Source organism: Pseudomonas sp. NBRC 100443 (assembly GCF_030268185.1).
Lineage (GTDB): Bacteria > Pseudomonadota > Gammaproteobacteria > Pseudomonadales > Pseudomonadaceae > Pseudomonas > Pseudomonas citronellolis.
In genome coordinates this window covers 56923-152325 of record NZ_BSQE01000020.1, presented here as the reverse complement: position 1 = coordinate 152325, position 95403 = coordinate 56923, and the positions used below count along the sequence as shown (strand labels likewise).

The 95403-nt window shown below is 67.4% G+C and carries 89 protein-coding genes, 3 tRNA genes and 1 pseudogene (1 of these 93 only partly in view); 55 read left to right on the top strand and 38 right to left on the bottom strand.

Annotated features, from left to right (window positions below):
* From QSJ95_RS24185 to recX, 4 genes are all read left to right on the top strand, one after another.
* The coding region (locus tag QSJ95_RS24185) for a hypothetical protein (protein ID WP_285645772.1) at nt 1-181 on the top strand (181 nt) is incomplete at its 5' end.
* 264 nt (nt 182-445) lie between these two features.
* A complete protein-coding gene (locus QSJ95_RS24180) occupies nt 446-958 on the top strand; it encodes a CinA family protein (RefSeq protein ID WP_058070960.1) in 513 nt (170 codons plus the stop codon).
* A gap of 87 nt (nt 959-1045) precedes the next feature.
* Nucleotides 1046-2107, top strand: coding sequence for a recombinase RecA (gene recA, locus QSJ95_RS24175; protein ID WP_043271151.1), 1062 nt, complete (start codon nt 1046-1048; stop codon nt 2105-2107).
* Between the two features lie 8 nt (nt 2108-2115).
* A complete protein-coding gene (recX, locus tag QSJ95_RS24170) occupies nt 2116-2580 on the top strand; it encodes a recombination regulator RecX (RefSeq protein WP_009616841.1) in 465 nt (154 codons plus the stop codon).
* 454 nt (nt 2581-3034) lie between these two features.
* On the opposite strand, the gene QSJ95_RS24165 is transcribed toward recX, so the two are convergent.
* Together QSJ95_RS24165 and QSJ95_RS24160 are read right to left on the bottom strand one after the other, a co-directional pair.
* Nucleotides 3035-4126, bottom strand: coding sequence for an LOG family protein (locus QSJ95_RS24165; protein ID WP_058070963.1), 1092 nt, complete (start codon nt 4124-4126; stop codon nt 3035-3037).
* 85 nt (nt 4127-4211) lie between these two features.
* On the bottom strand, nt 4212-5633 hold the full coding sequence (locus tag QSJ95_RS24160) for an MBL fold metallo-hydrolase RNA specificity domain-containing protein (protein WP_043271148.1): 1422 nt from the start codon (nt 5631-5633) through the stop codon (nt 4212-4214).
* 128 nt (nt 5634-5761) lie between these two features.
* Between QSJ95_RS24160 and QSJ95_RS24155 the strand changes: the two genes are divergently transcribed.
* On the top strand, nt 5762-8167 hold the full coding sequence (locus QSJ95_RS24155; RefSeq protein ID WP_285645767.1) for a phosphoketolase family protein: 2406 nt from the start codon (nt 5762-5764) through the stop codon (nt 8165-8167).
* Nucleotides 8168-8173: 6 nt separating this feature from the next.
* Here the strand turns inward: QSJ95_RS24155 and QSJ95_RS24150 are convergent, their stop codons facing one another.
* Both QSJ95_RS24150 and QSJ95_RS24145 read right to left on the bottom strand, forming a co-directional pair.
* Nucleotides 8174-8395, bottom strand: a complete 222-nt coding sequence (locus tag QSJ95_RS24150) for a DUF3820 family protein (RefSeq protein WP_009616847.1) — start codon at nt 8393-8395, stop codon at nt 8174-8176.
* 10 nt (nt 8396-8405) lie between these two features.
* Nucleotides 8406-8813: a quorum-sensing-regulated virulence factor family protein gene (locus QSJ95_RS24145; RefSeq protein ID WP_043271144.1), complete on the bottom strand. Its 408-nt coding sequence runs from the start codon at nt 8811-8813 to the stop codon at nt 8406-8408.
* Nucleotides 8814-8980: 167 nt separating this feature from the next.
* On the opposite strand from QSJ95_RS24145, the gene QSJ95_RS24140 reads away from it, so the two are divergent.
* Nucleotides 8981-9721, top strand: a complete 741-nt coding sequence (locus QSJ95_RS24140) for a tRNA-uridine aminocarboxypropyltransferase (protein ID WP_069863679.1) — start codon at nt 8981-8983, stop codon at nt 9719-9721.
* Nucleotides 9722-9724: 3 nt separating this feature from the next.
* On the opposite strand, the gene QSJ95_RS24135 is transcribed toward QSJ95_RS24140, so the two are convergent.
* Entirely contained in the window at nt 9725-10675 is a 951-nt protein-coding gene (locus QSJ95_RS24135; RefSeq protein WP_502945314.1) for a DMT family transporter, read from the bottom strand.
* A 158-nt stretch (nt 10676-10833) separates the two neighbouring features.
* On the opposite strand from QSJ95_RS24135, the gene erdR reads away from it, so the two are divergent.
* Nucleotides 10834-11484 carry a response regulator transcription factor ErdR gene (erdR, locus tag QSJ95_RS24130; RefSeq protein ID WP_285645762.1) on the top strand — a complete coding sequence of 217 codons (651 nt, stop codon included), beginning with the start codon at nt 10834-10836 and terminating at the stop codon, nt 11482-11484.
* Between the two features lie 82 nt (nt 11485-11566).
* Nucleotides 11567-11938, top strand: coding sequence for a diacylglycerol kinase (locus QSJ95_RS24125; RefSeq protein WP_058070966.1), 372 nt, complete (start codon nt 11567-11569; stop codon nt 11936-11938).
* 362 nt (nt 11939-12300) lie between these two features.
* Here the strand turns inward: QSJ95_RS24125 and QSJ95_RS24120 are convergent, their stop codons facing one another.
* On the bottom strand, nt 12301-13227 hold the full coding sequence (locus QSJ95_RS24120; RefSeq protein WP_009616855.1) for a LysR family transcriptional regulator: 927 nt from the start codon (nt 13225-13227) through the stop codon (nt 12301-12303).
* A gap of 233 nt (nt 13228-13460) precedes the next feature.
* On the opposite strand from QSJ95_RS24120, the gene fpr reads away from it, so the two are divergent.
* Entirely contained in the window at nt 13461-14237 is a 777-nt protein-coding gene (fpr, locus tag QSJ95_RS24115) for a ferredoxin-NADP reductase (RefSeq protein WP_009616858.1), read from the top strand.
* Between the two features lie 243 nt (nt 14238-14480).
* Here fpr and tsaA read toward each other — a convergent pair whose 3' ends face one another.
* The 3 genes from tsaA to rimO all read right to left on the bottom strand — a co-directional run bounded on the left by tsaA (nt 14481) and on the right by rimO (nt 17410).
* Nucleotides 14481-15188, bottom strand: a complete 708-nt coding sequence (tsaA, locus tag QSJ95_RS24110; RefSeq protein WP_285645759.1) for a tRNA (N6-threonylcarbamoyladenosine(37)-N6)-methyltransferase TrmO — start codon at nt 15186-15188, stop codon at nt 14481-14483.
* A 384-nt stretch (nt 15189-15572) separates the two neighbouring features.
* Nucleotides 15573-16034: a YehS family protein gene (locus tag QSJ95_RS24105; RefSeq protein ID WP_285645757.1), complete on the bottom strand. Its 462-nt coding sequence runs from the start codon at nt 16032-16034 to the stop codon at nt 15573-15575.
* Nucleotides 16035-16087: 53 nt separating this feature from the next.
* The gene (gene rimO, locus QSJ95_RS24100) at nt 16088-17410 is read right to left on the bottom strand and encodes a 30S ribosomal protein S12 methylthiotransferase RimO (RefSeq protein WP_285645755.1); all 1323 of its coding nucleotides are present in this window, start codon (nt 17408-17410) and stop codon (nt 16088-16090) included.
* Between the two features lie 250 nt (nt 17411-17660).
* Here rimO and QSJ95_RS24095 point away from each other — a divergent pair, with 250 nt between their 5' ends.
* Nucleotides 17661-19565: a potassium transporter Kup gene (locus QSJ95_RS24095; protein WP_061562501.1), complete on the top strand. Its 1905-nt coding sequence runs from the start codon at nt 17661-17663 to the stop codon at nt 19563-19565.
* Between the two features lie 244 nt (nt 19566-19809).
* Here QSJ95_RS24095 and QSJ95_RS24090 read toward each other — a convergent pair whose 3' ends face one another.
* The 5 genes from QSJ95_RS24090 to QSJ95_RS24070 all read right to left on the bottom strand — a co-directional run bounded on the left by QSJ95_RS24090 (nt 19810) and on the right by QSJ95_RS24070 (nt 24842).
* Nucleotides 19810-20373 carry a cytochrome b gene (locus QSJ95_RS24090; RefSeq protein ID WP_285645750.1) on the bottom strand — a complete coding sequence of 188 codons (564 nt, stop codon included), beginning with the start codon at nt 20371-20373 and terminating at the stop codon, nt 19810-19812.
* A 119-nt stretch (nt 20374-20492) separates the two neighbouring features.
* Nucleotides 20493-21773, bottom strand: a complete 1281-nt coding sequence (locus tag QSJ95_RS24085; protein ID WP_074981412.1) for a virulence factor family protein — start codon at nt 21771-21773, stop codon at nt 20493-20495.
* A 1-nt stretch (nt 21774) separates the two neighbouring features.
* Nucleotides 21775-24408 carry a bifunctional lysylphosphatidylglycerol flippase/synthetase MprF gene (mprF, locus tag QSJ95_RS24080; protein WP_285645749.1) on the bottom strand — a complete coding sequence of 878 codons (2634 nt, stop codon included), beginning with the start codon at nt 24406-24408 and terminating at the stop codon, nt 21775-21777.
* Nucleotides 24409-24572: 164 nt separating this feature from the next.
* Nucleotides 24573-24649: transfer RNA gene (locus QSJ95_RS24075), tRNA-Met, on the bottom strand.
* Nucleotides 24650-24765: 116 nt separating this feature from the next.
* Nucleotides 24766-24842, bottom strand: a tRNA-Met gene (locus QSJ95_RS24070).
* Nucleotides 24843-24989: 147 nt separating this feature from the next.
* Here QSJ95_RS24070 and dinB point away from each other — a divergent pair.
* From dinB to gcvT, 5 genes are all read left to right on the top strand, one after another.
* Nucleotides 24990-26117: a DNA polymerase IV gene (dinB, locus tag QSJ95_RS24065; RefSeq protein WP_225617181.1), complete on the top strand. Its 1128-nt coding sequence runs from the start codon at nt 24990-24992 to the stop codon at nt 26115-26117.
* Between the two features lie 201 nt (nt 26118-26318).
* Nucleotides 26319-27845: a transcriptional regulator GcsR gene (gene gcsR / locus QSJ95_RS24060; protein WP_285645747.1), complete on the top strand. Its 1527-nt coding sequence runs from the start codon at nt 26319-26321 to the stop codon at nt 27843-27845.
* A 265-nt stretch (nt 27846-28110) separates the two neighbouring features.
* Nucleotides 28111-28488 (top strand): glycine cleavage system protein GcvH, encoded by a 378-nt coding sequence (gene gcvH / locus QSJ95_RS24055; RefSeq protein ID WP_009616869.1) that lies wholly within the window; start codon nt 28111-28113, stop codon nt 28486-28488.
* A gap of 14 nt (nt 28489-28502) precedes the next feature.
* Nucleotides 28503-31364, top strand: coding sequence for an aminomethyl-transferring glycine dehydrogenase (gcvP, locus tag QSJ95_RS24050; RefSeq protein WP_285645746.1), 2862 nt, complete (start codon nt 28503-28505; stop codon nt 31362-31364).
* 93 nt (nt 31365-31457) lie between these two features.
* Complete coding sequence (gene gcvT / locus QSJ95_RS24045; protein WP_285645744.1) at nt 31458-32570, top strand: glycine cleavage system aminomethyltransferase GcvT; 1113 nt, start codon at nt 31458-31460, stop codon at nt 32568-32570.
* Nucleotides 32571-32927: 357 nt separating this feature from the next.
* Here gcvT and QSJ95_RS24040 read toward each other — a convergent pair whose 3' ends face one another.
* The 4 genes from QSJ95_RS24040 to QSJ95_RS24025 all read right to left on the bottom strand — a co-directional run bounded on the left by QSJ95_RS24040 (nt 32928) and on the right by QSJ95_RS24025 (nt 37618).
* The gene (locus QSJ95_RS24040) at nt 32928-33329 is read right to left on the bottom strand and encodes an META domain-containing protein (protein ID WP_009616877.1); all 402 of its coding nucleotides are present in this window, start codon (nt 33327-33329) and stop codon (nt 32928-32930) included.
* Nucleotides 33326-33766 carry a hypothetical protein gene (locus QSJ95_RS24035; protein WP_074981426.1) on the bottom strand — a complete coding sequence of 147 codons (441 nt, stop codon included), beginning with the start codon at nt 33764-33766 and terminating at the stop codon, nt 33326-33328. The genes QSJ95_RS24040 and QSJ95_RS24035 overlap by 4 nt, the downstream gene beginning before the upstream one ends.
* Before the next feature lie 79 nt (nt 33767-33845).
* A complete protein-coding gene (locus tag QSJ95_RS24030; RefSeq protein ID WP_285645743.1) occupies nt 33846-34835 on the bottom strand; it encodes a 2-hydroxyacid dehydrogenase in 990 nt (329 codons plus the stop codon).
* Between the two features lie 8 nt (nt 34836-34843).
* Nucleotides 34844-37618: a response regulator gene (locus QSJ95_RS24025; protein WP_285645742.1), complete on the bottom strand. Its 2775-nt coding sequence runs from the start codon at nt 37616-37618 to the stop codon at nt 34844-34846.
* A 140-nt stretch (nt 37619-37758) separates the two neighbouring features.
* Here QSJ95_RS24025 and QSJ95_RS24020 point away from each other — a divergent pair, with 140 nt between their 5' ends.
* On the top strand, nt 37759-38469 hold the full coding sequence (locus QSJ95_RS24020; RefSeq protein WP_009616884.1) for a response regulator transcription factor: 711 nt from the start codon (nt 37759-37761) through the stop codon (nt 38467-38469).
* Nucleotides 38447-39826 carry a HAMP domain-containing sensor histidine kinase gene (locus QSJ95_RS24015; RefSeq protein WP_285645740.1) on the top strand — a complete coding sequence of 460 codons (1380 nt, stop codon included), beginning with the start codon at nt 38447-38449 and terminating at the stop codon, nt 39824-39826. Before QSJ95_RS24020 ends, QSJ95_RS24015 begins: the two co-directional genes overlap by 23 nt.
* 30 nt (nt 39827-39856) lie before the next feature.
* On the opposite strand, the gene QSJ95_RS24010 is transcribed toward QSJ95_RS24015, so the two are convergent.
* Nucleotides 39857-42085 carry a TonB-dependent receptor domain-containing protein gene (locus QSJ95_RS24010; protein ID WP_285645737.1) on the bottom strand — a complete coding sequence of 743 codons (2229 nt, stop codon included), beginning with the start codon at nt 42083-42085 and terminating at the stop codon, nt 39857-39859.
* 332 nt (nt 42086-42417) lie between these two features.
* Between QSJ95_RS24010 and cysM the strand changes: the two genes are divergently transcribed.
* The 4 genes from cysM (at nt 42418) to mazG (ending at nt 47858) form a co-directional block, all read left to right on the top strand.
* A complete protein-coding gene (gene cysM / locus QSJ95_RS24005) occupies nt 42418-43317 on the top strand; it encodes a cysteine synthase CysM (RefSeq protein WP_058487256.1) in 900 nt (299 codons plus the stop codon).
* Between the two features lies 1 nt (nt 43318).
* On the top strand, nt 43319-44683 hold the full coding sequence (gene rlmD / locus QSJ95_RS24000; RefSeq protein ID WP_069863607.1) for a 23S rRNA (uracil(1939)-C(5))-methyltransferase RlmD: 1365 nt from the start codon (nt 43319-43321) through the stop codon (nt 44681-44683).
* Nucleotides 44684-44773: 90 nt separating this feature from the next.
* The gene (gene relA / locus QSJ95_RS23995) at nt 44774-47032 is read left to right on the top strand and encodes a GTP diphosphokinase (RefSeq protein WP_009616890.1); all 2259 of its coding nucleotides are present in this window, start codon (nt 44774-44776) and stop codon (nt 47030-47032) included.
* Complete coding sequence (gene mazG / locus QSJ95_RS23990) at nt 47025-47858, top strand: nucleoside triphosphate pyrophosphohydrolase (RefSeq protein ID WP_058072446.1); 834 nt, start codon at nt 47025-47027, stop codon at nt 47856-47858. The genes relA and mazG overlap by 8 nt, the downstream gene beginning before the upstream one ends.
* Nucleotides 47859-48088: 230 nt before the next feature.
* Here the strand turns inward: mazG and QSJ95_RS23985 are convergent, their stop codons facing one another.
* Nucleotides 48089-49021 carry an aspartyl/asparaginyl beta-hydroxylase domain-containing protein gene (locus tag QSJ95_RS23985; RefSeq protein ID WP_043271270.1) on the bottom strand — a complete coding sequence of 311 codons (933 nt, stop codon included), beginning with the start codon at nt 49019-49021 and terminating at the stop codon, nt 48089-48091.
* Nucleotides 49022-49184: 163 nt separating this feature from the next.
* Between QSJ95_RS23985 and QSJ95_RS23980 the strand changes: the two genes are divergently transcribed.
* Nucleotides 49185-49724: a DUF2058 domain-containing protein gene (locus tag QSJ95_RS23980; protein WP_285645732.1), complete on the top strand. Its 540-nt coding sequence runs from the start codon at nt 49185-49187 to the stop codon at nt 49722-49724.
* Nucleotides 49725-49781: 57 nt separating this feature from the next.
* Here QSJ95_RS23980 and QSJ95_RS23975 read toward each other — a convergent pair whose 3' ends face one another.
* Genes QSJ95_RS23975 through purM form a run of 3 tightly spaced genes read right to left on the bottom strand, consistent with a single transcriptional unit; the run spans nt 49782 to nt 52220 of the window.
* Nucleotides 49782-50498, bottom strand: coding sequence for a DUF3108 domain-containing protein (locus QSJ95_RS23975; protein ID WP_009616899.1), 717 nt, complete (start codon nt 50496-50498; stop codon nt 49782-49784).
* A 10-nt stretch (nt 50499-50508) separates the two neighbouring features.
* Nucleotides 50509-51159: a phosphoribosylglycinamide formyltransferase gene (purN, locus tag QSJ95_RS23970; protein WP_009616901.1), complete on the bottom strand. Its 651-nt coding sequence runs from the start codon at nt 51157-51159 to the stop codon at nt 50509-50511.
* A complete protein-coding gene (purM, locus tag QSJ95_RS23965; RefSeq protein ID WP_043271266.1) occupies nt 51159-52220 on the bottom strand; it encodes a phosphoribosylformylglycinamidine cyclo-ligase in 1062 nt (353 codons plus the stop codon). The genes purN and purM overlap by 1 nt, the downstream gene beginning before the upstream one ends.
* 215 nt (nt 52221-52435) lie before the next feature.
* On the opposite strand from purM, the gene QSJ95_RS23960 reads away from it, so the two are divergent.
* Nucleotides 52436-53476 carry a DUF2066 domain-containing protein gene (locus QSJ95_RS23960; protein WP_285645730.1) on the top strand — a complete coding sequence of 347 codons (1041 nt, stop codon included), beginning with the start codon at nt 52436-52438 and terminating at the stop codon, nt 53474-53476.
* 144 nt (nt 53477-53620) lie between these two features.
* Nucleotides 53621-54328: a DnaA regulatory inactivator Hda gene (hda, locus tag QSJ95_RS23955; RefSeq protein WP_009616904.1), complete on the top strand. Its 708-nt coding sequence runs from the start codon at nt 53621-53623 to the stop codon at nt 54326-54328.
* Between the two features lie 358 nt (nt 54329-54686).
* Here hda and QSJ95_RS23950 read toward each other — a convergent pair whose 3' ends face one another.
* The 3 genes from QSJ95_RS23950 to arsC are packed head-to-tail and all read right to left on the bottom strand — an operon-like array spanning nt 54687 to nt 56053.
* Nucleotides 54687-55106 carry a DUF2069 domain-containing protein gene (locus QSJ95_RS23950; RefSeq protein ID WP_285645727.1) on the bottom strand — a complete coding sequence of 140 codons (420 nt, stop codon included), beginning with the start codon at nt 55104-55106 and terminating at the stop codon, nt 54687-54689.
* The gene (gene wrbA, locus QSJ95_RS23945; protein WP_009616906.1) at nt 55107-55703 is read right to left on the bottom strand and encodes an NAD(P)H:quinone oxidoreductase; all 597 of its coding nucleotides are present in this window, start codon (nt 55701-55703) and stop codon (nt 55107-55109) included.
* Nucleotides 55700-56053: an arsenate reductase (glutaredoxin) gene (gene arsC / locus QSJ95_RS23940; RefSeq protein WP_285645724.1), complete on the bottom strand. Its 354-nt coding sequence runs from the start codon at nt 56051-56053 to the stop codon at nt 55700-55702. Before arsC ends, wrbA begins: the two co-directional genes overlap by 4 nt.
* Nucleotides 56054-56166: 113 nt before the next feature.
* Between arsC and QSJ95_RS23935 the strand changes: the two genes are divergently transcribed.
* Both QSJ95_RS23935 and QSJ95_RS23930 read left to right on the top strand, forming a co-directional pair.
* Nucleotides 56167-57396 (top strand): YihY family inner membrane protein, encoded by a 1230-nt coding sequence (locus QSJ95_RS23935; protein WP_285645722.1) that lies wholly within the window; start codon nt 56167-56169, stop codon nt 57394-57396.
* A 158-nt stretch (nt 57397-57554) separates the two neighbouring features.
* A complete protein-coding gene (locus QSJ95_RS23930) occupies nt 57555-57752 on the top strand; it encodes a hypothetical protein (RefSeq protein ID WP_024128548.1) in 198 nt (65 codons plus the stop codon).
* 3 nt (nt 57753-57755) lie between these two features.
* On the opposite strand, the gene QSJ95_RS23925 is transcribed toward QSJ95_RS23930, so the two are convergent.
* Both QSJ95_RS23925 and QSJ95_RS23920 read right to left on the bottom strand, forming a co-directional pair.
* Nucleotides 57756-58154, bottom strand: a complete 399-nt coding sequence (locus QSJ95_RS23925) for a hypothetical protein (protein ID WP_009616910.1) — start codon at nt 58152-58154, stop codon at nt 57756-57758.
* A gap of 177 nt (nt 58155-58331) precedes the next feature.
* Nucleotides 58332-59744, bottom strand: coding sequence for a PilZ domain-containing protein (locus QSJ95_RS23920; protein WP_285645719.1), 1413 nt, complete (start codon nt 59742-59744; stop codon nt 58332-58334).
* Nucleotides 59745-59774: 30 nt separating this feature from the next.
* Between QSJ95_RS23920 and QSJ95_RS23915 the strand changes: the two genes are divergently transcribed.
* A complete protein-coding gene (locus QSJ95_RS23915) occupies nt 59775-60245 on the top strand; it encodes a TlpA disulfide reductase family protein (protein WP_285645718.1) in 471 nt (156 codons plus the stop codon).
* On the top strand, nt 60245-60520 hold the full coding sequence (locus QSJ95_RS23910; RefSeq protein ID WP_009616913.1) for an acylphosphatase: 276 nt from the start codon (nt 60245-60247) through the stop codon (nt 60518-60520). Before QSJ95_RS23915 ends, QSJ95_RS23910 begins: the two co-directional genes overlap by 1 nt.
* Before the next feature lie 20 nt (nt 60521-60540).
* Here QSJ95_RS23910 and QSJ95_RS23905 read toward each other — a convergent pair whose 3' ends face one another.
* The 3 genes from QSJ95_RS23905 to QSJ95_RS23895 form a co-directional block, all read right to left on the bottom strand.
* Nucleotides 60541-61494 carry a hypothetical protein gene (locus tag QSJ95_RS23905; protein ID WP_043317746.1) on the bottom strand — a complete coding sequence of 318 codons (954 nt, stop codon included), beginning with the start codon at nt 61492-61494 and terminating at the stop codon, nt 60541-60543.
* 8 nt (nt 61495-61502) lie between these two features.
* Nucleotides 61503-63218 (bottom strand): proline--tRNA ligase, encoded by a 1716-nt coding sequence (locus tag QSJ95_RS23900; protein WP_043317744.1) that lies wholly within the window; start codon nt 63216-63218, stop codon nt 61503-61505.
* A 199-nt stretch (nt 63219-63417) separates the two neighbouring features.
* Nucleotides 63418-64764, bottom strand: a complete 1347-nt coding sequence (locus QSJ95_RS23895) for an OprD family porin (RefSeq protein WP_069863730.1) — start codon at nt 64762-64764, stop codon at nt 63418-63420.
* A 708-nt stretch (nt 64765-65472) separates the two neighbouring features.
* On the opposite strand from QSJ95_RS23895, the gene QSJ95_RS23890 reads away from it, so the two are divergent.
* Together QSJ95_RS23890 and QSJ95_RS23885 are read left to right on the top strand one after the other, a co-directional pair.
* Nucleotides 65473-65895, top strand: coding sequence for an HIT family protein (locus QSJ95_RS23890; RefSeq protein WP_285645717.1), 423 nt, complete (start codon nt 65473-65475; stop codon nt 65893-65895).
* A 5-nt stretch (nt 65896-65900) separates the two neighbouring features.
* Nucleotides 65901-66107 (top strand): SlyX family protein, encoded by a 207-nt coding sequence (locus tag QSJ95_RS23885; protein WP_009616920.1) that lies wholly within the window; start codon nt 65901-65903, stop codon nt 66105-66107.
* Between the two features lie 626 nt (nt 66108-66733).
* Here QSJ95_RS23885 and QSJ95_RS23880 read toward each other — a convergent pair.
* From QSJ95_RS23880 to QSJ95_RS23870, 3 genes and pseudogenes are all read right to left on the bottom strand, one after another.
* Complete coding sequence (locus QSJ95_RS23880) at nt 66734-66964, bottom strand: cold-shock protein (protein ID WP_134163507.1); 231 nt, start codon at nt 66962-66964, stop codon at nt 66734-66736.
* A gap of 108 nt (nt 66965-67072) precedes the next feature.
* Nucleotides 67073-67330 (bottom strand): annotated as a pseudogene (locus tag QSJ95_RS23875) (cold shock domain-containing protein membrane protein); the annotation flags it as partial.
* Between the two features lie 217 nt (nt 67331-67547).
* A complete protein-coding gene (locus QSJ95_RS23870; RefSeq protein WP_009616923.1) occupies nt 67548-68018 on the bottom strand; it encodes a Dps family protein in 471 nt (156 codons plus the stop codon).
* A 218-nt stretch (nt 68019-68236) separates the two neighbouring features.
* Here QSJ95_RS23870 and QSJ95_RS23865 point away from each other — a divergent pair, with 218 nt between their 5' ends.
* The 16 genes from QSJ95_RS23865 (at nt 68237) to QSJ95_RS23790 (ending at nt 81036) form a co-directional block, all read left to right on the top strand.
* Nucleotides 68237-68500, top strand: coding sequence for an FmdB family zinc ribbon protein (locus QSJ95_RS23865; protein ID WP_043267539.1), 264 nt, complete (start codon nt 68237-68239; stop codon nt 68498-68500).
* Nucleotides 68501-68543: 43 nt separating this feature from the next.
* On the top strand, nt 68544-70322 hold the full coding sequence (gene aspS / locus QSJ95_RS23860; protein WP_285645715.1) for an aspartate--tRNA ligase: 1779 nt from the start codon (nt 68544-68546) through the stop codon (nt 70320-70322).
* 65 nt (nt 70323-70387) lie between these two features.
* A complete protein-coding gene (locus QSJ95_RS23855) occupies nt 70388-71134 on the top strand; it encodes a YebC/PmpR family DNA-binding transcriptional regulator (RefSeq protein ID WP_009616929.1) in 747 nt (248 codons plus the stop codon).
* Nucleotides 71135-71218: 84 nt separating this feature from the next.
* Nucleotides 71219-71743, top strand: a complete 525-nt coding sequence (gene ruvC, locus QSJ95_RS23850) for a crossover junction endodeoxyribonuclease RuvC (protein ID WP_009616931.1) — start codon at nt 71219-71221, stop codon at nt 71741-71743.
* A 26-nt stretch (nt 71744-71769) separates the two neighbouring features.
* Entirely contained in the window at nt 71770-72375 is a 606-nt protein-coding gene (gene ruvA / locus QSJ95_RS23845) for a Holliday junction branch migration protein RuvA (RefSeq protein WP_009616936.1), read from the top strand.
* Between the two features lie 10 nt (nt 72376-72385).
* Nucleotides 72386-73450 (top strand): Holliday junction branch migration DNA helicase RuvB, encoded by a 1065-nt coding sequence (ruvB, locus tag QSJ95_RS23840; protein WP_009616937.1) that lies wholly within the window; start codon nt 72386-72388, stop codon nt 73448-73450.
* Between the two features lie 52 nt (nt 73451-73502).
* Nucleotides 73503-73949: a tol-pal system-associated acyl-CoA thioesterase gene (gene ybgC / locus QSJ95_RS23835; protein ID WP_009616938.1), complete on the top strand. Its 447-nt coding sequence runs from the start codon at nt 73503-73505 to the stop codon at nt 73947-73949.
* Between the two features lies 1 nt (nt 73950).
* The gene (gene tolQ / locus QSJ95_RS23830) at nt 73951-74646 is read left to right on the top strand and encodes a protein TolQ (RefSeq protein ID WP_009616939.1); all 696 of its coding nucleotides are present in this window, start codon (nt 73951-73953) and stop codon (nt 74644-74646) included.
* Between the two features lie 18 nt (nt 74647-74664).
* Complete coding sequence (gene tolR, locus QSJ95_RS23825) at nt 74665-75129, top strand: protein TolR (protein WP_009616940.1); 465 nt, start codon at nt 74665-74667, stop codon at nt 75127-75129.
* Between the two features lies 1 nt (nt 75130).
* The gene (gene tolA / locus QSJ95_RS23820) at nt 75131-76183 is read left to right on the top strand and encodes a cell envelope integrity protein TolA (RefSeq protein WP_009616941.1); all 1053 of its coding nucleotides are present in this window, start codon (nt 75131-75133) and stop codon (nt 76181-76183) included.
* Nucleotides 76184-76236: 53 nt separating this feature from the next.
* A complete protein-coding gene (tolB, locus tag QSJ95_RS23815) occupies nt 76237-77481 on the top strand; it encodes a Tol-Pal system beta propeller repeat protein TolB (RefSeq protein ID WP_218585322.1) in 1245 nt (414 codons plus the stop codon).
* 52 nt (nt 77482-77533) lie between these two features.
* Complete coding sequence (gene pal / locus QSJ95_RS23810) at nt 77534-78040, top strand: peptidoglycan-associated lipoprotein Pal (protein WP_009616943.1); 507 nt, start codon at nt 77534-77536, stop codon at nt 78038-78040.
* A 6-nt stretch (nt 78041-78046) separates the two neighbouring features.
* Complete coding sequence (gene ybgF, locus QSJ95_RS23805; protein ID WP_285645708.1) at nt 78047-78871, top strand: tol-pal system protein YbgF; 825 nt, start codon at nt 78047-78049, stop codon at nt 78869-78871.
* Between the two features lie 683 nt (nt 78872-79554).
* Nucleotides 79555-80202: a 7-carboxy-7-deazaguanine synthase QueE gene (gene queE / locus QSJ95_RS23800; protein WP_024128550.1), complete on the top strand. Its 648-nt coding sequence runs from the start codon at nt 79555-79557 to the stop codon at nt 80200-80202.
* A gap of 24 nt (nt 80203-80226) precedes the next feature.
* On the top strand, nt 80227-80901 hold the full coding sequence (gene queC, locus QSJ95_RS23795; RefSeq protein ID WP_285645705.1) for a 7-cyano-7-deazaguanine synthase QueC: 675 nt from the start codon (nt 80227-80229) through the stop codon (nt 80899-80901).
* 59 nt (nt 80902-80960) lie between these two features.
* Nucleotides 80961-81036, top strand: a tRNA-Lys gene (locus QSJ95_RS23790).
* 54 nt (nt 81037-81090) lie between these two features.
* Here the strand turns inward: QSJ95_RS23790 and QSJ95_RS23785 are convergent.
* The 3 genes from QSJ95_RS23785 to QSJ95_RS23775 all read right to left on the bottom strand — a co-directional run bounded on the left by QSJ95_RS23785 (nt 81091) and on the right by QSJ95_RS23775 (nt 85434).
* Entirely contained in the window at nt 81091-81975 is an 885-nt protein-coding gene (locus QSJ95_RS23785) for a TauD/TfdA dioxygenase family protein (protein WP_285645703.1), read from the bottom strand.
* Between the two features lie 92 nt (nt 81976-82067).
* The gene (locus QSJ95_RS23780) at nt 82068-82970 is read right to left on the bottom strand and encodes a TauD/TfdA dioxygenase family protein (RefSeq protein WP_285645701.1); all 903 of its coding nucleotides are present in this window, start codon (nt 82968-82970) and stop codon (nt 82068-82070) included.
* Between the two features lie 70 nt (nt 82971-83040).
* On the bottom strand, nt 83041-85434 hold the full coding sequence (locus tag QSJ95_RS23775; protein WP_285645699.1) for a TonB-dependent receptor: 2394 nt from the start codon (nt 85432-85434) through the stop codon (nt 83041-83043).
* Nucleotides 85435-85779: 345 nt separating this feature from the next.
* On the opposite strand from QSJ95_RS23775, the gene QSJ95_RS23770 reads away from it, so the two are divergent.
* Nucleotides 85780-86700 carry a LysR family transcriptional regulator gene (locus QSJ95_RS23770; protein WP_043267523.1) on the top strand — a complete coding sequence of 307 codons (921 nt, stop codon included), beginning with the start codon at nt 85780-85782 and terminating at the stop codon, nt 86698-86700.
* Nucleotides 86701-86880: 180 nt separating this feature from the next.
* Here the strand turns inward: QSJ95_RS23770 and QSJ95_RS23765 are convergent, their stop codons facing one another.
* Entirely contained in the window at nt 86881-87942 is a 1062-nt protein-coding gene (locus tag QSJ95_RS23765) for an ABC transporter substrate-binding protein (protein ID WP_285645697.1), read from the bottom strand.
* 241 nt (nt 87943-88183) lie between these two features.
* Between QSJ95_RS23765 and QSJ95_RS23760 the strand changes: the two genes are divergently transcribed.
* From QSJ95_RS23760 to QSJ95_RS23725, 8 genes are all read left to right on the top strand, one after another.
* Nucleotides 88184-89788 (top strand): ABC transporter permease, encoded by a 1605-nt coding sequence (locus QSJ95_RS23760; RefSeq protein ID WP_285645695.1) that lies wholly within the window; start codon nt 88184-88186, stop codon nt 89786-89788.
* Nucleotides 89785-90612 (top strand): ABC transporter ATP-binding protein, encoded by an 828-nt coding sequence (locus tag QSJ95_RS23755; RefSeq protein WP_043267518.1) that lies wholly within the window; start codon nt 89785-89787, stop codon nt 90610-90612. Before QSJ95_RS23760 ends, QSJ95_RS23755 begins: the two co-directional genes overlap by 4 nt.
* 118 nt (nt 90613-90730) lie before the next feature.
* On the top strand, nt 90731-92341 hold the full coding sequence (locus tag QSJ95_RS23750; protein ID WP_285645693.1) for an arylsulfatase: 1611 nt from the start codon (nt 90731-90733) through the stop codon (nt 92339-92341).
* A gap of 140 nt (nt 92342-92481) precedes the next feature.
* Nucleotides 92482-92766 (top strand): integration host factor subunit beta, encoded by a 285-nt coding sequence (gene ihfB, locus QSJ95_RS23745; RefSeq protein WP_009621012.1) that lies wholly within the window; start codon nt 92482-92484, stop codon nt 92764-92766.
* Nucleotides 92767-92794: 28 nt separating this feature from the next.
* The gene (locus QSJ95_RS23740) at nt 92795-93097 is read left to right on the top strand and encodes a LapA family protein (protein WP_285645690.1); all 303 of its coding nucleotides are present in this window, start codon (nt 92795-92797) and stop codon (nt 93095-93097) included.
* A 25-nt stretch (nt 93098-93122) separates the two neighbouring features.
* Nucleotides 93123-94259, top strand: a complete 1137-nt coding sequence (locus QSJ95_RS23735) for a tetratricopeptide repeat protein (RefSeq protein WP_285645688.1) — start codon at nt 93123-93125, stop codon at nt 94257-94259.
* A gap of 57 nt (nt 94260-94316) precedes the next feature.
* Nucleotides 94317-95276: a UDP-glucose 4-epimerase family protein gene (locus tag QSJ95_RS23730; protein WP_285645686.1), complete on the top strand. Its 960-nt coding sequence runs from the start codon at nt 94317-94319 to the stop codon at nt 95274-95276.
* On the top strand, nt 95273-95403 hold the beginning of the coding sequence (locus QSJ95_RS23725) for an MraY family glycosyltransferase (protein ID WP_285645684.1). The gene runs 898 nt beyond the window's last position; only the first 131 of its 1029 coding nucleotides appear in the window; the start codon lies at nt 95273-95275; its stop codon lies off the right edge, out of view. The genes QSJ95_RS23730 and QSJ95_RS23725 overlap by 4 nt, the downstream gene beginning before the upstream one ends.

Here is a 95403-nt window from a genome sequence, read left to right as displayed (position 1 = left end):
CGTAGAGGTGCCGGTGGCGGTCCCGTGCCGGGCGTCGACGGTACAGGAGCCGACCTGGGCCACGGCGAGCCTGCAGAAGGGGGACAGCCTGCAGACCAAGGTCCGGGCGCTGCTGGCAGAGCGGCAGGAGCACCTGGGCTACGAGGCGCAGTTGCGTGCCGCGGTGATGGCCTGTCAGTAGGGCTGTGATCTGTCTAAAACTAACTCACAACTCGCCGAACTATGCGGCTTTCAGACGGCCTATCTCGCGATTTTGTTTTGGACAGAGCCTGACTAATAGTCAGGCTCTGCGCGGCCTGGAGCTTGCTTCTTCCGCTACTGCTGCATCATCGGGGTGTGAGCAGAAAGGTCGCTTTGGCTCATGACTTTGGGCGGTCCGTCTTCTATATGCAAAAGCGCCTAGTGTACGGTATCCGGCCTGACGGCTTAAGCATCGGAGTACGCAATGAGCATCAGCGACGAAGGCATCACCGACCTGGCCGCGCGCCTGGGCGCGCAGTTGCAGCGGCTGGGCGCGCGGGTCAGCACCGCCGAGTCCTGCACCGGCGGCGGCATTGCGGAGGCGATCACGCGGATCGCCGGCAGCTCGGCCTGGTTCGACGCCGGCTACGTCACCTATTCCAACGCGCAGAAGAGTGCGCAGCTGGGTGTGCCTGACGAACTTTTCCCACAGGTCGGCGCGGTCAGCCGGGAAGTGGTCGAGGCCATGGCCCGCGGTGCACAGGCGCGCAGTGGCGCGCGTTTCACTGTTGCGGTCAGCGGCATCGCCGGTCCGGACGGTGGTTCGCCAGAGAAGCCTGTAGGAACCGTCTGGTTGTGCTGGGCCGATGGCGAGCAATGCTATCCGCAGCGCTTTCTTTTTTCCGGCGACCGCCTCGCGGTGCGCCGGCAGGCGGTGGCGGCCGCTCTGGACGGGGTGTTGCGACTGGCCGTCGGGGAAAATCCCGTTCGGGGGTAGGCGCGCGCCTTGCCCTGTGAAATAATACTGTCTACTTATACAGTTGTTCGTGGCCCATCCCGGCCGCCTGACTTCGCGAGGACTTCAATGGACGACAACAAGAAGCGCGCCCTGGCCGCGGCCCTGGGACAAATCGAACGCCAATTCGGCAAGGGCGCGGTAATGCGCATGGGCGACCACGAGCGCCAGGCCATCCCGGCCATCTCCACCGGCTCCCTCGGCCTGGACATCGCCCTGGGCATCGGCGGCCTGCCGAAAGGCCGTATCGTCGAGATCTACGGCCCGGAATCCTCGGGCAAGACCACCCTGACCCTCTCGGTCATCGCCGAAGCCCAGCGCCAGGGCGCCACCTGCGCATTCGTCGACGCCGAGCACGCGCTGGACCCGGACTACGCCGGCAAGCTGGGCGTCAACGTCGACGACCTGCTGGTCTCGCAGCCGGACACCGGCGAGCAGGCCCTGGAAATCACCGACATGCTGGTGCGCTCCAATGCGGTGGACGTGATCATCGTCGACTCCGTGGCGGCGCTGGTGCCCAAGGCCGAGATCGAAGGCGAGATGGGCGATGCCCACGTCGGCCTGCAGGCCCGCCTGATGTCCCAGGCGCTGCGCAAGATCACCGGCAACATCAAGAACGCCAACTGCCTGGTCATCTTCATCAACCAGATCCGCATGAAGATCGGCGTGATGTTCGGCAACCCGGAAACCACCACCGGCGGTAACGCCCTGAAGTTCTACGCCTCCGTGCGCCTGGACATCCGCCGTACCGGCGCGGTGAAGGAAGGCGACGAGGTGGTCGGCAGCGAAACCCGCGTCAAGGTGGTGAAGAACAAGGTCGCCCCGCCGTTCCGCCAGGCCGAGTTCCAGATCCTCTACGGCAAGGGCATCTACCGCACCGGCGAGATCATCGACCTGGGCGTGCAACTGGGCCTGGTGGAGAAATCCGGCGCCTGGTACAGCTACCAGGGCAGCAAGATCGGCCAGGGCAAGGCCAACGCCGCCAAGTACCTGGAAGAGAACGGGGAAATCTGCGCGGTGCTGGACAAGGCCATCCGCGAGCAACTGCTGAACAACCAGCCGGCGCCGACCAAGGCCGAGCTGGCTGCAGCCGAAGCTGCCGAGGCCGCTGAAGCCGACCTCGACTACTGATCCCGCCGATGCCGACCGTGCTCGATACGCCCGTCGCCGTGCGGCGGGCCGCCATGGACCTCCTGGCGCGACGCGAGCACGGTCGCGCCGAGCTCGTCCGCAAGCTGCGCCAGCGCGGCGCGCCTGCGGAACTTATCGAGCCCGCCCTCGACCGCCTGGCCGAGGAAGGGCTGCTCAACGAATCCCGTTACCTGGAAGCCTTCATCGCCAGCAAGGCGCGCAGCGGCTATGGCCCCTTGCGCATCCGCGAGGAACTGAGCCAGCGCGGCCTGCCACGGGGCGAGATCGAAAAGGCCCTGGGCGAGGCGGATGTCGACTGGCAGGCGCAACTGCGGGATGTCTGGCGCCGCAAGTTCCCCCGCCTGCCCCAGGACGCCAGGGAGCGTGCCCAGCAGGGGCGTTTCCTCGCCTACCGGGGCTTTTCCATGGAAGCCATCAACCGCCTGTTCAGTGGGCGGGGCGGGGACGACTGAGCCCGGGCCCGGCGCTGGTTGACCGGCCTGTCGGCCGGATCGCGGACGGAGTCCGCTCCTACGCCCTCCGGCAAACACAAGGCCCGTAGGATGGCGTTGAGCGAAGCGATACCCATCACCACGACTGCATGGGTTTCGCCAAGGCTCAACCCATCCGTTGAGGCGCACCTTGGCGCGGCCGGCAAGACAGTTGCCCCTACGCCATTCCATACACCGTTTTCCCGGAATCACGCGCCAGCGCGGTGTCACGTCGGGCCAACGGCGGATAACCGCGAACGGTTATACGCCCTACGGTTGGGCGTGGGCGTAGGAGCGGACTCCGTCCGCGATAGCCGGAACCACCGGCGCGGATCGCGGATAAGATCCGCTCCTACGCCACCCACCCGCGCCATCCCATGTAGGAGCGCGCCCTGCGCGCGAATCGCGGGCAGGGTCCGCTTACAGGTGCAGTGGCCTATGCCGGAACGGGGCAGGCTTCGGTCCAGTTCTGCTTGTCGTTGATGAAGTTCACCAGCTCGCGCAGGCGGCCGTGGTCGCGGCCGTTGAAGGCGAAGGCCAGGCGCGTGAGCTGGGTGAATTCCGGCTCGTCCTTTTCCAGTTCGCCGCAGGCCTGCTGGTGGAAGCCGTCGTGCAGGCAGAGGTTGCCGAACTCCTCGTGCAGGCGCTGCATGGCGCTGTCGCTGAGGCGGTGGTTGAGGCGGATGACGAAGTTGTCCTTGAGCCAGCGGCTGGAGTGGAAGTTGCTGTAGAAGTGGGCGATCTCCCCGACCGCGTCCTCCACCGAGCGGGCCAGTTTCATCAGGTGCATGTCGCTGGGCAGGATGTAGCGGTTGTCCAGCAGTTGCTCCTGCATGAACTGCAGCGCCTGCTCCCAGTAATGCCCGCCGGGTTGGTCGAGCAGCACCACCGGCACCAGCGGGCTCTTGCCGGTCTGGATCAGCGTCAGCACTTCCAGCGCCTCGTCCAGGGTGCCGAAGCCGCCGGGGCAGAGCACCAGGGCGTCGGCTTCCTTGACGAAGAACAGCTTGCGCAGGAAGAAGAAGTGGAACGACAGCAGGTTGTTGGTGCCGGCCACCGTGTGGTTGGCCTGCTGCTCGAAGGGCAGGGTGATGTTGAAGCCCAGGCTGTTCTCCAGCCCCGCGCCTTCGTGGGCGGCGGCCATGATGCCGCCGCCGGCGCCGGTGACGACCATCAGGTCGTAGCGTGCCAGGGTGCGCCCCAGGTCCCGGGCCAGGGCGTACAGCGGGTGGTCCGGGGGCGTGCGCGCCGAGCCGAACACCGTGACCTTGCGCCGGCGCTTGAACTGCTCGAGGGTGGCGAAGGCGTGCTCCATCTCGCGCAGCGTCTGCAGCATGATCTTGGCGTCCCAGCGGTTGCGGTCGGCCTGGGCCATGCGCGCCACGGTGAAGAGCATCTCGCGGTACAGCGGCAGGTTCGGGCTGTCGCCCGGCGCGGCGAGGGCGGCCAGCTCCTCGACCTTTTGCGTCAGGTCGGTGCCGCTGGTCTGGAAGTGCCGGGAAAGGTAGTCCTCGGGTTCATAGGGCATGGGGATACTCCTTGTTCTTCAACCCCTTGTCGTAGGCGTGCGCCAGTCTGACATGCCGCCGATGACAGTCGGCGATGACCCTGTTTCAGATTGCGATACGGTCCCCCTGTTCGGGAATGTTGGCTTTCCAGTCGAGGCGTTCGAGCAGTGCGGCCTGCAGGGCATCCATCTTTTCCCGCTCGCCATGTATCAGGTATAGCTCGGGTTTGTTCTCGAAGTGGCCAACCCACTGAATCAATTGCGATTGTCCGGCATGGGCGGAGAAGCCGCCGAGGGTGTGGACCTTCGCCCGCACGGCGATGCGCTGGCGTAGCACGCGCACGCTCTCGGCGCCGTCGACGATGGCGCGGCCCAGGGTGCCCTTGGCCTGGAAGCCGGGGAAGACGATGTGGCATTCCTCGCGCCAGAGGTTGTGCTTGAAGTGGTGGACGATGCGCCCGCCGGTGCACATGCCGCTGCCGGCGATGATGATGGCGCCGCTCTTGATGCGGTTGATCGCCATGGAGTCTTCCGGCGTCTGCGTGGTGCGCAGCAGCGGCAGCCATTCGGACAGCTTCACGGTGCCGGTGCCGCGGATGTATTCGCGGTCGCTGTCGGAGAACTCGCCGGAGTGGCGCAGGTAGATATCGTTGGCCCGCGCGGCCATGGGGCTGTCGAGGAAGACCATCTGCTGCGGCAGGCGGCCTTCCTGGTAGAAGCGCCCGAGGTAGAACAGCAGGTCCTGGGTGCGGCCGACGGCGAAGGCGGGGATCAGCACGTTGCCGCCGTCCTTCTGCGCCTGTTCGAGGATGTCCGCCAGTTCCAGCAGCGTCTCGTTGTTGTCGCGGTGGTCGCGGTCGCCGTAGGTGGATTCCAGCAGCACCACGTCGGCGCGGCTCAGTGGCGTCGGCGTGCGCATCAGCGGCGAGCAGGTGTTGCCCAGGTCGCCGGAGAACACCAGGCGGCGCGTCAGGCCCTGCTCGTGGATCTCGATCTCGACGATGGCCGAGCCGAGGATGTGCCCGGCGTTGTGGAAGGTCACGCGGATGCCGGGCGCCACTTCCACGGTGCTGCCGTAGCTGACGCTGCGGCGCAGCTTCAGGGCCTTCTCGGTGTCTTCCACGGTGTAGATCGGGGTGACCGGCGGCTTGTTCAGGCGGGCGCGCCACTTGCTCTCCCACTCGGCGTCCTTTTCCTGGATGTTGGCCGAATCCATCAGCATCAGTTCCAGCAGCTCGCAGCAGGACTCGGTGGCATAGATCGGCCCCTTGTAGCCTTCCTTCGCCAGGCGCGGCAGCAGGCCGCTGTGGTCGATGTGGGCGTGGGAGATGACCACCGCGTTCAGGCTCTTCGGGTCGAAGGGGAAGGGCGTGCGGTTGCCGGCCTCGTTGTCGCGGGTGCTCTTGCCGTTGCTGCGGCCCTGGCGCATGCCGCACTCGAGCAGTACGCGCGCGCCGTCCCGGGTTTCCAGCAGGTAGCAGGAGCCGGTGACTTCCTGGGCTGCGCCGATGAAGGTGAGTAGGGCCATGGGGCCTCCTTAGCAGGATTCGGTATTTCAGACTCGCGTAGCTGGAACGAAATGGCGTTGATACAGGTCAGCGCCGCTCCCATCCGGCGACCTAGACTTCCCCCATAGCCCCAGGGAGAACGTCGAGCATGTCGCAGATACTGCCCAGTCCGGACGAACTGGCCGCGCACGCGGCGGAGCAGCCGGCATTCGCCGAATGGCTGAGCGGATACGGTCCGCTTGAGCATAGCGCGCTGACCCAGGCTGCGGTCTTCCGCGTGGCTCATCAATTGGTCCAGGCCGGCCTGCAGCCGGACCTGGCGAGCGTCTACCGGATGTTCCGCGCGCTGGACCGGCTGACCTGCGCCGGGCTCTGGCTGGTGGTGCACATGACCTACGCGCGCCGCGTGCGCCTGGACGGTTCGCCGTTGCAGGCCGAGGACTTCAAGGCCAGCCCCGAGGGCCATACCGGCGGCGCCCTGAACATGGTGCCGGCCTACGCCGGCTACCTGGCGCTCAATGCCCTGACCGGCACCACCCGCGGCTGGCTGATGGGGCAGGGGCATTGTGTGGCGGCCATCGAGGCGCTCAACGTGCTGACCGCCAACCTGCACCCCGAACAGGCACGGCGCTACAGCATCGACGCCACCGGCCTGGAGCGCCTGGTGCAGGACTTCTACAGCTACGCCCAGGCGCCGGACGGCAGCGTTGCCGCGCCCCTGGGCAGCCACGTCAACCCGCATACCGCCGGCGGTATCGCCGAAGGCGGCTACCTGGGCTTCGCCGAACTGCAGTACGCGCACCTGCCGCTGCCCGGCGAGACCCTGGTGGCCTTCCTCTCCGACGGCGCCGCCGAGGAGCAGCGCGGCAGCGACTGGATGCCGCGCTGGTGGCGCACCGAGGACTGCGGCGTGGCCCTGCCGGTGATGATCGCCAATGGCCGGCGCATCGAGCAGCGCACCCAACTGGGCACCCGCGAGGGTCTGGAGGGCTTCAAGCACCACCTGAGCGGTTGCGGCTTCGACCCGCTGAGTTTCGACGGCCGCGACCCGGCCGCCTTCGTCTGCGCCCTGTGGGAGATGGAGCAGCGCCTGGCGCACCGCGTGCACGAGAAGAACAGCGGCATCCTGCAGTACCCGCTGCCGATTCCCTACGGCATCGCCGAGACGGTCAAGGGCTTCGGCTTCTACGGCGCCGGCAGCAACGCCGCGCACAACCTGCCGCTGCCGGGCAACCCCCGCGACGACGCGAACGCCCGTGAGCTGTTCAACCAGCACGCGGCGCGGCTGTGGGTGCCGGAAGCGGAGCTGGACGCCGCCTGCGCGCTGTTCACCGCGAGCCGCCAGGGGCGCCTGCTGGAGCGCGACAACCCGCTGGCGGTGCGGCGGCCCATCGAGCCCAGCCTGCCGGAACTGCACTACCGCAACGACCAGTGCTCGCCGATGCTGGCGCTGGACCGCTTCTTCAGCGAACTGTGCGCGGCGAACCCGGACCTGCGGGCCCGCGTCGGCAACCCCGACGAGCTGGCCAGCAACCGCCTGGGCGGCGTGCTCAAGGCGCTGAAGCACCGCGTCTGCCAGCCGGAGAGCGCGCTGGAGGCCGTCGACGGGCGGGTCATCACCGCGCTCAACGAAGAGGCCGTGGTCTCCGCCTGCCTGGCCAACCAGGGCGGGCTCAACCTGGTGGCCAGCTACGAGGCGTTCTGCGTGAAGATGCTCGGCGCGGTACGCCAGACGCTGATCTTCGCCCGCCTGCAGAAAGAGGCGGGGCGCCCGGCCGGCTGGCTCGGCTGGCCGCTGGTGGCCACCTCGCACACCTGGGAGAACGGCAAGAACCAGCAATCGCACCAGGACACCACCTTCTGCGAAAGCCTGCTGGGCGAGATGAGCGACATGGTGCGGGTGCTGTTCCCCGCCGACCACAACAGCCTGCTGGCGCTGCTGCCGCAGATTTACCGCAGCCGTGGGCAGCTCGCCTGCGTAGTAGCGCCCAAGCGCGAGCGGCCGAACCTGTTCGACCGGGCCCAGGCGGAACAGCTGGCGCGCGATGGCGCCATCGTGGTGGAAGAACATCCCGGCAGCGATCCGCTGCTGCTGATCGCCAACGGCAGCTACCAGCTCGGCGAGATGCGCCGCGCCGTGGAGCGCCTGGCCGAGGCCGGCTACCCGTACCGCCTGGTCTACCTGCAGGAGCCGGGGCGCTTCCGCGCGCCGAGGGACAACTGGGAACTGGCGGCGGTGGCCGACGAGGCGCTGATCGAGCAACTGTTCCCGGACGCCTACGGGCGCCGCGTGCTGCTCACCCACATGCGCCCGGAAGTGGCGCGCGGGCATCTCTGGCCGATCCTGCCGGATGCGCTGCGCAGCTCGGTGCTGGGCTACCGCAACCGCGGCGGGACCCTCGACGAGCCCGGCATGCTGTTCGCCAACCGGGCCTGCTGGGGCGATGTGCTGGCGGCCTGCGCGCGCCTGCTGGAAGTACCGCGCAGCGCGCTGCTGACCGCCGAGGAGGTCGCGGCGCTGGCCGGCAAGGGGGATCCGCAGGCCCTGCGCTGAGGCGCCTCAGCGCTTCAGCGGCTTGACGAGGGAATCCAGGCCCTCGACCTTCAGCTCCAGCACAATCTGCATCAGGCGGCCCAGCTCGCCCTTGGGAAAGCTGTCATTGCGCTGGAACCACAGCAGGTACTCTTCCGGCAGGTCCACCAGCATGCGCCCCTGGTACTTGCCGAAAGGCATCGGCGTGCGGGCGATCTTCAGCAGGTTGAGCTTTTCCGACTCCAGCATGGCGCCGGCTTCACTTCTGCAGCTTGATGCGGCAACTGCCGGCATCGAAGCGCTCGACGGCCACCGGGGCGTTGCTGTGGTACTCGGTGAAGTCGTAGGTGAGCACCGCGCCCTGGGCCAGCAACTGGCGGTAGCCGGTGTTGCTGCACACGCTGTCGCCCAGCTGGCTGCGCACGCTCTCGGGGTTGGCGCGCATCTTCGCGGCGTGGCTGGCGCGCACGCTGAGGTGGTTGATCAACTGGTTGCCTTCGACGGTATAGCCCTGGTCGAGGATGTCCTCGTTGATCGCGCGCGGAGTGCCTTCGCTGCTTTCCTTGGCGACTTTCTCCAGTGTCTTGGCCAGTTCGAAGTCCTTGAGCGACGCGGCGTGGGCAGCGGGCAGGACGAGGCAGAGGGCGAGGGCGGTTAGGCGCAGCATGGGCTTCTCCTGAAACGGGTGCGTATTCGACCGCGCGACGCCGGCACGGTTCGCCGGCGCCGCAAATCCCCCATTGTCCCTGAAAACCGCCCGGCTGCCGAGCGGCCTTGGCGCGCAGGGGCTCTGTTACAATCGCCGCCCGCCGAGACTGCCCGCCCGAGCCACCGATGTCGCCTGCCCATCCCGCCACCAAGAACCATGCCGTCGCCCGCCTGCGCGCCGAGCGCCTGGCCCGTTGCGTGAAGCCCTTCGTGGCCCGCGGCTCGCGTTCGCCGCGCTGCGCCGGCTGCCGCCTGCGCCCGGACTACTGCATGTGCGCCTGGCAGCCGCAGGTGCAGGCCAACGCCGGCATGTGCCTGGTGATGTTCGACACCGAGCCGCTGAAGCCGAGCAATACCGGCTGGCTGATCGCCGAGACGGTGCCGGACACCTGGGCCTTCGGCTGGTCGCGGATCGAGGTCGACCCGGCCCTGCTGGCGCTGCTGGACGACCCGCAGTGGCAGCCCTACGTGGTGTTCCCGGGGGAGTTCGTCGCCGCCGAGCGGGTGGTGGAGAAGGTCGCGCCGCAGCCCGGCAAGCGCCCGCTGTTCATCCTGCTGGACGCCACCTGGAACGAGGCGCGCAAGATGTTCCGCAAGAGCCCCTACCTGGACCGTTTCCCGGTGCTGAGCATCACCCCGGACGCGCTGTCGCGCTACCGCCTGCGCCGCTCCAAGTTCGACGAGCACCTGTGCACCGCGGAAGTGGCGGCGCTGTGCCTGGGCCTGTCTGGCGACCAGCGCGCGGGGGATGCGCTGGATGCCTACCTGGACGTATTCAGCGAGCGCTACCTGGGCGCCAAGCACCAGCGCGGCCTGGACGAGCAGAGCCCGGCGCACCAGGCCCTGCGGCCCTACACCGCGCTCTAGGGTTCAGGCTGCCGCGGCCTGCTTCTGCGGCCACAGCTGGGCCACCAGCATGCCGGCGAGCATCAGCGCGCAGCCGAAGTAACCGCGCGCGTGCAGGCTCTCGTCGAGGAAGATCGCCCCGGCGATGGCGGCGAATACCGCTTCCAGCGAGAGGATGATCGCAGCATGGGAGGCGATGGCGTGCTTCTGCGCGATCACCTGCAGGGTGAAGCCGGTGCCGACGCCGAGCAGGCCGCCGTAGAGCAGCGCCGGGCCGGCCTGGACGATGGCGTCCCAGTGGATTTCCTCGAACACCAGCGCCAGCGCCATGCTCACCACCGAGCAGGTGACGAACTGCAGGAAGGCCAGGCGGATGGCGTCGTAGCGGCTGGCGAACAGGCCCACCAGCAACACGTGGCAGCCCCACACCAGCGCGCCGGTCAGTTGCAGCCAGTCGCCGGAGGCCACCTTGAAGCCCGGGCCGATGCTCAGCATGGCCATGCCCACCACCGCCAGCGCCGCGCCGAGCCAGGTGCCCGTGCCGGTGCGGTGGCCCAGCAGCAGGCCGAGCAGCGGCACGATGATCACGTACAGGCCGGTGATGAAGCCGGAGTTGGTCACGCTGGTGAACAGCAGGCCGACCTGCTGCAGGTTGATGCCCAGGGTCAGCGCGGTGCCGATGGCCAGGCCCGCCAGCAGCAGGCCGCGGTTGAACGGCTGGGCCCCGCGCCTGGCCGACCAGGCCAGCAGCGGCAGCAGCATCAGCGCGCCGAGGGCGAAGCGCAGGCCGGTATAGAGGAAGGGCCCGATGGCATCCATCCCCAGGCGCTGCGCGACGAAGGACACGCCCCAGATCATGGCGGTGACCAGCATCAGGATATCGGCGCGCAGGGCATGGCTCTTCATGGTGTTCTCGGCAGGCAAAAAAAAGAGCGCAACTCTGCCGCAAGCCGGGGACTTTGAAAAGCTGTCCATTCCGTCAGCGGGTGCGCCGGGAGTCGCCCGCATCTGCATTCTCGGCAGGCATCGGCCGATGCATTTGCGTACAATGCGCCAATCAGGTCACGACCTTTCCCATGCTGGCCCCGCCGTTATCCGCGGCCGGGATCGAGCCTGGCCATCAAGGAACTTACATGGCTTCCTATGAAATCCTGATCGCTGACGATCATCCGCTGTTCCGCAGTGCCCTGCACCAGGCCCTCACCTTGGGCCTGGGCCCCGAAGCGAAACTGGTGGAGGCGGCGAGCATCGCCGAGCTGGAAGCCAGGCTCAACGAGAAGGCCGACTGGGACCTGGTCCTGCTGGACCTGAACATGCCCGGCGCCTACGGCTTTTCCGGCCTGGTGCTGCTGCGCGGGCAGTACCCGCAGATCCCGGTGGTGATGATCTCGGCCCAGGAGGATGCCGCCGTGGTGCAGCGCTCCCGCGAGTTCGGCGCCAGCGGCTTCATCCCCAAGTCCAGCGAGATGGCCACCCTGCAGCAGGCGGTGCGCGCGGTGCTCGACGGCGACGTCTGGTGGCCGCCGCAGGCCGACGCGGTGACCGAGCTGAGCGAGGAAGTGCGCGCCGCCAGCGCCGGCCTGGCGAGCCTGACTCCGCAGCAGTTCCGCGTGCTGACCATGGTCTGCGAAGGCCTGCTGAACAAGCAGATCGCCTTCGAACTGAGCGTTTCCGAGGCCACCGTCAAAGCCCACGTCACGGCGATCTTCCGCAAGCTCAACGTGCGCACCCGCACCCAGGCGGCGCTGTTGCTGCAACAGATGGAAACGGTTCCGAGCGCCTGAGCGGCGGCCGGTGACCTTGGTTTCACACTTTCCTACGGCACCTGGTTTAGAGTGCTGCGTCTTTTTTCGCAGAGAGCCCTTCGTGACTTCTTCCCCCTTCAAGGGCCAGACCGGCCTGAAGCGCATCCTCAACGCCGCCGGCTACTCCATGGCCGGTTTCGTCGCCGCCTTCCGTGGCGAGGCGGCCTTCCGCCAACTGGTGCTGATCAACGTCATCCTCGTCCCGCTGGCGTTCTTCTGCGACGTCACTCGCGGCGAGCGCGCGCTGATGATCGCCGTGTGCCTGCTGGCGCTGATCGTCGAACTGCTCAACTCGGCGGTGGAAGCGGTGGTCGACCGCGTGTCCCTGGAACGCCACCCGCTGTCGAAGAACGCCAAGGACATGGGCAGCGCCGCGCAGTTCGTCGCGCTGAGCATCATCACCGTGACCTGGGCGGTGATCCTGCTGGGCTGAGCCCATGGGAGCAGGCGCGTAGGGCGTATGACCGTTCGCGGTTATACGCCGCTACACCGACCTCGTGCCCGGCTCCTCGGTCGAGCCCGGAGTGCCCTGAAACAGGCACTTCGTGGCCAAACCCGGAGCGCGCCTGAAGCCAAGGCCAAACGGCGGATAACGTCGAACGTTATCCGCCCTACGCTCCGAACCGTAGGAGCGGACTCTGTCCGCGATTGAGTGAGATCCACCTAGTCGCTCCGGCAAACACAACACCCCGTAGGATGGGTTGAGCGAAGCGATACCCATCACCACGGCAGCATGGGTTTCGCAGGCTCAACCCATCCTACGAAGGGCGTCCCGGCGTGGTCGACAAGACCGCCTCAGGGAATCATCGGCAGCACGATCTCGTCGCTGCGGCTGATGCCCGCAGTCTCGCTGCGGCACAGGTCGAGGAATTCGCGCATGGTCGCGGTCTGGTACTTCTGCCGGTGCCAGATGAAGTAGAACTGCCGGCGCAGGTCCAGCTGCGGAGTGTCCACCGGCACCAGGCTGCCGCGGCGGAAGGCGTCGCGCAGGGCCAGGCGCGAGATGCAGCCGATGCCCAGGCCCGACTCCACGGCGCGCTTGATCGCCTCGGTGTGCTCCAGCTCCAGGCGGATGTTCAGCGGCTCGATGTGATGGCGCATGGCCTGGTCGAAGGTCAGGCGGGTGCCCGAACCCTGCTCGCGGAGAATCCAGGCCTCGCTGCTGAGCCGATGCAGGTCCACCGGCCCGGCGTTGGCCAGCGGGTGCTGCGGCGCGCAGAACACCACCAGCTCGTCCTCCATCCACGGCTGCACCTCGATGTCCGGGTGCTGGCAGTCGCCCTCGATCAGGCCCAGGTCCAGCTCGTAGTGGGCGATGCGCTGCACCACGTGGGCGGTGTTGTGCACGTGCAGGCGCACCCGGCAGTCCGGCTGGCGCTGCATGAAGGTGCCGATCAGCAGGGTGGCCAGGTAGTTGCCGATGGTCAGGGTGGCGCCCAGGTCCAGGGAGCCGAAGGCGCTCTTGCCATTGAGCAGCGTCTCGATCTCGCTGCCGCGGTCCAGCAGCGCCACCGCCTGGGGCAGCAACTGGCGGCCCAGGGCGTTCAGCGTCAGGCGCTTGCCGGCGCGGTCGAACAGCTTGCAGTCGAACTGCCGCTCCAGTTCGCCCAGGGCCGTGCTGGTGGCCGACTGCGACAGCGACAGCGCTTCGGCGGCGCGCGACACGCTTTCCTGCTGGGCCACGGCGACGAAGACTTCCATCTGGCGCAGGGTGAATTTCATCGGTTCGGCTGGCTCCGTGGCGGGCGAGGGGCGCGACATTCGGTCGCCCCAGGCGGGGCGGCAGGGGGCGTAAGCTGGCGCGCGCTGGCCGCCAGGCGTCCCTTATCTGCGTTTTGGATTAGCAATATCCAGATAATTTATTTTGCGGATATTCTCGCCCCCTATAAAATGTCGCGCAATCGCGCTACGTCCGGGATCTGCTGGGGTGCGCCACGAATCTCTAGGAGTCCTTGATGAGCAACCTGTACACCGAGCGCGTTCTCAGCGTGCACCACTGGAACGACACCCTCTTCAGCTTCAAGACCACCCGTAACCCGGGCCTGCGCTTCAAGACCGGCCAGTTCGTGATGATCGGCCTGGAAGTCAACGGTCGCCCGCTGATGCGCGCCTACTCCATCGCCAGCCCGAACTACGAGGAGCACCTGGAGTTCTTCAGCATCAAGGTCCCGGACGGCCCGCTGACCTCGCGCCTGCAGCACCTGAAGGAAGGCGACGAGCTGATGGTCAGCCGCAAGCCCACCGGCACCCTGGTGCTGGACGACCTCAAGCCCGGCAAGCACCTGTACCTGCTGAGCACCGGCACCGGCATGGCGCCGTTCCTGAGCGTGATCCAGGACCCGGAAGTCTACGAGAAGTTCGACAAGGTCATCCTGGTCCACGGCGTGCGCTGGGTCAGCGAGCTGGCCTACGCCGACTTCATCACCAAGGTCCTGCCGGAGCACGAGTACTTCGGCGACATGGTGAAAGAGAAGCTGATCTATTACCCCCTGGTCACCCGTGAAGAGTTCCGCAACATGGGCCGCCAGACCGACCTGATGCGCAGCGGCAAGCTGTTCGCCGACATCGGCCTGCCGCCGATGAACCCGCAGGACGACCGCGCCATGATCTGCGGCAGCCCGAGCATGCTGGACGAGACCAGCGAAGTGCTGAACGGCTTCGGCCTGCAGATTTCCCCGCGCATGGGCGAGCCGGGCGACTACTTGATCGAGCGCGCCTTCGTCGAGAAGTAAGCTGCCCGCAATTGAAGGAGCCCGCCACCCGGCGGGCTTTTTCGTTCATGGCGGACATGGGGAAATGCCGTGCGTAGGAGCGGGCCCTGCCCGCGAATCGCGCGCAGGGCGCGCTCCTACAAGGTGAGGTGGCGAAACGCTGGCGTAGGATGGGTTGAGCGAAGCGATACCCATCACCACGGTCCGATGGGTATCGCAAGCTCAACCCATCCTACGAAAAGCGCCTCGGCGCGCCGTACAAATTTATCCGCGATTAGAGGGGGCGGGTTGCACATCCAGTACCCGGATCACCCCTGCCTCGGGGTAATGCCAATGCACGTCCAGGTCCCACAGCCGTGCGCCGTAGCGGCGTTCGGGCGTGGGTTGCTGGTAGGCCGGGCGCGGGTCCTGGGCCAGGCACTGTTCGACCAGCTCGACTACCGGCTCGCCCAGGCGCAGGGCCTGCTCCCGGGCCTGGGCCAGGGCGGCGTCGCTCCACTGCACCGGGATTGGCACCGGCGGCGCCTCGGCGATGGCGTTGCGCGCGTCGGCCACGGCGTCGGCATAGGGCACGTAGGGCTTGATGTCGAGCACCGGGGTGCCGTCCAGCAGGTCGATGCCTGACAGCCACAGGCGCCCGGGCTCGACCTTCTCCAGGCGCACCACCGACTGGCCGATGCCGTTGGGCCGGTGCGTGGCGCGGGTGGCGAATACGCCCAGGGAGCGGTTGCCGCCCAGGCGCGGCGGGCGCACCTTGAGCCGTGGCTTGTCTTCCAGGGCCTGGTGGAAGAGGAACAGCAGCCAGACGTGGCTGACCTGCTCCAGGCCTTCCACCGCCTCGCCGCCGTCGAACGGCGGCAGCAGCTCCAGCACGCCCCGCGCCGCCGGGGCCAACTGCGGTTGGCGCGGGATGGCGAACTTCTCCTTGAAGCAGGAACGGATGTAGCCGATGGGGGAGACGGAGTAGGACATGGCGGCACGCGCATGGAGCAGGGGGCCGCCATGTTACCCGATCGGCACGGCAAACCCCGCCGCTTGCGTCATCGCCGGCGCCTGCGCAGCAACAGCCAGCCGTAGCAGGTGTCCTGGCCTGGTTTCGCTCCTCACCCCAGTCCTCTCCCGGAGGGAGAGAGGGAGCCGTTCGTGCCACCGGGGCCTCCGGCGTGGCCGGTGAACCCAATCGCGGACAAAGTCCTACGTTCCAGGAAGCACGGCTTTTCGTAGGATGGTGTTGAGCGAAGCGATACCCATCAGCGCCACCGCATGGGTTTCGCAAGCTCAACCCATCCTACGAAGAGCACCTCGGCGCAAGACAAGTGCGTGGGCAGCCAGACCCAGGGCATGGCCGCCCGCGGCTCAGCGCCTGTCGCGCCGGACCAGGCCCTTGAGGAAATTGCGCAGCAACTGGTCGCCACAGGGACGGTAGTTACTGTGGCCGGGGGCGTGGAACAGCGCGTTGAGTTCCCCCTTGGTCATCACCAGCCCGGCGTCGTCGAGGATCGCCAGCAGGTCGTGGTCGCGCAGTTCGAAGGCCACCCGCAACTTCTTCAACACCAGGTTGTTGGTCAGCGGCAGTTCCAGCGGCGGCAGTGGCCGGCTGTCGTCGCGGCCGCGGCGGTGGATGATCAGGCCGTCGAGAAAGCGCGCCAGCACTTCGTCCGGGCACTCGCGGTAACCGGGTTCGTCCTCGCGGGCCAGCAGCGCGGCGACTTCGGCCTCGTCCAGCGCCAATCCGGCCAGGCCGGCGATGGCGGCGACCTCGCGGTCGGCGATGTCGAGGCTGTAGCGCAGGCTGCGCAGGATGTCGTTGTTGAGCATCGGTAGTGTCCCGGTTGAAAGAAAAAGCCCCGCAAGGCGGGGCTTTCGGCGACTCAGGCCAGTTCGGCCCAGAGATCGTACTCGTCGGCATCGGTGATGCGCACGCGCACCTTGTCGCCCGGCTTCACGTCGAAGGTATCGATGTAGACGGCGCCGTCGATCTCCGGAGCGTCGGCCCAGGAACGGCCCACCGCGCCTTCGGCATCCACTTCGTCGATCAGCACTTCGATTTCCTTGCCCACCTTCAGTTGCAGGCGCGCGGCGGAAATCGCCTGCTGGTGCGCCATGAAGCGCTCCCAGCGCTCCTGCTTGACGTCATCGGGCACCGGCTCCAGGCCCAGGTCGTTGGCCAGGGCGCCTTCCACCGGGGAGTACTGGAAGCAGCCGACGCGGTCGAGCTGGGCTTCGGTCAGCCAGTCGAGCAGGTACTGGAAGTCTTCCTCGGTCTCGCCGGGGAAGCCGACGATGAAGGTCGAGCGGATGGTCAGCTCGGGGCAGAGCTCGCGCCACTTCTTGATGCGCGCCAGGGTCTTGTCCTCGAAGGCCGGGCGCTTCATGGACTTGAGCACTTTCGGGCTGGCGTGCTGGAAGGGGATGTCCAGATAGGGCAGCAGCTTGCCCTGGGCCATCAGCGGGATCACGTCGTCGACGTTGGGGTAGGGGTAGACGTAGTGCAGGCGCACCCACACGCCCATGCTCGACAGCGCTTCGCACAGCTCCAGCATGCGCGTCTTCACCGGCTGGCCGTCCCAGAAGTCCAGCTTGTACTTCAGGTCCACGCCGTAGGCGCTGGTGTCCTGGGAGATCACCAGCAGTTCCTTGACGCCGGCCTTGACCAGGCGCTGGGCCTCGCTGAGCACGTCGCCCACCGGGCGGCTGACCAGCTTGCCGCGCATCGACGGGATGATGCAGAAGCTGCAGCTGTGGTTGCAGCCCTCGGAAATCTTCAGGTAGGCGTAGTGGCGCGGGGTGAGCTTGATGCCCTGCGGCGGCACCAGGTCGATCAGCGGGTTGTGCTCGGCCTTGGGCGGCACCACCTCGTGCACGGCGCTGACCACCTGCTCGTACTGCTGCGGACCGGTGACCGCCAGCACGCTGGGGTGCACGTCACGGATGCTGTCCTCGGCCACGCCCATGCAGCCGGTGACGATGACCTTGCCGTTCTCGGCGATGGCCTCGCCGATGGCGTCCAGGGATTCGGCCTTGGCGCTGTCGATGAAGCCGCAGGTGTTCACCACAACGACGTCGGCGTCCTCGTAGGTGGGAACGATCTCGTAGCCCTCCATGCGCAGCTGGGTGAGGATGCGTTCGGAGTCGACCGTTGCCTTGGGGCAACCGAGGCTGACGAAACCGACTTTGGGCGTTGCGGTGGACATGGGCGGCTAACCTCTAAGGGCGCGCTGGCGGCGCCTCTGATCAAAAAGTGCGCAATTCTAGCGGCAGCCCGCGCGCTTGACCAGCCTCCGTGAGACAAGCTGCCGCAGCGGCCGGCGAAAGCGCCGGCAGACACAGGGTAAGGGCGGCAAACACCTTCTATAGTCACTCAGATCAGGTTTTCGTGGCTCTTGCATCGCCGGGCCCGTCGGCGCAGGATGCGCCGAATTTTTCCTAGAGGAATTTTGTTACATGTCCAACGCCAGCGCTGGAACCGCGGAGCAGCAGGAAAACCATTCAAGCTCTGCCCTGGGCATGATGGTGGCCGCGGTGGGCGTCTGCTACGGCGACATCGGCACCAGCCCGCTGTACACGCTCAAGGAAGTCTTCGTCGGCGGCTACGGCGTGCAGGTGGGGCACGACGCCATCCTCGGCATCCTCTCGCTGATCTTCTGGTCGCTGGTCTGGGTGGTCTCGATCAAGTACGTGATCTTCGTCCTGCGCGCCGACAACCAGGGCGAGGGCGGGGTGATGGCGCTGACCGCGCTGGCGCGCCGCGCCGCCCACGACTATCCGCGGCTGAGCTCGGTGCTGGTGGTGCTGGGCCTGTTCGGCGCCTCGCTGTTCTATGGCGACAGCATGATCACCCCGGCGATCTCGGTGCTCTCGGCGATCGAGGGCCTGGAGATCGCCTTCGACGGTCTGGAGCACTGGGTGGTGCCGTTGGCGCTGATCGTGCTGGTCGGCCTGTTCCTCATCCAGCGCCACGGCACGGCGCGCATCGGCATCCTGTTCGGCCCGGTGATGGTGATCTGGTTCGTGGTGCTGGGCGCGCTTGGTCTGTACGGCATCTACCAGCACCCGGTGGTGCTGAACGCGATGAACCCCTACTGGGCGGCGAACTTCTTCATCGTCCACCCGGGCATCGGCGTGGCCATCCTTGGCGCCACCGTGCTGGCGCTGACCGGCGCCGAGGCGCTGTACGCGGACATGGGCCACTTCGGCCGCAAGCCGATTTCCCGCGCCTGGTTCGCCCTGGTGCTGCCGGGCCTGGTGCTGAACTACTTCGGCCAGGGCGCGATGATCCTCTACAACCCGGAAGCCGCGCGCAACCCCTTTTACCTGCTGGCGCCGTCCTGGGCGCTGCTGCCGATGGTGGCGCTGTCCACCGTGGCCACGGTGATCGCCTCCCAGGCGGTGATTTCCGGGGCCTTCTCGCTGACCCGCCAGGCCATCCAGCTGGGCTTCGTGCCGCGCATGTTCGTGCAGCACACCTCCAGCCAGGAGCAGGGGCAGATCTACATCGCCGGGGTGAACTGGGCGCTGATGGTCGGCGTGGTGCTGCTGGTGCTGGGCTTCGAGTCCTCCGCGGCGCTGGCCTCGGCCTACGGCGTGGCGGTGACCGGGACCATGCTGGTGACCACCCTGCTGATGGGCGTGGTGCTCTGGCTGCACTGGAAGTGGCCGCTGTGGCTGGCCATTCCGTTCTTCTGCATGATGCTGCTGGTGGACGTGCTGTTCTTCTCGGCCAACCTGCCGAAGGTGGTGCAGGGCGGCGCCTTCCCGGTGGTGGCCGGTATCGCCCTGTTCATCCTGATGACCACCTGGAAGCGCGGCCGCCAGTTGCTGGTGGAGCGCTTGGACGAGGGCTCGCTGCCGCTGCCGCTGTTCATCGCCAGCATCCGCTCGCAGCCGCCGCACCGCGTGCAGGGCACCGCCGTGTTCCTCACCGCGCGTTCCGACGCCGTGCCCCACGCGCTGTTGCACAACCTGCTGCACAACCAGGTGCTGCACGAGCAGGTGGTGTTGCTCACCGTGGTCAACGAAGACAGCCCGCGGGTCGCCACCGACCGCCGCTTCGAGGTGGATGCCTATGGCGAGGGCTTCTTCCGCGTGCTGCTGCACTTCGGCTTCATGGAGGACCCGGACATCCCGGCGGCGCTGAAGTACTGCCACCTCAACGAGCTGGACTTCAGCCCCATGCGCACCACCTACTTCCTCAGCCGCGAGACGGTCATCCCGTCCCGGCGCATCGGCATGGCGCGCTGGCGCGAGGGGCTGTTCGCCTTCCTGCTGAAGAACGCCAACGGCAACCTGCGCTACTTCAACCTGCCGCTGAACCGGGTGATCGAGCTGGGGACGCAGGTGGAGATCTGAGTGGTTTTGCTGGGGAAGACAAAGCGCGCCTGAGGGCGCGCTTTTTCGTTTCTGGGGGCCTCGCCAATCGACCGTGCATGGGATCGCGGACGGAGTCCGCTCCTTCGGTTCCAGGATGCACGGCTTTTCGTAGGATGGTGTTGAGCGAAGCGATACCCATCAGCGCAACCGCATGGGTTTCGCAGGCTCAACCCATCCTACGGGGCTCCGTCCGCGATTCGCGCGCAGGCGCGGGATGGCGCGGTTACTCCGGCCGCGCCTCGCCGGCGCCGGGGAGCATGCGCACCAGGGTGTTGTCGCGGCTGATGAAGTGGTGGAACAGCGCGGCGACGGCGTGCAGGCCGATCAGGAAGTAGCCGATGTTGCCGACGGTCTCGTGCACGGCCTTGACCTGCTTGGCCAGGTCCGGGCTCTCCGCCACCAGAGGCGGCAGTTGCAGGCCCCAGAAGGGGATCGGCTTGCCGGCTGCGCTGAGGATGGTCCAGCCGGCCAGCGGCAGGCCGATCATCATCGCGTAGAGCGCCACGTGCACGGTCTTGGTCAGCAGCATCTGCCAGGCCGGCGGGGCGGGCACGATCGGCGGGGTGGGGTAGATGAAACGGCCGATCAGGCGCAGCCAGACCAGGCAGAACACGCTCAGGCCGAGCATGAAGTGCCACTGGCTGAGCAGGGCGCGGGTGTCGCTGCCCTTGGGGTAGTTGCCCTTGAGTTCGATGCAGGCGTAGACGCCGGCGATCAGCACCAGCATCAGCCAGTGCAGGGCGATGGACAGGCTGCCGTAGCGGCGCGGGTAGGGGGGCTGGCTCATGGAAACTCCTTCTCTTCAGGCTGTCCCGCTCGTGGCTGCGGGTCGGGGCAGCTTGCGTCCGCAGCCTGAAGCCAGGCTGAAGACGCAGCCAATGCCTGAAGTGTAAGCCAGCCTTCGGCTCAGGACTCGTTCGGCGGCACCTGGCGCGCGCGGATGGCGTTCACCAGGCGCTTGGCCAGGGCCGGGTAGTTCTCGTCGAAGTGATGGCCGCCGGGCAGTTCGAGGTTCTCGCCGATGGCCTGGGGCTGGGTGCAGCCGCTCTCGTCCTTCTCGTCGATGCCATACACGCAGAGCACCTTGGGCCCGGGCATGCGCGCCAGTTCCGGGCCGGTGGCGGCTTCCTGGCCGGCCTTGCCCAGCCAGCCCTGCACTTCGATCTCGAAGCTCCCGCTGCGCGCCAGGGCCAGCAGCAGCACGGCGCTGACCTGCTGCTTGTCGGCCTCGGGCAGGCGGTTGTAGATGGCCGGCAGCACGTCGGCGCCGAAGGAGTAGCCGGCCAGCACGAAGTGGGTGGCGCCCCATTTCTCGCGGTAGTGCTGCATCAGCAGGGCGAGGTCGGCGGCGCTCTGCTCGGGGCTCTTGTGCTCCCAGAAGTAGCGCAGCGCGTCGATGCCCACCACCGGGTAGCCCAGTTCGGCCATCTGCCCGGCGACGTCGCGGTCCAGGTCGCGCCAGCCGCCGTCGCCGGAATAGAACAGGGTGACGGTGGGCGAGGGCTTGGCGGCTGGCACCTCGACCACCGGGAAGTCGTCGCCGCTACCCTGGATCAGGCGCTTGAGCTGGTCGTCGAGGACCACCGGCAGGCTGTCGTAGTAGTTGGCGATGACGGTCTCGGCGTTCTGCTGGGTGCGGGCGAAACGCGCGGTCCCGTCGTCCGGGTTGTCGTTCCAGGCCGCGGTCCAGTGGCCGTGGGGCGCGCTCTCGGGCAGCTTGGGCGCGGCGCAGTCGGGCTTGTCGAGGGCGAAGCCGACCGACAGGGCCTTGGCCTTGTCGCTGTTCTGCCCGGCCAGCCAGCGCCAGGCCCAGGCGCCGCCCTGGTGCACGCCGGCGACCAGGGTGGGCTGGGCGTCGAGCAGGTTCAGCGCGGCCTGCACGCGGTGCTGCTGGGCCACGCAATCGTTGTCCGGGAAGAGGAACTGCACCACCCGGGCGCCATTGTCGTGGGCCAGGGCCAGCAGCTGGGCGTCGTCCAGCTTGTTGTCCTGGGGCACCGCCAGCAGCACGGTGGCGGTCGGATGGCGGGCGGGAATGGCCAGGCTCACCGGGCTGCCGTCGGGCAGCTTGCCGTGCTCCAGGCGCGCCTGGGACAGCGGGTGGAACCACAGCGCCACGGCTGCGGCGGCAGCGACGACTATCAGCAGCAGGACGATGGCCAACAGGCGCCAGCGACGTTTCGACATATCAGCGTTTCACCAGTCCGGACAGGCCGCCCGCGATCAGGGCGGCGGTATCGGCCAGCGCCACCAGCGGATCCAGTCCGGCGGGCACGGCCAGGTAGCGGGGTTCCCAGTCGGGCTGGAACTTGTCCTTGAAGCGACGCAGCCCCTGGAAGTTGTAGAACTGTTCGCCGCGGTGGAACACCAGCGCGCCCAGGCGCTGCGTCAGCGGCGCGCCGCGGCGCGGCTGCAGGCCCGAGAGCGGCACCATGCCGAGGCTGAAGCGGGCGTAGCCGTGCTCCTTGTAGTGCAGGATCAGGCCGAGCATGAGGAATTCCATGGTCATCTTCGGCGCGTCCGGCACCACGCGCATCAGGTCCAGGCTGGCCAGCCCGTGGCTGGCGGTTTCCAGCAGGTTGACGAAGGCCACCGCGCGGCCCTGGTGGCGCACCACGGCGACGCGGAAGTAGCGCAGGTATTCGGGAGTGAAACGGCCCAGGGAGAAGCCCTTCTCGCGGGTGGCCTTGCCGCCCAGCCAGGCGTCGGAAATCGCCCGCAGCTCGTCCAGCGGCGCCTGCCCGGCTTCGTGGAACTCGATGGCCAGGCCGTCGCGCTGGCCGCGGTTCCAGGTGTAGCGCAGGTCCTTCATGTCCTTGCCCTTGGCTTCCAGGTCGAAGCGCTGCAGGTCCACGCGCGCTTCCTCGCCGAGCTTGAGGGCGGTCAGGCCGATGTCCATGTAGAACGGCAGGTTCTCCGCGCGCACCTGGTAGAACACCGGGCGCGCGTGGTGCAGGTCGCAGAGGTCGCGGAACTGCCAGATCAGCTCGGCGCGGGCCTGGGTCGGGCCGATCGGGTCGTACAGCGCCACCAGGCTGCGGCCGCGGCGGGCGTACATGAGGAAGGCGTCCTGGCTCGGGTGGAACAGCAGGGCCTTGTCGCCGGACAGCGCCAGGCCGCCGTCGGGCTGCTCGGAGCGGGCGAGGATGGCGGCGGCGCGGTCCAGTTCCTCGGCGCTCGGCTCGTGGATCGCTGGCGGCGAGGTGCGCAGCAGCCAGGTCAGGCCCACCGCGGCCAGCAGCAGGCAACTGCCCAGCAGGGCGCGCAGGCCGCGCGGGGCGTCGGCGTCGAGGGCGAACTGCCACCACAGCTCGTGGCTGTAGGGCACGTCCTGGTAGGCGAACAGGAACAGCCAGATGGAGCTGGCCAGCACGCAGCCGGCGGCGGCCAGGTACAGCGGCGAGAAGGGCACTTCCATCAGCCGGCTGCGGCGGTAGAAGGAGCGGCGGAAGATCGCCAGGAGCAGGGCGGTGACGCCGAGGATCGACGCTTCCTCCCAGTCCACGCCCTTGAGCAGCGACAGCACCGCGCCGCTGAGCAGCAGCACCAGGGTGATCGCCCAGGCCGCCGACAGGCGCCGGCGCAGGCCCTGGGCCAGCAGCAGGCAGAGCACGCCGATCAGGCTGGCGGCGAAGTGCGAGGCGTCCACCAGGCGGTGCGGGACCAGGAAGTCCAGCTCCTCCAGGCGGGTGTCGATGGACGGGGTGGCGCCGGAGAACAGCAGGACGATGCCGGAAATGAACACCAGCACCGCCAGCACCGGCGCGGCCAGGCCGGAGGCCACGCGCATCGCCTGGCGCGCCAGGAGCATGCGCCGCGCCTCGACCACCAGCAGCAGCAGGCAGGCCAGCAGCAGCGGCAGCACCACATAGATGAGGCGGTACATCAGCAGCGCAGCGGCCAGCGGCGCGGCGCCGATCTGCCCGGAGAAGGCCGCCAGCAGGATCGCCTCGAACACCCCGACGCCGCCGGGCACGTGGCTGAGCACGCCGGCGGCCAGGGCGATCATGTAGACCAGCAGGAAGGCGCCGAACGGCGGCGCCTCGGGCAGCAGCAGGTAGAGCACGGTGGCGGCGGCGGCCACGTCCAGCGCGGTGATCAGCAGTTGCAGCAGCGACAGGCGCAGGCCCGGCAGGCGCACCGAGCGGCGGCCGATGCGGATCAGCTGGCTGTCCGGCGAGGGCTGTTCCGGCTCGCGGCGCCGCTCCATGCCGATCACCAGCAGCACGCAGAAGGCCAGGATCGCCACTGCCAGGACCGCTACCAGCCACTGCGGCAGGCGTAGCGCCAGGGCCGCGTCGGGCAGGTCGCTGAGTGCCGCCATGGCCGCCAGCACCGGCAGCGCGCAACCCAGGGACAGGCTGGCGAACAGCGTCATGCGCGCCACTTCCATGGCGTTCAGCCCGGCGCGGGCGTACAGGCGGTAGCGCACCGAGCCGCCGGAGAGCATCGACAGGCCCACCGCGTTGCCGATGGCGAAGGCGCTGAAGCCGCCGGTGAGCAGCGTCGGCAGCGGCAGCTTCACCCCGGCGAAGCGGGTGGCCGACCATTCGTAGCCGAGCAGGCAGACGAAGCCGGCCACGGTGGCGGCCAGGGCGCCGAGCAGGGCGTTGCCGGGGATGTCCAGCAGGGCGTCGTGCAGGGAATAGGGGTCGATGTCGCGCAGCAGGTGGTAGCAGGCCACCAGCGCCAGGGCGAACAGCAACAGGGTGACGCCGACGCCGATGGCCTGGCGATGGGCGCCGAGCCGCTCGAACAGGCGGGAGCGGGAAGGAGCGCTGGCAGTTTCCGGAGTCTCAGGCGCGGTGGAGTCGACGCGCATCGGGCACCTCAATGGCTGTTGCGCGACAGGTGGGGGCACCCGCGCGAATTCCCAAGTCCATGGGAACAAATGACTGCAATTATGGGGGCCGCGGCCTGGATCAGGCTCGGTCTTTTTCCGCTGTAACGAAAAAAGCCACTCCGCAGAGTGGCTTTTTTCTATGTTGGTTGCGGGAGCTGGATTTGAACCAACGACCTTCGGGTTATGAGCCCGACGAGCTACCAGACTGCTCCATCCCGCGCCGGCCATTCTACTCGGGATGAACACCCTGTCAATCGATTTTTGCTTTCCGATCAATTATTTAAATTGAGCGCAAACGAAAAAGGCCACTCCGAAGAGTGGCCTTTTCCTTGTGTCTGGTTGCGGGAGCTGGATTTGAACCAACGACCTTCGGGTTATGAGCCCGACGAGCTACCAGACTGCTCCATCCCGCGGCGGCCATTCTACTCAGGACGGCTACCCTGTCAACCGTTTTTTCAGAAAAACTGGTTTTTCTTCAGATGCTTAGCGAAGCGGGGCCGCAGCGGGCGGGCGGCGCAGGCGTTCGCGCCGTTTTGCATTACCATGGAAGCCTTCAGCTAATGCGCAGGAACGGACGGGGCATCTCCTCCGAGTTCCGGCGCTATCCCCTCCGAGCAGGTTCCGCGTTGAGTTCCCGGCAGCGAAAGATCATCCACATCGATTGCGATTGCTTCTACGCCGCCATCGAGATGCGCGACGACCCGAGCCTTGCGGGCAAGCCGCTGGCCGTGGGCGGCTCGCCGGACAAGCGCGGGGTGGTCGCCACCTGCAACTACGAGGCGCGCGTCTACGGCCTGCACTCGGCCATGGCCATGCGCACCGCGGTCAAGCTGTGCCCGGACCTGACCATCGTGCGCCCGCGCATGGACGTCTATAAAGGTGTGTCGCGGGAAATCCACGGGATCTTCCGCGACTACACCGACCTCATAGAGCCGCTGTCCCTGGACGAGGCCTACCTCGACGTCAGCGACTGCCAGCAGTTCTCCGGCAGCGCCACGCTGATCGCCCAGGACATCCGTCGGCGCGTCTGGTCGTCGCTGGGCATCACGGTGTCCGCCGGGGTGGCGCCGAACAAGTTCCTGGCCAAGATCGCCAGCGACTGGCGCAAGCCCAACGGCCTGTTCGTGGTCACCCCGGAGCAGGTCGAGGACTTCGTCGCCGAGCTGCCGGTGAAGAAGCTCCACGGTGTGGGCAAGGTCACCGCCGAGAAGCTGGCGCGCCTGGGCGTACAAGACTGCCGGCAACTGCGCGACTGGTCGCGCCTGGCGCTGGTGCGCGAGTTCGGCGGCTTCGGCGAGCGTCTGTGGAACCTCGCGCGCGGCATCGACGAGCGCCCGGTGCAGGTGGATAGCCGGCGCCAGTCGATCAGCGTGGAGAACACCTTCGACCGCGACCTGCCCGACGTCGACGCCTGCCTGGCCGAGCTGCCCGGCCTGCTCGACGAACTGCAACGACGGATGCAGCGCCTGGACGCCAGCTACCGGCCGGGCAAGCCCTTCGTCAAGCTGAAGTTCCACGACTTCACCCAGACCACCCTGGAGCAGGCCAACGCCAGCCGCGACCTGGACAGCTACCGGCTGCTGCTGGCCCAGGCCTTCCAACGCGGCGAGCGGCCGGTGCGGCTGATCGGCGTGGGCGTGCGCCTGGTCGACCTGCGTGGCCGCGCTGAACAACTCAGCCTGTTCTGAGAACCTGCCTACGATCTGCTGCGCGTCGGCATAACTGCGTTAAAAACAGGCGAGTGATGCTCATTTAGTGGACTAAACTGTGCTCCCTCCCCTGTTTTTGCCTTGTTCTGCTCTAGCTCGCGAGCTCGTAGACAGGTTCTGAGCGTTGCCGGCGTTGGGTAAAAGTCCGATCATGCGCAGCGCGTAGCCAGGGCCCCGAGCATGCGAATCCACGTCACCTTCACCGACCGCGTCGGCATCACCCAGGAAGTCCTGGCGCTGCTGGGCGCGCGCAACCTGAACCTGGACGCGGTGGAGATGGTGCCGCCGAACGTCTATATAGATGCCCCCGAGCTGCGCCAGGAAGTGCTCCACGAACTGCACGGCGCGTTGCTGCGGGTGCGCGGCGTGCTCTCGGTGCAGATCGTCGACATGCTCCCCGGCCAGCGCCGCAGCCTGCACCTGGATGCGCTGCTGGCGGCCATGGGCGACCCGGTGCTGGCGGTGGACGCCCAGGCCCGGGTGCTCCTCGCCAATCCGCGGCTGATCGACCTGTGCGGCCGCCAGCCGGCCGGCGAGTCGCTGTCCACCCTGTTCGACGAGCCGGGCCTGGCCGAGCGCCTGATGGAGAAGGGCTTCCGCCTGCCGATGCACGAGGTCAGCCTGGGTGGCCAGCCGCTGCTGCTGGACGCCACGCCGATCCGCGGCACCGGTGACGCGCTGGACGGCGGCTTGCTCACCCTCTACCCGCCGAGCCGCATCGGCGAACGTCTGTCGCTGCTGCACCACGACCATGCCGAGGGCCTGCAGGGCCTGATCGGTCGTTCCGCGCCGCTGATGCAACTCAAGGCGCGGGTGCGCAAGGTTGCCGGGCTGGACGCGCCGCTGCTGATCCAGGGCGAAACCGGCACCGGCAAGGAACTGGTGGCGCGCGCCTGCCATGCCCTGAGCGCACGCCGCGAGGAACCCTTCCTGGCGCTGAACTGCGCGGCGCTGCCGGAAAGCCTGGCCGAGAGCGAGCTGTTCGGCTATGCCTCCGGCGCCTTCACCGGCGCCCAGCGCGGCGGCAAGCCGGGCCTGCTGGAGCTGGCCGACCGCGGCACAGTGTTCCTCGACGAAGTGGGCGAGATGTCGCCCTACCTGCAAGCCAAGCTGCTGCGCTTCCTCAGCGACGGCTGCTTCCGCCGCATCGGCGGCGAGCGCGAGGTGCGGGTGAACGTGCGGGTGCTCTGCGCCACCCACCGCAACCTGGCGAAGATGGTCGGCGAAGGCAGCTTCCGCGAAGACCTCTACTACCGCCTCAACGTGCTCAACCTGCAGGTGCCGCCGCTGCGCGAGCGCGGCCAGGACATCCTGCTGCTGGCCGAGCACTTCCTGCGCCTGGCCTGCACGCAGATCCAGCGCCCGCCCTGCCGCCTGGCGCCGGAAACCCACCCGCTGCTGCTGGGCAACCGCTGGGCCGGCAACGTGCGCCAGTTGCAGAACAAGATCTTCCGCGCCGCGGCCATCGGCGAGGGCGAGGTGATCGGCGTCGAGGACCTGGAAGTGGCCGGCACCGAGCTGGACACCCGCCAGGCCGCCGACGAGGAGGTCACCAGCCTGGAGGAAGCCGTGCAGCAGTTCGAGAAGTCGCTGCTGCAACGGCTCTACGCGGCCTACCCCTCGACGCGCCAGCTGGCCGCGCGGCTGCGCACCTCGCACACCGCCATCGGCCAGCGCCTGCGCAAGTACGGGATAGGCGAGCGCTGAGAGTGGAACGATTTCGCTCCGGTGGAGCGTTTTCGTTCCATTTGGCGGCGGCCGCGCCAGCCGGGGCCCTGATGCGCTAAAGGCCAGGAGACTGGTTGGTTTTTGTGGAATGATTTCGTTCCAAAGGCTGGATCGCACTTGGCGGTTATATTAATCAACTAATTGATTTATAAGTGTTTTGTTGGTTTTGGCATCACCCTTGCTCTCGTGCCGGGAAAAATCGCGAGCCACCCGACGGCTCGATTCGAGACCAAGAGGACGACCCATGACCACCCTGCGCTTCACACCCGACCATGAATGGCTGCGCCTCGAAGCTTCCGGCGAAGTGACCGTTGGCGTCACCGACTATGCCCAGGAGGCGCTGGGCGACGTGGTCTACGTCCAGCTGCCGGAGCTCGGCCGCCATGAGCAGGGCGCCGAAGTGGCGGTGCTGGAGTCGGTGAAGGCCGCCAGCAACATCGTCATGCCGCTGGCCGGCGAGGTCACCGAGGTCAACCCCGCGCTGGTCGACGGCCCGGAGCTGGTCAACCAGGCGCCGCTGGCCGACGGCTGGTTCTTCCGCATCCGCCTGGATGACGCCGCCGCCCTCGACACCCTGATGGACCAGGCCGGCTACGAAGCCTACCTGTCCGCCCGCGCCTGAACCGGGGAGCCCGCATGAGCAAGGTCCAACTGAGCACCCGCAACGAATTCATCGCCCGCCACATCGGCCCGCGCGAGGCCGACACCCAGGCCATGCTCGAGCTGGTCGGCTACGCCAGCCTCGACGCCCTGACCGACAGCGTCATCCCCAACAGCATCAAGGGCACCAGCGTGCTCGACGGCAGCGCGGGGCAGGGCGAGGCCCAGGCCCTGGCCGACCTGCGCGCCATCGCCGCGCAGAACCAGTTGCTGCGCAACCACATCGGCCAAGGCTACTACCCCTGCCACACGCCGGCGCCGATCCTGCGCAACCTCCTGGAAAACCCGGCCTGGTACACCGCCTACACGCCCTACCAGCCGGAAATCTCCCAGGGCCGCCTGGAAGCGCTGCTGAACTTCCAGACGCTGATCGGCGACCTCACCGGCATGCAGATCGCCAACGCCTCGCTGCTGGACGAAGCCACCGCCGCCGCCGAGGCCATGACCTTCTGCAAGCGCCTGTCGAAGAACAAGGCCGCCCAGGCCTTCTTCGCCTCCGCGCACTGCCACCCGCAGACCCTCGACGTGCTGCGCACCCGCGCCGAGCCGCTGGGCATCGAAGTGGTGGTCGGCGACGAAGCCGCGCTGCAGGACTTTTCCGCCTACTTCGGCGTGCTGCTGCAATACCCGGCCAGCACCGGCGCGGTCATCGACTACCGCGAGCTGATCGAGCGCGCCCACGCCGCCGGCACCCTGGTAGCCGTGGCCGCCGACCTGCTGGCGCTGACACTGCTCACCCCGCCGGGCGAATTCGGCGCCGACGTGGTCCTCGGCAGCGCCCAGCGCTTCGGCGTGCCGCTGGGCTTCGGCGGCCCGCACGCGGCCTACTTCGCCACCCGCGACGCCTTCAAGCGCGACATGCCCGGCCGCCTGGTCGGCATCTCCATCGACCGCTTCGGCAACCCGGCGCTGCGCCTGGCCATGCAGACCCGCGAGCAGCACATCCGCCGCGAGAAGGCCACCAGCAACATCTGCACCGCCCAGGTGCTACTGGCCAACATCGCCAGCATGTACGCCGTCTACCACGGCCCGCAGGGCCTGAGCGACATCGCCCGGCGCGTGCACCGGCTGACCGCCATCCTCGCCGCCGGCCTGGCGCAGCTGGGCCACAAGGTCGAGCAGGAATACTTCTTCGACACCCTGAGCGTCGCCACCGCGCGCCCGGCCGCCGAAGTCCATGCCGCCGCCCAGGCCGCCGGCCTCAACCTGCGGGTGATCGACGACGGCCGCGTCGGCGTCTCCCTCGACGAGACCTGCGAGCAGGCCGCCGTCGAAGCCCTGTGGGCGGTGTTCGCCGCCGGCCAGGCGCTGCCGGACTTCGCCGCCCTGGCCGCCAGTGTCGGCGACCAGCTGCCGCAAGCGCTGCTGCGCACCTCGGCCTTCCTGCGCCACGAAGTGTTCAACCGCTACCACTCGGAAACCGAGCTGATGCGCTACCTGCGCAAGCTGGCCGACAAGGACCTGGCCCTGGACCGCAGCATGATCCCGCTGGGCTCCTGCACCATGAAGCTGAACGCCGCCAGCGAGATGATCCCGATCACCTGGGCCGAGTTCGGCAACCTGCACCCCTTCGCCCCGGCCGAGCAGGCCGCCGGCTACCGGGCCATGACCGAGGAACTGGAGGCCATGCTCTGCGCCGCCACCGGCTACGACGCCGTGTCGCTGCAGCCCAACGCCGGTTCCCAGGGCGAGTACGCCGGCCTGCTGGCCATCCGCGCCTACCACGCCAGCCGTGGCGAAGGGCACCGCGACATCTGCCTGATCCCGTCCTCGGCCCACGGCACCAACCCGGCCACCGCCCAGATGGCCGGCCTGCGCGTGGTGGTCACCGCCTGCGACGCGCGCGGCAACGTCGACCTGGCCGACCTCAAGGCCAAGGCCGAGGAACACCGCGAGCGCCTGGCGGCGATCATGATCACCTACCCGTCGACCCACGGTGTGTTCGAGGAAGCGGTGCGCGACATCTGCGCCATCGTCCACGACAACGGCGGCCAGGTGTACATCGACGGCGCCAACATGAACGCCATGGTCGGCCTGTGCGCGCCGGGCAGGTTCGGCGGCGACGTCTCGCACCTGAACCTGCACAAGACCTTCTGCATCCCCCACGGCGGCGGCGGCCCGGGCGTCGGCCCGATCGGCGTGAAGGCGCACCTGGCGCCCTTCCTGCCCGGCCACGGCGAGCAGCTGGAGCGCAAGCAGGGCGCGGTGAGCGCGGCGCCCTTCGGCAGCGCCAGCATCCTGCCGATCACCTGGATGTACATCCGCATGATGGGTGGGCAGGGCCTCAAGCGCGCGTCCCAGGCGGCCATCCTCGGCGCCAACTACATCGCCCGCCGCCTGGAAGAGCACTACCCGGTGCTCTATACCGGTGAGAACGGCCTGGTGGCCCACGAGTGCATCCTCGACCTGCGCCCGCTCAAGGAAACCAGCGGGATCAACGTCGACGACGTGGCCAAGCGCCTGATCGACTTCGGCTTCCACGCCCCGACCATGTCCTTCCCGGTGGCCGGCACGCTGATGGTGGAGCCCACCGAGAGCGAGTCGAAGCAGGAGCTGGACCGCTTCTGCGACGCCATGATCCGCATCCGCGAGGAAATCCGCGCGGTGGAACGCGGCGAGCTGGACAAGGACGACAACCCGCTGAAGAACGCCCCGCACACCGCGGCGGAGCTGGTCGGCGAGTGGTCGCACCCCTACAGCCGCGAGCAGGCGGTGTACCCGCTGGCGAGCCTGGTGGACGGCAAATACTGGCCGCCGGTGGGCCGTGTGGACAACGTCTACGGCGACCGTAACCTGGCCTGCTCCTGCCCGTCGATCGCCGACTACCAGGACGCGTGAACCCTTAAGTCCCCGCGCCCGCTCCTGCGGGCGCCGTGGCCGCGGTGGGCGCCGGATGCGCCGGCGCGGCCTTTTTTTCGCCAAGGAGACGCCATGAGCCTCGCCAAGACGCCGCTGTACGACCTGCACCTGGAACTGGGTGCGAAGATGGTTCCCTTCGCCGGCTACGAGATGCCGGTGCAATACCCGCTGGGCGTGCTCAAGGAGCACCTGCACACCCGCGCCCGGGCCGGCCTGTTCGACGTGTCGCACATGGGCCAGCTGCGCCTGCGCGGCGCCGACGCCGCGGCTGCGCTGGAAAGCCTGGTGCCGGTGGACATCCTCGACCTGCCGGTCGGCCAGCAGCGCTACGCGCTGTTCACCAACGCCGAGGGCGGCATCCTCGACGACCTGATGGTGGCCAACGCCGGCGACCACCTGTTCCTGGTGGTCAACGCCGCCTGCAAGGAGCAGGACCTGGCGCACCTGCGCCAGCACATCGGCGCGCGCTGCGAGATCGAGTCGCTGTTCGACAGCCACGCCCTGCTGGCCCTGCAAGGCCCGGCCGCGGCCGAGGTGCTGGCGCGCTTCGCCCCGGCGGTGAAGGACCTGACCTTCATGCAGGTGGCGAGCGTCGAGCTGCTGGGCGTGCAATGCAACGTCAGCCGCTCCGGCTACACCGGCGAGGACGGTTACGAGATTTCCGTGCCCGTGGCCCAGGCCGAAGCCCTGGCCCGCGCGCTGCTGGCCGAGGAAGAAGTGCAACCGATCGGCCTTGGCGCGCGCGACTCGTTGCGCCTGGAAGCCGGCCTGTGTCTGTACGGCCATGACATGGACAGCGCCACCACCCCGGTGGAAGCGAGCCTGGGCTGGGCCATCTCCAAGGTGCGCCGTACCGATGGCGAACGTGCCGGTGGCTTCCCCGGCGCCGAGCGCATCTTCGCCCAGCAGCGCGAAGGCGTGGCCAGCAAGCGCGTCGGCCTGCTGCCGCAGGAGCGGGTGCCGGTGCGCGAGGGTGCGGAGATCGTCGACGCGGATGGCGCGGTGATCGGCAAGGTCAGCAGCGGCGGCTTCGGCCCGAGCCTGGGCGCGCCGGTGGCCATGGGCTACGTGGCCAGCGCCCATGCCGCGCTGGACAGCGAAGTCTTCGCCCTGGTGCGCGGCAAGCGCGTACCGATGAAGGTGGCGCGCACGCCGTTCGTGCCGCAGCGGTATTACCGCGGTTGAGGAGCATTGCGGACGGAGTCCTACGCTGCTGGTGGTTTTCGTAGGAGCGAGCTTGCTCGCGAACGAGGCTTCCGGGGACTTCGGCGCCAGGCCTGAGAGCACCCTCTCCCTAACCCTCTCCCTGAAGGGAGAGGGGACCGTTCGGTGTGTTCGGGCAGTTTGGAGTCAGCCGGCAGCACCGTTGGTTTCCGACTGGAGCCATACCCTCTCTCGGCACGGACAAGCCCCCTCTCCCTTCAGGGAGAGGGCTGGGGAGAGGGCGCGGAGTCAATCCAAAGCATCAAAGCCAAGAATGAGCCTCGTTCGCGAGCAAGAACTAGGCGTCCCCCTCGCTCCTACGAAGAGCCGCTGGGCACCTCAATCCTCCGGCCACATCCGCAGCACGCGGCTGTCGGCCGAGAGCAGGCGCAGTTCGCCCTTGTCTGTTATTTCCCAGCGCTGCACTTCGCCCAGGGCCTGGAAGAACCGCTGCTCCTGCTCCATCAGCGCCGGCGCGCACATCCGCCGGGTGCTGCCGGGCTGGCCGAAGCTCAGCGTTTCGCCGTCCAGCTGGTAGCTGGCGAACCAGTGGTTGCAGCCGGCGTTGCCGAAGGCGCGGCCCTGGCCGTCGAAGGTCAGGCTGACGTGGCTGCGGCCCACCAGCGGGCGCTTGCCGATCCATTCCACGCGGTAGGCCTGGTCGCTTTCCGGTTCCGTCGGGTGCTGGGCGCAGCCGGCCAGCAGCAGGGCGCCGAGCAGGGTCGTCAGTGTCTTGTTCATGGGTTCCCCCGGGCCTGGCAGGCGGGGCAGAGGTGGCGGTCGCCGTCCACCGTCCAGCCCAGTTCGGTGATGCGCGCGGTGGCGGCGGGGGCGTGGGCGGGCTTGCCGAGGCTGGCGTCGACGGCGAACTCGAAGTCCAGCATGGTCCCGCAGCCGTCGCACTTGACCTGCCAGTTGAGGATCGACAATTCCTTGAACACCGGGCCCTTGGCCACCGCGGTCCATTGCCCCGGCGGGTTGATCAGGTGGCGCACCTTGTCCACCGTCAGCGTCATGCTCAGGTCGCGGCTGCCCTTGAGGCTGACCAGCAGGGTGTCGCCGTTCTGGATCGAGCCACCGTTGCCGGTGACCTGGTAGAGGCCCGGACCGAGCGCGCGGCATTCGTTCAGCGTGTGTTGCGGATTGAGCAGGTTGTAGCGGAAATCGTGTTGAGCCATGGGTCCTCCGAAAGTCCGCCCATAGTAGGGGAAGTGGCCCGGACTCGCGACCGTGGCGGCGTGGCCACGGCCCCGGGGCTCAGGGTTCGACGAGGTTGACAGGGGCACCTTGGCGCCAGGCGCCGATGTTGTCCAGCGTGGTCCCGGCGATGGCCGCCAGCGCCTCGCGGGTGAGGAAGGCCTGGTGCGCGGTGATGATCACGTTGGGGAAGGTCAGCAGGCGCGCCAGCACGTCGTCCTGCAGCGGCAGGTCGGAACGGTCGGCGAAGAAGATTTCCGCTTCCTCCTCGTAGACGTCCAGCCCCAGGTAGCCGAGCTGGCCGCTCTTGAGCGCCTCGATCAGCGCCGGGGTGTCCACCAGGGCTCCGCGGCCGGTGTTGATCAGCATGGCGCCGCGCTTCATGCGCTGCAGGCTGTCGGCGTTGACCAGGTGGCGGGTGGCGTCGTTGAGCGGGCAGTGCAGGCTGATGATGTCGGACTCGGCCAGCAACTGGTCGAGGCCGACGAAACGCCCGCCGAGGGCCTCGATGGCCGGGTTGGGGTAGGGATCGTAGGCCAGCACCTGGCAGCCGAAGCCGCGCATGATCTGCGCGAACACCTGGCCGATCTGGCCGCTGCCGACCACGCCGACGGTCTTGCCGTGCAGGTCGAAGCCAGTCAGGCCGTGCAGCGAGAAGTCGCCTTCGCGGGTGCGGTTGTAGGCGCGGTGCAGGTGCCGGCACAGGGCCAGGACCAGCCCCACGGCGTGCTCGGCCACCGCGTGCGGCGAGTAGGCCGGCACCCGCGCCACGGTCAGGCCCAGGGCGTGGGCGGCGGTCAGGTCGACGTGGTTGTAGCCGGCCGAGCGCAGGGCGATCAGCCGCGTGCCGCCGGCCGCCAGTTGCTCCAGCACCGGCCGCGAGAGGTCGTCGTTGACGAACGGGCAGACCACCTCGAAGCCCATGGCCAGGGCGGCGGTGTCCGGGCGCAACGGGCTCTGCTGGAAGTGCAGTTCGAAGCCGTGCCCGGGGTTGGCGGCGAGGAAGCTCTCGCGGTCGTAGTTCTGGCTGCTGAACAGGATGATGCGCATGGCCGGCCTCAATGGGTGTCGTGGGGCGTGCGCTGCCCGGTATGGCTTTCGGTGGCGCGGGTCAGTTCGCCGATGGCGTGGTCCAGGTCCTCCAGCGCGGCGCCGGCCTGCGGGTCGTTCTGCTTGAGCAGGGTTTCCGCGCGCTGGCAGGCGCCGCGCAGTTGCGGCACGCCGCAGTAGCGGGTGGCGCCGTGCAGGCGGTGCACGCGCTCGATCAGGGTGGCGCGGTCGTTGCGCTCGCGGGCCAGGCGGATGGCCTGGCGATCGGCGGCCAGGGAGGCGAGCAGCATGGCCAGCATGTCGGCGGCCAGGTCGGCCTTGCCGGCGGCCAGGCGCAGGCCTTCCTCGGGGTCGAGCACGGCCAGGCCGTCGGCGGCGAAGCGCGCGCCCTGGGCCGCCACGCCGCGGCCGGCCAGGGCCAGGCCGGTCCACTTGAGCACCACCTGGGCCAGTTGGCGCTCGTCGATGGGCTTGGTCAGGTAGTCGTCCATGCCGCCCTGCAGCAGGGCGCGCTTCTCGTTGGCCAGGGCGTGGGCGGTGAGGGCGACGATGGGCACCGGGCTGACCTCGCGCTGGGCTTCCCAGTGGCGGATCGCCTCGGTGGCCTGGCGGCCGTCCATGCCGGGCATCTGCACGTCCATGAAGACCAGGTCGAAGCGCTCGCGCTGCACCGCTTCCACCGCGGCCAGGCCGTTGTCCACCGCGGTGACTTCCGCGCCCAGGTCGCTGAGCAGCGTCTGCACCAGCAGCAGGTTGGCCGGGTTATCGTCGACGCACAGCAGGTGCGGCACCTGGCGCTCGGCCCGCGGCGAGGGCTTGTCCTGGCGCGCCGGGCGCAGGTGCAGGAGCTGGTCGAGGGCGTGCTGCAGCTTGCGCGTGCAGGCCGGCTTGCTCTGCACCTGGCCTTCGGGCAGCACGGCGTTGTACTGCGACTGGTCGACGGTGGGGCAGAGCACCAGGGTCTTGCAGCCCTTGAACTCGAAGTCGCGGATGGTCTGGCGCAGCACGTCCGGCTGGCTGTCGGCGAGGTTGACGCCGAGCACCGCCAGCCCGATCGGCGCGCTGCCGGCGTCGGCGGGCTTGTCCAGGGCCGCGCGCAGGGCGTCGAGGTCCTCGAACTCGTGCACTTCCAGGCCGCAGTCCTCCAACTGGTGGTGCAGCGCGGCGCGGGTCAGCTCATGGGGTTCGCAGAGCGCCACGTGGTGGCCGCTGGGCGGCGCCGGCAGGTTGTCGTCGCTGTCCTCGCGGGCCTTGGGCAGGCTCAGGCTGATCCAGAATTCCGAGCCCTCGCCGGAGCTGCTGTCCACGCCTATCTCGCCGCCCATCTGCTCGATCAGGCGCTTGGAGATCACCAGCCCCAGGCCGGTGCCGCCGGCCTGCCGCGACAGCGAGTTGTCGGCCTGGCTGAAGGCCTGGAACAGCGCGCGCAGGTCGGCGTTGGTCAGGCCGATGCCGGTGTCGCGCACGCTGATGCGCAGCTGCGCGCGCTCGTCGTTCTCGTCCTCGAGCATGGCGCGCACGGCGATGGTGCCTTCGTGGGTGAACTTGATGGCGTTGCTCACCAGGTTGGTCAGCACCTGCTTCAGGCGCAGCGGGTCGCCCACCAGGTTCAGCGGGGTGTCGCGGTAGATCAGGCTGACCAGCTCCAGGCGCTTCTCGTGGGCGGCCGGGGCGAGGATGGTGAGGGTGTCCTGGACCAGCTCGCGGAGGTTGAACGGGATGTTCTCGAGGATCAGCTTGCCGGCCTCGATCTTGGAGAAGTCGAGGATCTCGCTGATGATCCCCAGCAGGCTCTCGGCGGACTTCTGGATGGTGCCCAGGTAGTCCTGCTGGCGCACGGTGAGGTCGCTTTTCTGCAGCAGGTTGGTGAAGCCGATGATGCCGTTGAGCGGGGTGCGGATCTCGTGGCTCATGTTGGCCAGGAACTCGGACTTGATGCGGCTGGCCTCCAGGGCCTCCTTGCGCGCCAGGTCCAGTTCGATGTTCTGGATCTCGATGGTCTCCAGGTTCTGCCGCACGTCCTCGGTGGCCTGGTCGATGTTGTGCTGCATCTCTTCCTGGGCGCTCTGCAGCGCCTCGGCCATGCGGTTGATGCCCGCGGCCAGCTCGTCCAGCTCGTGGCTGCCCAGGGCCGGCAGGCGGGTTTCCAGGCGGCCTTCCTTGAGCTGCGCGACGCCCTGGGCGATCTGCCCCAGGGGCGCGCTGATGGCGCGGCTCATGCGCAGGGAGAGCAGGGCGGTGACCACCAGCCCGGTGACGATCAGCAGCAGGCTGGTGAACAGGCTGCGGTAGCCGCGCAGCAGGGTGCCGTGGTGCGAGAGTTCCAGCTCGACCCAGCCGAGCAGGCGGTTGGCGTCTTCTTCCGGGGTGCTGGACAGGCTGCGGTGGCGGCCCAGCACCGGCAGCAGGAAGTGCGTGGTGTCCAGGCTGCTGACCAGGCTCAGGTGGCTGCCGTCGCCGCTGGGCATGGGGGTGAGGATGCTCGGCCCGGCATGCACCAGGCGCACGCGCTCGGGGTTGAGGAAGGTCACCGCGCGCACGTCGGGCTGGTCCAGGGCCTCGTTGGCGATCCGCTCCAGCAGCGGCAGGTCGCCGTGGTCCAGGGCGGAGGCCGACAGCGGGGCGAGCTGCTCGGCGATCAGTTGGCCGCGCTCGATCAGTTGCACGCGCATGTCCGACAGCTGCACCCAGGTGAAGTAGCCGCCCAGCACCAGCGTCAGCAGGCTGGTGGGCAGCAGGGTGAGCAGCAGCACCCGCCCCTTGATGCCGAGATCCTTGAACACGCGCGTCCTCCCAAACGGTTTCGGGGCAGTTTAGCGGGTCGCCGGGCGGGAATCCCGAACATTGACCGCCGGACGGCTGCGCTTGCCCTGGGCAGGCGCTGTCATGAATACTTGTCGTTCGCGAATAAGTCTTGTTTATCATGACGCCGACCGCCACCAGCCAACCCCGCCTGCTGACCATCGAGGACGACCCTACCCTGGGCGCCCACCTGCACAGCCACCTGAGCCAGCGCGGCTTCGCCGTGACTTGGTGCCGCGACGGCCGCGAGGGGCTCGACCAGGCGCTGAGCGAGGCCTTCGACCTGGTCCTGCTGGACGTCATGCTGCCCGGCTGCAGCGGCCTGGAGGCCCTGCGCCAGCTGCGCCGCGAGCAGCGCGTGCCGGTGATCCTGATGTCCGCCCTGGGCGCCGAGCAGGACCGCATCGCCGGTTTCTCCCAGGGCGCCGACGACTACCTGCCCAAGCCCTTCAGCCTGGCGGAGCTGAACGTGCGCATCGACGCCATCCTCCGCCGCGTCGCCCTGGAGCGCGGCAGCCTGCTGCCGGCCGGCCCCGCGGACGCAGGGCTGCGGCTGAGCGAGGAACCCTGCGAGGTGGCCTGGGAAGGCCAGTCCGCGGCGCTCACCGCCACCGAGCAGCGCCTGCTGGAAACCTTCCTCGGCAACGTCGACGAAACCCTGAGCAAGCCGTTCCTCTACCAGCACGTGCTGAACCGTGGCTACACCGCCCACGACCGCGGCCTGGACATGCACGTCAGCCACCTGCGCCGCAAGCTGCAGTCCATCGGTTATGCGCGCCATCAACTGCGCGCGGTCTGGGGCAAGGGCTATGTTTTCGCTAGCGCCGAGTGAGCGGCGCGCGCGCCAGGTACTGCCCAGCCGCCATTCGCTGTTCTGGCGCCTGGCGGTGCCGGTGGTGCTGCTCTGCCTGGTGCTGATCTGGCTGTCCTGGACCTGGGGCCGCCAGGTCGAGCGCCGTGGCTATTTCCTAGACGCCGAGGCCCAGTCCGTGCTGCATGGCTATGCGGCCGACCTGGAACGGGCCTGGAACGCCGGCGGCGAGGCCGCGGTGGACGACTGGCTGGCACGCATGCGGGCCAGCGAGCAGACCTGGATGGTGGCGCTGGACGGCCGCCTGCAGCCCCTGGGCAGCCAGCCGCTGAGCATCGAGGAGGCCACGCGCCTGACCTTCCAGCGCGGCCTGGACTGGCCGGTTAGCAACCGCAGCCGGAGCCTGCCCTACATCGGCATTCCCTTCCCCGAGCACCCCGCCGACGGCCGCCTGGTGCTGCAGCTGCCGCAACGCTTCAAGCCCGCTGGCTACTCCACGCTGGCGCGGATCTTCACCCATGGGGTGGTGCCCGCCGCGCTGGCGCTGCTGCTGTGCGGGCTGCTCTACCGCCAGTTGATCCACCCGCTGGCGCGCCTGCGCGAGCACGCCAACGCGCTGCGCGCCGACGACCTGGGCTCGGGCGCCGCCCGCGAGGTCAGCGTCCGCCGCGACGAGCTGGGCGAGCTGGGCCGCGCCTTCGACCACATGGCCCAGCGCCTGAGCGGCCACGTGGAGTTCCAGCGCCAGTTGCTGCGCGACCTGTCCCACGAGCTGCGCACGCCGCTCAGCCGCCTGCGCGTCGCCGCCGAGAGCGCGCCGGCCGAGGACCCGCTGCGCCTGCGCCTGGAGCGCGAGGTGGAAGTCATGCAGCGGCTGGTGGCCAACACCCTGGAGCTGGCCTGGATGGACACCGAGCGGCCGCGCCTGCCGCTGGAGGACGTCGCCATCCTGCCGTTGTGGGAACTGCTGGTGGAGGACGCCGGCTTCGAGTCCGGCTGGGCGCCTTCGCGCTTCCACTGCGAGGTGCCGGCGGACTGCGTCGTCCGCGGCCACCTCAATGGCCTGGCGCAGGCCCTGGAGAACCTGCTGCGCAATGCCATCCGGCATTCCCCGGAGGGCGGTTGCGTCCGCCTGCTCGGCCAGCGCGAAGGCGACTACTGGCACCTGTGCCTGGCCGACCGGGGGCCGGGGGTGGAGGCCGCCGACCTGGAGCGCATCTTCCTGCCCTTCACCCGCCTTTCCGCGGCGCGTTCCGGCGAGGGCTTCGGCCTGGGCCTGAGCATCGCCCGCAGCGCCATCCGCCTGCAGGGCGGCGAACTCTGGGCCGAGCGCGGCAACCCCGGCCTGCGCATGCACCTGCGCCTGCCGGCCGCCTGACGCCGTGCGGCGCCAGGCGACCAGCGGCCGTCAGAACTCCATCACCGCCGACAGCCACAGCCGGCGCCCTTCCTCCAGGGTGCCGCTGGTCCCCGCGCTGCCCTGGATGTAGTGCGAGGCCCAGCCCGTGGTGCCGTTGGCGGCGGTGTAGGAGTCGCCGCCGAGGAAGTCCTTGTCGAACAGGTTGTACAGGGTGGCGTTCAGCGTCAGGTTGCGCGTGGCCTTGAACGAGCCGCCGAGGTGGAACACCTGGTAGGCGTCGAGGTCGCCCAACTGGTCGGCGATGGCCTGGTTGGTCGCGTTGAGGTTGGCGTAGCGCGCGGTGAAGCGCGCCCGCTCGCCGTGGTACTCGCCCTTCAGCCAGAGCTTCAGGCGCTCGCTGGCCTGCCAGTCCAGGCGCAGGTTGGCCATGTGTCGCGGGGTGTTGGTCAGCGGGGCGCCCTTGTCGTCGCCGCTGAGCTGCTCGCTGTCGGTGTAGGTGTAGTTCAGCGAGGCGCTCAGGGCCGGGGCGAAGGCCCAGCGTCCGGCCAGTTCCACGCCCTGGGTGCGGGCCTTGCCGATGTTCACCTGCTGGGCGAAGTTCTCCTGCAGGAAGCTGCTGCCCATGTCGATGCAGCCGGCCTGGTTCGGCGCGTCCGGCCAGTTGCAGTTGGGGATCGGGGTGCCGCTGTCGATCTTGTCCTTGAAGCGGGTGTGGAACAGCGTGAGGTTGGCGTTGAAGTCGGCGAGGTTGTCGTAGTAGACGCCGAATTCGGTGTTGGTGCTGGTTTCCGGGTCCAGGTCGGGGCTGCCGATGGTGAGGATCTGGCCCTGGCCGCTGACGCCGTTGATGCCGTCGTGCAGCTGGTTCAGCGTGGGCGTCTTGTAGCCCTGGCTGACGCCGCCCTTGAGCGTCCAGCTGTCGGTGGTGTTCCACACCAGGTAGGCGCGCGGGCTGAAGTGCCCGCCGAAGGCCTCGTGGTCCTCGTAGCGGCCGCCGAGGGTCAGCGCCAGGTCCTGGCGCAGGCGCCACTCGTCCTCGGCGAACAGCGCCCAGGAACTCTGCTGGAATTCCTCGGTGGCGATGCCGTCCTCGACCTTCGCGTCCCAGTACTGGCCGCCGAGGGTGAACATGTGCGCCTCGCCCAGGGGCATCACCAGCTTGCTGTCCAGCACCAGGTCGGTGGACTTGAGGGTGCGGTCGTCGCCGCCGACGATCGACGGGTAGCCGCTGTAGGGCCGCCCGACGGTGCCGGGGATGGTGCGCCCGATGGTCTCGGTGGTGCTGTGCGTCAGGCTGCTGTCCAGGGTGCCGAAGCCCAGGCGGCCGGTGTGGGAGAGGGCGAACTGGTCGCGCTCGAAGCGCAGTTCGTCCTTGTAGCCGTTGGCGCGCGTCGGTGCGTCGCGGTTGCAACCGTCGGTGGCACTGCCGCCGGCCTTGCCGTCGAGGGTGCCCAACTGGCAGTCGTCGTTGTTGTACGCCTGGCGGCCACGCTCGAAGTCCAGGGAGATGTCGTGCTCGGCGTTGGGGGTGAAGGTCAGGCGGCTGCCGATGTTGTAGTTCTGGCCTTCCACCGGGGAGGCGCCGCGGCGGCTGACGGTGGCGCCGTCGTCGAAGCTCAGGTCCGAGGCGCTGCGGTCGAAGAAGCTGCCGCGCAGGTTCAGGCCGAGCCGGTCGGCCACCAGCGGGCCGCTGGCGTAGAGGCTGGTGCCGCTGCTGTCGCCGTAGTCGCGGTGTTCCTGGACGGTGTGGTCGAGGCTGAGGCTGGCGCCCCATTCGCGGGCCACCTTGCGGGTGATGATGTTGACCATCCCGCCCATGGCGTCGGAGCCGTAGAGGGTGGACATGGGGCCGCGGATCACCTCGATGCGCTCGATGGCCGAGAGCGGCGGCATGAAGCTGGTTGAGGTCTCGCCGAAGCCGTTGGGGGTGATGTTGCCGGCGCTGTTCTGCCGGCGGCCGTCGATCAGCACCAGGGTGTAGTCGCTGGGCAGGCCGCGGATGCTGATGTTCAGGCCGCCGGTCTTGCCGGTGCTCTGGCCGATGTCGACGCCTTCGACGTCTTCCAGGGCCTCGGCCAGGTTGCTGTAGCGCTTCTCTTGCAGTTCCTCGCGGGTCAGCACGCTGATGCTGGCCGGCGCTTCTGTGACCTTCTGTTCGTAGCCGGCGGCGGTGACCACGGTGTCGCCCAGGCTCAGGGTGTCGTTGCCCTGGGCCTGGCCGGCCATGGCCAGGGCGATGGCGCCGGCCAGGGAAGTGCGGGAAAGAGGAATGGACATCGGTAGGCTCCTGACTGCTCGTGATGGCGGCGGAGCCTGTCGGTAACGCAAATCATTTTCATCTTCATGAAAGTTACTGCATATGTCCGCAGAGGCCTGAAATCGCACTGCAGCGCCCGGCTCATGGGGGCTGGAACGCATTGTGGCAGCATGTTAATTGCGGAGATTTCCTACGCGGATGTTCCGGCCTCCGAGCAAGGAATCCGGGGCGGCGAGGCAGGCGCGGATGCCGCCGCCGATGCCACTCGCTGCGCTTGCCGATATGGCCGGCGGCGGTTTACCGGTATCATAGGCCGCTATTCAGATTGGCCTTGCTGACGACGAGCGACTCCATGACCGTGCAGTACCCCACCATCGCCGAGTGCATCGGCAATACTCCGCTGGTGCGCCTGCAGCGCCTGCCCGGGGAAACCTCCAACACCCTGCTGGTGAAACTCGAAGGCAACAACCCGGCCGGCTCCGTGAAGGACCGCCCGGCGCTGTCGATGATCACCCGCGCGGAGCTGCGTGGCGACATCCACCCCGGCGACACCCTGATCGAGGCGACCTCCGGCAACACCGGCATCGCCCTGGCCATGGCCGCGGCGATCAAGGGCTACCGCATGATCCTGATCATGCCGGACAACTCCACCGCCGAACGCAAGGCGGCCATGACCGCCTACGGCGCCGAGCTGATCCTGGTGAGCAAGGAGCAGGGCATGGAAGGCGCCCGCGACCTGGCCGACCAGATGCAGCGCGAAGGCAAGGGCAAGGTGCTGGACCAGTTCGCCAACGGCGACAACCCGGTGGCCCACTACCAGGGCACCGGCCCGGAGATCTGGCGCCAGACCAACGGCGAGATCACCCACTTCGTCAGCTCCATGGGCACCACCGGCACCATCATGGGCGTGTCGCGCTACCTCAAGGAGCAGAACCCGGCGGTGCAGATCGTCGGCCTGCAGCCGATGGAAGGCTCGTCCATCCCCGGTATCCGCCGCTGGCCGCAGGAATACCTGCCGAAGATCTTCGACGCCAGCCGCGTCGACCGCGTGGTGGACATGCACCAGAGCGAGGCCGAAGACGTGATGCGCCGCCTGGCCCGCGAGGAAGGCATCTTCTGCGGCGTGTCCTCCGGCGGTGCGGTGGCGGCCATGCTGCGCCTGTCCCGCGAACTGGAGAACGCGGTGCTGGTGGCGATCATCTGCGACCGCGGCGACCGCTACCTGTCCTCCGGAATCTACGACCCCAGCTGACATGGCCAAGCACAGAAGCGGCCTGCGCTTCCAGCCCAGCGGCGGCGCCCGCAACGCCGGCGTGCCGGTGGGCAAGAAGCAGCGCCTGCGCATCGAGCGCCTGGCCCATGACGGCCGCGGCATCGCGCACCTGGAAGGGCGCACCTGGTTCGTCGCCGGCGCGCTGCCCGGGGAAGAGGTCGAGGCCCGCGTGCTGGCCGCGCGCAGCCAGGTGGTGGACGCCCGCGGCGAACGCATCCTGGCCGCCGCGCCGGAGCGCCGCGCCGAGCCCTGCCCGGTGGCCGGCAAGTGCGGCGGCTGCACCCTGCAGCACCTGCCCCACGCCGGACAATTGGCGCTCAAGCAGCGCACCCTGGCCGAGCAGCTGCAGCGCTTCGGCGACATCGTCCCGGAAGAGTGGGCAGCGCCCCTGGCCGGCCCCGAATTCGGTTACCGCCGCCGGGCCCGCATCGCCGTGCGCTGGGATGCCAAGGCCGAGCGCCTGGAGGTGGGGTTCCGCGCCGCCGCCAGCCAGGCCATCGTCGCCTTCGACGACTGCCTGGTGCTGGTGCCCGAACTGCAGGCGCTGGCCCGCGCGTTGCCGGCGCTGCTGCAGGGGTTCCAGCGGCCGCGGGCCATCGGCCACGTCGAGCTGTTCCACGGCACCGCCTGCGCCCTGCTGCTGCGCCACACCGAACCTCTGCCCGCCGCCGACCTCGAACGCCTCCGGGCCTTCTGTTCGGCACGGGATGTGCAGCTGTGGCTGCAGGGCGACGGCGAACCGACGCCGGCCGACGGCGAAGGGCGCCTGGGCTACCGCCTGGACGCCTGGGACCTGACCCTGGCCTACCGGCCGGGGGACTTCGTCCAGGTCAACGAGCCGGTCAACGCGGCCATGGTCGCGCAGGCGCTGGACTGGTTGGCCCCCGCACCGGCGGAACGGGTGCTAGACCTGTTCTGTGGCCTGGGCAATTTCGCCCTGCCGCTGGCCCGAAGCGCCGCCTGCGTGGTGGGCGTGGAAGGCGTGCAAAGCATGGTCGCGCGCGCCGCGGCCAACGCCCGGGCCAATGGCCTGGACAACGCCGTGTTCCACCAGGCCGACCTGGCGCAGCCGCTGTCCGCGGCGCGCTGGTTCGCCGGGGACGCGGCCAAGGGATTTTCCGCCGTGCTGCTCGACCCGCCGCGTGACGGCGCGTTCGAGATGGCACGGGGCATGCGTGAACTGGGCGCCGAGCGGGTACTCTATGTGTCCTGCAATCCGGCGACCCTGGCGCGCGACGCCGGCGAACTGGCCCGTCAGGGCTATCGCCTGAAGCGTGCCGGAATCCTCGACATGTTCCCGCAGACGGCGCATGTGGAGGCGATGGCTCTGTTCGAGGCAGGTTAGGACGACCTGCGCAATCCGACCGGCCCACGCCAGAAAGGCCGGCGCAGTCGAGCGGTGTGCCACGGCACACCGTGGGGAAGGGTAGACAAGATGGTACAGGTGAGAGCGCACCAGCCGGTCAACACCGACGGCAGCATCAACCTCGAGGCCTGGCTGGACCACGTCCAGACCCTGGTCCCGGTGCTGGATCGCAAGGTCCTGCTGGAGGCCTGCGAGTTCGCCCGCGAGGCCGAGAACAAGGCGGTCAGCCAGGTGGAAGCCGCCTGGGCCGATGGCACTTCGAGCTTCCAGACCGGCCTTGAGATCGCCGAGATCCTCGCCGACCTCAAGCTGGACCAGGAGTCGCTGGTGGCCGCGGTGATCTACCGTGGCGTCCGCGAGGGCAAGGTCAAGCTGGAGGAAGTGCAGCAGCGCTTCGGCCCGGTGGTGGCCAAGCTGATCGAGGGCGTGCTGCGCATGGCGGCGATCAGCGCCAGCCTCAACCCGCGGCAATCCATGGTGCTCGGCACCCAGGCGCAGATCGAGAACCTGCGCAAGATGCTGGTGGCCATGGTCGACGACGTGCGCGTCGCGCTGATCAAGCTGGCCGAGCGCACCTGCGCCATCCGCGCGGTGAAGAACGCCGACGAGGAGAAGCGCATGCGCGTCGCCCGCGAGGTGTTCGACATCTATGCGCCGCTGGCGCACCGCCTGGGCATCGGCCACATCAAGTGGGAGCTGGAGGACCTGTCCTTCCGCTACCTGGAGCCCGACCAGTACAAGCAGATCGCCAAGCTGCTGCACGAGCGCCGCCTGGACCGCGAGCAGTACATCGCCACCGTGATGCAGCAGCTCAAGGACGCCCTGGCCGCCACCGGCATCAAGGCCGACCTGTCCGGCCGCGCCAAGCACATCTACTCGATCTGGCGGAAGATGCAGCGCAAGGGCCTGGACTTCAGCCAGATCTACGACGTGCGCGCGGTGCGCGTGCTGGTCCCGGAGATGCGCGACTGCTACACCGCGCTGGGCATCGTGCACACCCTGTGGCGGCACATCCCCAAGGAATTCGACGACTACATCGCCAACCCCAAGGAAAACGGCTACCGCTCGCTGCACACCGCGGTGATCGGCCCCGAGGGCAAGGTGCTGGAAGTGCAGATCCGCACCCACGCCATGCACGAGGAAGCCGAGCTGGGCGTGTGCGCGCACTGGCGCTACAAGGGCACCGACGTCAAGTCCGGCTCCAACCACTACGAGGAGAAGATCTCCTGGCTGCGCCAGGTCCTGGAGTGGCACGAGGAACTGGGCGACATCGGCGGCCTGGCCGAGCAGCTGCGCGTGGACATCGAGCCGGACCGGGTGTACGTGTTCACCCCCGACGGCCACGCCATCGACCTGCCCAAGGGCTCCACGCCGCTGGACTTCGCCTACCGCGTGCACACCGAGGTGGGCCACAACTGCCGCGGCGCCAAGATCAACGGGCGCATCGTGCCGCTGAACTACAGCCTGCAGACCGGCGAGCAGGTGGAGATCATCACCGGCAAGCACAGCGGCCCGAGCCGCGACTGGCTGAACCAGAACCTTGGCTACGTCACCACCTCGCGGGCGCGGGCGAAGATCGTCCACTGGTTCAAGCTGCAGGCCCGCGACCAGAACGTCGCCGCCGGCAAGGCCATGCTCGAACGCGAACTGGGGCGCCTGGCGCTGCCGCCGGTGGACTTCGAGAAGCTGGCCGAGAAGGCCAACTACAAGACCGGCGAGGACCTGTTCGCAGCCCTCGGCGCCGGCGACCTGCGCCTGGCCCACGTGGTCAACTACGCCCAGGCGCTGGTGGAGCCGGAGCGCGGCAACGAGCAGCTCGAACTCATCCCGCGCAAGCCCAGCCGCCTCGGCCACGGCAAGCGCGGCGACATCCAGATCCAGGGCGTGGGCAACCTGCTGACGCAGATGGCCGGCTGCTGCCAGCCGCTGCCGGGCGACCCGATCGTCGGCTACATCACCCTCGGCCGCGGCGTCACCATCCACCGCCAGGATTGCGCCACCGTGCTGCAACTGGCCGGCCGCGAGCCGGAGCGGATGATCCAGGTGAGCTGGGGCCCGGTGCCGGTGCAGACCTACCCGGTGGACATCGTCATCCGCGCCTACGACCGCTCCGGCCTGCTGCGCGACGTGTCCCAGGTGCTGCTCAACGAGCGCATCAACGTGCTGGCGGTGAACACCCGTTCGGACAAGGACGACAACACCGCGACCATGCGCCTGACCATCGAGATCCCCGGCCTGGATTCCCTGGGCCGCCTGCTGGCGCGCATCTCGCAACTGCCCAACATCATCGAGGCGCGGCGCGACCGCGCGGGTGGCAAGGATGTATAAGCTCGACGACCTGCTGTACCTCATGGCGCGCCTGCGCGACCCGCAGCACGGCTGCCCCTGGGACCTCAAGCAGGACTACGCGAGCATAGCCCCCTACACCATCGAGGAGGCCTACGAGGTCGCCGACGCCATCGAGCGCGGCGACTTCGAGCACCTGCGCGAGGAGGCCGGCGACCTGCTGTTCCAGGTGGTCTACTACGCCCAACTGGCCCGCGAGGAACAGCGCTTCGACTTCGACGCGGTGGTCCACGGCATCACCGCCAAGCTGGTCCGCCGCCATCCCCATGTGTTCCCCGACGGCGACCTGTACGGCGTGCCCGACGCGGCGAAGCTGGCGGAAGCGGCGGTGAAGCAGCGCTGGGAAGAACTCAAGGCCGAGGAGCGCGCGGCCAAGGCCGCCGAGCCGGTGCAACTGTCGCTGCTGGACGACGTGCCGGTGGCGCTGCCGGCCCTCAGCCGCGCGGCCAAGCTGCAGAAGCGCGCCGCCCAGGTCGGCTTCGACTGGCCGGAAGCCCTGCCGGTGGTGGACAAGCTGCGCGAAGAGCTGGACGAAGTGCTGGAAGCCATGGCCGACGGCGATGCCGAAGCCCAGGCAGAGGAGATCGGCGACCTGCTGTTCGTGGTGGTCAACCTGGCCCGGCACCTGAAGGTCGACCCGGAAACCGCCCTGCGCGCGGCGAATGGCAAGTTCGAAAGGCGCTTCCGCTACATCGAGACCACCCTGCGCGACCAGGGCCGCAAGGCCGAGGAATGCAGCCTGGAAGAGCTGGACGCGCTGTGGGGCGAGGCCAAGCGGGAGGAGAAGAATCCGTTGGGGTGTGGTTAGTTAGGCCGGCGTTACGAAAAAAGCCCCGGTTCGCCGGGGCTTCCTGTAGGAGCAACTGTCTTGCGCCGAGGCGCTCTTCGTAGGATGGGTTGAGCTTGCGATACCCATGCTGCCGTGGTGATGGGTATCGCTTCGCTCAACGCCATCCTACGAAAACCCGTGCTTCCCTGGAACCGTAGGAGCGGACTCTGTCTGCGATTCGGCGGATAACGCCATAGGCGTTATGCGCCCTACGTGAACATCCAGCGAATCAGCAACACCAGCAACAGCACCGCCAGAATCGGCCGACCGATGCGGTAGGCCTTGGGATAGCGCCGCTTGAACTTCTTCACCTGAGCACCCACGCCGTTGCCGATACGAATCAGCACCGAGTAGGCCTGGTTGATCCCGCCGACGCGCTCGCCCTCGACATTCTGCGGCGCGGTGGCGCGGCCGAGGAAGGCGCTGACGCGGCGGTTGATGCGCGTCAGCAGCGGCGACTTGAGCGGACGCTCGACGTCGCAGAAGAGGATCAGGCGCGATTCGTCCGTCTCGTTCTTCACCCAGTGCACGAAGGTCTCGTCGAACATCACGTCCTCGCCGTCGCGCCAGGCGTAGGGTTGGCCGTCGACAAAGATGCGGCAGGCGTCCGAGTTCGGCGTGGCCAGGCCCAGGTGGTAGCGCAGGGAGCCGGCGTAGGGGTCGCGGTGCTTGTTCAGGTGGCTGTTCGGCGGCAGGCGGGTGAACATCGCGCCCTTGACGTTGGGGATGCTGCTGACCAGCTCCACGGTCTTCGGGCACAGGCGCTGCGCGGAGGGCAGGGGGCCGTCGTACCAGGTCAGGTAGAAGCGCGTCCAGCCCTTCTTGAAGAAGGAGCCGAAACCCGCCTCGTTGTTGTTCAGGGCATCGCGGATGTAGCCCTCGTCGAACAGCTGCTCGGCTTCCTCGCGGATCATCTGCCAGTTGTCGCGCAGCTTGTCGAGTTCCGGGAAGCGCTCACGGTCCAGGTAGGGCTTGGAGGGTACGCTGGAGTTCAGGTACATCAGCGAGTTGTACGGGGCGAACCAGGCCGAGTGGTTGACCACCTGGCGCAGGAACGGCAGGCGTACCTTGCCGCGCAGGTGCACGTAGAGAATGGCGATGAGGAAGATGGCGAGGATCGCGAGGACGAGGAGCTTGATCATGGGATGGCGAGTCCGCCCTGTTTGGCTGAAAAACGGCCGGCCACTTGCGCAACGCCGACACAGGCCCGAGGATTATACCCTCAGCGCGCGTCGCCGCTGAATTTTCCGCCACGTCAGAATTGTCCTGCGTCATATTCGCAGGCTGTCGGAGAGTCGTTAGCCAATGAGCATGTCATTGCGTGACCAGTTGCTGAAAGCCGGGCTGGTCAACGAAAAGCAGGCCAAGCAGGCCAGCAAGCAGAAGCAGAAACAGCAGCGCCTGGAGCACAAGGGCCAGGCCGAGAAGGACGACAGCCAGCGCCAGGCCGCGTTGCAGACCCAGGCCGAGAAACAGGCCCGCGACCAGGAGCTGAACCGCCAGCAGCAGGAGAAAGCCGAGAAGAAGGCTCGCGCCGCGCAGGTCAAGCAACTGATCGAAGGCACCCGCCTGCCCAGGATGGAGGGCGACGACTACTACAACTTCGTCGACGCCAAGAAGGTCAAGCGCATCGCGGTGAACGCCCTGATCCGCGACAAGCTCAGCCGCGGCAGCCTGGCCATCGTCAGTTACGACGGGCGCTACGAGATAGTCCCGCGCGATGCCGCGCTGCGCATCCAGGAACGCGACGAGCGCCGCGTGGTGCTGCTCAACGAGCCCAGCGGCGAGCCGGACGAGGACGATCCGTACAAGGACTACGTGGTGCCCGACGACCTCATGTGGTGACAGCTGCGGAAACGAAAAAGCCGGGCGGATGCCCGGCTTTTTTCATGCTGCCCGAGGTTACGAGCCCTTGACCTGCCTGCCGTCGACGGTGCCGTCCTTGAGCATGATCTGGTACTCCTTGCCGTCGGTCTCCTGCTGGTACAGGCGCACCAGCAGGTAGTCCCAGTCCTTGGCGAACCAGAGGACGGTCTTGCGGTTGCTCTTGGTCGGGTCGCGCACGCGTTCGACCTTGATGGCGTCGATCTGGCCGGCCTGGGTGGCGACCTTCTCCTCGCCGAGCACGCGGAAGTCGTAGGTATCGGTGTCGGTACCCTCGATCACCTGGTAGCTCATGCTTTTCTTGCCGACGGCGACGTCGTGCTGCAGCACCAGCTGGTAGGTGGACTTGTCGAGCTGGCCGCGGTTCAGCGGCAGGCGCACGGCGTCGCCGCGGTCGCTGCCGGTGACCTGTTTCTGCGCCCAGTCGAACTGCAGGTCGGTGGACTTGTTCTTGCCCAGGCCCTCGCGGGCCCAGTGGTAGGTCTGCGGCAGGTAGGTATCGCCTTCGACCTTGAAGGAACTGCTCTCCTTCAGGCTGGCGAGCAGCATGGAGGCCTGGAAGTCGAGTTCCCAGTTGCCGCCGTCGCCTTGCTTGAGGCTGCGGGAAGCGGTCCCGCTCAGCGGCATCTGCTTCCAGTCCGCGGTGTAGCTGGCCTCGAACGGCTTGATCTGGAACGAGGCGGCATACGCCGGCAACGTCAGCAGGGCCATCAGGAACAGCAGGACTCTACGCATCGCGAATCTCCTAGGTTCGGAACGGGTAGCCGGTGGCTGGCAACGCCTGGCCATCCAGCATGGCGCCTCGCTCGCCCAGGCGCAAACGGCCTTCGGCGAACCAGCGCATGGCCAGCGGGTAGATCAGGTGCTCCTGCACGTGCACCCGCGCGGCGAGCGTCTCCGGCGTGTCTTGCGACTCTACCGGGATTGCCGCCTGTACGACCAGAGGGCCGCCGTCGAGTTCCTCGGTGACGAAATGCACCGAGCAGCCGTGCTCGGCGTCACCGGCCTCCAGCGCGCGCTGGTGGGTGTGCAGGCCCTTGTACTTGGGCAGCAGCGAGGGGTGGATGTTCAGCAGGCGGCCGTGGTAGTGGCGCACGAAGGCCGAGCTGAGGATGCGCATGAAGCCGGCCAGGACCACCAGGTCCGGGGCGTGGGCGTCGATGCGGCGGATCAGCTCGGCGTCGAAGGCTTCGCGGTCGGCGAAGCCCTTGTGGTCCAGGACCTCGGTGGCGATGCCCGCGGCGGCGGCGCGCTGCAGGCCATAGGCGTCCGCGCGGTTGGAAATCACCGCGCGGATGGTTGCCGGCGTGGCGCCGTCGGCCAGACTGTCGATCAGTGCTTGCAGGTTGCTGCCGGAGCCGGAAATCAGCACCACGACATTGCAAGGACGGGACATCAGTGGCCTTTCAGGTTGTTCAGCACCACGCGTTCGGCGTCCGCTGCGCAGGCGTCGATGCGGCCGATGACCCAGGGCTGCTCGCCGGAAGCGCGCAGGGAGGCGAGGGTGGCCTCGACCTGGTCCTGGGCGACGCAGATGACCATGCCCACGCCGCAGTTCAGCACGCGGTGCATCTCGTGCTCGTCGACGTTGCCCTTCTCCTGCAGCCAGTCGAACACCGCCGGGCGCTGCCAGCTGGCCACGTCGATCACGGCCTGGGCGTTGTCCGGCAGCACGCGCGGGATGTTGTCCAGCAGGCCGCCGCCGGTGATGTGGGCCATGGCCTTGACCGCGCCGGTCTGCTCGATCAGCTGCAGCAGCGGCTTGACGTAGATGCGCGTCGGCGCCATCAGCAGGTCGGCCAGGGGCTTGCCGTCGAGCTGGGTGGCTTCGATGTCGGCGCCGGAGACTTCGATGATCTTGCGGATCAGCGAGTAGCCGTTGGAGTGCGGGCCGGAGGAGGGCAGGGCGACCAGGGCGTCGCCGGCGACCACCTTCGAGCCGTCGATGATCTCGGCCTTCTCCACCACGCCGACGCAGAAGCCGGCCAGGTCGTAGTCCTCGCCCTCGTACATGCCGGGCATCTCGGCGGTTTCACCGCCGACCAGAGAGCAGCCGGCCAGCTCGCAACCGGCGCCGATGCCGGTCACCACGGTGGCGGCGACGTCGACATTGAGCTTGCCGGTGGCGTAGTAGTCGAGGAAGAACAGCGGCTCGGCGCCGCAGACCACCAGGTCGTTGACGCACATGGCGACCAGGTCCTGGCCGATGCTGTCGTGCTTGTTCAGGTTCAGCGCCAGGCGCAGCTTGGTGCCGACGCCGTCGGTGCCGGAAACCAGCACCGGCTGCTTGTAGCCGGCCGGGATCTCGCAGAGCGCGCCGAAGCCGCCCAGGCCGCCCATGACTTCAGGACGCGCGGTGCGCTTGGCGACGCCTTTGATGCGTTCGACGAGGGCTTCGCCGGCGTCGATGTCCACACCGGCGTCCTTGTAGCTCAACGAGGGTTGCTTGCTGCTCATGTATCCAGGCCTGTAGAAAGGAGTGATTCGTCTGCCGGCCGCGGCGCGAAGGATTCGCGGCGACCTCGCGGGAGGCGCGGGATTTTATCAGGCTTGCCCGGCAGCGGCCATCTCGCGCTGTTGCCGCTGACCGGAGGGCTGTTTAAGGTATAGGCCTTCCGGAGGGGCTTGCCAGGTGCCGTTCCCTTCCTTATTCCGTTCGTCGAGAGCCTGTCATGCGATTTACCGCCCGCCTGTTGATCCTCTGCCTGTCGTTGCTCAGCCTGCCGTCCTTCGCCGCCGCGCTGGGCAACCTCTACCAGGTGCACGAGCCGGTGGCCTCGCAGCAGCCGGACGAGCGCAGCGCCGGCCTGTCCCGCGCGCTGCAGACCCTGGTGCTGCGCCTGACCGGCGATGCCCGCGCCGCCCAGAGCGGCGCGCTGGCCGGCTACTTCAAGGACCCGCAGCAACTGATCAGCCAGTACGGCTACGAGAACGGTCCGCCGCTGGCCCTGGTGGTGGACTTCGACCCCTCCTCGGTGAACAACGCCCTGCGCCAGGCCGGCCTGCCGGTCTGGGGTGCCAACCGTCCGAGCCTGCTGGCCTGGTGGCTGAACGAAAGCGCCGCCGGCAGCAGCCTGGTGGGCGACAGCCAGGAAGGCGCCGCGCCGCTCAACCGCGCCGCCCAGCGCCGCGGCCTGCCGCTGCTGCTGCCGATGGCCGACCTCTCCGAGCAGGGCGTGGGCACCGCGCAGAACATCACCGCCGCGCAGCCCGACGCGCTGCGCGCCGCCTCCGAGCGCTATTCCGCCGACGGCCTGCTGGCGGTCGACGCCAAGGAAGACGGCGGCAAGTGGCAGGCGCAATGGCGCCTGTGGCTGGGCGACTCGCGCGAACAGGGCCAGGCCCAGGGCGATAGCCCGGACGCCCTGGCCGACGCCGTGATGCTGGCGGTCAGCCAGCGCCTGGCGCCGCGCTTCGTCGGCGCGCCGGGCGCGGCCAGCGCCCTGACCCTGCAGGTGCAGGGCGCCAACCTCGAACGCTATGCCCAGCTGCAGAAGCTGCTCGACCCGATGGGCGCGAAGCTGTTGCTGGCCCAGGGCGACAACCTGCAATACCGCCTCAACGCCAGCCCCGACCAGCTGCGCGCCCAACTGGGCCTGGCGCACCTGCAGGAGGCTCCGGTCGAGCCGGCCCAGCCGGCGCTCGACGCCAATGGCCAGCCGCTGCCGGCGCAGCCCGCGGCGCCGAGCAACGTCATGCGCTTCCGCTGGTAGTCACGCCGCGGGTGGGCCTGGCGCCGGATTCGCAGTATGCTGCGCCTCCGGCGCCTTTTCGGATGCGCCAAAATGATGATTTGGTTACACTTTTGATCCGTACGGCTTCACTGTAAGCGTTTTCGAAGAAAAGCCCCGCCCGGCATGAAACAACCTATGCAGCTACCCCTGGGCATCCGTCTGCGCGACGATGCTACCTTCGCCAACTTCTACCCCGGCACCAACGCCGCGGCGCTGGGGTATGTCGAGCGGCTGTGCGACTGCGACGCCGGCTGGGCGGAGAGCCTCATCTACCTGTGGGGTGTCGAGGGCGTGGGGCGCAGCCACCTGCTGCAGGCGGCCTGCCTGCGCTTCGAGCAGTACGGCGAGACCTCGGTGTACCTGCCGATGGCCGAGCTGGTGCAATACGGCCCGGCGATCTTCGACGACCTGGAACAGCTGGAGCTGGTCTGCCTCGACGACATCGAGGCCCTGGCCGGCCTGCCGGAGTGGGAAGAGGCGCTGTTCCACCTGTTCAACCGCCTGCGCGACGCCGGCCGGCGCCTGCTGCTGGCGGCCTCGATGCCGCCGCGGGAGCTGCCGGTCAAGCTGCCCGACCTGAAGTCGCGGCTGACCCTCTCGCTGATCTTCCAGCTGCACCCGCTGACCGACGAGGAAAAGCTCCGCGCCCTGCAACTGCGCGCCTCGCGCCGCGGCCTGCACCTCACCGACGAAGTCGGGCGCTTCATCCTCACCCGCGGCGCGCGCAGCATGGAGTTCCTCTTCGACCTGCTGGACGAACTGGACAAGGCCTCGCTGCAGGCCCAGCGCAAGCTGACCATCCCCTTCCTCAAGGAAACCCTGGGCTGGTAAGCCCCTTCGGGGGAGCTGCAAGCCGCAAGCCATAAGCTGCAAGTTATCCGGAGCCGTATGCTCTTCGCCCTACGACGTTGCGCCGAGGTGCTTTTCGTAGGAGCGAGCTTGCTCGCGAATGGGCCCCGCAGTGGAATCTGTTCGCGAGCAAGCTCGCTCCTACGATGCGTCTGCCTCCGAGGTCACCTGTAGGAGCAACTGTCTTGCCGACTGCGCCGAGATGCTCTTTGTAGGATGGGTTGAGCTTGCGAAACCCATGCGGCCGCGGTGATGGGTATCGCTTCGCTCAACACCATCCTACGGTTTTTTTTGCCGGAAGGTGTAGGAGCGGGCCCTGCCCGCGAATCGCGCGCAGGGTCTAATCCTCCCCCGCCAGCTTGCGCTCGTACTGGAAGCGCCAGCGGGTGTACAGCAGCGCCGCGCAGAACAGGCTCACGCTGAGCAGCACCTCGGCCCAGCCGTAGATGCGCTGGCCCGGCTCGAAGGTGTTGAGCACGCCGGTGATGAAGTACAGGTTGACCACGTAGCAGGCCCAGGCGTGGCCGCGGGCGCTGCCGATCAGCATGCCCGGGGCGATGATCAGCAGCGGCAGCAGCTTGAGCGCGGTCCACACCTTCGGCACCCAGTCCGGCGCGCCGCGGGCGTCGGTGAACAGCAGGCCCCAGGTGAGGATCAGCAGGACCAGGCCCAGCAGGCTGCCCAGGCTCACCGCGCGGCTCGCGGCCAGGCGCGGGTGCAGGTGCTCGAGGGAGGGCAGGGGTTTCTTCTTGCGGGCCATTCAGCGCTCCAGTTTGCCGGCGACCTCGGCCAGGCGCTTGCCCAGCGCGCGGCACAGGGTGATCTCGTGTTCGTCCAGGGCGCGCTTGCCGTCGGCGCCGGCGAAGTGGCTGGCGCCATAGGGCGTGCCGCCGCCGCGGGTCTCCAGCAGGGCAGGTTCGCTGTAGGGAATGCCGGTGACCAGCATGCCGTGGTGCAGCAGCGGCAGCAGCATGGACAGCTGGGTGGTCTCCTGGCCGCCGTGCAGGCTGGCGGTGGAGGTGAACACCGCCGCCGGCTTGCCGACCAGGGCGCCGGTCAGCCACAGGCTGCTGGTGCCGTCGAGGAAGTACTTCAGCGGCGCGGCCATGTTGCCGAAGCGCGTCGGGCTGCCCATGGCCAGGCCGGCGCAGTCCTTGAGGTCGTCGAGGGTGGCGTAGAGCGCGCCTTCCTCGGGCAGGTCCGGGGCCACCGCCTCGCACTCGGTGGACACCGCCGGCACCGTGCGCAGGCGCGCCTCCAGGCCGCCCTGCTCGATGCCGCGGGCGATCTGCCGGGCCATCTCGGCGGTGGCACCATGACGGCTGTAGTAGAGCACCAGGATGTAGGGCGCGCTCAAGGCAGGATCTCCAGCACCTTCTCCGGCGGCCGGCCGATCACCGCCTTGTCGCCGGCCACCAGGATGGGCCGTTCGATCAGCTTCGGATGCGCGGCCATGGCCTCGATCAGCTGGGCGTCGCTGAGCTGCGGGTCGTCCAGGCCGAGGGTCTTGTATTCTTCCTCGCCGGTGCGCAGCAGCTGGCGCGCGCTGATGCCCAGCTTGCCGAGCAGCGCCTGCAGTTCGGCGGCGCTGGGCGGCGTTTCCAGGTAGCGCACGATGGTCGGGGCCAGGCCGCGCGCCTCGAGCAGTTCGAGGGCGCCGCGGGACTTGGAGCAGCGCGGGTTGTGGAAAAGTGTCAGTTGGCTCATATCCATGGGCTCGCTGGGCCGTTAAAGTGGCGGCTATTCTAACCGCCTCCCGAGGGTTGGCTGAACCATCGGCGTTCGGCCGGGCCGGCGGCCCTGCGACTTAAGGACACAGCATGCACCCGCGCCTGCGGAACCTGATCGAGTTCTGGCGTTATCTGCTCCAGCGTTTCCATGCCGACCGCGTCAGCAGCCACGCCGCCGCGCTGACCTACACCACGCTGTTCGCCGTAGTGCCGATGATGACCGTGACCTTCGCCATCGTCTCGGCCATTCCCACCTTCGAAGGCATGGGCGAGCGCATCCAGTTGTTCATCTTCCACAACTTCGTGCCGTCCACCGGCGAGGCGGTGGAGACCTACCTGCGCGCCTTCATCGTCCAGGCGCGCCACCTGACCTGGCTGGGGGTGGCCTTCCTGGCGGTCACCGCGTTCAGCATGCTGGTGACCATCGAGCGGGTGTTCAACGAGATCTGGCGGGTGCGCAAGCCGCGCCGCGGGGTGACGCGCTTCCTGCTGTACTGGGCGATCCTCAGCCTGGGGCCGCTGCTGCTGGGCGCCGGCTTCGCGGTGTCGACCTACGTCACTTCGCTGTCGCTGCTGTCCGGGCCCCATGCGCTGCCCGGCGCCGGCATGCTGCTGAAATTCATGCCGCTGCTGTTCAGCGTGGCGGCCTTCACCCTCATCTACGCCGCGGTGCCCAACGCCCGCGTGCCGCCGCTGCATGCCCTGGCCGGCGGCGCGCTGACGGCCTTCCTGTTCGAGGCGGCCAAGTCGCTGTTCGGCCTCTACGTCGGCCTGTTCCTCGGCTACAAGCTGATCTACGGCGCCTTCGCCACGGTGCCGCTGTTCCTGCTGTGGATCTACCTGTCCTGGCTGATCGTGCTGTTCGGCGCCGAACTGGTCTGCAACCTGTCCTCGACGCGCCTGTGGCGGCGCAGGGCGTTGCCGCGGCTGCTGGTGCTGCTGGGCGTGCTGCGGGTGTTCTACGAGCGCCAGCGCCAGGGCGAGGCGACGCGCCTGGCGCACCTGCACCGCGCCGGCTGGATGCTGCCGGAGGACGAATGGGAGGAGATGCTGGCCTTCCTCGAACGCGAGCAGATGGTCTGCCGCTCGGGCGGCAGCGACGATACCTGGGTGCTCTGCCGCGACCTGGGCAGCTACAGCCTGCATCGCCTGCTGAACCGCTGCCCCTGGCCGCTGCCGTGCCTGGAGACGCTGCCGGACAGCCTGGCGGAGGATTGGTACCCGGCACTGCGCGAGGCCCTGCAGCGCTACCAGGCGGAGCGGGAGGTGCTGTTCGGCGGCAGTCTCGCAGAATGGTTGAGTCCGTCACATTCCAGGTGACGTAAAAGGTCAGTTTGCGGCGAAACGGAATGCTGGAAGCGGTCGGGCGGAGATGAAAATGCGTGGAATCGCGGGCCTCGAAAGTTTGGCACGCTTCTGGCTATAGCCGGTTCAGGACAGTGGTGTTCCCCAGAAGTTCCGAGAAGGCCCGCATCTTCATGAACAAAGACCTGAACAAAGTTGTACACCTGCACCAGCGCGACCCGCAGAGCGCCCTGGAGCGGCTGAATAGAATCACCGGTCTGCAGTTCAGCAGCTGGCCGGAGTCGCTGCTGCCCAGCGTGCATGCCGCGCTCGACGAGCGGGCTGCCAGCACCGCCGAGCCCGTCGGCGAACCCGCCCGCCAGCTGGGTTGAGCGCTACGACAGCTGGCCGGCGTTGATCCGCTGGTCGCTGGCGATCTGTTCCACCGCCTGGACGAAGAGTTCTTCCACCGTCAGGCGCGAAAGTCCCACCGCCGAACGCAATCTGATCTGCAGATTGTCGATCCTGTAGCGATACGGCAGCCGCGCGATGCCGGACAGCAATATGCGTCCGCTGGCATTGAGGGTGCCATGGTCGATCACCACCTCGTGCTGCCGTTCGCCGTCGCCGTAGCTGGCCAGCAGCGTCACCGGCAACTGGGCCATGCCCGGCACCAGCAGCCAGGCGGCGACGTTGTAGTCGCAAGCCCGCCCACCGTTGCTGGTACCGAGGGGCCTGGCATTGGCCACTATGTGTTCGGGCACCCGGCTGACGATCTGATCCGTGGGCTGCATATGTCTGTCGCTTCCGTGAATGGGTTCGGCCGGCGTACTTGGCGCCTGCGTGTTCTGACAGGATGTAGGGCCTGGCGGAAGGAAAACTTCCGCAAGCCCCGCATTATAGGGAGCAACAGGCCCACAAAACGTGCGTGTTAGCGATCCTGGCTGTGACCTGTTTCCCAAATGACATCATCAGCCCAGCCGCAGCGGATGCCGGCTGACCAGGGGCGTGGCCAGGTTGGCCGCGGGCAGCGGGAGGATGGTCTGGTTGTCGAAGCTGGCCAGTTGCAGCCAGAGGTTCTCGCCCTCGACGAATTGCCCCTGGGGCAGCCAGATGCCGTGATACCAGCCGTTGCCCGGTTCCGGGGTGCTCTGCAGGACCGCCGGGTGCCGCTGTGCGTCAGGCGTGCGGCGCAGCCAGGCCGGCCGTGGCAGGCCCTTGAGGAAGCGCAGGCCCAGGTGCAGGCCGTCGCCGTTGAGGTGACGCCAGCGCACCATCGCCAGGATCGGCGAGCCCGGCTTGTCGAGGATCAGCAGCAGTTGCCCGACCGGCAGGCGCTGTGCCTGGCTGCCCTGGCAGACGATGCGCGCCCCGCCGGGGCTGGCGTCGGCCATCTGCGCCTCGCAGCTGCCGGCGGCGCTGGCCAGCAGGTGGGCCTGGATGGCCGTCAGGCCGATCACCAGCTGGCAGCTTGCATGTTTCTCGGCGCGCATATGGCGGCGCGGCTGGTGGCCCAGCCAGTGCGGACGGACACGTTCCAGCAGCAGGCTCTCGGCTGCCGGGCGCAGCGGCGCCGGGTCGTGCAGGGCGATCAGCAGCGCGCCCAGTTCCAGGCGGCGCAGGCGTTCGGGCGGTGCCTCGGGCTTCTGGTCGAAGCCCAGGCAGGGGCGGTCGTCGCCGAGGTCGACCAGGTAGCCTTCCTGCTCCTCTTCCTCATCGTCCCAGTCCTGCAGCCGGGCCAGGCCGGCCAGCGGTGCGAGGGCGCTGAACAGGTGCGGCGCCTCGCCTTCGGTGAGGTGGAAGGGGTTGCTCAGCGCCAGCAGCAGGGATTGCTGGTACAGGCCCCGCAGGGTTCCGGCCGGGGTGGGTTCGAAGGCAGCGGCGATGGGTTCGTCCAGGCACTGCTGGTATTCGCCTATCCAGTACAGCAGGTGGCTGTCGCGCCACAGCGAGCCCGGCGGCTGCTGGTACTGCTGGTAATGGCGCAGCAGGGCCTGGGCGAGGAAGTGCTCGGCCATGTACAGGCACCACGCCAGGTGCGGGCGCGAGGGCTTGTGGCCGTTGAGTATCTGCAGCAGCAGGCGCTTGAAGCCGGCGGCCAGTTCGCCGCACAGGTGCACGAAGAGGGCCGGCGGCGTCTTCTCGGCGCGGATCAGCCGGGTGTAATGGCGATATTCTTCGGCGAGGCTTTGCAGCGCGCGCTGCCTTTCCAGTAAGGTCAGTGCGCAACGGTTGAGCCTGAAGAGGACGCCCAGGCAGTGCTGCAGGCCTTCGTGCAGGGGCAGCCGCCGGGCCTGCAGCAGTCCTGCCGACAGGTTGCTCGCCGCGTCGCCGTTGTCTTCGAGAATGTCCGGCACTTCCAGGCGCAGGGCAGAGAGCATCATGACCACCCCGCATACACGAGGACTGAAGGCATGGGAGTACGGCTCCGTTTTGTCAGTGGACTGTTGGCCGGCCTGATCCTGGCCGGCTGCTCGGCGGATTACGGCGTCGATCAGTATGGAAAGAAGGTACCTACAGCAAGCCTAGATGGCCAGTGGCTAGTCATCAATTACTGGGCCGACTGGTGCGTGCCTTGCCGCAAGGAAGTGCCCGAGTTCAACCGCCTGGCGGAGGACAGCCGGGACAAGGGCGTGCGGGTGCTGGGGGTCAACTACGATGGCCTGCGTGACGCCGAGCTGAGCAAGGCCGCGCAAGACCTGGGGATCCGCTACACGGTGCTGGCCGACGACCCGGCGCCGCGCTTCAAGCTGCCGCGCAGCGAGGCGTTGCCGGTGACCTACATCGTCGACGTCAAGGGCCAGGTGCGCGAGCGCATGCTGGGCGAACAGACGGCCAGCGGCGTACAGGCACGCCTGCTGGCCCTGCAGGAGGAGAAGCGCTGATGGCGAGAATCTGCATGCACGGCTTCGTCAGTGGACGCGTGCAGGGCGTCTACTACCGCCAGGGTACCCAGGAGCAGGCCGACCGGCTGGGCATCGACGGCTGGGTGCGCAACCTGCCCGATGGGCGGGTCGAGGTGCTGATGGAAGGGGAGGAGAGCGCCGTCCACGCGCTGCGCGAGTGGCTGCACCAGGGCCCGGAGAAGGCCCAGGTGACGGACGTGGCGTTGCAGGACATGCCGGCCCAGGGCATCACCGGCTTCATCGTGCGGCGCTGAGCCCCAGCGGCGGCCCGGGCTCAGTTGCTGGCGCCGGGGTCCGCGGCCAGGCGGCCGGCGTCGCTCAGCAGGCGCTGGAGGAATTCCTTCTGCAGCTCCGGATCGTTGCGCGTCAGTTCGATCAGGCTCTGTTCCAGCTCGCTGGCTTCCTCTTCCAGGCCGAGGTCGGACAGGCGTTTGACGCGGTGCACCCAGTGCTGCACGTCTTCGCCTTCAAGGTCGTCGTAGATCAGCGCATGAGCTTCGTGCAGCTTGCCCCGCAGCGTCGGGCTGACCAGCAGGCTGGCCTCGGCGTGGGCGCTGTCCTGGGCATCGCGCACGCTCAGCTGCAGGCGGCCGGCGCGGTATACGGCGTCGTCGCTGAAGGGGCTGTCCAGCAGGTTCAGGCGCAGGATGCCGTGACGGTCGGTCAGCAGCTCCTGGGTCTCCTTGCCGACGCTCACCTGCACCGGGCGCTCGGCCCAGGGCAGGCTGGAGTACTCGGTGTGCCTGTTGCGCCGCTGTTCGTCGATGTTGGCCAGGTTCTGCTCGGCGCGGCCGTTGGATTGCACGTTCATGAACGGGTTCATGCCGTCGATGCCGTAGCTGATCCAGCCGCGGGTGACGCTTTCCGGCAGGTTGCCCAGGGCGAACACGTTGACCACGTTGGCGCCGATGCCGGCGACGAAGGTCAGCGCGCCCAGCGGCACTTCGTAGAACTCGCGCCAGCCCTGGTAGGGCGTGTAGCGGTCGTAGCGGCGGGTGACCTCGAAGGTGGTGACTTCGAAGGTCTTCTGCTCCTGCACGCGGACGCGACGCTGCGGCAGCTGCAGGACGCCGGGCTCGCCGACGTCTATCTGCAGGCTGTGGTCGAGCAGCTTGCGCTCGACGCGCTCCTCGTGTTCGCTGCGCTGCGACATCTGGTTGGCGCAGCCGCTCAAGACAAGGCTGCCGCACAGGGCGGCAACCTTGAGGCGGGTAGTGCTTCGGGACATCGCGCTGCTCAGTTGCCGATCTTCGCCTTGAGGAAGCTCATCACGTCGGCCACGGCGATGTTCTGCGACTCGCTGTCGCGACGGCCCTTGTACTCCAGGGTGCCTTCGCCCAGGCCGCGGTCGCTGACCACGATGCGGTGCGGGATGCCGATCAGCTCCATGTCGGCGAACTTCACGCCGGGGCTGGTCTTCTTGTCGCGGTCGTCCAGCAGCACTTCGTAGCCGGCGGCGGTCAGCTCGGCGTAGAGCTTGTCGGTGGCCTCGCGCACGCTTTCGGTCTCGTACTTCAGCGGCACGATGGCGACCTGGAAAGGCGCCAGGGCGGCCGGCCAGAGGATGCCGCGCTCGTCGTTGTTCTGCTCGATGGCGGCGGCGACCACGCGGGAGACGCCGATGCCGTAGCAGCCCATGATCAGGGTGACCGGCTTGCCCTGCTCGCTGAGCACGGAAAGGCCCATCGCCTCGCTGTACTTGGTGCCGAGCTGGAAGATGTGGCCGACCTCGATGCCGCGGCGGATCACCAGGGTGCCCTTGCCGTCGGGGCTGGGGTCGCCGGCGACGACGTTGCGCAGGTCGGCGACTTCCGGCAGCGGCAGGTCGCGTTCCCAGTTCACGCCGAAGTAGTGCTTGTCGTCGAGGTTGGCGCCGATGGCGAAGTCGCTCATCAGGGCCACCGAGCGGTCGACGATGCAGGGCAGCGGCAGGTTCAGCGGGCCCAGGGAGCCGGGGGCGGCGCCGATGGCGGCCTTGATCTCGGCTTCGCTGGCCATCTGCAGGGGGCTGGCGACCAGGGGCTGGTTGGCGGCCTTGATCTCGTTCAACTCGTGGTCGCCGCGGACCACCAGGGCGACCAGCTTGCCTTCCTCGGCGCCGCGCACCACCAGGGTCTTGATGGTCTTCTCGATGGGCAGGCCGAACTTCTCCACCAGGTCGGCGATGGTCTTGGTGTCAGGCGTGTCGACCAGGCGCAGTTCCTCGGTGGCGGCGCCGCGCGCGGTTTCACGCGGTACGGCTTCGGCCTTCTCGATGTTGGCGGCGTAGTCGGAGCTGTCGCTGAAGACGATGTCGTCCTCGCCGGAGTTGGCCAGCACGTGGAATTCGTGGGAGCCGCTGCCGCCGATGGAGCCGTTGTCGGCCTGCACGGGACGGAAATCCAGGCCCAGGCGGGTGAAGATCTTGCAGTAGGCCGTGTACATGCCGTCGTAGGTCTGCTGCAGCGACTCCTGGTTCATGTGGAAGGAGTAGGCGTCCTTCATGATGAACTCGCGGCCGCGCATCAGGCCGAAGCGCGGACGGATCTCGTCACGGAACTTGGTCTGGATCTGGTAGAAGTTGATCGGCAGCTGCTTGTAGCTGGACAGCTCGTTGCGCGCCAGGTCGGTGATGACCTCTTCATGGGTCGGGCCGACGCAGAACTCGCGGTCGTGGCGGTCCTTCAGGCGCAGCAACTCGGGGCCGTACTGCTGCCAGCGGCCGGACTCCTGCCACAGCTCGGCGGGCTGCACGGCCGGCATCAGCACTTCCAGGGCGCCGGCGGCGTTCATTTCTTCGCGGACGATGGTCTCGGCCTTGCGCAGCACCCGCAGGCCCATCGGCAGCCAGGTGTAGAGACCCGAGGCCAGCTTGCGGATCATGCCGGCGCGCAGCAGCAACTGGTGGCTGATCACCACGGCATCGGCAGGGGTTTCTTTCAGGGTGGACAGCAGGTACTGACTGGTACGCATGGTTGGCCGTTATTCGATTGCGAGACAGAGGTAGGCGGGCATTGTACGGTGCGTGCCTGGCGCCGTACAGGGCGCGGTCCCTGTCATCATGGAGGAGGTGAAGGGCCAGTCATGATGTGTAGGTTTTGTGGGGGGGCATAGAAAAAAGAAGCCCGGTTGATGCCGGGCTTCTTTTTAAGTGCTGGAATCCACGAGCCGATTACATGATCGACAGCGGGTATTCCGCGATCAGACGGAACTCGTTCTGGCGGCCACCAGTGGAGTCGTCGCCATAGTGGAAGGCCTGACGGATACGGAAGGACAGATCCTTGGCGGGGCCTTCCTGGATTACGTATTTGGCTTCGACGTTGGTTTCGTGTTCGCTGTCATCTTCGCCGTAGTTGCCTGCATAGGCGCCATTCGGATCTGCTTTGGTGCCGTCGATGTCGTCGCCGTGGATGTAGCGGACCATGAAGCTCAGGCCGGGGACGCCGTACTCGGCCATGTTCAGGTCGTAACGAGCCTGCCAGGATTTTTCGCCCGGACCGTTGAAGTCCGACCACTGCACGGAGTTGGCGAGGAAGATCGAGTCGCCGCCGTCACCCGCGCCGTTGTTGCCAAAACCGACATAGTCGAACGGCTCATCACCATGGACCTTCTGGTAGGACAGAGTGAAGGTATGGGCGCTAAAGGTATAAGCGGCGGCCAGCGAGTAGGTGGTGTTGCTTATCTCACCCGCATCAGCCTTGCCTTCGTCGTTGGTGCGGTAGATGTTGAAGTCGAAGCCTAGGGACTGGTTGTCGGCCAGAGGCAGAGTGTAGTTGGCATTCAGGTAATATTGGCGCCACAGGTCTTCAAACTCGGCGCCGTAGAGCGCGACGCTGGCGTTATCGGTGAAGGCATACTTGCCGCCGATGAAGCTGGCTGCGTTAGTCTGCTTGTTGGCATATGTTGCCCAGATTTCACCGTCACGATTGGTGCTGGTTACACCGCTGGAGCTGGTGAATCGCCCTGCTTCCAGGTCCAGGCCGGCGATTTCGCTGCTCAGCAGGTTGAAGCCAGTTGCTACCTGAGGAATCAGACGAGTGCCGCCAGCTGCGAAGACTGGTGCGGTGGGTTGCATGTCGCCGTATTTCAGTTCGGTCTTGGAGACACGGACCTTGACGGCACCGCCGGCTTTACCAAAGTCGTCGTTCAATTTGCCGTGGTCATCAACCTGAGTATAGCCACTACCCGGGTGGCCATCGCCACCGTCCAGTTTCAGGGACAGGTAGCCGAATGCATCAATACCGAAGCCGACGGTACCCTGAGTGAAGCCGGATTCATAGTTGGCCAGGATTCCCCAGGTGGCGTCTCGCGGATCGCGAGCGTTGCGCGCTTTGGCGTCATGGCCATCACCGCCGGTCATGCGGTTGAAATAGGCCATCTTGTTAGTGATGGTCAGATGGCTATCTTCGAGGAATCCTTTGGATTCCGCTTGGTCGCTGACGAAGGCTTCGGCCATGGCCAGTTGCGAGGTGGCTGCAGAAATCGCCAGGGCAATGGCGCTCCACTTCATCACTTTCATCGTGATTGCTCCTTTGGTTTTGAAATTATTTGCCATCACTATGTGCCGCGGTGACGGCTCGTTCTTCTTGTCGGCGCTAACTTATAGCACGCGTGTTGTCTTGGCGATAGTTGCCGGAAACTTCAAACGGTTTCTTTATGGTACTGTCGCAAACATGTATGACAAGTGTCGCTTCCAAGTAGGTCTCATCTTGAGAATCTGGTTACGCGACCACTTGACACTCGTTTCTTTTATTTCCCCTTGGTGATGTCGCGTATCTTCTGGTTATTTTTTGCTCAGTTGCGATCCGCGCTTTTGTTTGTTCTTCCCGGTGGCGAGCATCTAGCAACATCCGTGCTCAAAACCCGATTCGTCCCCTCGAAGGTTTCGCTATCGTTCCGGATGCTGCACGGTGTATGCCGTTGGCGCGCAGATTTCAAGATGTTGCGAGAATATTTGCGGCTTGCCTTACTCCCTTGGCGCTCGCCCGGGGTTGCAGGTTCGTTCGAGAAGCCGGGGTTTTCCTGCCAGGTTCCTTTCCGTAGGCAGCAGATGCCCCTGCTTCCCTGTTGTCGGAAAGTGCCCCGATTTGGCGCAGTGCACGAATAGGGTGCCGCGCCGCCGCGGGACGGCTGCCGTTCCCCGCCTGCCTCTAGTATCCTCCGCGCCCAGCGCTCCCCCGAGGGGGCTAAGCTTCTATTTCAAGACTGGTCGAACAGGAGAAGTCAGATGTTCGTCTTGGATTCCCGCCTGCAGCAGGACACCATCGTGCTGGGCGACTTTCCCCTGAGCCGCCTGCTGCTGATGAACGATGCGCAATATCCCTGGCTCATCCTCGTGCCGCGCCGCGACGATGTCAGCGAGATCTTCCAACTGGCGCCGGACGAGCAGCAGGAACTGTGGCGCGAGGCGACCCATCTGGCGGAAGTGCTCAAGGACACTTTCAAGGCCGACAAGATGAATGTCGCCAACCTGGGCAACGTGGTCAGCCAATTGCACATGCACGTCATCGTGCGGCGCCGCGACGACGCAGCCTGGCCGGGCCCCGTCTGGGGCCGGCATCCGGCGCGCCCCTACACGCCCGAGGAGTTGCTGGCGGTGCGCGGCAAGCTGCGCATGGCCCTGGGCGACGCCTTTCGTTTCGAGGAGTGAATGCCATGAGCCTGGAGGAACGGGTAACCGATCTGGAGAGCCGGCTGGCGTTCCAGGATGACGCTCTGCAGACGCTGAGCGACGTGGTCTATGAGCAGGAGCGGCTGATCGAGCGCCTGCGCCTGCAGATGCAGGTGCTGCTCAAGCGCCTGGAAGATCTGCAGGGGCAGGTCGGTATTGCCGAGGATGATGTGCCGCCGCCGCATTATTGAGTGGTGGTAGTAGAGGCAGCGTCGTTTACGGGGCTGGTGTCTGCCGGTGGCGTTTAAGAGCCCCCTCTCCCGAAGGGAGAGAGGGTTGTTCTGAGCGGCTTCTTGGTTTGGCGCCATCCTCCCGCCCTCGTCATTTCCGCGAGCGCGGGTTTCGCTCGGCCTTCTGAAGGGGCGTTTCGGAGTGCGCGGAGGTTTCTCTGGAAATCCGTAGGGCGCATAACGCCTACGGCGTTATCCGCCGAATCGCGGACAGAGTCCGCTCCTACACCCTCCGGCAAGCACAAGACCCGTAGGATGGTGTTGAGCGAAGCGATACCCATCGCCATGACCGCATGGGTTTCGCAAGCTCAATCCATCCTACGAAAAGCACCCCGGCGCGGCTTGCAAGACAGTTGCTCCTACGGTTACAGGGAAGCGCGGGCGTAGGAGCGGACTTGTCCGCGATTGGACTCCCCGGCCACGCCGGACGCTCAGGTGGCACGAACAGCCCGCTCTCCCTTCCAGGCAGGGCGCGCAGCCGGGGGGGCGCTCTTGAGCCAAAAATGAAAAATGCCGTTTCCCCATGGGGGAAACGGCATCTGTCTCAAGCAACCGGCATTGCGCCGATCGGCGCTTCGGCACGGGCCTCAGCGGCGGCCGGGCAGGGCGGCGATCACATCCTCCGCCTGCAGGCCCTTGTCGCGTTGCACCACGGAGAACTCCACGCGCTGGCCCTCGATGAGGATACGGTGCCCTTCGCCACGGATGGCGCGGAAGTGCACGAAGATGTCCTCGCCGGTGTCGCGGGAGATGAAGCCGAAGCCCTTGGAAGTGTTGAACCACTTCACGGTGCCGGTCTCGCGGTTCTCGTCGCTGATCGGGGCTTCGGGGGCTGCGCCGGCGCTGGGGCGCTTCTGCAGGCCGCTGGCGAGTTGCAGGACTACGGCGATGGCCAGGATCAGCAGGGGCAGGACGATGGCCGGCTGGTCGCCGATGGACGGCAGCGGCGCCAGCAGGATGAGGATCTGCAGGACCACGGCCAGGGCGATCAGCGCCGATACCAGGCTCTGCAGCTGTTGCACCCGCTGGCTGGCGGGGGTGAGCAGCAGGGCGGTCAGACCGAGCAGGGCCAGGTAGACAGCGTCGGGGTTCTGCAGGTAGGGGATGGCATCGGTGCGCAGCGAGGGTGCGAAGGACAGCACGAGGGCGGCAACGCCCGTCAGCAGGTGGACGATTTTCAGCATGGTTATGGATTCACCTTGAGCGATAAGCGTAAAGAGAAGCAGCCGGTCGTGCGGTCTGGTTCGCAGCGATGAAAATGACCTGAAAGAGGCCGGCGGCCTATGCGCGAGGCGCACGGGCGGTATTTAACAGCAAACCGATAGCCTTCTCAAATCAACCGCTTAGCGCCTGGGCGAGCAGAGGGGGACCCGGCATGATGCCGGGCCCGGCGGGGAGGTGTCAGTGGGCGAGCAGGCTGCGCAGCATCCACGCGGTCTTCTCGTGGACCTGCATGCGCTGCGTCAGCAGGTCGGCGGTGGGCTCGTCGGCCGCCTTGTCGGCCAGCGGGAAGATGCTGCGCGCAGTGCGCACCACGGCTTCCTGGCCCTGGACCAGCAGGCGGATCATTTCCTGGGCGTCCGGCACGTCCTGCTCTTCCTTTATAGAGGAGAGGCGGGCGTAGGCGGCGTAGGTGCCCGGCGCCGGGAAACCGAGGGCGCGGATGCGCTCGGCGATGCTGTCCACCGCCAGGGCCAGCTCGGTGTACTGCCCCTCGAACATCAGGTGCAGGGTATTGAACATCGGACCGGTGACGTTCCAGTGGAAGTTGTGGGTCTTCAGGTAGAGGGTGTAGGTATCGGCCAGCAGGCGCGAGAGCCCCTCGGCGATGGCGGCGCGGTCCTGTTCGGCGATGCCGATGTCGATTTCCATGGCGTCTTCCTCTTGGTGAAAATTCCCGGTCAGGCTAGCACGGGGGCGGGTAGGATCCTTTTGGTTTGAATCAAAGCTTCCGATAGTGGATTTCTATCGGCCGGCCGCCGCGGGGGGGCTGCCGGAGGGCGGCTGCAAGTCATGGTTTTTTCAGGCTATAATCCGCGCCTTTGCCGCGGGATGCGGGCCCGCGGCCATGTATCAGCCAAGGTGTCCCGATGCCGATTTACGAATACCAATGCCGTTCCTGCGGCCATCAGCTGGAAGCCATGCGGAAGCTCAGCGATGCGCCGCTGGTCGATTGCCCGGCCTGCCAGGCCCCGGAATTGAAGAAGATGGTCTCCGCCCCCGGCTTCCGCCTGAGCGGCGGCGGCTGGTACGAAACCGACTTCAAGACCGGCGCGAAGAAGAACCTGGCGTCCGCCGAGTCCGCCTGCCCCGCCACGGGCTGCGGCTCGGGCGCCTGTGCCGCCGGCGAATGAGCGGTTCCCTCGAATCCAAGACTTGCGAGAAGCGAAACACACCATGATGCGCAGCCACTATTGCGGCCAATTGAACGAGAGCCTGGACGGCCAGGAAGTCACGCTTTGCGGTTGGGTGCACCGCCGCCGCGACCACGGCGGGGTGATCTTCCTCGACATCCGTGACCGCGAAGGCCTGGCCCAGGTGGTGTTCGACCCGGATCGCGCCGAGACCTTCGCCAAGGCCGACCGCGTGCGCAGCGAGTACGTGGTCAAGGTCACCGGCAAGGTGCGCATGCGTCCGGAAGGCGCGCGCAACGCCAACATGGCCTCCGGCGCCATCGAGGTGCTGGGCTACGAGTTGGACGTACTGAACCAGGCTGAGACTCCGCCGTTCCCGCTGGACGAATATTCCGATGTGGGCGAGGAAACCCGCCTGCGCTACCGCTTCATCGACCTGCGCCGCCCGGAAATGGCCGCCAAGCTGAAGCTGCGCGCGCGCATCACCAGCAGCATCCGCCGCTACCTGGACGACAACGGCTTCCTCGACGTCGAGACGCCGATCCTCGGCCGCCCGACCCCCGAGGGCGCGCGCGACTACCTGGTGCCCAGCCGCACCTACCCGGGCCACTTCTTCGCCCTGCCGCAGTCGCCGCAGCTGTTCAAGCAACTGCTGATGGTCGCCGGCTTCGACCGCTACTACCAGATCGCCAAGTGCTTCCGCGACGAGGACCTGCGCGCCGACCGCCAGCCGGAATTCACCCAGATCGACATCGAGACCAGCTTCCTCGATGAAGACGACATCATCGCCATCACCGAGAAGATGGTGCGCCAGCTGTTCAAGGAAGTGCTGGACGTGGAGTTCGACGAGTTCCCGCACATGCCCTTCGAAGAAGCCATGCGCCGCTACGGTTCGGACAAGCCGGACCTGCGCATCCCGCTGGAACTGGTCGACGTCGCCGACCAGCTGAAGGATGTCGAGTTCAAGGTCTTCTCCGGCCCGGCCAACGATCCCAAGGGCCGCGTCGCCGCCTTGCGCGTTCCGGGCGGGGCGAGCATGCCGCGCAAGCAGATCGACGACTACACCAAGTTCGTCGGCATCTACGGCGCCAAGGGCCTGGCCTACATCAAGGTCAACGAACGCGCCAAGGGCGTGGAAGGCCTGCAGTCGCCGATCGTCAAGAACATCGCCGAGCCGAACCTGAACGTGATCCTCGATCGCGTCGGCGCCGTGGATGGCGACATCGTGTTCTTCGGCGCCGACAAGGCCAAGGTCGTTTGCGACGCCCTGGGCGCCCTGCGCATCAAGGTCGGCCATGACCTCAAGCTGCTCACCAAGGAGTGGGCGCCGATGTGGGTCGTGGACTTCCCGATGTTCGAAGAGAACGACGACGGCAGCCTGACCTCGCTGCACCACCCGTTCACCGCGCCCAAGTGCACCCCGCAAGAGCTGGAGGCCAACCCGGCCGCCGCGCTGTCCCGCGCCTACGACATGGTGCTCAACGGCACCGAGCTGGGCGGCGGTTCCATCCGTATCCACGACAAGGCCATGCAGCAGGCGGTGTTCCGCGTGCTGGGCATCGACGATGCGGAGCAGGAAGAGAAGTTCGGCTTCCTCCTCGACGCCCTCAAGTACGGTGCCCCGCCGCACGGTGGCCTGGCCTTCGGCCTGGACCGCCTGGTGATGCTGATGACCGGCGCCGCGTCGATCCGCGAAGTGATCGCCTTCCCGAAAACCCAGAGCGCCGGCGACGTCATGACCCAGGCTCCGGGCACCGTGGACGGCAAGGCCCTGCGCGAGCTGCACATCCGCCTGCGCGAGCAGCAGAAGGCCGCCGAGTAATTCCAGATGAACCGCGGCGGCGCACAGCCTGCGCCGCCGCCGCAACAAGCTAGACGGAGTGAGTTATGGCTGGTCATTCCAAATGGGCCAACATCAAGCACCGCAAGGAGCGTCAGGACGCCAAGCGCGGGAAGATCTTCACCAAGCTGATCCGCGAACTGACGGTCGCCGCCAAGCAGGGCGGCGGCAACCCGGCTGACAACCCGCGTCTGCGCCTGGCCGTGGACAAGGCGCTGACCGCCAACATGACCCGCGACACCATCGATCGAGCCATCGCCCGTGGCGCCGGCTCGAACGACGCGGACAACATGGAAGAACTGACCTACGAAGGTTACGCGCCCAGCGGCGTGGCGATCATCGTCGAGGCCATGACCGACAACCGCAACCGCACCGCGGCCGAAGTGCGCCATGCCTTCAGCAAGTGCGGCGGCAACCTCGGCACCGATGGCTCGGTGGCCTACATGTTCGACCGCAAGGGGCAGATCAGCTTCGCCCCCGGCGTCGACGAGGATGCCCTGATGGAAGCGGCCCTGGAGGCCGGCGCCGACGACGTGGTGACCAACGACGACGGCTCCATCGACGTCTTCACCAGCTTCGCCGACTTCATCGCGGTGAACGAGGCGCTGACCGCCGCCGGCTTCAAGGGCGAGGAAGCGGAGATCTCGATGATCCCCTCGACCACCGCGACCCTGGACCTGGAGACCGCGCAGAAGGTGCTCAAGCTGATCGACATGCTCGAGGACCTGGACGACGTGCAGAACGTCTACTCCAACGCGGACATCCCCGAAGAGGTGATGGCGCAGCTTGGCTGACGCCATCCCCGACATGGGCCTCGCGCCGGAAGCCGGAGCCGTCGGATTCGACCGCTCCGGCTTCCGGCTTTTGGTATCCGGCACATGACCCTGATCCTAGGCATCGACCCCGGCTCGCGCATCACCGGCTTCGGCGTGGTGAGGGACACCGGCCGCGGCTGCGAATACGTCGCCTCCGGCTGCATCCGCACCGGCAGCGGCGCCCTGCACGAACGCCTGCAGATCGTCTTCCGCGGCGTGCGCGAGGTCATCCAGACCTACCACCCGAGCATGATGGGCATCGAGCAGGTGTTCATGGCGCGCAACGCCGACTCCGCGCTCAAGCTCGGCCAGGCCCGCGGCGCGGCCATAGTCGCGGCGGCGGAGGAGGGGCTGGAGATCGCCGAATACACCGCCAGCCAGGTCAAGCAGGCCATCGCCGGCACCGGCGGGGCCGACAAGCTGCAGGTCCAGATGATGGTCATGCACCTGCTGAAACTGACGCAGAAACCGCAGATCGACGCCTCCGACGCCCTGGCCATCGCCCTGTGCCACGCCCACACCCGGCAGAGCCTGGTGCCCCATGGCCTGTCCACCGCGCGCCGCCGCGGCGGGCGCCTGCGCCTTTGACCGACAACCTGCAAGGACCCTGAGCCGTGATTGGACGCTTGCGTGGCACCCTGGCGGAAAAGCAGCCGCCGCACCTGATCCTCGACGTCAATGGCATCGGCTACGAGCTGGAAGTGCCGATGACCACTCTTTATCGCCTGCCCGCCCTCGGCGAACCGGTGACCCTGCACACGCACCTGGTGGTGCGCGAAGATGCCCACCTGCTCTACGGCTTCGCCGAAAAGCGCGAGCGCGAGCTGTTCCGCGAACTGATCCGCCTCAACGGCGTCGGCCCCAAGCTGGCCCTGGCCCTGATGTCGGGCCTGGAAGTGGATGAGCTGGTGCGTTGCGTGCAGGCGCAGGATACTTCCACCCTGGTGAAGATCCCCGGGGTCGGCAAGAAGACCGCCGAGCGCCTGCTGGTGGAGCTCAAGGACCGCTTCAAGGCCTGGGAGAACATGCCGACCATCGCCCCCCTGGTGGCGGAACCGAAACTGGCCGCAACAGTCTCAAGCGCCGAGGCCGATGCCGTCAGCGCGCTGATCGCGCTAGGCTTCAAGCCCCAGGAGGCGAGCCGCGCCGTGGCCGCCGTGGAGGAAAAAGATTTGTCCAGCGAAGAACTCATCCGCCGCTCGCTCAAGGGCATGGTCTAGGTAGCCGCGCATGATCGAGACCGATCGCCTGATCTCGGCCGCCACCGCCGGCCCTCGCGAGCGCGAGGAGCAGCTGGACCGCGCCATCCGCCCGCTGAGCCTGTCCGACTATATCGGCCAGCCGAGCGTGCGCGAGCAGATGGAACTATTCATCAGCGCCGCCCGTGGGCGCAAGGAGGCCCTCGACCACACGCTGATCTTCGGCCCGCCAGGGCTGGGCAAGACCACCCTGGCGAACATCATCGCCCAGGAAATGGGCGTGGCCATCAAGAGCACTTCCGGCCCGGTGCTGGAGCGCCCCGGCGACCTGGCGGCGCTGCTGACGAATCTCGAACCGGGCGACGTGCTGTTCGTCGACGAAATCCACCGCCTCTCGCCCATCGTCGAAGAGGTGCTGTACCCGGCGATGGAAGACTTCCAGCTCGACATCATGATCGGCGAAGGGCCGGCGGCGCGCTCCATCAAGCTCGACCTGCCGCCCTTCACCCTGGTCGGCGCCACCACTCGCGCCGGCATGCTGACCAACCCGCTGCGCGACCGCTTCGGCATCGTCCAGCGCCTGGAGTTCTACAGCGTCGACGACCTGGCGACCATCGTCGCCCGTTCGGCCGGCATCCTCGGCCTGGACATGGACCCGGCCGGCGCCTTCGAGATCGCCCGCCGCGCCCGTGGCACGCCGCGCATCGCCAACCGCCTGCTGCGCCGCGTGCGCGATTTCGCCGAAGTGCGCGCCAGCGGGGCGATCAGCAGCGAGGTGGCGGACAAGGCGCTGAACCTGCTGGACGTCGACGAACGTGGCTTCGACCACCAGGACCGGCGTCTACTGCTGACCATGATCGACAAGTTCGACGGCGGGCCGGTGGGGCTGGACAACATCGCCGCGGCCATCGGCGAAGAAAAACATACGATCGAGGACGTGCTGGAGCCCTATTTGATCCAGCAAGGCTATATCATGCGCACGCCGCGGGGACGGGTGGTCACCCGGCATGCGTACCTGCATTTCGGCCTGAAGTTGCCGAAGCGGATGGGCGAGGGGGCGATGCCGGATCTTTTCTCCCCTGAAGATGGTAATTAATTGCATTTGTGGCTGATTGCCGATTGGCAAAGCCCCAACTTGGTTCTAGAGTATGCGCGCGCAACACGGGGGTCAGCCGTTCGAGCATCGATTCCGGGTCTATTACGAGGACACCGATGCAGGCGGCATCGTCTACTACGTCAACTACCTCAAGTTCATGGAGCGGGCTCGCACCGAGCGGCTGCGGGCTTTGGGCTTCGCCCAATCCCAGCTGGCAGGTGAGAACCTGCTTTTCGTCGTTCATTCGGCCGAAGCGCGCTACCACGCGCCGGCTCGCCTGGACGACGAACTGGTCGTCAGCGCCGAGGTCGAGGAGTTGAACCGTGCGAGCCTGCGGTTCCGTCAACAGGTTCGTCGAGCGTCGGATTCGGCCCTGTTATGCGAGGGCCGCTTCCTGGTGGCGTGCGTGCGGGCCGACAACCTGAAGCCCCGCGCCATCCCCGAAGCGTTGCGTGCGGCATTTGCCGGCACTCCGGACACCCTTTCAGCAGGAGAATAACGTGGAACCGAACGTCGTCGACCATACCTCCATGTGGAGCCTGATCAGCAACGCCAGTATCGTGGTGCAGCTGGTCATGCTCACCCTGGTGGCCGCCTCGGTCACTTCTTGGATCATGATCTTCCAGCGCAGCAACATGATGCGCTCGGCCAAAAAAGCCCTGGATGGCTTCGAAGAACGCTTCTGGTCGGGCATCGACCTGTCCAAGCTGTACCGCCAGGCCGGCAGCAACCCCGACCCGGACTCGGGCGTGGAGCAGATCTTCCGCGCCGGCTTCAAGGAATTCTCGCGCCTGCGCCAGCAGCCCGGCGTCGACCCGGACGCGGTGATGGAAGGCGTGGCCCGTTCCATGCGCGTGGCCATCTCCCGTGAGGAAGAGAAGCTGGAAACCAGCCTGCCGTTCCTCGCCACCGTCGGTTCCACCAGCCCGTACATCGGCCTGTTCGGCACCGTCTGGGGCATCATGAACTCCTTCCGCGGCCTGGCCGCCGTGCAGCAGGCCACCCTGGCCACCGTCGCCCCCGGCATCGCCGAGGCCCTGGTCGCCACCGCCATCGGCCTGTTCGCCGCGATCCCCGCGGTCATCGCCTATAACCGCTTCGCCGCGCGTTCGGAAATGCTGATCGGCCGCTACTACACCTTCGCCGACGAGTTCCAGGCCATCCTGCACCGCAAAGTCCACGCCAGCGACGATTGACCAGAGAGGTAAGCCGACATGGCAAGGGTCCGTCATAAACGCAAGCCGGTCGCGGAAATGAACGTGGTGCCATACATCGACGTGATGCTGGTACTGCTGGTCATTTTCATGGTGACCGCACCGATGCTGAACCAGGGGGTCAAGGTCGACCTGCCCAAGGTTTCCAGCGAAGTGCTCCCGCAGGACAACGATTCGCGGGTGCTGACCATATCGATCAAGGCCGACAAGACCTACTACTGGAACATGGGTTCGGAAGTCGATCCCGACCAGGGCAAGGGCAGTCAGACCGCGATCAATCTCGACCAGTTGGTGAGCGCAGCCACCGGCATCATGGCCGAGAACAGCCGTCAGGGTAAGAAAGTGCAGGTCTTCGTGCGTGGCGACAAGGCTGTCGACTACGGCTCCGTCATGGCCGTCATGGGCGGGTTGCAGAAGGCCGGTGTGGGTAACGTCGGGCTGATCACCGAGGCGCCCGGAAGCTGATATGCACCAACTCGAACGCTCTCCATCGGAAAGCTACTTCTGGCCGGTCGTACTGGCGGTAGCGCTGCACGTCCTGATTTTCGCGATGCTCTTCGTCAGTTGGGCCATGACGCCCGAGCTGCCGCCTGCGCGTCCGATCGTCCAGGCTACGCTCTACCAGCTCAAGTCCAAGAGCCAGGCCACGCAGCAGACCAACCAGAAGATCGCCGGGGAGGCGAAGAAGACCTCTGCCAAGCAGTACGAGCAGGAACAGCTGGAGCAAAAGAAGGTCGAGCAGCAAGCCATAGCCGAAGCGAAAGCTGCGGAACAAAAGAAAGCCGATGAGGCTCGAAAGGCTTCGGAGGCCGAGAAAGCTGCGGAAGCAGCCAAGGCCGCCGAGGCGAAGAAGGCCGCGGACGCCGCCAAGAAGGCGGCCGAGGCCAAGGCTGCGGCGCAGAAGCAGCAGGCCGACATCGCCAAGAAGAAGGCCGAGGAAGAGGCCAAGAAGCAAGCCGAGGAAGAAGCCAAGAAACAAGCCGCGGAGGAGGCCAAGAAGAAGGCCGCCGAAGAGGCCAAGAAGAAAGCTGCGGAGCAGGCCAAGAAACTCGCCGCCGCGGAGGACGCCAAGAAGAAGGCGGCCGCCGACGCCGCGAAGAAGAAGGCCGCGGCCCAAGCTGCGGCGAAGAAGGCTCAGGAAGACAAGAAGGCCCAGGCCCTGGCCGAACTGCTGTCCGACGACACGCAGCGGCAGCAGGCCCTGGCCGACGAACAGGGCAACGAGGTGGCAGGCAACTTCGACGACCTGATCCGCTCCCGGGTATCCGAGGGCTGGTCGCGTCCGCCATCGGCCCGTAACGGCATGAGTGTTACCGTGCAGATCAACATGCTGCCCGATGGCACCATCACCAATGCGACCGTCGTCCGCTCCAGCGGCGACAAGGCGTTCGACAGTTCCGCGGTGAACGCCGTGAGGAACGTCGGTCGCATTACTGAAATGCAGGGCCTGAGTCCCAAGGACTTCAATCCCTACCGTTCCTTCAAGATGACCTTCACGCCTGAGGACCTCACGCTGTGATCAAGATTTTCAGAGGATTGCTCGTCGCCCTGCTCTGCGTGGCAGGCGTGGCGATGGCAGATGAGAAGAACATTCTGGTGACCAGCGGCGCCGATCGCGCCGTGCCGATCGCCGTGGTGCCCTTCGGCTGGCAGGGCGGCAACGTCCTGCCCGACGACATGGCCAACATCATCGGCAACGACCTGCGCAACTCCGGCTACTTCGAGCCGATCCCGCGGCAGAACATGATCAGCCTGCCGGCCCAGGCCAGCGAGGTGATCTACCGCGACTGGCAGGCCCTGGGCGCGCAATACGTGCTGATCGGCAACATCACCCCGGCCGGCGGCCGCCTGCAGGTGCAGTACGGCCTGTTCAACGTCGCCACCCAGCAGCAGATCGTCACCGGCAGCGTCGGCGGCAGCGTCGAGCAGCTGCGCGACATGTCGCACTTCATCGCCGACCAGTCGTTCGAGAAGCTCACCGGCATCAAGGGCGCCTTCTCCACCAAGCTGCTCTACGTGACCGCCGAGCGCTTCTCCGCCGACAACACCCGCTTCACCCTGCAGCGCGCCGACTACGACGGCGCCCGCCCGGTGACCCTGCTGCAGTCGCGCGAGCCGATCCTCTCGCCGCGCTTCTCGCCGGACGGCCGGCGCATCGCCTACGTGTCCTTCGAGCAGAAGCGCCCGCGCATCTTCATGCAGTACGTGGATACCGGCCGCCGCGAGCAGCTGACCAACTTCGAAGGCCTCAACGGCGCCCCGGCGTTCTCCCCGGACGGCAACCGCCTGGCCCTGGTGCTGTCGCGCGACGGCAACCCGGAGATCTACCTGATGGACCTGGGCTCGCGCCAGCTGCGCCGCCTGACCAACAACGCGGCCATCGACACCGAACCCTTCTGGGGCAAGGACGGCTCGACCCTGTACTTCACCTCGGACCGTGGCGGCAAGCCGCAGATCTACAAGATGAACGTCAACAGCGGCGCCACCGACCGCGTGACCTTCACCGGCAACTACAACGCCAACCCGAAACTCTCGGCCGACGAGAAGACCCTGGTGATGGTCCACCGCCAGGAAGGTTTCACCAACTTCCAGATCGCCGCCCAGGACCTGCAACGCGGCAATCTGCGGGTGCTTTCGAACACCACGCTGAACGATTCGCCCACTGTTGCGCCAAATGGCACGATGCTAATATACGCCACCCGCCAGCAGGACCGGGGCGTGTTGATGCTCGCCAGCATCAACGGACGTGTTCGGTTACCGCTACCCACCGCTCAGGGCGACGTGCGCGAGCCATCCTGGTCCCCTTACCTGAACTGACGGTTGCCAACTGTTCCAAACTTATACACTGGGGTTCATTAGGAGTTACATGATGGAAATGCTGAAATTCGGCAAATTTGCCGTTATCGCCCTCGCCATGGCCGTAGCCGTAGGTTGCTCGTCCAAGAAAGGCGATGCTACTGGTGAAGGCGCCAATGGCGGCGTTGACCCGAACGCTGGCTACGGCGCCAACAGCGGTGCCGTTGACGGCAGCCTGAGCGACGAAGCCGCTCTGCGTGCGATCACCACCTTCTACTTCGAGTACGACAGCTCCGACCTGAAGCCGGAAGCCATGCGCGCTCTGGACGTACACGCCAAAGACCTGAAAGGCAGCGGCCAGCACGTCGTCCTGGAAGGCCACACCGACGAACGCGGCACCCGCGAGTACAACATGGCTCTGGGTGAGCGTCGCGCCAAGGCCGTTCAGCGCTACCTGGTACTGCAGGGCGTGTCCCCGGCTCAGCTGGAACTGGTTTCCTACGGTAAAGAGCGTCCGGTTGCCACCGGCCATGACGAACAGTCCTGGGCTCAGAACCGTCGCGTTGAGCTGAAGAAGTAAGACCCTATGCGCCTGCGACTCCTGACCTTGATGGTCTGCGGCCTGCCGCTGATGGCGGCGGCCGCGGTTCCGGTGGTGGATGGTAACGATGGCGGCTACGCCAGCGCGCCGCCCGCGGGGTACGGCACCGCAGGTGCTGATGGTGCTTATGCCGGTGGCGGGGCGGCTTCGGCCGCTCCCGTCTCCGGGCAAGCCCAGCTGTTCCTGCAACTGCAGCAGATGCAGGACGAGATCGCCCGCCTGCGCGGCACCCTCGAAGAGCAGCAGAACCAGATCCAGCAGCTGAAGCAGGAAAGCCTCGAGCGTTATCAGGACCTCGACCGCCGCCTTTCCTCCGCTCCGGCAGCCCAGAACCCCTCCACCGGCGGCAGCGCCGCCGGTGCGGGCGCAGCGGCCGGCGCCGCTGCCGCCCAGCAGCAACAGGCCCAGCCCGCGAGCAGCGAGCCGGGCGATCCGGCGAAAGAGAAGCTCTACTACGACGCGGCTTTCGACCTGATCAAGGCCAAGGACTTCGACAAGGCCAGCCAGGCCTTCGGCGCCTTCCTGCGCAAGTACCCCAGCAGCCAGTACGCCGGCAACGCGCAGTACTGGCTGGGCGAGGTGAACCTGGCCAAGGGCGACCTGCAGGGCGCCGGCCAGGCCTTCGCCAAGGTCAGCCAGGCCTATCCGAGCAGCCCCAAGGTGCCGGACTCGCTGTACAAGCTGGCCGACGTGGAGCGTCGCCTGGGCAACAACGACAAGGCCCGTGGCATTCTCCAGCAGGTGGTCGCCCAGTACCCGGGCAGCTCCGCCGCCCAACTGGCCCAGCGGGACCTGAAAAGCCTCAAGTAAGCCTCTTGTCGTTCATCTGAAAACGCCGTTTCTTCCAGCAGGGGGGGAACGGCGTTTTTCATTCCAGCGGGACATGCTCCTCCTGTAGGAGCGAGCTTGCTCGCGAACCTTTATCCCGCGTTCTGATCCTCACCCGGAGGTTTCTGCGATTGGATTCACCGGCCACGCCGGACGCCCCGGTGGCACGAGTCCCGTAGGATGGGTTGAGCGAAGCGATACCCATCACCATGGCCCGATGGGTATCGCAAGCTCAACCCATCCTACGAAAAGCTCCTCGACGCAAGACAGTTGCTCCTACGCCGCCCCACCCGCACCTTTCCCATGTAGGAGCGCGCCCTGCGCGCGATTTCGCGGGCAGGGCCCGCTCCTACAGGTTACTGTGCGACACCTATCCCACCGTAAGCGGACTTTGTCCGCGATTGGATTCACCGGCCACGCCGGACGCCCCGGTGGCACGAGCAGCCTAGCCCCTACGAAAAGCGTGCCCGCCCGTTACACCCGAACGAACGACTCTGCGCGCCGAACACCTGGTTTTCCGTTAGAATCGCCGCCACCCGGAGCCGCGGAGCGGTTTCAGCTCGGCTGATGTCTGCCCGCCCGGGAATTCCCGAACGCCTGGCGTTCGTTCGATTACACCGCAACGGAGGCGGATGGCCTGTGTAGCCGTCACGCCCGTGGCTGATATGCAACAGACCCTGCGAATCACCGAGATCTTCTACTCGTTGCAGGGGGAAGCGCGCACCGTCGGATTGCCGACCGTGTTCGTGCGCCTGACCGGCTGCCCCCTGCGTTGCCAGTACTGCGACTCCGCCTACGCCTTCAGTGGCGGCGAGATCCGCAGCCTGGACAGCATCCTCGAAACCGTCGCCGGCTACCGGCCGCGCTACGTCTGCGTCACCGGCGGCGAGCCGCTGGCGCAACCCAACTGCCTGCCGCTGCTGCAGCGCCTGTGCGACGCCGGTTACTCGGTATCCCTGGAGACCAGCGGCGCGCTGGACATCTCCGCTACCGACCGCCGCGTCAGCCGGGTGCTCGACCTGAAGACCCCGGGCTCCGGCGAGGTGCGCCGCAACCGCTACGAGAACATCGCCGAGCTCACCGGCAACGACCAGGTCAAGTTCGTCCTCTGCTCCCGCGAGGACTACGACTGGGCGGTGTCCAAGCTGATCGAATACCGCCTCGACGAGCGCGCCGGCGAAGTGCTGTTCTCGCCGAGCCACCACCAGCTGGCGCCGCGCGAGCTGGCCGACTGGATAGTCGCCGACAACCTGCCGGTGCGCTTCCAGATGCAACTGCACAAGATCCTCTGGAACGACGAACCGGGCCGCTGAGACGCGGACGGGAAGGGTAACCACATGACTCAGAAGAAAGCCGTCATCCTGCTCTCCGGCGGGCTCGACTCCGCCACCGTGGTAGCCATGGCCAAGGCCGAGGGCTACGCCTGCTACAGCATGAGCTTCGACTATGGCCAGCGCCACCGCGCCGAACTCCAGGCCGCCGAACGCGTGGCCCGCCAGCTGAGCGTGGTCGAGCACAAGGTCATCGGCCTGAACCTCGACGGCATCGGCGGCTCGGCGCTGACCGACAGCAGCATCGCCGTGCCCGAGGCGCCCAGTGAGGGCATCCCGGTGACCTATGTGCCAGCGCGCAACACCGTATTCCTTTCCCTGGCCCTGGGCTGGGCCGAGGTGCTCGGTGCGCGGGACATCTTCATCGGCGTCAACGCCGTGGACTATTCCGGCTACCCGGACTGCCGCCCCGACTTCGTCGAGGCCTTCGAGCGCATGGCCAACCTGGCCACCAAGGCCGGGGTGGAAGGTGATGGTTTCCGCATCCAGGCGCCGCTGCAGTTCCTCTCCAAGGCGCAGATCATCCAGGCCGGCGTGGCCCGCGGCGTGGACTACGCGCTCACCGTGAGCTGCTACCAGGCGGACGACGCAGGCCGCGCCTGCGGCAAGTGCGACAGTTGCCGCCTGCGCGCCGAAGGCTTCGCCGCGGCGGGAATTTCAGACCCTACGCGATATTTCTGAAAAATTTTTCGTAAAGGTGTTGTTTTTGCGTTAGAAATCAGTATTATACGCCTCGCGTTGGGTCGTTAGCTCAGTCGGTAGAGCAGTTGGCTTTTAACCAATTGGTCGTAGGTTCGAATCCTACACGACCCACCACTTCGCAAAGCCCCTGGCCATCGGCCAGGGGCTTTTTCTTTGCCCGCGGGAAACTCAGAACGGCCGGCTGCCGCCCAGGCTGATGCGCTTCAGGCGGCGCCGCTCGCTGGCCGGGAAGGCGTTGCGGCCGTGCAGGGTGGCCTGGTTGTCCCACCAGACGATGTCGCCGACCTGCCATTTGTGGCTGTAGATCAGCTCCGGCTTCTGCAGGTGGGCGCGCAGGCGCTCGACCAGGGCCTTGCCCTGCTGCGGCTCATGGCCGGGGATTTCCACTTCGGTGTGGACGCTGAGGTAGAGCACGCGCTTGCCGCTTTCCGGATGGGTGCGCACCAGCGGGTGCTCGGTGCCCTGGATCGGCTCGATGTCGGGGGTGCGGTAGGTGACGAAGCCGCCCGAATAGCCGTTCTTCAGGCGCACGAAGGGGTTGTAGCTGATCAGCCGCAGGTCGTCGATTTCCTTGCGCGTGGCTGCGTCCAGGCTCTGGTAGGCGAGCGCCAGGTTGGTGAACAGGGTTTCGCCGCCCTGGCTCGGCACTTCCAGCGCGTAGAGGAAGGAGCCGGAGGAGGGCAGCGGCGTCCACTGGTGGTCGATGTGCGCGGGCAGGGCGAAGTTGCCCAGTTCGCCATCGCCGGTATTGGCCACCTTGACGATGTCCGGAGCCCTGCCGTCGACGCCGGAAGACAGCACCGGCACGTCCGCCGGCGGCTGGAACACCGCGCCGAACAGGGTGGCGAAATTCAGGTACTGCCGATCGTCCAGTTGCTGGTTCCTGAAGATCAGGATGTGGTGGTCGCGGTGGGCCTGCTTGATCGCCAGGATCTGCTCGGGCGTCAGCGGCTGGCGGGCGTCCAGGCCGCGCACCTCGGCGCCCAGCGGGGCGTCGAGGGGGATGATGGCGAAGGGGGCGGGGGCGATCTTCAGGGCGGCGGATTGGCTCATGGTCTGGTGCTCCGTATGGGCTTGGGTTGCCCTCTCCCCAGCCCTCTCCCTTCAGGGAGAGGGTTAGGGAGAGGGGCTCTTGAAAGCAGGACTCAAACTTTCCTGACAGTCCGACTCCGCTGCCCATCCACCCCCACCGGTACCTCACCGGCCAGCGTCACGCGCCGCACGATGCGCGGCTGGGTGCCGTAGTCGTCCACCGCGTAGTGCTGGGTGGCGCGGTTGTCCCAGATGGCCACGTCGCCGGCCTGCCAGCGCCAGCGCACGGTGTTTTCCAGGCGGGTGACGTGGCTCTGCAGCACCGCGAAGAGATGCTGGGAGTCGTGTTGCGACAGGCCTTTCAGGCGCTTCACGAAGTGCCCCAGCAGCAGGTTGCGTTCGCCGCTGACGGGGTGCACGCGCACCACCGGGTGCTCGGTCTCGTAGACGGTGGAGGTGAACACCTTGCGGTACTGCTCCAGGCGCGCCGGGTCGGCGTTGGGTTTGATGGCGGCGTAGTCGTATTCGTTGCTGTGCACCGCCCAGAGCTTGTCGGCCAGGGCCTTGAGTTCGTCGCTGAGGTCGTCGTAGGCGGTCGCGGTGTTGGCCCAGACGGTGTCGCCGCCGGCCTCCGGGGCCACCACGTTGCGCAGGATCGAGGCCTTCGGGTAGGCCTCGACGAAGGTCACGTCGGTGTGCCAGGAGTTGGCCCGGCGGCCTTCGGCGCCGTCCAGTTCGAGCAGGTATTCGGTGCCGTCGCGCACCGGCACCGTCGGGTGCGCCACCGGCTCGCCGAGCAGCTTGGCGAAGGCTTCCTGGCCCTGGTCGTCGAGCTGGCTCTGGCCGCGGAAGAAGATCACCTTGTGCTTCACCAGGGCGGCCTGGATGGCCTCGACCGTGGCCGCGTCCAGCTGGCCGGAAAGCGTCACCCCGCGGATCTCGGCGCCGATGCGCCCGGCCACCGGGTGGATGTCGAGTTGTACGGCGGGTCGAATGGCTTGTGCTGCGTTGCTCATCTCGTGTTCCTCATTGCTGTAGGTGGTACTGCAAGGGGCCGCGCGGGACTGCGCCGCGCGGCGAGTGGGATCAGAAGTCGTAGCGGACCGAGGCGCCCAGGGTGCGCGGCTGGCCCACCGAGGCGGTGTAGGAGCCGTTGATGCTGGCGAAGGCGGCCAGGTAGTAGTCCTTGTCGAAGGCGTTCTTCAGCCAGACCGAGGCGTCCAGCTGGCCGTCGCCCAGGTCGTGGCGCACGCCCACGGAGAAGTTCGCCAGGCCGTAGCCGGGGATCTTCGAGAGATCGGAATCGTCCAGCGTGCCCTCGGCCTCGGAGCGGTACGAATAGCTGGCGTTGACGTAGGGCTCGAAGCGGTTGGCCAACTGCCACTTGTATTCGCCGTTGAGGTTGGCGATCCATTTCGAGGCGCCGACCACGCGCTTGCCGGTGAGGTCGCAGCTGGCCGGGGCGCCGGGCTGGGTGCTGATCTCGGCCGGGCACGGGGCGTCCTTGAACGACAGGTAGCTGACGTCGTTGTAGGAGCCGTTGAAGTTCAGCGTCAGGCCGCGCAGCGGCAGGGCGGTGGCCTCCAGCTCCAGGCCGCGGGAGCGCACGCTGCCGGCGTTGGACAGCACCTGCACCAGTTGGGTGGAGCCGGCCGGCTGGTACAGGGTGGTGGCCTGGTAGCCGTGGATGCCGGTCCAGAAAATGTTGGCATTGAGTTGCAGGCGGCGGTCGAGCAGCGTCGACTTGATCCCCAGTTCGGCATCGTTGGCGCGTTCCGGGCCGACCAGCAGCGAGTCGGCGCCGGCGCTCGGCGCGCTGGCCACCGCCAGGTTCACCCCGCCGGACTTCTCGCCGTGGGACAGCGAGGCATAGCCCAGCAGCTCGTCGCTGAACTGGTAGCTCAGGCTGAGCAGCGCCGAGGGGGCGAAGCTGTAGACGCTGAGGTCGCCGGAATCGTAGGCGCCCAGCTGCCCGTTGCGTACCACCGCGCCAGCGCCGCTCACGGGCGCGCCGCCCACCGGCGCGTAGCGCTTCACCTTGGCGTCCTTTTCCTCATAGGTGCCGCGCAGGCCGGCGGTGAAGTCGAGCTTGTCGGTGAGGTGCCAGGTGCCCTGGGAGAAAAGCGCGAAGCTGTCCGTCTCGATCTTGCCGTTGGCCTTGCTGGAGGTGTCGTTCAGGGCGTTGAGGTTGTTCCCCAGCAGGTAGCTGTCGGCCAGCGGGCCATAGTCGGTGAAGGTCTTGTTGCCCAGGTTCTGGGTGAACGCGTAGGCGCCGACCACGTAGTCGAAGGCGCCGCCGGTGGGCGAGGCCAGGCGGATTTCCTGGGAGAACTGGCGGTCGCGCACCGCCACCCCGGTATTGCGGATCGCCGAGACGTTCAGCTGCTCGTCGTTGGCCGGGGTGAAGTTCCAGAAGCGGTAGGCGCTGATGGAGGTCAGGGTGAAGTCGTTGGCCAGCTTCCAGTTGGCCTCCACCGAGCTGCCGCCCTGGTGCACGCTGACGTGCTGGCGGCTGTCGATGTTGACCTTGTGCCGGTCCGGATCGGCGATCGGCGAGGCGCCGACCAGCGCGGCACGCTGCCAGAAGCGCGGGGCGGCGCCGTAGACCACCATGCTGCCGTTGCTGGAGTCCTCCTCGTTGTACTCGCTGATCCAGCGCAGGCTGAAGTCCTCGCCGGGCTTGTACAGCAGCTGGCCGCGGATGCCCTGGCGCTCGCCGCCGTTGAGCTTGTTGTCGTCGTGGATGTTGGTGATGTAGCCGTCGCTGCGCGTGCGGTAGGCGGAAACGCGCCCGGCCAGTTCGTCGGTGAGTGGCCCGGAGACCGTGCCGCGGCCCTGGAAGTAGCCTTCCTGGCCGCCGGAGACCTCCACCGTGCGCTCGGGGGTGAAGGTCGGCGCGCGGGTGCTGATGTTCAGCACGCCGGCGGTGGTGTTCTTGCCGAACAGCGTGCCCTGCGGGCCGCGCAGCAGCTCCAGCTGCTCGATGTCCAGCAGGTCGAACACCGCCATGCCCGGGCGGCCCAGGTAGACGTTGTCCAGGTTGACCCCGGCGGAGCCCTCCAGGCCGTCGCTGGCCGGGTTGTTGCCGATGCCGCGCACGGCGATGCTCGACTGGCGGGCGTGGATGTAGGCGACGTTGACGCTGGGCAGCACCTGCTGCAGGTCCTGCACCTTGGTGATGCGCTGGTTCTCCAGGGTGGCGCCGTCGAGCACGGTGATCGGCGTGGGCACCTTCTGCGAGTCTTCCTCGCGGCGCCGGGCGGTGACCGTGACCTTGCCCAGGGCGGTGGCCTGGGTGCTGGTGCCCTTGTCGGCGGCGCTGGCGGCCTCGGGCGTGGTGCTGGCCTGGTCCTGCTCGGCGGCCTGCAGCGGCAGCGCGCCCAGGGCCAGCAGCAGGGCCAGGGCGTAGTCGGGAGCGCCGGGCCGGGTTCGGCCGGGGCGCAGCGTGAACGGGGTTTGCAGCGAAGCACTCTGGCTCATCGTCTTTTCCTTGCATCAGGCACTGCCCGGCGGATCGCGGGCAACAGGGGGCCGCGCCATGCGGGGCATGGCGAAAACGGCTCTCTTCTATCGGTGGGCGTCGTCCGGCGACGCCGGGGCTCAGCGGCTACAGCCGCGAGAGGGAAGCATTCGTGCCGGCAACAGGCGTGGGGCGAAAGGGTGCAAGGCCATTGGGGGCTCCTGGTCGAGGGGCATATTCTTATTTCTTAAAAGAATAAATTTAAGTTTTATTCTTCGTTGACGGAATAAGAGCTTGCATTTAAAACCAGCGCATCCCCGACGGCAAATGCCTTTGTCCAATATTTTCAATGCCGGTAAAGCATCATGGATCTGCGCCAACTGCGTTACTTCATCGCCCTCACCGAACACCGCAGTTTCGTCCGCGCGGCCGATGCCATGGGCATCACCCAGCCGGCCTTCAGCCGCAGCATCCAGGGCCTGGAGCAGGAGCTGGGCTGCCAACTGGTGGACCGCGGCAGCAAGGAGCTGCGCCCCACGCCGGAAGGCCAGGTGGTGCTGCAGCATGCGTTGCGCCTGGTGCAGGGCGCGGCCAACCTGACCCAGGAAATCACCCAACTGAACAAGCTGGATGCCGGCGAGCTGCACTTCGGCTGCGGGCCGGCGCCGGCGCAGAAACTGGTGCCCGACGCGGTGGCGCGGCTGATCCGGCGCCACCCGCGGCTGCAGATCGATTTCCAGGTGGACAACTGGGAGCGCCTGTCGCGCAGCCTGCTACGCGACGAGATCGAGTTCTTCATCGCCGACATCCGCCACTTCGAGGCCGACCCCGGCTTCCAGACGCGGCCGCTGAGCCCGCGCCGGGGCTTCTTCTTCTGCCGCAGCGGGCACCCGTTGCTGGCCAAGGAGAGCCTGTCCACCAACGACCTGTTCGCCTACCCGCTGGCCTCGGCGCGGATGCCGCCGGGCATCCGCAAGCTGCTGGCCAACCTGAGCGGCAAGAGCGACCTGCAGGCGAACATCCAGTGCGAGCACCTGGGCTCGCTGGTGCGCATCGTCAGCCAGACCGACGCCATTGGCGTGGGCAGCGAGGATGGTTTGCGCCATGCGCTGGCCAATGGCGAGGTGGCACGCCTGCATCTGCGTAACCTGCCGCACAACATCGACAGCCTGCAGGCGCGCTGCGGGATCGTCAGCCGTACCGGCTACCGCCTTTCGGCGGCGGCGCGGGCGTTGATCGAGATGTTGGTGGAGTTGGATGAGGAGGAGCGGAGTGCGGTGGCGTGAAGGTTTGCGGGGGCTTGGGTGAGGCGGCGGATAACCGCGAACGGTTATACGCCCTACGGTGGGCTTGGCGTAGGGCGAATGACGCTCCGCGTTATCCGCCGTTTGGCCTTGGTTCCAGGCGGCGCCGGGGTTGACCTGGGCGTTATCCGCGATTGAGCTCGCAGGCTGCTACGGGCTCAATCACTGCACCTGCGCCACCGGCTGCGCCGCAGCCAGCTTGGCGGCGGCCGCCAGGTAGTCCGGCCTGGCCCAGTCGGCGGCCTTGAAGTCGCGGCGGATCAGGCCGTACTGCCTGGCCGCCTGGATCGAGGCGTCGAGCTTGCCGAGGAAGCCGGCGTCCAGTTGCGGCGACAGGGCCTCGGCCAGCGGGCGGTCCTTGTATTCGGTCTGCAGGATGATCGGCGGGTAGCCGGCCTGGTTCGACACCAGGTCGATGAAGGCCGCGTGGTTGGCTTCGGCGCCGGCCCAGGCCAGGGCCTGCAGTTCCACCTTGAGCAGGCGCTGGGTGATTTCCGGGTGGGCGTCGACGAAGGCGCCATTGCCTATCAGCACAGCCTGGAGGGTGCCGGCGCCGCCGAGGTCGCGGGTGCTCAGGGGGATTTCCGCCAGGCCCTTCTCGCGCAGGGCGAAGAGGCCGGCCAGACCCCAGGTGGCGTCGATCTGCTTGGCCGCGAGGGCCGCCAGGGCGGCGTTGAAGTCCAGGCTGATGACTTTCAGGTCCTTCTCGCTCAGGCCCACGCTGGCCAGGGCGTTGTCGAACGACAGTTGGCTGGCGGTGCCGCGGAAGATGCCCACGCGCTTGCCCTTGAGGTCGGCCAGGGTCTTGATCCCCGAGCCCGGCTGCACGCCCAGGTAGTGATTGACGCCGCGCCCGGTGGCGGCCAGCAGGCGGGTGTCCAGGCCGCTGGCCTTGCCGATGATGGCCGCCAGGTCGCCGAGGTAGGCGAAGTCCACCTGGCCGTTGGCGAAGGCCTCGTTGATCACCGGGCCGGCGCCCTTGAAGTAGGTCCACTTGATCTGGATGCCGTCGTTGGCGAACTCCTTCTCCAGCAGCTTGCGGGTGTAGAGCACGTCGACGAGGCCGCCGCCGGAATGGTTCTGCCCGGCGCCCACGTCGGGCACGGCGATGCGGATTTCCTTCGGCGCTTCGGCGGCGCTGGTGAACGGGGCATAAGCGCCGAGCAGCCCGGCGAGCACCGGGGCGGCGAAGAGCGACAGCAACGGGTGGGTGAGGGCCTTCATGGCGCCTGCCTCCTGCGGGGGAATGGGAAAGGCACTAAGGCAGGTCATGGATGATTAATAAAATAATAAAAATTTATTTTTTTATAATTTATGGAGATAAGTCAGTCCGCATCCGCGCTGCCGGGCGAATGCACGAAAGGCATAAAAAATATTCGTCGAATGCATTGGCTGCGCTGGGGAGGCTTCCCTTAAATGGGGACTCTTAGCTCATAAATGCATTGATAGATTTTTTCATATTCCAATGAAGAATATTTCTAAGGCACTCGCCTTGCCTGTGTACCCCACCGCAAGCGCCGCCGCCTCGCAGCGGCTGGCGCTGATCGCCCCGCGCTTGCTGCCCTGGCTGTTGCCGGTGGCCCTGTGCGTTCTCTGGTGGCTGGCCGCCGCCCAGCACTGGATGTCCGCGCAGATACTGCCGGCGCCGGCGCTGGTCTGGCAGAGCGCCCGCGAGCTGTTCGCCGGCGAACTCTGGCAGCAGCTGTGGATCAGCCTGCAGCGGCTGTGCTGGGGCCTGCTCGCCGGCATCGCCAGCGGCGCGGCGCTGGGCGCCTGGCTGGGCTTCAGCCGCCGCGCCGAGCGCTTCGTGCTGCCGACCTTCCTGGCCCTGGCGCAGGTCCCCACGCTGGCCTGGACTCCGCTGTTCATGCTGTTCTTCGGCATCGGCGAACTGCTCAAGCTGGTGGTGCTGGTCAAGGCGGTGATAGTCCCGGTGGCGCTGCATACCCTGGTCGGTGTGCGCGATGCCCAGCCCAGGCTGCGCGAGGCCGCCGCCGTGCTGCGCTTGCCGCCGCCGCTGCTGGTGCGCCGGTTGCTGTTGCCGGCGGCGCTGCCGGCCTTCCTCACCGGCGTGCGCCTGGCCCTGGCCCAGGGCTGGACCTCGTTGCTGGCGGTGGAGCTGCTGGCCTCCAGCGAAGGCATCGGCTACCTGATGGTGCAGAGCCGCCAACTGTTCATGCTCGACGTGGTGTTCGTCTGCATCTTCGTCATCGGCCTGGTGGGCGCGGCCATGGACCAGGGCATCCAGGCCCTGGAGCGGCGCCTGGTGCACTGGCCGCAGCAGGCCGCCGGCGAGTTCCGCCGTAGTGTCCGCGGCCAGGGCTGGCAGCGCCTGCAGCCGTGGCTGTTGCCGCTGGCGCTGGTCGGCCTGTGGCAGGCGGCGAGCGTCGGCCAGTGGGTCGATCCGGCTATCCTCGCCAGCCCCGCCGCGGTGGTCGAGGCCACCTGGCGCGGCCTGCTCGATGGCAGCCTGCCGACGGCCTTGCTGGCCAGCCTGCAGCGCTCCCTGCTGGGCCTGCTGCTGGGCGGCGGCGCCGGCTTCCTGCTGGGCCTGGCGCTGGGGCTGTGGCGCCCGGCGGAGCGCCTGCTCGGCCCGTCGTTCTCGGCCCTGCGCCAGGTGGCGATCTTCGCCTGGGTGCCGCTGCTCACCGCCTGGTTCGGCCTGGGCGAGGCAGCCAAGGTGGTGTTCGTCGCCCTGGCCAGTTTCTTCCCGCTGCTGCTGGCCACCCAGCGCGGCATCGCCAGCCTGCCGGCGCAACTGGGCGAGGCCGCCCGCGTGCTGCGCCTGTCGCCCTGGCAGCGCCTGCGCCGCCTGGTCCTGCCGGGCGCGGCGCCGTCGATCTTCGCCGGCCTGCGCCTGGGTCTGATCTACGCCTGGCTGGGCACCATCGGCGCCGAGTACTTCATGCCCTCGGACGGCGGCATCGGCAGCCTGATGATCGGCGCCCAGCAGCTGTTCCGCATGGACCTGGTCAGCGCCGGGATGCTCCTGGTCGGCCTCACCGGCGCCCTGCTCGGCGCCCTCGGACAACGCATCGAAGCGCGCGCCACGCGCTGGAGACACGCATGAACGCTTTCACTTCCGCGCCGCTGGTGAGCTTCCGCCAGGTCGGCAAGAGCTTCCCGGTGGACGGCCGGCAACTGGAGGCCATCCAGCGCTTCGACCTGGACATCGCCACGGGCGAGTTCATCGCCATCGTCGGCGCCAGCGGCTGCGGCAAGTCCACCCTGCTGCGCCTGCTGGTGGGCCTGGACCGCGAGTACCGCGGCGAGATCCGCATCGGCGACAAGGCCATCGACGGCATCGGCGGCGAGCGCGGCATCGTGTTCCAGGAGCACCGCCTGTTCCCCTGGCTGACGGTGGAGCAGAACGTCGCCCTGGGCCTGGTCAACGAGCCGCTGAGCGAGGAGGGCAGGGCGCGCAAGGTCGCCGACTACCTCGAACTGGTCGGCCTGTCCGCGTTCAACCGCGCCTACCCGCACCAGCTCTCCGGCGGCATGGCCCAGCGCGTGGCCATCGCCCGCGGCCTGGTGGCCAGCCCGCGCATCCTGCTGCTGGACGAACCCTTCGGCGCCCTCGACGCGCTGACCCGCCAGCAGTTGCAGGAAGAACTGCTGCGCATCCGCGAGCGCGAGCGCATCACCACCCTGCTGGTGACCCACGACGTGGAGGAGGCGCTGTTCCTGGCCGACCGCGTGGTGGTCATGGCGCCGCGCCCGGGGCGCATCAAGCGTATCGTCGAGGTGCCCCTGGCGCACCCGCGCGAGCGCGGCGGCTTCGACTTCCTGCGCCTGCGCGAGGAGCTGCTGCACGAGCTGACCGGCGATGGCGACTACCTCGCGCCGCAGCCCAGGCGGGTGGAGAACCTGCCGTTCGAGTTCATCGCCTGCTGAGGCGCCTTTTCTTTTTTCGTAGGAGCGAGCTTGCTCGCGAACAGACTCCGCTGCGGGGCTCATTCGCGAGCAAGCTCGCTCCTACAGGAAACTTCCCAAACACCGACCGAGTTTCGACATGAGCAAACGCCCCAACTTCCTGGTGATAGTCGCCGACGACCTCGGCTTCTCCGACATCGGCGCCTTCGGCGGCGAGATCGCCACGCCCAACCTCGACGCCCTGGCCCACGCCGGCCTGCGCCTGACCGACTTCCACACCGCACCGACCTGCTCGCCGACGCGCTCGATGCTGCTCACCGGCACCGACCATCACATCGCCGGCATCGGCACCATGGCCGAGGCGCTGACCCCGGAGCTGGAAGGCAAGCCCGGCTACGAGGGCTACCTCAACGACCGCGTGGTGGCGCTGCCCGAACTGCTGCGCGAGGCCGGCTACCAGACGCTGATGGCCGGCAAGTGGCACCTGGGCCTGAAGGCCGAGCAGGCGCCCCACGCGCGCGGCTTCGAGCGTTCCTTCTCGCTGTTGCCCGGCGCCGCCAACCACTATGGCTACGAGCCGCCCTACGACGAAAGCACGCCGCGCATCCTCAAGGGCACGCCGGCGCTCTACATCGAGGACGACCGGTTCATCGAGCAACTGCCCGAGGGCTTCTATTCCTCCGACGCCTTCGGCGACAAGCTGCTGCAGTACCTCAAGGAACGCGACCAGGCACGGCCGTTCTTCGCCTACCTGCCGTTCTCCGCGCCGCACTGGCCGTTGCAGGCGCCCAAGGAGGTGGTGGACAAGTACCGCGGCCGCTACGACGCCGGCCCCGAGGCGCTGCGCCAGGAGCGCCTGGCCCGGCTCAAGGAACTGGGCCTGGTGGCGCAGGACGTCGAGGCGCACCCGGTGCTCGCCATCAGCCGCGAGTGGGAGGCCCTGAGCGACGAGGAGCGGGCCAAGTCGGCGCGGGCCATGGAAGTCTACGCGGCCATGGTCGAGCGCATGGACTGGAACATCGGCCGGGTGGTCGACTACCTGCGCCGGCAGGGCGAGCTGGACAACACCTTCGTCCTGTTCATGTCCGACAACGGCGCCGAGGGCGCGCTGCTGGAGGCCTTCCCGAAGTTCGGCCCGGACCTGCTGGGCTTCCTCGACCAGCACTACGACAACAGCCTGGAGAACATCGGCCGCGCCAACTCCTACGTCTGGTACGGCCCGCGCTGGGCCCAGGCGGCCACCGCGCCGTCGCGGCTGTTCAAGGCCTTCACCACCGAGGGCGGCATCCGCGTGCCGGCTTTCGTGCGCTATCCGCAGCTGGCGCGCCAGGGCGTGATCAGCGAGCAGTTCGCCACCGTCATGGACATCACCCCGACCCTCCTCGACCTGGCCGGCGTGCGCCACCCGGGCAAGCGCTGGCGCGGCCGCGAGGTCGCCGAGCCACGCGGCAAGTCCTGGCTGGGCTGGCTCTCCGGCGAGACCGAACGCGCCCACGACGAGAAGACCGTGACCGGCTGGGAGCTGTTCGGCATGCGCGCCATCCGCCAGGGCGACTGGAAGGCGGTGTACATCCCCGCGCCGGTGGGGCCGGCCAGTTGGCAGCTGTACGACCTGGGCAAGGATCCGGGCGAGATCCACGACCTGGCCGAGGCCCAGCCGGGCAAGCTGGCGGAGTTGATCGAGCACTGGAAGCAGTACGTCAACGAGACCGGCGTGGTGGAAGGGGCTTCGCCGTTCCTGGTGAAGTGATGCGCTGAGCGACGAAAAAGCCCCGGGCAGCGATGCCCGGGGCTTTTGTTTTTTGCACCTCCTTTAGGCTGTTCAAAGCTTGAGCTGCGTGCTAAAAGAACCTAGAGCTGATCTAGCCGCTTGAAAAAGAAGGGAAAACCATGACCAAGTCGGAGTTGATCGAGAGAATCGTCACCCATCAGGGGCAGCTTTCCGCAAAGGATGTGGAGCTGGCGATCAAGACGATGCTTGAGCAGATGTCCCAGGCTCTGGCTACCGGCGATCGCATCGAGATCCGTGGGTTCGGCAGTTTCTCTCTGCATTACCGCGCACCGCGCGTCGGCCGGAATCCGAAGACCGGCGAATCGGTGCGTCTGGATGGTAAATTCGTTCCGCACTTCAAGCCGGGCAAGGAATTGCGCGATCGGGTGAACGAGCCCGTGTAGCCGGCTAGAGAACGATCGAGGATTTTTCATGCTTCGGCTCAAACGCTTTCTGGCCTTCCTGGCTGCCATCCTGCTCTGCGCAGTAGTGGTCGTCTTCGTCCTGGAGAACCTGCAGAAGGTTCAACTGGCCTTCCTGGGCTGGCAGACGCCGGAGTGGCCGCTGGTGGTCTTCATCACCCTTTCCTTCGTCCTGGGTGGTGTCATCGGCCTGCTGCTGAGCATTCCGTTCCGGGCGCGCACGCACCTGCATCTCTCGGGGCTGCGTTCCGAAGTGTCGCGCTTCCGCAAGGAAAACCAGGCCCTGCGCGACCAGTCGCTGAAGACCCAGTGACACCGGGATGTCCAGCGTTGTAGCAATGCTGCTGTTCGTTTTGGCCCTGGCCGTCGGTTGGTGGCTGGGGCGTCGCTCGTTGCGCCCAGGCTCTTGGCCGGCTTCGGCTGACGAGGCGTTGCGCGAGCGGGTGCGCAACATGCACAACCTGCTCGACCGGCATTCCGACGACGCGCTGGAGCGCCTTTCCCAGGGGCTTTCGCTGAACGAGGAAACACTCGAAAGCCACGTTCATGTCGGCAACCTGTTCCGCCGCCGCGGGGATATCGAGAAGGCCATCCAGATCCACCAGGAGTTGCTGGAGAAGGCCTCCGCCAACGCCGAGCTGTCCGCGCAGATCAGTCTCGAGCTCGCCCGTGACTACATCGCCGGCGGGTTGCTTGGCAGCGCCGAGCAACTGCTGGATGAGCTGATGCAGCGCGATGGCCAGGCCATCTCGCTGGAAGCGCTGGACGAGTTGCGTCGCATCGCCGAGCGCGAGAAGGATTGGGCGCGTGCCGTGGAGCTCGCTGCACGCCTGGTGGGGCGGCGCCCTCAGCTGAAGACGGTGTTGGCCAACTATTATTGCGAGCAGGCTCAGGAGCGCATTCGCGCGGGTGACCGCGACGGTGCCCGCGAGCTTCTCAAGGAAGCCCGGCGGGTCGATCCCCAATGCGTGCGCGCCTTGCTGATGCGCCTGGACTGTGAGCTGTGGCAGCGCAACCTCCAGGCTGCCGACGCTTCTATCACCGAGCTCTGTGCGGCCGATGCCGGCTTTCTCGGCGAGCTGCTGCCCATGCTGCGGCGCCGCGAGTGTTGTGCCGAGCCGGAAATCCTCGCCTGCCTGCGCCGTCTTGCCGAGGCGCCGGATGCATCGCCGGCGCTGCTGGCGATCCTGGCCCAGCTCGATGCGGACGGGCAGGGCTGGCGAGGCCGCTTGCTGGCCAAGGTCCAGCAGCAACCTTCCTGGCGAGGCTTGCTGGACATGCTCGGCACCCTGGGTGGCGGACGGGCGGACCAGGAGCTGTTCACCCACATGCAGCCGATCATCCTCGGCCTGTATCGATCGATGCCGCACTATCGCTGCGGCAATTGCGGTTTCGCCGGGCGTGAACTGCACTGGCAATGTCCGGGCTGCCACGGGTGGAATACGCTCAGGCCGATCGCTGCTCCCCAGCAGTGATGCCGATGCCCGGAATCATGGATGGTGCCCTGGCGCCTTGAATCTCTAGGAGTGGTGTTGAAAGTACTTCTGACCGGTGCCACCGGTTTTGTCGGGCGGGGCATTCTCGAAACCTTTGCCGCGATACCGGGACTGCGCCTGGCGGTGGCGGTGCGTTCCCGTCTGCCTGGCGAATTTCCCGGTGTGGAGGTCCATTCCATCGATGGCCTGAACGCAACCCAGGACTGGACTTCTGCACTGGCTGGCGTGGACGTCGTGGTCCATGCCGCGGCCCGGGTGCATGTCATGCGCGAAACCGCGGGCGATCCCCTGGCCGAGTTCCGCGCGGTCAACGTCGAGGGCACCCTCAACCTGGCGCGCCAGGCCGCAGCCGCAGGGGTGCGGCGTTTCATCTTCATCAGTTCGATCAAGGTCAACGGCGAGTCGACGCCGCCCGGCCGGCCGTTCCGTGCCGAGGATCGGCCGGCGCCGGCCGATCCCTACGGCCAGTCGAAGCTGGAGGCGGAAAGGGCGTTGTCGCGCCTGGCCGAAGAGTGCGCGATGGAGTGGGTGGTCATCCGCCCTCCGCTCATCTACGGCCCGGGCGTGGGGGCCAACTTCGCCAGCCTGATGCGCGTGGTGCAGCGGCAGTTGCCCCTGCCGTTCGCTCGGGTGCGCAACCGGCGGAGCCTGGTGGCCAGGGACAACCTGGTCGATCTGCTGCGCGTCTGCCTGGAGCACGAGCGTGCCGCCAACCAGGTCTTCCTGGTCAGCGACGATCACGATCTTTCGAGCGCCGAGCTGTGCCGTCGCCTGGCCGTGGCGCTCGGCGTACGCCCGCGGCTGCTGCCGGTACCGGTGGCCTTGCTGCAGGGGCTGGCCGCGCTATTCGGGCGAGGGGCCCAGGCGCAGCGCGTGCTGGGTTCGTTGCAGGTCGATATCGGCAAGACCCGCGAGCTGCTGGGCTGGCAGCCACCGGTGAGCGTCGACCAGGCGCTCGCGGAGACGGCGCGCTGGTACCGGGAGACCCGCGCATGATCTTCCTCCTGCTGTTTCTCGCCCTGCTGCTGGCCTGGGCCGGTACCGCCGGGGTTCGCCACTATGCCCTGGCGCGCAGCGTGATGGACGTGCCCAACGAGCGCAGCTCCCACAGTGTGCCGACGCC

Coding starts and splice junctions, on each gene's coding strand:
- QSJ95_RS23905 (WP_043317746.1), bottom strand. CDS start 61,494: ATGTCCCGAAGCACTACCCGCCTCAAGGTTGCCGCCCTGTGCGGCAGC.
- QSJ95_RS24105 (WP_285645757.1), bottom strand. CDS start 16,034: ATGCTCAACAACGACATCCTGCGCAGCCTGCGCTACAGCCTCGACATC.
- QSJ95_RS24015 (WP_285645740.1), top strand. CDS start 38,447: ATGTTTTCGCTAGCGCCGAGTGAGCGGCGCGCGCGCCAGGTACTGCCC.
- tolB (WP_218585322.1), top strand. CDS start 76,237: ATGGCAGATGAGAAGAACATTCTGGTGACCAGCGGCGCCGATCGCGCC.
- QSJ95_RS23765 (WP_285645697.1), bottom strand. CDS start 87,942: ATGAAGGCCCTCACCCACCCGTTGCTGTCGCTCTTCGCCGCCCCGGTG.
- QSJ95_RS23975 (WP_009616899.1), bottom strand. CDS start 50,498: ATGCGTAGAGTCCTGCTGTTCCTGATGGCCCTGCTGACGTTGCCGGCG.
- QSJ95_RS23865 (WP_043267539.1), top strand. CDS start 68,237: ATGCCGATTTACGAATACCAATGCCGTTCCTGCGGCCATCAGCTGGAA.
- gcvT (WP_285645744.1), top strand. CDS start 31,458: ATGAGCCTCGCCAAGACGCCGCTGTACGACCTGCACCTGGAACTGGGT.
- cysM (WP_058487256.1), top strand. CDS start 42,418: ATGACCGTGCAGTACCCCACCATCGCCGAGTGCATCGGCAATACTCCG.
- fpr (WP_009616858.1), top strand. CDS start 13,461: ATGAGCAACCTGTACACCGAGCGCGTTCTCAGCGTGCACCACTGGAAC.
- QSJ95_RS23735 (WP_285645688.1), top strand. CDS start 93,123: ATGCTGCTGTTCGTTTTGGCCCTGGCCGTCGGTTGGTGGCTGGGGCGT.
- ybgC (WP_009616938.1), top strand. CDS start 73,503: ATGCGCGCGCAACACGGGGGTCAGCCGTTCGAGCATCGATTCCGGGTC.
- recA (WP_043271151.1), top strand. CDS start 1,046: ATGGACGACAACAAGAAGCGCGCCCTGGCCGCGGCCCTGGGACAAATC.
- QSJ95_RS23770 (WP_043267523.1), top strand. CDS start 85,780: ATGGATCTGCGCCAACTGCGTTACTTCATCGCCCTCACCGAACACCGC.
- QSJ95_RS24040 (WP_009616877.1), bottom strand. CDS start 33,329: ATGAACAAGACACTGACGACCCTGCTCGGCGCCCTGCTGCTGGCCGGC.
- QSJ95_RS23855 (WP_009616929.1), top strand. CDS start 70,388: ATGGCTGGTCATTCCAAATGGGCCAACATCAAGCACCGCAAGGAGCGT.
- tsaA (WP_285645759.1), bottom strand. CDS start 15,188: ATGTCCTACTCCGTCTCCCCCATCGGCTACATCCGTTCCTGCTTCAAG.
- rimO (WP_285645755.1), bottom strand. CDS start 17,410: ATGTCCACCGCAACGCCCAAAGTCGGTTTCGTCAGCCTCGGTTGCCCC.
- gcvH (WP_009616869.1), top strand. CDS start 28,111: ATGACCACCCTGCGCTTCACACCCGACCATGAATGGCTGCGCCTCGAA.
- QSJ95_RS23760 (WP_285645695.1), top strand. CDS start 88,184: ATGAAGAATATTTCTAAGGCACTCGCCTTGCCTGTGTACCCCACCGCA.
- tolR (WP_009616940.1), top strand. CDS start 74,665: ATGGCAAGGGTCCGTCATAAACGCAAGCCGGTCGCGGAAATGAACGTG.
- QSJ95_RS23930 (WP_024128548.1), top strand. CDS start 57,555: ATGAACAAAGACCTGAACAAAGTTGTACACCTGCACCAGCGCGACCCG.
- recX (WP_009616841.1), top strand. CDS start 2,116: ATGCCGACCGTGCTCGATACGCCCGTCGCCGTGCGGCGGGCCGCCATG.
- QSJ95_RS23895 (WP_069863730.1), bottom strand. CDS start 64,764: ATGAAAGTGATGAAGTGGAGCGCCATTGCCCTGGCGATTTCTGCAGCC.
- QSJ95_RS23785 (WP_285645703.1), bottom strand. CDS start 81,975: ATGAGCCAATCCGCCGCCCTGAAGATCGCCCCCGCCCCCTTCGCCATC.
- tolA (WP_009616941.1), top strand. CDS start 75,131: ATGCACCAACTCGAACGCTCTCCATCGGAAAGCTACTTCTGGCCGGTC.
- QSJ95_RS24150 (WP_009616847.1), bottom strand. CDS start 8,395: ATGCTGGAGTCGGAAAAGCTCAACCTGCTGAAGATCGCCCGCACGCCG.
- QSJ95_RS23950 (WP_285645727.1), bottom strand. CDS start 55,106: ATGGCCCGCAAGAAGAAACCCCTGCCCTCCCTCGAGCACCTGCACCCG.
- QSJ95_RS24155 (WP_285645767.1), top strand. CDS start 5,762: ATGTCGCAGATACTGCCCAGTCCGGACGAACTGGCCGCGCACGCGGCG.
- gcsR (WP_285645747.1), top strand. CDS start 26,319: ATGCGAATCCACGTCACCTTCACCGACCGCGTCGGCATCACCCAGGAA.
- QSJ95_RS24145 (WP_043271144.1), bottom strand. CDS start 8,813: ATGCTGCGCCTAACCGCCCTCGCCCTCTGCCTCGTCCTGCCCGCTGCC.
- queE (WP_024128550.1), top strand. CDS start 79,555: ATGCAACAGACCCTGCGAATCACCGAGATCTTCTACTCGTTGCAGGGG.
- QSJ95_RS23900 (WP_043317744.1), bottom strand. CDS start 63,218: ATGCGTACCAGTCAGTACCTGCTGTCCACCCTGAAAGAAACCCCTGCC.
- ruvC (WP_009616931.1), top strand. CDS start 71,219: ATGACCCTGATCCTAGGCATCGACCCCGGCTCGCGCATCACCGGCTTC.
- QSJ95_RS24180 (WP_058070960.1), top strand. CDS start 446: ATGAGCATCAGCGACGAAGGCATCACCGACCTGGCCGCGCGCCTGGGC.
- QSJ95_RS23910 (WP_009616913.1), top strand. CDS start 60,245: ATGGCGAGAATCTGCATGCACGGCTTCGTCAGTGGACGCGTGCAGGGC.
- queC (WP_285645705.1), top strand. CDS start 80,227: ATGACTCAGAAGAAAGCCGTCATCCTGCTCTCCGGCGGGCTCGACTCC.
- QSJ95_RS24020 (WP_009616884.1), top strand. CDS start 37,759: ATGACGCCGACCGCCACCAGCCAACCCCGCCTGCTGACCATCGAGGAC.
- rlmD (WP_069863607.1), top strand. CDS start 43,319: ATGGCCAAGCACAGAAGCGGCCTGCGCTTCCAGCCCAGCGGCGGCGCC.
- QSJ95_RS23985 (WP_043271270.1), bottom strand. CDS start 49,021: ATGATCAAGCTCCTCGTCCTCGCGATCCTCGCCATCTTCCTCATCGCC.
- QSJ95_RS24165 (WP_058070963.1), bottom strand. CDS start 4,126: ATGCCCTATGAACCCGAGGACTACCTTTCCCGGCACTTCCAGACCAGC.
- QSJ95_RS23925 (WP_009616910.1), bottom strand. CDS start 58,154: ATGCAGCCCACGGATCAGATCGTCAGCCGGGTGCCCGAACACATAGTG.
- ybgF (WP_285645708.1), top strand. CDS start 78,047: ATGCGCCTGCGACTCCTGACCTTGATGGTCTGCGGCCTGCCGCTGATG.
- erdR (WP_285645762.1), top strand. CDS start 10,834: ATGGCTTCCTATGAAATCCTGATCGCTGACGATCATCCGCTGTTCCGC.
- QSJ95_RS24140 (WP_069863679.1), top strand. CDS start 8,981: ATGTCGCCTGCCCATCCCGCCACCAAGAACCATGCCGTCGCCCGCCTG.
- aspS (WP_285645715.1), top strand. CDS start 68,544: ATGATGCGCAGCCACTATTGCGGCCAATTGAACGAGAGCCTGGACGGC.
- hda (WP_009616904.1), top strand. CDS start 53,621: ATGAAACAACCTATGCAGCTACCCCTGGGCATCCGTCTGCGCGACGAT.
- ruvB (WP_009616937.1), top strand. CDS start 72,386: ATGATCGAGACCGATCGCCTGATCTCGGCCGCCACCGCCGGCCCTCGC.
- QSJ95_RS24090 (WP_285645750.1), bottom strand. CDS start 20,373: ATGAGCCAGCCCCCCTACCCGCGCCGCTACGGCAGCCTGTCCATCGCC.
- QSJ95_RS23740 (WP_285645690.1), top strand. CDS start 92,795: ATGCTTCGGCTCAAACGCTTTCTGGCCTTCCTGGCTGCCATCCTGCTC.
- ihfB (WP_009621012.1), top strand. CDS start 92,482: ATGACCAAGTCGGAGTTGATCGAGAGAATCGTCACCCATCAGGGGCAG.
- QSJ95_RS23935 (WP_285645722.1), top strand. CDS start 56,167: ATGCACCCGCGCCTGCGGAACCTGATCGAGTTCTGGCGTTATCTGCTC.
- QSJ95_RS24120 (WP_009616855.1), bottom strand. CDS start 13,227: ATGAAATTCACCCTGCGCCAGATGGAAGTCTTCGTCGCCGTGGCCCAG.
- QSJ95_RS24035 (WP_074981426.1), bottom strand. CDS start 33,766: ATGGCTCAACACGATTTCCGCTACAACCTGCTCAATCCGCAACACACG.
- arsC (WP_285645724.1), bottom strand. CDS start 56,053: ATGAGCCAACTGACACTTTTCCACAACCCGCGCTGCTCCAAGTCCCGC.
- QSJ95_RS24010 (WP_285645737.1), bottom strand. CDS start 42,085: ATGTCCATTCCTCTTTCCCGCACTTCCCTGGCCGGCGCCATCGCCCTG.
- QSJ95_RS23920 (WP_285645719.1), bottom strand. CDS start 59,744: ATGATGCTCTCTGCCCTGCGCCTGGAAGTGCCGGACATTCTCGAAGAC.
- purM (WP_043271266.1), bottom strand. CDS start 52,220: ATGAGCAGCAAGCAACCCTCGTTGAGCTACAAGGACGCCGGTGTGGAC.
- QSJ95_RS23780 (WP_285645701.1), bottom strand. CDS start 82,970: ATGAGCAACGCAGCACAAGCCATTCGACCCGCCGTACAACTCGACATC.
- pal (WP_009616943.1), top strand. CDS start 77,534: ATGGAAATGCTGAAATTCGGCAAATTTGCCGTTATCGCCCTCGCCATG.
- QSJ95_RS23755 (WP_043267518.1), top strand. CDS start 89,785: ATGAACGCTTTCACTTCCGCGCCGCTGGTGAGCTTCCGCCAGGTCGGC.
- purN (WP_009616901.1), bottom strand. CDS start 51,159: ATGTCCCGTCCTTGCAATGTCGTGGTGCTGATTTCCGGCTCCGGCAGC.
- mprF (WP_285645749.1), bottom strand. CDS start 24,408: ATGCGCGTCGACTCCACCGCGCCTGAGACTCCGGAAACTGCCAGCGCT.
- QSJ95_RS24160 (WP_043271148.1), bottom strand. CDS start 5,633: ATGGCCCTACTCACCTTCATCGGCGCAGCCCAGGAAGTCACCGGCTCC.
- QSJ95_RS23915 (WP_285645718.1), top strand. CDS start 59,775: ATGGGAGTACGGCTCCGTTTTGTCAGTGGACTGTTGGCCGGCCTGATC.
- QSJ95_RS24095 (WP_061562501.1), top strand. CDS start 17,661: ATGTCCAACGCCAGCGCTGGAACCGCGGAGCAGCAGGAAAACCATTCA.
- QSJ95_RS23775 (WP_285645699.1), bottom strand. CDS start 85,434: ATGAGCCAGAGTGCTTCGCTGCAAACCCCGTTCACGCTGCGCCCCGGC.
- gcvP (WP_285645746.1), top strand. CDS start 28,503: ATGAGCAAGGTCCAACTGAGCACCCGCAACGAATTCATCGCCCGCCAC.
- QSJ95_RS23980 (WP_285645732.1), top strand. CDS start 49,185: ATGAGCATGTCATTGCGTGACCAGTTGCTGAAAGCCGGGCTGGTCAAC.
- QSJ95_RS24085 (WP_074981412.1), bottom strand. CDS start 21,773: ATGTCGAAACGTCGCTGGCGCCTGTTGGCCATCGTCCTGCTGCTGATA.
- QSJ95_RS24030 (WP_285645743.1), bottom strand. CDS start 34,835: ATGCGCATCATCCTGTTCAGCAGCCAGAACTACGACCGCGAGAGCTTC.
- mazG (WP_058072446.1), top strand. CDS start 47,025: ATGTATAAGCTCGACGACCTGCTGTACCTCATGGCGCGCCTGCGCGAC.
- QSJ95_RS23960 (WP_285645730.1), top strand. CDS start 52,436: ATGCGATTTACCGCCCGCCTGTTGATCCTCTGCCTGTCGTTGCTCAGC.
- QSJ95_RS23870 (WP_009616923.1), bottom strand. CDS start 68,018: ATGGAAATCGACATCGGCATCGCCGAACAGGACCGCGCCGCCATCGCC.
- relA (WP_009616890.1), top strand. CDS start 44,774: ATGGTACAGGTGAGAGCGCACCAGCCGGTCAACACCGACGGCAGCATC.
- QSJ95_RS24135 (WP_502945314.1), bottom strand. CDS start 10,675: ATGGACAGCTTTTCAAAGTCCCCGGCTTGCGGCAGAGTTGCGCTCTTT.
- QSJ95_RS23750 (WP_285645693.1), top strand. CDS start 90,731: ATGAGCAAACGCCCCAACTTCCTGGTGATAGTCGCCGACGACCTCGGC.
- QSJ95_RS23885 (WP_009616920.1), top strand. CDS start 65,901: ATGAGCCTGGAGGAACGGGTAACCGATCTGGAGAGCCGGCTGGCGTTC.
- QSJ95_RS23890 (WP_285645717.1), top strand. CDS start 65,473: ATGTTCGTCTTGGATTCCCGCCTGCAGCAGGACACCATCGTGCTGGGC.
- dinB (WP_225617181.1), top strand. CDS start 24,990: ATGCGCAGGAACGGACGGGGCATCTCCTCCGAGTTCCGGCGCTATCCC.